Here is a 114121-nt window from a genome sequence, read left to right on the forward strand (position 1 = left end):
TGGCGCGGTTGACGGGGCTCGAACCCGCGACCCCCGGCGTGACAGGCCGGTACTCTAACCAACTGAGCTACAACCGCCCGCTGCCCGTTCGTTGCTGAACGTTGGGGTGTATTATGGCCACGCCCCGACATCGTCAAGCGGCGTTTTGAAGTTTTTTTCCAGATCGTAAAAATTGTTCGCTTCCACAGGGACCCATCCCCTGCCAAGCGGACCCTTTACGCGCTGATCAGATATCCGGAATTGCCCCGGCTGACTGCGGGTATAGCGTCCGCAAAACACCCTGACAAAACTCTACGGATTCGCCGCTCACCGAATCCGCTAAAGATACCCATAAGATGTAGGTTTTCGAAAAATTTGTACATAAAAATCAATAGAACCATTCCCGGTCGCAACGTCATCCCGAGCACCCAACGCGGCCGTCATTTTTCGGCCACGTTTCGTGTGCAAGAGGCGACATAAAGTACCAAAACTTAATAAGTTTTGACTATCGGCTTGCACCCGCAAGTTTCGAAGTGAAAGAAACCGAAGAAAATAGATGGTTCCGATTTGAAGGGGCCAAATGGAAGGCTAATGCAACCTATGGCATCGCTTCGTGGCTGTCCTCTGGTTGTGTTTTGAAAGATGGAAGTAAGAAAATGCCATATGTCAACAGAACTCATCCGGGACCTGAGCCAACGGGCTTAACCTATGTGGACGGTCTTATCTGGGGAACCTCGTTAAAACCGACATATGGATCGACCGTACTCGAGTACAACTTCGACGATGGCACCCTGGCAGCAGCGGCTGTACCGGAACCAATGAAAGCAGCTATTCGCTCTGCACTGAGTATCATCGAAAAGATTATTCCTGTCCGTTTCTTCGAAACCCCTTTGAAAACTTGGAAAGGCGAATTGGTTAGCACGGATTTTACTTACGCAGTGGTCACGCAGGAAGCACTGGGAGGCCCTGGTTCTGTTGGGTTTCATCAAGTTCCAGGGGATAAACCGCTGTTGCAGGATTATGGTTTCAAATCACTTTTTGGCTTGTTCGCCTACGACTCGGTTATTTACAGCTACCAAGGGCTGCAAGAGGGCGGCGCGGGATTCTCAACAATCCTGCATGAAATTCTGCACGGCCTTGGCCTGGCCCACCCGCACGACAACGGTGGAAGCTCGACCATCTTCGACGGCGTGACTGAACCCTTCTACGATTATGGCACCGATGGTCAAAACCAGGGCGTCTATACGATCATGTCCTACAATTCAGGGCATGCATCTAAAGTCCCTGTAACAAGCTACACCTATGGTGACTCGGCAACCCCGATGGCATTGGACATTGCGGCTCTCCAAGCCATTTACGGGACGGCTGAAAATGCAACTGGGAACGACATCTACCAAATCAAGGGCGTAAACGGCGTGGGGACGTTTTGGAAGGCCATTTGGGACACCGGTGGGAACGACGCGATTTCTGCGGTTGGCGTATGGCGCGACGTGTACATCAACCTCAACGATGCCGATCTTGAGGGCCACAATGCAGGTGGAGAGATCTCGTCCGCCTCTGGCATTGCAGGCGGATTCACCATAGCCAACGCTGTTGTTATCGAAAATGCGTTTGGCGGGTATGGCAATGACTGGTTGGTTGGCAACGAACACAACAACTACCTGAATGGCGCCTATGGCAACGACACTCTTGCCGGGGGTGCCGGTAACGACAGGATATTCGGCGGCGACGGAAATGACTGGATTACGGGCGGCAAAGGCAACGACACCATGTCGGGTGACAATGGAAACGACACCTTTGTGAACAAAGACGGCGACGGCGACGACACGATCAACGGCGGTCAGGGCGACAACTGGTTGCGATATACAGGCAGCAACGGTGTCACTGTAGACCTGTCCAACACCGGCGCGCAGAATACCGGCTATGGCACCGACACCATCCAGAACATCGGACACGTTATCGGTTCGGCGCAGGGCGACAACATCACTGGCGACGATCAGATCAACTATCTGGTGGGCAATGCCGGTAACGACATCCTGGACGGCGGCACTAAAGACGACGTCCTGAGAGGCGGTGCTGGCAACGATACTGTGAATGGTGGTGTTCGAGGCTGGGATACTCTCTATGGCGGTTTAGGAAACGACACATTGATCGGTGGCCTTGGTAAGGACACTTTGACCGGTGGCGGCGGCTCTGACACATTTGTCTACAACTCGATCACCGATGGTTCTGCTGATCGTAGGTATACCGATTTGATCACGGACTTTACCCGCGGCCGGGACAAAATCGACATTAGCACCATCGATGCCAGCACGGTTTTGGATGGCGACGATACCTTTGTCTTCAACGGTGAAACCCCAGCGACGGATTCCGATCAGGGTGAAGTTTATTTTGTACAAAGTGACCTCGAAGGCACCTTTAATGACAGAACCTTCGTCTACGTGGACACTGACGGTGACGAAGAACCCGAAATGATGATCAAACTAGTCGGTTTGCACGATCTGACCGCAGACGATTTCATCCTGTAAGATCAATCTGCAAGGCAACAGGCAGCGGGTTTCTGCTGCCTGTTTTTTTGTGCCCGTAATTCCAGAAATTGCATGTCTGGTGCTCTTGCAAGCCAACAGAACTCTCTGTATTACGCGGCCTCACGGGTGATTAGCTCAGTGGTAGAGCGCTTCGTTCACATCGAAGATGTCAGGAGTTCAAATCTCTTATCACCCACCATTCCCCTTTTTGGCTGCCAGTGTTGGTTTTACCCTGCCCTGACAAGTGCTTGCCAGAAATCGCCACAATTGCGTATCCTGTTTTGAACGGCCGCATCGCTATGCGGCGATGATGGGTGGGGCACGGTCGTGGCCAAACTGAAACGGGATATCGGCCTGCTTGGCCTGACCTTCATCTCGGTCGGTGGCATCATTGGGTCCGGCTGGTTATTTGGCCCCCTGCTCGCCGTGCAACATGCCGGTCCGGCTGCCGTAATCTCGTGGATCATCGGCGCCGCCGCCATGTTTGTTCTGGCGATCACCTTTGCCGAGATCTCGGCCATGCTGCCGATCCCCGGAGGCATTGCGCGGGTGCCGCAGTTTTCGCATGGCAATATCGTCTCGATGGCGATGGGATGGACGGCCTGGATCGGCTACAACACCACCGCCCCGATCGAGGTTGAGGCAATGCTGAAATACCTCGCCCCCTATGCCCCGTGGTTACACACGGCCGAAACCGGAGACCTGACCGGAGCGGGCATCACCGTCGCCCTGTTCTTCATGTTGCTTTTCGTCGCGGTCAACGCGTTGGGCGTCAAGTTCTTCACTCAGGTAAACGCAACCCTGACTTGGGCAAAAATCGCGATCCCGATCATTTTGTCCGCCCTACTGATCTACAACCGCTTCGACGCGCAGAACTTCACGCGGCCGGACGGATTCGCGCCCTACGGTTTGCAAGGCATCATGGCTGCGGTCTCGACCGGCGGGGTCATTTTTTCCTTCATCGGGTTTCGCCATGTGGTTGATATGGCCGGTGAGGTTCGAAACCCCAAATTCGCTATCCCCACTGCGCTGGTCCTGTCCATTGTGCTGTGCGCGGCCATTTATCTGGGCCTGCAAATCGCCTTTGTCGGGGCACTGGATGCCAACATGCTGAAAAACGGTTGGGCCAGCCTGAGTTTCGGCGGCCAAGGCCCGCTGGACGGCGTCATTATCTCGGTCGGGTTTGTCTGGTTCCTGAGCATTCTGAACATCGGTTCGGTAATCGGACCATTCGGGAACGGGCTGGTTGCAACGGGATCGAACGCCCGGATCGCCATGGCTTTGTCAAAGAACGGATTTCTGCCGAAACGGCTAATGACTCTTTCCTCATTCGGTGTTCCGTTATGGGCGCTGGCACTGAACTTCCTGATCGGGGTGTTGTTTCTGTTGACGATTCCGTTCACCACTGTCATCGCGCTTAATGGTGCCGCAATCGTGCTGTCCTTTGCAGTTGGCCCGATTGCTGTTGTGTGCCTGCGCCATCTGATGCCGGATCACCCTCGATCCATCCGCATCCCGGCGGTAAAACTGGTCGCGGTGTCAGCCTTCGCCATCGCAACCCTTGTTGTATATTGGAGCGGTTGGGACACGGTTTGGCGCCTCGGCATCGCGCTGGTCATCGGATTGATTCTGCTGTTGGCACGGTTTCACAACAGGCTGGACGAGATGGACGTGACCGAAGCATTGTGGCTGTTGCCGTACCTTGTTGGAATCGGGTTGATTTCCTATCTCGGTCAGTTCGGGGACGGCGCGCTAAAGCAAATCCCGTTCGGGTGGGACATTGCGTTATGCGTACTGTTTTCCGCAGTTATTTTTAGTCTGGCGGTGCGCTCTGCCCTGCCCGCGGAAAAGTTCCGGGAATATATTGCCGAGGAAGAGATTCTAGACCCGAAAAAACCCGTCATCGGGTTGTAAAAAAGGCGGGAAAACCCCGCCTTTGATTTGTTTAATGCGCTGTTGCGGATCGCCCTGCATCTTCGGCCGCTTTGGCTGCAGCTGCCGCAGCCTCTTCCGCGGCCTCATCCCATTCAACCGGTTCCGGATCGCTGATCAGCGCGTGTTTCAGCACTTCCGATACATGCGTGACAGGGATGATCTTCAACCCTTCTTTTACATTGTCCGGAATCTCGGCCAGATCCTTTTCGTTTTCTTCCGGGATCAGAACGGTCTTGATGCCACCGCGAAGGGCCGCCAGCAGTTTTTCCTTCAAACCACCGATCGGCATGGCGTTGCCGCGCAGCGAAACCTCACCGGTCATCGCGATATCCTTGCGCACCGGGATTCCGGTCAGCACGGACACGATTGAGGTCACCATCGCCAAACCGGCGCTCGGGCCGTCCTTGGGCGTAGCCCCATCCGGCACGTGGACGTGGATATCCAGCGTGTCGAACTTCGGCGGCTTCACCCCGATCTGAGGCGAGATCGACCGCACATAAGACGAGGCCGCATCGATGGATTCCTTCATCACATCGCCCAGCTTACCCGTGGTCTTCATCCGCCCTTTGCCGGGCAGTTTCAGCGCCTCGATATGCAGCAGGTCACCGCCCACGGACGTCCAGGCCAAACCCGTGACGACACCAACCTGATCGTCCTGCTCGGCAAGACCGTAACGGAACTTAGGCACGCCCAGGAACTCATCCAGATTATCCGGCGTCACGGTTACCGAGTCCGCCTCTTTCTTGATGATCTTGGTCAGCGATTTCCGCGCCACCTTGGCGATTTCACGCTCTAGGTTCCGCACGCCCGCCTCACGGGTGTAGGTACGGATCATCTTCTGCAGTGCTTCATCGGTCAGTTCAAATTCCTTGGCTTTCAAACCATGGTTTTTAACCTGCTTGCTGATCAGGTGTTGCTTCGCGATCTCGCTCTTTTCATCTTCGGTGTAGCCGGCCAGCGGGATGATTTCCATCCTGTCCAGCAGAGGCCCAGGCATGTTGTAGCTGTTCGACGTCGTCAGGAACATCACGTTCGACAGGTCGTATTCGACCTCAAGGTAGTGGTCCATGAACGTATTGTTCTGCTCTGGGTCCAGCACCTCAAGCATGGCCGAAGCCGGGTCGCCACGGAAGTCCTGCCCCATCTTGTCGATCTCGTCGAGCAGGATGAGCGGGTTCGTGGTTTTCGCCTTTTTCAACGCCTGAATGATCTTACCGGGCATCGAGCCGATATAGGTCCGACGGTGCCCCCTGATCTCGGATTCGTCACGAACACCACCCAGCGAGATGCGAATGAACTCGCGCCCCGTCGCACGCGCAACCGACTTGCCAAGCGAGGTCTTACCAACACCCGGAGGGCCGACGAGGCACATGATCGGGCCTTTCAGCTTTTTCGAACGCTGCTGAACTGCCAGATACTCGACGATCCGTTCCTTGACTTTTTCAAGGCCATAGTGATCAGCATCCAAGATCTCTTGCGCACGGCCCAGATCCTTTTTCACACGGGATTTGGTGCCCCACGGCAACGCAAGAATCCAGTCCAGATAGTTGCGTACGACGGTCGCCTCGGCGGACATCGGGCTCATGTTGCGCAGCTTTTTCAGTTCACCCTCGACCTTCTCGCGCGCCTCCTTCGACAGCTTGGTCTCGGCGATTTTGGCTTCCAGTTCGGCAACTTCATTGCTGCCGTCCTCGCCATCGCCAAGCTCCTTCTGAATGGCCTTCATCTGCTCATTCAGATAGTACTCGCGCTGCGTCTTCTCCATCTGGGATTTGACGCGGGTCTTGATCTTTTTCTCCACCTGCAGAACCGACATTTCGCCCTGCATCAGGCCATAGACCTTCTCAAGCCGCTCGCTGACCGAGAGCGTCTCCAGCAGTTCTTGCTTTTGTTCAACCTCGATGCCCAGATGACCCGACACAAGATCGGCCAGCTTGGCTGGTTCGGCGGTTTCACCGACGGCGGTCAGCGCCTCCTCTGGGATGTTCTTACGCACTTTGGCATAGCGCTCAAACTCATCCGCGACGGTGCGCTGCAACGCCTCGGTCGTGGTGACGTCGCCCGGAATCTCGGTCAGATACTCGGCGCGGGCTTCGAAGAACTCTTCGTTTTCGAGAAATTCAGTGATCTGCACGCGTGCCTGCCCTTCGACCAGCACCTTTACGGTGCCATCGGGCAACTTCAGCAATTGCAGAACATTGGCCAGAACACCAGAACGGTAAATTCCGTCTTCGACCGGATCGTCATCGCCCGGGTCAATCTGGCTGGACAGCAGAATCTGCTTGTCGTCCTGCATCACTTCTTCCAGTGCGCGGACGGATTTTTCCCGACCCACGAACAGCGGCACAATCATGTGTGGAAACACCACGATATCGCGCAGCGGAAGTACGGGGTATGAGGAATTCAGAGGCTCTTGCATGCTCAATCCTTATCGTTGGCAAGATGGCTCCGGTCCCTGAATAAGGCAACGCCTGGCCATCTCCTGTCTTGGACGATAAAGGTGGGGCCTCATCGCCCTTTTTCAACCTTACCGTCGTGTATCGCGGTTCAGAATGACCCGAGGTTTTCCGGACTGCAAGGTATCGCGCCGACATATCCACCGTTTTTGCAGAATGGCGCTATCGCAAATGACTAAAGAGGCTCGATGTCGCCTTGCGCACGCTTCGCGTGAAACTCGACCTGCCATGCCTCGAACTTGCCCGCCGCAATCGCGTCGCGCATACCCAGCATGATTTCCTGGAAGTAGTGCAGGTTGTGCCAGGTTAGCAACATGCCCGAGATCATCTCATTCGAGCGGAACACATGGTGCAGGTACGCGCGGGAGTAATTCGAACAGGCCGGACAAGTGCAATGTTCATCCAGCGGGCGCGGGTCGTCAGCGTGGCGGGCGTTTTTGATGTTCACAACACCGTGCCGGGTAAACACCTGCCCCGTGCGGCCCGAGCGCGAGGGCAGAACGCAATCCATCATGTCGATGCCGCGCGCGACGGCGCCGACGATGTCGTCGGGTTTGCCAACCCCCATCAGATACCGCGGTTTATCTGTCGGCAGGTAATCCGGGGCGTAATCGAGACAATCGAACATGGCCTCCTGCCCCTCACCCACGGCCAGACCACCGACCGCATAGCCTTCGAACCCGATCTGCTTGAGCGCCTCGGCGCTTTCCTCGCGCAGATCCTGTTCCAGCCCGCCCTGCATGATGCCGAACAGTGCGTGTCCAGGGCGATCTCCGAACGCTTCACGCGAGCGATCAGCCCAACGCATCGACAGGCGCATCGAATCGGCAATGCGATCCCGGTCTGCAGGCAAGGCCGGGCATTCGTCAAAACACATGACAATGTCGGAGCCCAGAAGGCGCTGGATCTCCATCGACCTTTCCGGCGTCAGCTCGTGTTTTGAGCCGTCGAGATGGGATTTAAACGTCACGCCCTTTTCGGTCAGCTTGCGCAACCCGGCCAGCGACATGACCTGAAACCCGCCCGAGTCGGTCAGGATCGGGCGCTCCCAATTCATGAACTTGTGTAACCCGCCCAGCCGATCGATGCGTTCGGCCGTGGGACGCAGCATCAGGTGATAGGTGTTGCCCAGCAGGATATCCGCCCCGGTCGCACGCACGCTTTCGGGCATCATCGCCTTAACCGTCGCCGCAGTGCCCACAGGCATGAAAGCGGGCGTCCGCACCTCGCCACGCGGCGTGTTGATCACTCCGGTTCGGGCCTTGCCGTCGGTGGCTTTCAAGTCAAAGGAAAAACGCTCGGTCATGGGGTTGCCTCGGGGTCGCTGAACCGGGTGGGATGTGCCCGATCTGCCCAGCCATTGCAACCCGTCAGGGCAGTGACGCGACGCGCTCAGTGAACAGTTGCACGACTCCTGCCCCGTCCACATCCCGGCACACGCGGACCGCAGGGCGCAACGGATCGGGACGCGTAGCGCCGATCTCTGGCCCCTCAGTCACCACGTTCAGGCCGGTTTCCACCATTTCGAACATCAGCTCATGCGTGCAGGCAATCACCGCAGTTGAGTCGTGCAGGCCGCACCCTTCGAGCCCGCCGACCTCTTTGTAGAACTTCAGATAGAACCGAGAAATATCCCGCAGAAACCCACCCATATCCGGGGATCGCCCGGCCAGCGCGTCGAAATCAGCAGTTTCATAGAGGGTTTTCAACGTCACATCCAACCCCACAACCATGGTTTCCGGTGGCGTGGCAAAGACGATGTCCGCGGCACGGGCGTCATGATAGATGTTGGCCTCTGCATGGTGGTTCACATTACCGGGGCAATAGACCGCGCCACCCATGACAACCAAGCGCCTGATATTGCGCGCAAACTCAGGGTCCAGTTGCATGGCCAGGGCGATATTGGTCAAAGGGCCAACCGCACAGACGACCAGTTCGCCCTTATGGCGACGCGCCGTATCGACCAGAAACTCGGCCGCTGACATGTCGTGGTTGGCACCGATGTCAGGGATTTCAGTAATATCTCCAAAGCCTTCCGGGCCATGCACGTGGTCGGACGGAGCATGACGGCTCTGACCCAGCGCAAATGCAGCACCCTCAGCCACCGGCGCGTCCAGCCTAAGCTTTTGGAGCAAAAAACGGGCGTTGCGGCTGGATTGATGCACATGCGTATTGCCGAAAACTGTGGTCAGCCCGATCAGGTCAATTTCGGGCGCGGCAGCGGCATAGGCAATCGCCATGGCATCGTCGATGCCGGGGTCTGTATCGATGATCAGTTTCATCCCTGCCCGATAACGCAAACACGGTGGGATGCAAAGCGGTCACAATCCGAAAATTCCGCCCCATGTCGTCGACGTCAGAGATTTGCATCCTAGTGCATTCGCCCCATACCAGAATTGAAAACGGGCGACTCAATCCCCATATGTATACTATAGTACACAATAAAAGAGGACAGATATGATAGGCATGAACGAAGACCAGATCGTTGGATTGCTGACGTCAAACATCATTTATATACTGGCGGCGGTTTTGATCGTCGTTGTCATTTTCAAAGGTATCAAAATCGTTCCACAATCCGAAAAGTACGTGGTCGAACGGTTCGGACGCCTGCACTCGGTGCTTGGCCCGGGCATCAACTTTATCGTTCCTTTTCTGGATGTTGCCCGCCACAAGATATCCATTCTTGAACGCCAACTGCCGAACGCGACGCAGGACGCGATTACCAAGGACAACGTTCTGGTGCAGATCGACACCTCGGTGTTTTATCGCATTCTCGAACCGGAAAAGACGGTGTACCGTATTCGCGACGTTGACGGCGCTATCGCAACAACCGTGGCCGGTATCGTCCGGGCGGAAATCGGTAAGATGGATCTGGATGAGGTCCAATCGAACCGAGCGCAACTGATCACCCGCATTCAGGAAAGCGTAGAAACCGCCGTTGATGACTGGGGGATCGAAGTGACCCGCGCCGAGATTCTGGACGTAAACCTGGATCAGGCCACCCGCGACGCGATGCTGCAACAGCTGAACGCCGAGCGCGCCCGCCGCGCACAGGTGACAGAAGCCGAGGGTCAGAAACGTGCGGTAGAACTGAGCGCCGATGCGGAACTTTACGCGGCCGAGCAAACCGCTAAGGCCCGCCGTATACAGGCCGAAGCCGAAGCCTATGCAACCGGTGTGGTTGCCAAGGCCATTCAGGACAACGGCATCGAGGCCGCGCAGTATCAGGTTGCCCTGAAACAGGTCGAGGCGTTGAATGCACTGGGCAATGGCACCGGTTCTCAAACCATCGTTGTGCCCGCCAACGCGCTCGAGGCATTTGGCGATGCCTTCAAGATGCTGAGAGGAGGTAAGTAATGGCCGATCCCTTCTGGCTGACCTGGTGGATCTGGCTGGCCGCAGCGCTGGCGCTTGGAATCCTCGAGATCGTGTTGCCCGGATTTATCTTTCTGGGCTTTGCGATCGGGGCAGCCATCACCGGGTTGCTTCTTGTCATCCCCGGAATGACGCCTTCGCTGCCGGTTTTGCTGTTGATCTTCGCGGCATTGTCCCTGATCGCATGGCTGGTGCTGCGTCGGGTTTACTCCCTGCCTCATGGTCAGGTGAAAACCTTCCGGCACGACATCAACGACTAGGACCTGTAGGCGCCCCTTAGGGGGCGTCATTGCACCACTGGACGCTGCCACAGGCTTTCCCTATATAATTGCTCAGGAACCAGACCCGAGGCACCAATGACTCATCCGAGTGAACACCTGGAAGGCACACCACTGATTTCGCCTTCGTCCATTGAGCATCCCCTGTACGACGCAGTGGTAGAAGCCTGCCGTACGGTCTTTGACCCGGAAATCCCGGTGAATATCTACGATCTGGGTTTGATCTACACGATCGACATCACGCAGGAAAACGCGGTGAAAGTCATCATGACGCTGACTGCGCCCGGTTGTCCGGTCGCCGGCGAAATGCCCGGCTGGATCGTCGAAGCAATCGAACCCGTCGCGGGTGTCAAAGAGGTTGACGTCGAACTGACATGGGAACCGCCCTGGGGCATGGAGATGATGTCGGACGAGGCGCGGCTGGAACTTGGCTTTATGTAAGCCAGACAAAACAAACCTTTGTCGCAAAAGATTTACTTTTCTGTCACCAACCCGTCGAAAAACCGTTACCTAGTCCGAGAATAGTCCCGGCGTGCTGGTACGTGCATCCCGTAAAGTACACAGTACAGGCCGGGAGGAATTACACGTCCCCCGTAATTCCCCGCCGGACGGCCAGAATAAGAGACCGCTCTTGCCCGAGAGCGGTCTTTTCTTATTTAAGCCAAAGGGTTACTGAACACCGCACTTGGACTTGATCTCGGCGGCTCTTTCATCCAACGCTTTGACATAGTCGCCAGCCAACATGGACAATCTCTTGTTTTCGGTGCCGGTCGCCAACCCCAAAAGCGCCCCTGCGGGCGTGAGCGCGACCACGCTTTCAACCTGTTGATCCTGTGCGTGCTTTTTTTCGGCTGCAATCGCGCGCAAATCGCCTTCGGCGGTTGCGCAATTAACTGGATGTACCTTTTGCGCGGTTTCGGACCACGCCATACCGGCGGCCACCGAAAGAATTGACGCCAATGCCATGTTTTTGCAAAAAACTTTATAGTTAGCCATCTCATCTCACCTTGTCTGAAAACCCTTGGGTTCAGCTAAGGTCACTTGATTTCAAAAGGCAAGCGTCATTCCCGGGGCGACAGAAAAGTTAGGTAAGCAGCGCTGCTATGTCTTGAGCCATTGCCATGTCAGCACTAGATTGGATGCTACGCGCGACAACGGAGATCACAATGTTCGGCATTCCCGGCAAACAGGCCGTGACCATGACGCCCAAAGCGGCAGAGCAGATTGTCCGCCTGATGAAATCAGGTGGTCACGCCGGCCTGCGCATCGGCGTCAAGAAAGGCGGCTGTGCCGGCATGGAATACACCATGGACTATGTCGATCAGGCCGACGCGAACGACGAGGTCGTCGAACAGGACGGCGCGCGGATCATGATTGCTCCGATGGCGCAGATGTTTCTGTTCGGGACCGAGATCGACTATGAGGTCTCGCTTTTGGAATCAGGTTTCAAGTTCCGCAACCCGAACGTTGTCGACGCCTGCGGTTGTGGCGAGTCAATCAAATTCGACGAAGGGCTGACGCCCCAATCCTAAGATGCCTGTAGGTGGACGTAGGTCTCATTGAACCGGCGGGTCAGATGCTCGCCGGCGCGAATGATCCGACCTGATTTTGGCGGTGCTACGTTGGTGTCAAATGACGGGTTGAAAAACAGCGGCACGGACAGGCGCTCGTGTGCGCCACCAACCACACGGTGAAGCGTGGCCTTGACCTGACCCGCCGTCCAGAGCTCCAACATTTCACCGAAATTGATGATGAAGGTCCCGGGCCCGGCTTCGACCTTTGCCCAACTATAATCGGGCATCCGCACCTCCAACCCCGAGGTTCCGTCAGTGGCCAGCAAAGTCAGGCAGCCATAATCCGTATGGGCGCCGATGCCAAAGTCGCGCTCCCCGGCCCAATCGGGACGTTGCGGGTAGAAATTTCCCCGCAGCAGCGCCATCGGAGTATCAAACGCGCCATCAAAACTGTTCTCCGCGCGCCCCAGCGCCACGGCGATCGCCCGCAAAACGCGCATCGCGACTGCGCAGGCATCCATGTAATAGGTTTGAATTGTCTCCTTGAACGCTGGTGGATTGTCCGGCCACAGATTCGGGGCGTAGACACCAAGTCCCGCATCGGCATAGGGACTGTTCACAGGCAATTCATAGCCACAATCGAACACTTCTTTGAAATCGGGATTCGCCTCCGGGTCGACCTGCTCGGACCGCGACGCGCCCCAGCCCCGGTTGGACCCGGTCAGCGCCATATCGACCCGTTTCTTCTCGGCCTCGGGCAGATGAAAAAACGCACGATACGCGCCCAGAACCTGACGCACGCGGTCAGCGTTCAGCCCGGTGTTCGAAACGGTCAGAAAACCCACTTCACCCACCGCGCGCAGCAGCTTGCCAAGTTCGACCGGATCGCGTTGGTCAAGTTTTGTCAGATCAAGGTTTTCGATCATACGCCCGTTCCTTTCTGCGCGCGGACACTGCCGTTTTGCGGTCTGCTCTGCAACCGGAATTGTCAGTCTGGACTGGCGGTGTTATCCGGTTCAAAGAAAAACTTTACTTCAGGGAGAATGGGACATGCGGCGTAAGCTGGCGGCTGGCAATTGGAAAATGAACGGAACCACGACAGCCCTGAGCGAGTTGGAGGCTTTGGCCCGTGCTTTCCCCTCTCCGGCCATAGACGTGCTGATCTGCCCGCCCGCCACCTTGTTGCACCGCGCGGCCGAGACCGTGCATGACACGGGGATCATCGTCGGCGGACAGGATTGCCATGCGGCGACTTCGGGTGCGCATACTGGCGATATCAGCGCAGACATGTTGGTGGACGCCGGTGCAAACGCGGTCATTCTGGGCCATTCCGAGCGACGCCAGGATCACGACGAGCAGAACGAAGACGTTCGCGCCAAGGCCCGCGCCGCCATGGATGCTGGGCTGAAGGCAATCATCTGCGTCGGCGAAAGCCTGGAACAGCGCGAAGCCGCCAATACACTGGACATCATCGGCGGACAGATGTCGGGCTCGATCCCCGACCAGTCGACCGGCGAAAACCTGATCGTCGCTTATGAGCCGATTTGGGCCATTGGTACTGGAAAAATTCCCACGCTGAACGAAATCGGAGAGGTTCACGACTTTATCCGCACCCGCCTGGAACGGCGTTTCGGTGAAGGCGTCGGCCGCTCAGTGCGTCTGCTTTATGGGGGTTCGGTCAAACCGTCCAACGCGACCGAAATCTTTGGCGTATCAAACGTGGATGGTGCGCTGGTTGGCGGCGCTAGCCTTAAGGCTGCGGACTTCTCTTCAATTGTCGAGGCATTGGAGCAAGCCTGAACGCTTCTCGTCTGATTATATTCGGCTGGAAAAGAACTTGTTGAATTCGCTCGCCTCATCGTCAAACTCTCGCGTGAGGCAAATTGCTCGGACCAGAATCAAACTCAATCAGTAGCAGTCGTGTTTCCTGGCACACCAGCCAGACACCACACACTATCGCCGATTTAAGGAACGTTATGAAAAGTAGTCAGCGTCACCCAAGCAAGATTTCGCTTCTTCAACAGCTTCGCGATGCCGAATTTCCCATCGAATGCGTGCTGGATGTTGGCATCCATTTTGGCACACATGAATTGATGGCCGCATTTCCCGAAAAGAAGCACTATCTGTTTGAGCCCATCGAAGAGCATTTCGAATCCATCGAAAAAGTCTACAGCGACGCAAACATAGATTACGAGCTCAACAAAGTCGCGGTTTCCAATTCTGACGGGACTGCGCAACTGACGGTCTCCACCGTCATGCAAGGACAAGACGTCACTCATGCAAGGTTCGCGCACGGCGAAGCACCGACCGAAACACTGCGCACAGTGCCGACGCTGAAGCTTGATACCTTTGTCGTCGAACAGGCCCCAGCTGCCCCTTTCTTGTTGAAAATCGATGTCGACGGGGCCGAAGAAATGATTCTGGAGGGTGCTCAAGAAGCGCTGAAACACTGCTCGGTCCTGATCCTGGAATCTCCGCGGGAAAGGATATTCGAGCGAATGCAGCTGGCGATGGCCGCCGGTTTTGAGCTCTTGGAGATAATCGACCTGTGCTACTACAGCGGTTACCTCTTTCAAGTGGATCTTGTGTTCATCAACCCAAAATACGCGCCTGTTGACTATGTAGACGTCCTCAAAGGTGGATTTTCCATCGACAAATGGCACAACTACCAACCGACGAGCAAAGAACCATCCATCCCGCAGCGCAGTGAGCCGTCTGAAACGACACGATCAGTCGAGGCCAAATCCGGGAAAAAGCGTGGGCTTTCCCGCTTGTTCAGGAAACGCAAATAACAACATTGTTGACCGAAGGTCCGGGTCTGTACTGCGTTGGCTCAGACCCGCCTTCGGTATCATTGACAGCCAATAACCCGAACGGGCAGCATGATTGTCTGTTTTAACCTGCCGATCACGCGATCTTCATGACGATCAGGCCGGACACGATCAGGATTGCGGCACTGATGCGCAATGGGGTCAGAGCCTCACCCAGGAACATCGCGCCAACCAGAAACGCACCCACCGCGCCGATACCGGTCCAGATAACGTAAGCCGTTCCAAGCGGCAGCGTACGCATAGCAAGCGCCAGCAACCCGAAAGAGCCGATCATGGACATGCCCATAATGGCAGTTGGCCACAACCGGGTGAAACCGGCCGATTGTTTCATGGCAACGGCCCACACGATTTCAAGCAGGCCGGCAAATAACAGGAAAATCCAAGACATCAGGACACCTCAATCCGGTTCGGGTCGTCCCGAATGATTACCCATTGAGGGGAGGTCGTCCTCTAACCGAGAGATAAGAACTCGTCCCCGGCGTTCAAGGGCATAGGCTCTTTTGACTGAAAACAGCCAAATACCAGAAATGTCCCGGTCTCATTGCACCCATAGGGCCGCAACCGCGCGTTCGGAGCCGTCGGCTGGGTTCAGAATTACTTGCAGAAATACAGCACCTGAACGAATTAAGCCGGGCCGTTGCACGGACCCGGCTTAACCTTTGTTTATCGAAACCCGTTAGTTGGTAACTATTTCCGGCCCCATGAATGTGTTGGGCAGGAAGGTCGATATCCACGGGATGTACGTCACCATGATCAGGAAGACGAACAGCACGGCCAGGAACGGCAGCGCCGCCTTCACCACCTTCATCATCGGCATTCCCGCCACACCCGACGTCACGAACAGGTTCAGACCGACCGGAGGTGTGATCATCCCGATCTCCATGTTCACCACCATGATGATGCCTAGGTGGATCGGGTCGATACCCAACTCGATCGCAATCGGGAACACCAGGGGCGCGACGATCACCAGCAGGCCTGACGGTTCCATGAACTGGCCACCGATCAGCAGGATCACGTTGACCACGATCAGGAAAGTCACAGGCCCCAATCCCGCCGATAACATGGCATTGGCGATGTGTTGCGGCACCTGCTCGTCTGTCAGCACATGCTTGAGGATCAGCGCGTTGGCGATCACGAATAGCAGCGTGACGGTCAGCTTACCGGCTTCAAACAGCGTGTGTTTTGTGTCCGGGTGAATGAATGCGGTAATCAGCGCATAGGGTTTCTTCAGCAGCGGAACGTTTTCCGTACCCTCTTCAGTACTAAGCGGCCCCATGTCCTTGTAGACAAAGCTTGCAATCAGAAAGGCATAGACCGCCGCAACCGCAGCAGCTTCAGTTGGTGTGAAGATACCGCCGTAGATACCGCCCAGAATGATAACGATCAGGAACAGGCCCCAACCGGCTTCACGGGCCGAGGTTATAACCTCCCCCCAGCCCTTCCATTCGCCTTTGGGCAGGTTCTTGACCTTGGCCATGACGTAGATCGTTACCATCAGCATCAGACCGGCCATCAGGCCCGGAATGACACCCGCCAGGAACATACGCCCGACCGAGACTTCAACGGCTGCCGCATAGACAACCATCACGATCGACGGCGGGATCAGAATGCCCAGAGTACCGGCGTTACAGATCACGCCAGCGGCGAATTCCTTGGAATAGCCAACCTGCCGCATCCCGGCGATGACAATCGAACCGATGGCGACCACAGTCGCAGGGGACGACCCCGACAGTGCCGCGAACAGCATACAGGCAAACACGCCCGCAATCGCCAGTCCGCCGGGCAAATGCCCGACACAGGCAATCGAGAACCGGATGATCCGTCGCGCCACACCGCCCGTCGTCATGAAGGACGAGGCCAGAATGAAGAACGGGATCGCCAGTAAGGTAAAGTGTCCTTCGAACGCTTCGAACAGAGTGCCCGCGACCGAAGCCAGCGAACTGTCAGAATAGATCAGCAGGAACAGGGTCGAACTGAGACCCAGAGCCACCGCAATCGGAACGCCGATCAGCAGCAGGCCAATGACCATTGAGAATAGAAGTACAACGTCCATCAGTCATGCCCCCCCTGTTGAGCGCGCACTTCTTCAATCTCGTCCTCAACCTCGTGGCTGGCGACAATACGGTCGGTCTCACCGCGCCAAATCTGAACGGCGACCTGCGCGAAACGGATCACCAGCAGCAACATCGACAGCGGTAGGATGAAATACGGAACGACCTTGGGCAGTTTCTCGTAGGACTCGCCATAGTTGATCATTTCTTCCAGAAACCGCAGCGGCGCGACCATGGGAATGTCGTCAACTTCGTAGAAACTCTGGCTTCGTGCATCGAAATTGAACCCTGTCGGGAACCAGCGGCCCGAAGTGGGCGGCAAATCGGCAAACACGGCCCAATAGTCATACGCGCCTTTGAGCATCAACAGCGAAAACACCAGACAGCAGCCAACGGCAATCAGCGCTAGTATCCGGCGCGGTGCCGGGGCCAGCATATTCAGAATGGCATCCACACCCAGATGCGCGTGTTTCTTCACCGCATAAGACGAGCCCAGCAAAACCAGCCAGCCAAAGGTAAACACTGTTAGCTCAAGCGCCCACAGAATGTTGGAGTTAAAAACGAACCGCGCGATCACGTTGGCAAATGTCACAGCCGTCATCAGGCCTAGCAGCAACGCAATCAGGGTTTCTTCGATATGGTCGGTCAGCCCGCCTTGGCCGGGTTTCGCACCAGACATCTCATTGTCCCCGCAATTTATGTGATGAGAGTGATTTCAGGCGGGCCTTCGGGGGGCCCGCCCCGCCTTCGCTCCGGTGACCATCCGGTCTTCGGACGCGCGGCTTGTTTTAGGATCAGAAACCGGCGTTGATCGCCTGAGCAGCGTCGATCTTGTCCTGACCAACGTCGTCGGCAAACTTGTCCCAAACCGGTTTCATCGCATCGACCCATGCCTGACGCTGTTCAGGATCCAGTTCGCGAATGATACCGCCCGCATCGGTGATCGAGGCTTTGGCAGCTTCGTTCACAGAAAAGGCTTCTTTGTTGCGGGTCTCAGTGACTTCGGACAGAATGCCCAGGAACTGTTCGCGCACTTCAGGGTCAAGGCTGTCCAGCCAGTCAACCGAGGTCACGACCAGATAGTCGATGATTCCGTGGTTGGTCTCGGTGATGCCGTCCTGCACTTCAAAGAACTTCTTGCCGTAGATGTTTGACCAGGTGTTTTCCTGCCCGTCGACAACGCCCTGCTGCAGTGCGCCGTAAACTTCCGAGAATGCCATTTTCTGCGGGCTGCCGCCGATGGCTTCCATTTGCGCCACCAGAACATCCGAAGACTGTACGCGGAACTTCAAACCCTCTGCATCGGCAGGATCAACCAACGGTTTATTGGCCGACATCTGCTTCATGCCATTGTGCCAGAAAGCCAGCCCCTGCAGGCCGCGACGCTGCATGCTGTCTTTCATCGCCTGTCCTTCAGCCGAGCCCTGGAACGCATCCACGGCATCGATGTTCTTGAACATGAACGGAAGGTCGAACAGACGGAACTGTTTCGTGAATTTCTCAAACTTGGACAGCGACGGAGCGGCCAGCTGGACGTCGCCCTGCAGCATTGCTTCCAACACCTTGTCGTCGTTGTAGAGCGTCGAGTTCGGATAGACCTCTACGCACATCACGCCGTTCATCTCTTCGTTGACACGCTTTTCCAGCAGCGATGCCGCAATACCTTTGGGGTGCTTGTCACTATTTGTTACGTGCGCAAACTTTGCGACGATCTCGCCGTCATCACAGGCGGCCATGCCAGCGGTCGCAGTTACGGTGAGCGCGACTGCGGTTGCAGCCGTTGTCAGGAATTTCATCTGTTTTTCCTCCCAGACTTCCTCAGTTTTCCAAAGGGCGCCAAAACAGCGCCTCGTGCCGGGAAGTGAACCGAATCAGTGGTTGCGGCTCAACGTTTTATTACATCTCTCGTTGTGTGCTGTTTTTTCCTTTTGTAACAATCATATAAAAGCCGCCTCTCAGAGTCACGTTTTGGGCGCCATGACTCGATGTGCGAAATTTCGCACAAGCATATTGCTCGTTGTGCGGATTTTCGCACTCTTCTCGAATCGAGCCGAAGAATCACTTGGTTTTGACATTGAATCAGCCGCAGCCCGCGCCTGTGGCTTGCCTTTTCGGACACCACTAACCGTGTGAAAACGCGATCAAAGTGTCTGGAGACCTTCGGATCATCTGCGGTAGTCTTCAGGACGAATCTGATACCGGGCCAGCTTGTCATAGAAAGTTTTGCGCGGAAGCTTCAGCGCCTTGGCGGCGTCCGAGGCCTTACCGTTATGCCGCCCCAACGCAGCAATCAGCAAAGACCGTTCCACCCGAGCCATCTGTTCGCTCAACCCAAGATCGGTGGCTTGCGCAACCTCTTCCGGCATCCCAAGAACAAACCGCATGGCCGCGGACATCAGCGACCGGGCGTTCCCGGGCCAATCGCTGGCCATCAACGACGCCATTTGTTCGGACGAAATCTCGGGTTCCGCGATGCCTGCCTGCTCGGCCGCCTGCTCTACGTAGTGTCGAAAGATTACCGGAATGTCCTCGGGTCGCTCAGCCAAAGACGGAATACGCACGCGCATCACATCTAGCCGATAAAACAGGTCCGCATGAAATCGCCCTTCTGCCGACAGCGCGGCCAGATCAGCCGTTGTTCCCGCCAGTATCCGCGCGCCTATACCCTGCTCGACCGCCTCCAGCGCGGCGTACTGAGTGGCCTCGGGCATCGCCGAGATCTCGTCCAGAAACAGCGACCCTCCGGCCGCATCCTCGCAGACTTGAACCAACGCATCTGGGGTCAGACCGGACGACGGCCTTTTTACGAACGGGCCCTGTCCCTGCGGCGACATCAGATGCACAACTTCTGCCACTTTGGAAATCCCACTGCCCGCGGGTCCGGTGACCAGAACCTCGGCCCCGGTCGGTGCAACGGCCCGCACCCGCTCTCTCAATGCTTCGGCCTGAGCGGACAATCCGAACAACAGGCGCGCAGCGGGGTCGCCGCGTTCCAATTCGTGTTTCAGCGTGCGCTGTTCCAGAACCAGCGTACGCGCGTCAAAAGCCCTGTTCAAAACCTCCAGCAGGTCGGCTGCGGCACATGGCTTTTCGAGAAAATCGAAAGCACCCTGTCCCATTGCCCGCACTGCCATGGGAATATCCCCTTCTCCGGTCAACAGGATGACGGGCAGTTCAGGGTCAACTTCACGGGCGTAGGTCAAAAGGTGAAAGCCATCCCGCCCGGGCATACGGATGTCCGACACGATGACACCGGGGAAATCGGCACGGATTTGATCTTTGGCGGCAACGAACGATCCCGCTGTGACCGGAGCATAATCGGCAAGCTCTAACGTCTGCGCCAACGCCTCACGCACAGCGGCGTCATCGTCGACCAATAAAACCTTTCGGGTCATGCCACCTCGTCTTCCCGATAGTATTCAAGTTCTACAGTGAACATCGCACCGGTTTGCGCGTTCGTACCGCGAATATTCCCCCCGAAACTCTGGACCAGACCATACGAGATCGAAAGGCCCAGGCCCATCCCCTCGGACGAACCAACCGTTTTGGTTGTATAGAAAGGTTCGAACAATTTCTCAGTGTTCTCGATGCCTGGCCCGATATCGCGCACCGTAACGGTCAGCCTTTCATCGGCCTTGATCGCAATGCAGATACGGCGCTCATCCTGTTGGCTCATTGCGTCTGCAGCGTTGTTGATCAGGTTCACAAAGACCTGAACCAGCCGCACCTCGCCACCCCATGCATAGACCGGGTTTTCAGGCGAATGCCAGTCCAAGGTCACTCCTTCGGCGCGCAGCCGCGCCTCAGTCAACTCCACAGCCGTGTCGATCACCTGCACCAGATCGACCTTGCCCATCGGCTCACTTTCGTTGCGGGCAAAGGCGCGCAGGTTTTTGATGATCCGCGCCATCCGTGCGGCCATGTCGGAAATGCGTGTCAGGTTTTCGACGGCCTTTGCTTCACGCCCCCGGGACAGGAAGGCCGCCCCGTTGTCGGCAAATTGCCGGATCGCCATCAGAGGCTGGTTCAATTCATGACTGATACCCGCCGACATCTGCCCCAAGGCACTCAGCTTGCCGGCTTGAATTAGCTCCTCCTGCGCCTGCTTCAGTGCTGTTTCCGCTTCCTGCCGTTCATGAACCTCGCGGCGCAGGGCCGAGTTTGCGGCGGTCAGGGCGCGGGTACGCTGCGCGACCCGGCTTTCCAGAACCGCGTTGGCTTCGGCCAATGTACGCCTGCGCTCGGTTGCAAGAAAAAGCAACGCTCCGAAGGCCAGACAGATTGCAGCGACAGTTGCAGCCTGCAATCCGGCCAGACGCCGGGCGGGTGCAACATCTACCAACACCTCAGCCGTCATGTCGATCACCGGTAGATCAAGCATCAGGTGCAACGCGCGGCTTGGCAGGTAGCGACCCCAGTTGAGCCTCCAAAGTTCGTGTGGCCCGACCCGGGTCGAGGTAAAATCGACCTTGCCGCCCTCTGGCGGCGTCAACCCCTGTTGCCCATCGTCACGTTGCCAGAATAACAGGTCAGACCTGTTCGAGATAAAGACCACACCATCCCCATCAATAAAGAACACGGCCTCGGTGCTGCCACGCCAGGTCTGTTCCACATCCTGTACATCGGCTACGACCATCAGCGCGCCTTCGACCCGGCCTGAGGCGTCAAACGCCGGGGCCGCATAGGAGTAGATACGGTCGCCGCTGATCGGCATCACACCATGCGCGTTGCCTAACGCCCCCTGCAGCGCACGCTGAAAAGCAGGATGCCCGGCCATGTTGTCTTGTTCGACGGGCTGCGCCGAAACCAGAACCTGGCCGGTTCGGTCCAGATACATCATGTTCACGGCCGCGGTCTTATCCGCCACATCCAACAGTATCTCCCTGGCCGCGCGTTGCTGTTCCTGGGTTTCAAGCCTTCGCAAGGCCGGGTGCTTGGCCATCAGCACAGCCAGTTCCTGATAAACCTGCATCTGCGTGCTCAGCCGGTCAGCAGCCAGTTCAAGATCGGCCTCGGCTTTTTCGCTCAGCTGAGACAGCGCCTGCCGATAGCCATAGGACCAGACGCCGGCGGACAACAACCCGACAGCACACAGAAATCCCAGGATCACCCAAACCCGCTGCATAGTATAGGGTCTTGCATTCACCGCGCCGCATGGCAAGTCTGCACCGCATGAAGACGGTACTCCAATCCCCGGTCGATCCGGATTTCGTGCAAAACCCCTACCCTTTTTACGACAAGGCTCGCGCGCACGGGGACCTTGTTTATTGGGAAGACTACCAAAAAGTCGCGGCTGTCTCACACCGGGCTGTGCAAGTATTGCTGAAGGATCGCCGTTTCGGCCGGGAAGTCCCTGCCGAGTTGCAGCGCCCCGGCCCCACCCACCTGGCGCCGTGGCTGAATGTCGAAGCACATTCGTTGCTTGAGGCTGAACCACCCCGCCACACACGGCTGCGGGCGCTGGTCATGCGGGCCTTTACGTCACGCGCGATCTCTGCGCTTGAGCCGTCCATTCGTGATCTTAGTCACAATCTGATTGACCGCTTTCCGGATACGCCCTTTGACCTGCTGGGCGCCTTTTGTACACAAGTCCCCGTGATCACAATCTGCCGCCTGTTGGGCGTGCCCGAGGAGATGTCGCCCGATCTGTTACGCTGGTCTCATGCCATGGTGGCGATGTATCAGGCCAGCCGCACGCGTGAAACCGAGGACATCGCAGCAAACGCCGCACGGGATTTCACCGCTTTCCTGAGCGACTACATCGAAAAACGCCGCACCGACCCGCAGGACGACCTGATCACCCGTCTGATATCCGCTGAAGAGGATGGCGAGAAACTCTCACGCGACGAACTTGTCGCCACCTGCATTCTGCTGCTGAACGCCGGACATGAGGCCACTGTTCATTCGCTGGGTAACGGCGTGAAGACGGTTCTGAAACTGGGGCTAGATCCTCGGTCCTGCGAACTGGACGGTTTTGTCGAGGAAATCCTGCGCTACGACCCTCCGCTGCACATGTTCACCCGATATGCCTATGAGGAAGTCGAGCTATTCGGCCACACTTTCAAACGTGGCGATGAGGTTGCGCTGTTGCTTGGGGCAGCAAACCGGGATCCTTCGGTCTGGAGCGAACCAGACCGCTTTGACCCCGCCCGGCCGATCGCGACCAATACCAGTTTCGGCGGGGGTCTGCATTTCTGTGTCGGTGCCCCGCTGGCACGGCTGGAGATGCGGATTGCTCTGAAGGCGCTGTTCAAACGCTACCCGGACCTGTGCCTGACGGCGGAACCGGAATACTCGAACACGTACCACTTCCATGGCCTGACCGGGTTGATGGTACAGGTTTGACTGGCATCAGCTTTCGATCAGCGCGTTCAGCGGCAGCATGGTGGTGGACTTGATCTCCTCCATCGACAACAGCGCCGTCACGTTGTGCACACGCACTTCGGAAATTAGGGTTTGGTAGAATTCATCATAGGCCCGCGCATTCTTGACCCGAACCTTGAGGATATAGTCGATATCGCCGGCCAGCCGGTGTGCTTCTTGCACTTCGGGGCGATCGCGCAAGGCTTTGAGGAACTTGCGCTGCCAGTCAGCCTCATGCTCCGACGTACGGATCAGAACGAAGAAGGTCGCCTCGAAACCCAGCGCCTCGGCATCCAACAGAACGGTCTGCTGGCCGATGACTCCGGCCCCTTTCAGCTTGCGGATTCGATTCCAGACCGGGGTCTTGGAACTGCCGACACGGGCGGCTATTTCGTCCAGCGATTGGCTGGCATCGCGCTGTAGCTCGACCAGAATTTTCCGATCCGTGTCATCAATCCGCACCGACATTCCAATTTTCCCTTCGTTTCGAAACTTGCGTCCCACTTTGCGGATGTATTGGAACGTATGTTCTTATTTATCCGCCCATATGGCACAATACCGGGAATATTTCCTATATTGAGGGTCAAGTCAAACCAACACGAGACTCACGATGCAGGTTCCGCATTCATACGATCACACCGGCCATGTCGACTTTGTCGGCGCCGGACCCGGCGATCCTGAATTGCTGACACTCAAGGCGCTGAAAGCTTTTGGGCGTGCAGATATCGTGCTGCATGACCGTCTGATCAGCGCCGACGTTCTGGACCTGGCTGGCAGGACCGCTGAACTGGTCGATGTCGGCAAGGCCGGGTTCGGCCCTTCCTGGAAGCAGGAAGACATTGACGCCCTGCTGGTCGACTACGCCGTGAAAGGCCACCACGTCGTGCGTCTGAAATCGGGTGACCCGACCGTCTTTGGCCGTCTGGATGAAGAGATCGAAGCGGTCGAAGCCGCAGGTATCTCGTGGCAGATCGTGCCTGGAATTACCGCGGCATCGGCTGCGGTTGCAGGGATCGGTCAAAGCCTGACCCGCCGCGGTCGCAATTCCTCGGTGCGGTTCCTGACCGGCCACGACATTAAAGGTTTTGCCGATCACGACTGGAACGCACTGGCACGCGCCGGTTCCGTCGCGGCGATCTATATGGGCAAAAAGTCGGCCCGCTTCATTCAGGGCCGTCTGATAATGCATGGCGCCGACCGTGACACGCCGGTGACACTGGTGGAAAACGCCTCACGCCCAGATCAACGCATACTGGCAACAACGCTGGACCAGTTGCCCAATGACCTGACCGCCGCCGAGATGGACGGCCCCACCCTGACCTTTTACGGCCTCTCCCCGCGCCAAGCGGCCAAGGCCCTGACCGAATTCAAGAAGGAGCACGCCTGATGGCCCGCGCTTTTACCCCCAAAGTGGTCACCGCCAACGATCTGTTGGAAGGCGACGTCATTTACCTGACCGAAGACGATCGCTGGTCGCGTGAGCTGTCCGAGGCTGAGCTGATCACGGATGAGGCCCACGCACAGGTCCGTCTGCTGGATGCCACCCGTCAGGCCAACAAGATCGTCGGAGCCTATCTGGCTGACGCCGTCGCAGGCGCCAACGGCCCCGAACCCACCCATTTCCGCGAGGACTTCCGTCGCACCGGACCCTCGAACTATGCCCATGGCAAGCAGGAAACACCAACGCAGCCCCGGGCCTGACCCTCGGCCCTCTCTCTCCCCTTCAAGGCCCCAAGGTTCGGGGCTGCAACCAAGGACAGCTAATCATGTATCGCTACTCCGAGTTCGACACCGCATTTTTGGCAGAACGTAACGCGCAGTTCCGCGCGCAGGTCGAGCGCCGCATTGACGGCTCGCTGACCGAAGACGAATTCAAACCCCTGCGCCTGATGAATGGCCTGTATCTGCAGTTGCATGCATACATGCTGCGGGTCGCCATTCCTTATGGCACGCTGAACAGCGCGCAGATGCGTCAGTTGGCTCTGCTGGCTGAAAAGTGGGACAAGGGCTATGGCCACTTTACCACCCGTCAGAACATCCAGTACAACTGGCCGAAGCTGAAAGACGTGCCGGACATGCTGGACGCGCTGGCCGAGGTCGGCATGCACGCCATTCAGACCTCGGGCAACACTATCCGTAACGTGACCGCCGACCATTTCGCCGGTGCCGCTGCGGATGAGGTCGCCGATCCGCGCCCCTATGCTGAACTGCTGCGCCAGTGGTCGACCGACCACCCGGAATTCCAGTTCATGCCGCGTAAGTTCAAGATCGCAATCACCGGTTCGGAAGACGACCGTGCCGTGATCAAGGCGCATGATATCGGCCTGCAACTGGTCGAGCGTGACGGCGTTCTGGGTGCTCGCGTCATCGTTGGGGGCGGTTTGGGCCGTACACCGATGATCGGCAAGGAACTGTCTGATTTCGTCGCGTTTGACGACCTGCTGGCTTACCTCGAAGCTACCGTTTCCGTCTGGAACCAGATCGGTCGCCGCGACAACAAGTACAAAGCGCGCATCAAAATCACCGTGCATGAGCATGGCATCGACGCTATCCGTGCCAAGGTAAACGAGCGCTTCCTGAAAGTTCGCCCGCAATTCAAGGGCGCAGACATGAACCTATTGGAAGAGATCAAGGGCCACTTCGCCCCGCCAACTTTCCGTGAAGGTTCGGTTGCTTCGTTCGAAGGCGCTTACACCAACGATCCAGTCTTCCGCTCGTGGGTCGACACCAACATTGCGCCGCACAAGAATGCTGACCACGCGATCGTCACGATCTCGATCAAAAAGCACGGCCAGACACCGGGCGATGCAACTGCCGAGCAAATGCGCGTGATGGCCGATCTGGCCGAAGAGTTCGCCTATGACGAACTGCGCATCAGCCATGAGCAGAACGTGATCCTGCCGCATGTTCACAAATCGGACCTGCCCGCAATCCACGCGAAGCTGAAGGAATACGAACTGGCCACCGCCAATATCGGCCTGATCAGCGATATCATCGCCTGCCCTGGCATGGACTATTGCGCGCTGGCGACCGCCCGCTCGATCCCGGTGGCTCAGGAAATCGCGACCCGCTTCGAAGACCTGAAGCTGGAGCATGATATCGGCCACCTTAAGATCAAGATCTCGGGCTGCATCAACGCATGTGGTCACCACCATGTCGGCCATATCGGTATTCTGGGTCTGGACCGCGCCGGCGTCGAAAACTATCAAATCACTCTGGGTGGCGACGGTACCGAGACGGCTGCCATCGGCGATCGCACCGGTCCGGGCTTTGCCTATGACGAGATTGTGCCCGCAGTGGAACGCATCGTCGACACGTACCTGGAGCAACGCGAAAGCAGCGAGGAAACTTTCCTGCAGACCTATCGTCGGGTAGGCATGGCGCCGTTCAAGGCGGCGCTCTACCCCGAGGCGCAGGCCAATGCCGCTTGACCTGATCCAAACGGAACTGGGCAAAGACCGAAGCGAACTAACCGAAAAGGTCGAGGCGCTTAACGCCCAGTTCCGCCACCACAGCGCCCATGACGTCATGCATGGCGCATTGGAGGAGATCGAAGAGCTTGCTCTGGTCTCCAGCTTTGGTGCGGAATCGGTTGTGTTGCTGCACATGGCGGCGGTGGTCAACAAGATGACCCCGGTGCTGTTTGTGGACACGCAGATGCTGTTCACCGAAACGCTGGAATACCAGCAGGAGGTCAGCGAACGTCTGGGCCTGAAAAATGTTCACGTCATCCGCGCCGATGATGAAGACTTGCAGCGCGACGACCCCTATGGCGCGCTGCGTCTGCGGGACATGGATGCGTGCTGCAATCTGCGTAAGACCTTCCCGCTGCAGCGGGCTCTGGCTGGGTATGACGGCTGGATCACAGGTCGCAAACGGTTCCAGTCCGGCACTCGCGCCACGCTCGACTTCTTTGAGGTCGAGGACGGCACAGGCCGGATCAAGGTCAACCCGCTGGCTCATTGGGCGCCCGAGGACGTGCGCGCCTATATGGACGAAAACAACCTGCCCCGGCACCCGCTGGTGGCCAAAGGATACCCTTCGATCGGCTGTGCGCCCTGCACCTCGCCGGTCAAAGAGGGCGAAGACCCCCGCGCCGGACGCTGGCGCGATCAGAACAAAGAAGAATGCGGCATACATTTTGTCGATGGCAAGATGGTGCGCGCCGGAGAGAAAACATGAACGTAATCGTATCGGATACGGGGTTTGCCCCTGATGACTGGACCGACGGATTTGTGACGCTGGAAGACGCAGCCAACGATGTGGTCGCGCTGGATGTGGCCTCGGACATTGACCCGGATGAGCTGATTGACCGCCTGGGCAATGCCCAGATGGTGCGCGTGGACTTTCCGTCCTCAGCCGATGGTCGTGGCTTTACAATCGCACGTGTACTGCGCCTGAAAGGTTATACCGGCCGTTTACGCGCCAAAGGGCACATTCTGGCAGATCAATATGCCATGGCGCGCCGCAGCGGATTTGACGAAGTCGAGATCGACGATGCTCTGGCCGCCCGTCAACCGGAAGATCAATGGCTAGCCCGCGCCAACTGGAAAGACCACAGCTATCAGGCCCGCCTGCGCGGCTAAGACCGACAACAGCCAGCTTAAATTAAGGAAAGGGGCAATCTGTCCCTTTTCCTGATGTGGATCAAAGCTTAAACGGAGATGTCGGTTTAGCAGACCGGCAGTGAAACGATGACAGAGATGAAGCCCGTGACCGAAGCAACCGCCGTAAAGGCCCCCGTCCTGCCCGACGCCCAGACCGTAACGGACGTCAAACACTGGACCGACAGCCTGTTCTCCTTCAAGGTCTCGCGCCCTGCGTCCTTGCGGTTCCGCTCGGGCGAGTTCGTGATGATCGGTCTGCTGGGCGACAACGGCAAACCGCTGTTGCGCGCCTATTCGATTGCCTCGCCGTCTTGGGACGAAGAGCTGGAGTTCTACTCGATCAAGGTGCAGGACGGCCCATTGACCTCGAAACTCCAGCACATCAAGCCGGGCGATCAGATCATCCTGCGCCCCAAGCCCGTTGGCACGCTGGTCCACGACGCCTTGCTGCCCGGCAAACGCCTGTGGTTCTTCGCCACTGGTACCGGCTTTGCGCCCTTCGCTTCGCTGCTGCGCGAGCCGCAGACCTATGAGGATTATGACGAGGTCATCATCACCCACACCTGCCGCGAAGTGGCGGAGCTGGAATATGGCCGTCAGTTGATCGATAGCATCCGCCAGGATGAAATGTTGGCCGAACTGATGGGTGAAGGCTTTGCCGACAAGATCCGCTATTACCCGACCACCACACGGGAAGACAGCCCCAAGATGGGCCGCATCACCAACCTGCTGAAAGACGGCACCGTATTTGCCGATCTGGGCATAGAGGGCGGCATCAAGCCGGAAACCGACCGCGCCATGGTCTGCGGTTCACTGGCCTTCAACCTAGACATCAAGGCCATACTGGAAGAGTTCGGTCTGCGCGAAGGTGCCAATTCCGAGCCCAAGGAATTCGTGATCGAAAAAGCCTTTGTCGGCTGATAAATTCGCGCGGGCCACTGGAATGGCCACGGCTCGCGCATAAACCTGCTGTTAAACCTGATTAATTGAGCCCTTTCGGCAAGGTTGGCGCTTGAATCAGGACGCGCAGCAGTCTAAATTCCGGGCTCGAATTTCTGCAATTATCAAAGGAATGAACCCATAGCCCGCAGACCTCACAACGCGCCGCCGCAGAGAGACACTGGCCCGCGCGTCAATGAAAAGATCCGTGCCCCCGAAATTCGCCTGATCGGCGCCGAAGGTGAAAACGTCGGGGTGGTTCATCCCGCCAAAGCAATGCAGATGGCCGCCGATGTCGGACTTGATTTGGTTGAAATCTCGCCCAATGCGAACCCGCCCGTCTGCAAGATCATGGATTTCGGCAAGTTCAAATACGAACAGCAGAAACGCGAAAGCGAAGCCCGCAAGAAACAAAAAATCATTGAAGTGAAAGAGGTCAAATTCCGACCCAACACCGACACCCATGACTATGACGTCAAAATGCGGAACGTGTTCAAGTTTTTGGAAAACGGTGACAAGGTCAAAGTTACCCTGCGCTTCCGTGGTCGTGAAATGGCGCACCAAAATCTGGGCCGCGAGTTGTTGGAACGCGTAGCCGAGGACATAAAGGATCTGGGTAAGATCGAAAACATGCCCAAGATGGAAGGCCGTCAGATGATCATGATGATCGGGCCGCTGCCGCAGAAATAGGGTCCATAATACCCCAAGATTCAAAGCCCCCTCAAGTGAGGGGGCTTTTCTTTTCTGGTCTGCTAAATCACAGCTGATATTGCCTTGCTCAGCTTGCCAACCAACTCGTCAATCTGCGCCTCTTCGATGATGAACGGTGGCGCCAGCAAGATGTGATCGCCCAACCGTCCGTCGCGGGTGCCTGACATCGGGTAACAGATCAGTCCTTCGGCCAATGCGGCCTTTTTGATCTTACCCGCCAATCCGAGTGCTGGATCGAACGGCGATTTGGTGTCCCGATCCGCGACCAATTCGATCCCGCGGAACAAGCCACGCCCCCGAATATCCCCGACATTCGGATGCTGGCCCAACGCGGCCTCAAGCACCGATTGCAGTTTTTCACCCATGACACCTGCCCGTGCGGGTAATTCGCGCTCTGTCAGTTCGCGCACAACGGCCAAGGCTGCAGCCGTGGCGACCGGGTGCCCGATATAAGTATGACCGTGCTGAAAGAATCCCGACCCATCGCAGATCGCTTCGTAAATCCTGCTTGTGCACATCATCGCCCCGATCGGTTGGTATCCGGCCCCCAACCCTTTGGCGATACACAGAATGTCCGGGGCCACCCCGTCATGATCACAGGCAAACAGATGCCCGGTACGTCCCATTCCGCACATCACCTCATCCAGGATCAGCAGCACGCCATACCGGTCGCAGATTTCACGGATGCGTTTGAAATACCCCTCGACCGCAGGTACCGCGCCCAGAGTCGCACCGACAACCGGTTCCGCCATGAAGGTCATCACGGTCTCAGGACCCAGCCGCAGGATTTCGGCCTCCAGTTCATTTGCCACGCGCTGTCCATAGTCATGGCTGTCTTCATTGTCCGGTTTTTCCGCATATTCATAGCAAGACGCGATATGTGTCATGTCGATCAACATCGGCGCGAATTGCGCCCGCCGCCATGCGTTCCCTCCAGCCGACAAGGCGCCCAGAGTATTGCCGTGGTAACTCTGCCGCCGGGCAATCACGTGCCGCCGCTCGGGCTGACCAATCTCCAGGTAATACTGCCGCGCAAGTTTGATTGCCGCCTCTGTCGCCTCGGACCCGCCGGAAACGAAATACACACGATCCAGATCGCCCGGAGCCTGCTCGACCAGCAAATCCGCCAGCGCTTCAGCGGGTTCCGACGTCATGAACCCCGTATGCGCAAAGGCGATTTTCTCTACCTGCTCCTGTACCGCCCGGATTACCGCCGGGTTGGAATGGCCTAGGCAGGACACGGCGGCGTCACCGCAATCCAGGTACCGACGGCCTTGTGCATCGATCAGATAGCACCCGTCTCCCCCTGCGGCGACCGGCAGGTCTGATTTCGTGTGACGTGGGAATACGTGGCTCATTCGACTGTCCCTTCCAACATGGCAACAAGCGCCGTCACCGACGCGGCATTGTCTTTCCAGAGTTTTCCGTTTTGATCGGTCAGGCTGTTTTCAAAGCCAACCCGAACATCTCCGCCCCGCCGGGCTGCATACGCCAGACAAGCATGTTCCTGCGCACCAAAGGCACAAACCATCCAAGGTGATGGGGCTTGGGGAAACTGATCCAAATCCTGAGGTGAGGATTGCTGACCTGACGTGTACCGCCCCAGAACCAAAATACGATCCACCTGACCATCCCGCACAATCCCGGCTTTTTGCCACTGTGTCAGCAAGGCGGCGTCATCCGGGTCGTACAGGATATGCTGAACCCGCGTTCCCTGTTCGGCGCACAACTCATACACTCGTGGTGCCAATTCGGGCGCCCGCGAGATTTCCCGGACAGACACCGAAGCCCAATCCGGCCGCACCTTTTCAAGACAGGCGAACTGGGCGGAAACCTCGAACATGCCGGCAGCCTCGGTCGTGATCTGAATATCCATCTTCGGAACGACCCGACGCAGTTCGGCCATCGTTTCAAGGTATTGACCCGCGTCCAGCGAGTGCCGCCCCTGCTTGTCCCGAACATGCAGATGCAGCCCATGCGCCCCGACCTTGAAACAGGCGCGCGCCGTGTCCGCTATCTGATCAATCGAGATCGGCAATTCCACGTGATCTGAAGCCCCCCGCCGCGCACCATTTGGGGCGACCATCACATAGGGGCGTCGGGAAGATTCGTTATCTATTCTCGTGTCTGACATGCTCATACCTCGGGTAACACTTGCCATCTAAAACGGTGCGTGACGTTTTTTACTTGTTATTTTCATAACATTTGTTTTTCTTTTCCGATGGAATACGCACCTAACCAGATCACTGACCGCCTGCGTCAGGATATCGAACGGATGCCATCGGCCCTGCAGGCCGCCGCCAAGTACGTCATCGACCATCCCGGAGATTTCGGTCTGGACCCGATCCGTACAACGGCCACCCGGATCGGCGTCAGTTCGAATGTTCTGGTCCGGCTTGCGCAGCGCATGGGATTTGACAGTTTCGAAGCCTTCCGCACCCCGTTCCGCAACGCCTTGGTCACGGATCGGGAAGGCGAACTGGGTCAGGATTGGCTGAACACGCTACAATCCGAGGACGCCTTCAGTAACATCCAGTCCAAACTGGCCCAGAATGAGCAAAACGTGGTCACCCGGTCCTTGCGCCTGATGAAGCCCGACAAGACACGCAAGGCCATCCAGCATATTACGACATCCCGCAGGTGTTTCGTCACCGCGACACGCGCAAGCTACGCGCTGGCGTACTACTTCTCCTATACCGGCCGCATGGCGCACCCGGGCATCCAACTGGTGCCGCGTCATATCGGGTCAGCCGCCGATGATCTATTGGATGCCGATCAACAGGACTGCCTGGTCGCAATCACCGTCCACCCTTATTCCGCGGACACCATCCAATCGATGCGGTTCGCGAAACAAAGAGGGTTGCGCCTGATCCTGATCTCAGACAGCGACGTGATCGCCCCGGGGGTCGAGCCCGACGTCGCCTTTACCGTCAGCACCCGCGCCCTGTACCCGTTTTCCTGTTTCACCGGAGCGATGGCCGTTCTGGAATGCCTGCTGGGCCACCTCTTCGATGCCGGAGGCGACGCGGCCCGACAGCGGATCGAAGCCTATCAAAAGGCGCGTGAGGACACCGGGGCCTATTGGCAACCCGCCAAACCGCCAAGACTGCGCCGCACGTAAACAGCCCCGGCCATTGACCGGGGCTTTTCTCAGTCACTGAGTCTCATAAACAGGCTTCGACGGCCCGTTTGGTCATGATGCCGACAAGATGCGCACGGTATTCCTTGCTGCCATGCAGATCAGCGATCATGTTGGCCGGGTTGATGCGCAAATCCATCAACGCATCCGCACGGAACTCTTTGTTTAGTGCTTCTTCCGCCTCGGACCAACGGAACACACCGTCTTCGCTTGCACCGGTGACAGCAACACGCACGCCATTGGCAAACTTCGCCACGTAGGCACCCACAAGGGCAAACCGTGAGGCCGGCTGCAGGAACTTCTGATAACTCGCCGCGTTCGGCACCGGGAACCGGATCGAAGTGACGATCTCCCCCTCGTCCAGCGCGGTGGAGAACATACCCTCAAAGAAGTCGTCCGCCGCGATCTGCCGTGCGTTGGTGACGACGGTCGCGCCCGAACCCAACACAGCGGCCGGATAACAGGCCGCCGGATCGTTATTGGCAATCGACCCGCCAATGGTACCCCGGTTGCGTACCGCGGGATCACCGATCTGACCCGCCAGCGCCGCAAGGGCCGGATAGCTGCTGGCCGCATCGGAGGCGACGGTCGCATGGGTCGTCGCCCCGCCAACGGCCACCGAGCCGTCATCCTCGACGCATACGCCCTGCATCTCGGCGATTCCGCCCAGAGACACCAGTTTGGTTGGCGCCGCCAGCCGCTGCTTCAGCGTCGGGATCAGGGTTTGTCCGCCCCCTAGCGCTTGCGCTTCCTCGGACCCCAAAGCGGCAACCGCGTCCGCAATGGTCGAGGGTTTCTCAAACTCGAAATTGTACATTTCGTCTTCCTTTCCGAAAGGCAATCTGATGCCCTTCATCTTTTTGGAAATACTCCGGGTAGCGCGAGGGGCCGGCCCCTCGCACCCCAACCACTCAGCTGTTCATCGCCGCCCAGACGCGCGACGGGCTCACTGGCATGTCGATGTGATCGACCGCCTTACCGCCAGAGTTCAGCGCATCCAGCACCGCATTGACCACCGCTGGCGGTGAACCAATCGCTCCGGCTTCGCCACAGCCCTTCACGCCCAACGGGTTGTGAGTGCAGGGCGTCTGGCTGGAATGGTCTACACCATAGAACGGCACATCATCGGCGCGCGGCATCGCATAGTCCATGTAGGACGCGCTCAGCAGCTGGCCGTTCTCGTCATAGGCGCAGTTCTCAAGCAAAGCCTGACCAATGCCCTGACCAATACCGCCATGTACCTGACCATCCACGATCATCGGATTGACGATATTGCCAAAGTCATCGGCTGCAGTGAAGGCCTCGATGGTGACCTGACCAGTCTCGGGGTCAACTTCAACCTCGCAAGCATAGGCCCCAGCGGGGAAGGTAAAGTTGGCCGGGTCGTAGAAGGCGGTCTCCTCCAGCCCCGGCTCAACCTCCAACGGATAGTTGTGCGGTACATAAGCGGTCAGGGTTACATCGCCCCAGGCCACCGACTTGTCAGTTCCTGCCACGCTGAACTGGCCGTCCTTCAGCTCGATATCCGCCTCGGACGCCTCCAACAGATGCGCTGCGATCCGCTTGGCCTTCTCGATCACCTTCTCTGTCGCTTTGACCATGGCCGAGCCACAAACCGCCAGCGATCGCGAGCCATAAGTGCCCATGCCAAACGGGATCTTCGAGGTATCGCCATGCACGATTTCGACCATCGACTCGTCGATACCGATCATGTCGGCCACGACCTGCGGGAAGGCGGTTTCATGCCCCTGCCCGTGGCTGTGCGCGCCGACCATGACGCTGATCGAGCCGGTGGCGTTTACCCGCACCGTCGCGGCATCATAAAGGCCAGCGCGGGCCCCCAGCATGCCAACGATGTTTGAAGGCGCGATGCCGCAGGCCTCAATATAGCAGTTGACGCCCAGACCGCGCAGCTTTCCGTTGGCTTCACTTGCGGCACGGCGTGCAGCAAAGCCTGCCAGATCGGCGGCGGCCTCCAGCTTGTCCATTGTCCCGTTGTAATCCCCGGTGTCATAGGTCAGCGCCACCGGCGTGTCATAGGGAAACTGGGTGACAAAGTTCTGACGACGCAGGGCAATCGGGTCGACGCCCAGTTCGCGCGCGGCTTTGTCCACGACGCGCTCTAGCTGGAAGGTCGCCTCGGGTCGGCCCGCACCACGATAGGCGTCCACCGGCACTGTATTCGTGAACATCGCCTTCACATTCACCTGAATGACCGGCGTCTTGTAGTTGCCCGCCATCAGCGTGCCATGCAGCCAGGTCGGTACCGAACTGGAGAAGGTAGACAGATACGCGCCCAGATTGGCATAAGTGTTGGTGCGCAGGCCGATGAAGTTGTTGTCTGCATCCAGCGCCAGTTCGATCTTGCTGACATGGTCGCGGCCATGGGCATCGGACATGAACGCCTCTGACCGACTGGATGTCCACTTGACCGGGCGATTGCAGGCCTTGGCGGCAAAGGTGCAGAACGCCTCTTCCGCATAGTGGAAGATCTTGGTGCCGAAGCCGCCGCCCACATCCGGAGCCACCACGCGCACCTTGTGTTCGGGCAGGCCCAGAACAAAGGCACACATCAACAGCCGGATCACATGCGGGTTCTGCGACGTTGTAAACAGCGTGTATTCATCCGTGCCGCGCTTGTACTCACCCACCGCCACGCGTGGTTCCATCGGGTTGGCGACCAGGCGGTTGTTGACCAGATCCAGAGTCGTTACGTGCGCCGCATTGGCAAAGACCTCATTCACCTTGGTGTCGTCGGTCTCACCCAATTGCCAGTCATAACAGATGTTGTTCTTCAGATCGTCATGGACCAGCGTCGCTCCATCCTGCGCGGCGGCCTTCATGTCGATCACGGCGGGCAGTTCCTCGATATCCACATCGATCGCCTCGGCCGCGTCGCGGGCCTGTTCCAGACTATTGGCCACAACTGCGGCGATCGGATCGCCCACATGGCGCACTTTACCCTGCGCTAGTATTGGATGCGGCGGCTCCTGCATTGGTGCGCCATGCTTGTCGGTTACCTCCCAGCCGCAGGGCATCCCGCCTACGCCCTCGAAGTCCTTGCCGGTGAAAACCTTGACCACGCCCGGCATGCCTTCCGCCGCCGAAGTGTCGACGGTTTTGATCCGGCCATGCGCAATGTCGGACCGCAGAAAATGCACATAGGCCTGGCCATGTACGTTAATGTCGTCGGTGTAATTGCCTGCTCCGGTCAGAAAGCGCAAGTCCTCGCGCCGCTTGGAACTGGCTCCGATGCCACTGTCTTTGGGCATTGCTTGTTCTCCTCCCATAAACGGGTGCTGATGCACCCTATGTCATCCCACGGGCCTCTCCTCTTACGCCCGCAGTGGCATCATTCGGCAGCGATGCTGCTGACGTCCTGACCGGAAGCGGCCATGATCGCCTTGACGATGTTGTGATAGCCGGTGCAGCGACACAGGTTGCCTTCCAGGTACTTACGGATTTCGGCCTCGGTCGGGCGAGGGTTGTCTTTCAGCAGCGCCGCAGCGCTCATCACCATGCCAGGCGTGCAAAAGCCGCATTGCAGACCGTGATGATCCTGAAACGCCTGCTGGATCACGTTCAGCGAACCATCGGTGTTCGCTTGCCCCTCGATGGTGCCAACCTCGGCCCCATCAGCCTCAAGCGCCAGCATGTTGCAGGATTTGACCGCCTCACCGTTCACGTGCACCACGCACGCGCCACATTGCGCGGTATCGCAGCCCACATGTGTTCCGGTCAGCGACAGGTGATCACGCAGAAAGCTGGACAGCAGTGTCCGGCCCTCGACATCACCGCTCACGGATTCCCCGTTCACGGTCATTGAGACCTGTGTCATATGTTCCTCCCAAAATGAAACTCTCCCTGCGCCGAGTTAAACACGGGAGTTTTTGTTTGAGAACAAAAATATTATGCGACTGTTTTGGTCGGTCACTCGGCCAAACGCCAACATCTATATCGTTGAACCGGAAAGGCAAATAACCGCTGTGCTATCCCTTGCGCCCTGCCCTTGGCTGCGGTCGCGTCGGGATTTCCTTGAGCAGCCCGCCGACCCCCATCGCCGCAATGTCCGCGCCGGTCGTTTCGATACCGCAGGCCACGCGCGACAGGACCCAATCCGCCCCATTCAACGCAGGAGACCGCGCGCATCCCGGCAGTCCGATCACCGGACGTTCGCCCAGAGCCCCAAGAAACAGCAGGTTCCCCGGATCAACCGGCATTCCGAAACGATCCACCTGCCCACCTGCGGCGCGAACCGCCTCAGGGGCCACATCTGACACATCCGAGGTGGCCGAGCCGGTCAGGATCATCAACACATCGCCCTGCGTTTCCCTGATTGCCGACGCAAGCGCCTCTGTCTGGTGCGGTACAACCCGCACATCGGCCAGTTCCAATCCCAAGGCTTCCACACGTCCCTGAATAGCGGCGATGCCCTTCTCGTTCGGTGGCCCGCCGGGAATGTCGGTGACAACCAGCCCGGCATTTCGGTATACGGGCGTGGCAAGGCGGATCGCGCCCTTCGCCAGTCGTGACACTTCAAGAACGTCTTCCCCGGGAACGGCGTAGGAAATCACCTTGATCGTCGCAACCATGCCGCCTGCACTCATCTGCTGGAGTTGCGGCACGGTGGCCACGGTGATCATCGGGTTGACCTGATTGAACGCCTCAAGTGCGGCAACATCCAGCATCGCAACCCCAGGCCCCTCTGCCAAGAGGTTCACCCGACCGGTAAACGGTTGTGTTATCCGCAAGGCGGCTGCATTGGGATTAGGCACCAGCGCATCGGCCAGCATCCCGGCTGCCCTGTCTTCGTGGCAATCTCCGGGATCCAGCCGGGCGACTGTGATCGAACTGTACCCGGCTGCGACCAATGCCTCCTGATGCTCGGCCGTCAGCAAGAGGCCCTTACGCAGTTTGGTCTCTCCGGCCTTTACGGAGTGCGCCAGTATCGCTCCGGCGGCCTGATCAACAGGAACTGGACCGAACTTCACGCTTTACCCCGCAATACGGCTGTCATTTGCGCAAGTATGGACACTGCGATTTCCGAAGGGTCCGCAGCGCCGATGTCCAGACCAATCGGCCCGTGGATGCGCGAAATCTGTTCATCAGTGAAACCGGCCTCTTTCATCCGCGCCACCCTTTTGGCATGGGTCCGTGTCGAACCCAATGCGCCGATATAGAAAACTCCGGCCCGCAGTGCGAATTGCAAAGCCGGGTCATCCAGCTTGGGGTCATGGGTCAACAATACCACCGCGGTCCGTGCGTCCATCCCCAGCTTGGCAACGGCTTCATCTGGCCAATCGGTCAGGATCGTCTCACCGGGAAAGCGCGCGCTGGATGCAAAGGCGTCGCGCGGGTCAATGATGGCCGGATCGTATCCGGCGATCCGCGCCATTGGCACCAAAGCTTGCGCAATATGAACCGCACCAACGATGATTAGCCGCAACGGCGGGTTGTGCACCGCAACGAAGGTTTGGCCGTCTTCTTCAAATCCGGATCGATCCATGCGCAGCCGGTCCGCATAAGCATTGTATCGCAGAGCGCGTTGACCGGTTTCGATATTCACCTCATAGGCCACGGCCTGCCGCCGTGCGCGGGACTCGACCAGTTCCCGCAGCATGGGTTCGGGCAGCACCTTGCCCACGGGTTCGACCAGAACGCGGATGGTGCCACCGCAGGCCAGCCCCACGGCAAAGGCATCCTCGTCGCTGACGCCGAATTCCAACAGCCGCGCCTCGCCCTCATCGATCGCTTCAAGCGCCTCGACCACGACCGCGCCTTCGACGCAACCGCCCGAAACCGACCCTTCGATACGACCGTCACCCCCAATAACCAGCTGAGCCCCTACACGCCGCGGCGCGCTACCCCAGGTCTCGACCACCGTGGCCAATGCGACAGGTTTTCCATCGCGGTACCAGCGCAGGGCCGTTTCGGGGCTGTTGTCGAATCTGTCCATTGCACCCTCCCGGAGTGTTCAGCCCCAACATAGGCAGGTTTGGCGGGATGAAAAGGAACCCATGCCTCGACGCGTAATGAGCAGCCCCCAAAAAATCGGAGCTTCGGCACGAAGAAGCGCGATTTCCCCCAGCTTAAGCAAAGGATTGATTGTCAGCAGCCCTGATTCTAGCCTACACGCGCAACTGGTGCATTCCAGTATGCGCATATTAATTTTACACAAGGGAGACAGAGAGTTGAAACGCATTTTTACACTCGGAATGGCAATTGGACTAATGGCGTCGACCGCAGTTAGCGCGGACACTTTCCTGCGTTACGGCGAAGTCGAGGGATGGAAGGTCTTCATCGACCAGGACAAGAAGTCCTGCCTGATCGAGGCGGTAGACGACGCTGAAAACGTGGTTCAGATGGGGCTGACCGAAGACCGCAGCGTTGGCTATGTGGGTGTGTTCACCAAGGCCAAGACAGACATCAAACGCGGCGAGAAAGAGGCCGTGGCAATCCTGCTGGGCGACAACATCTATCTGGGCGAAGCCACCGGCATGAAGGGTAACATAACCAAAGGTTATTCCGGCGGTTATGTTCTGTCCGACGACCCTCAGTTCGCCGAGGACATCGCCAAGCAGAAGGTCATGGTCGTGTTCCCCGAGAAGGAATTTGCCTTCACAGTCGATCTGACCGGCACCTACAAGGCCATGGAAATGGCGCGCAAGTGTAACGAAGAACAGGTGGGTGGCTAATCACTCCGAAAGCGCGGTCATCAGCCGCGCTTTCTCTCCTACGTCGTCGGGTTGTGAAATGACGGCAGCGAGATCCTTCAAAGATGCAATTGAATGGCCCGCGCGAAAACTGTCCACGTGCGGCAGCATCGCCGCCACACCCTGCGCCTTGGGCGCGAATCCGTCCCAACGCAACAGCGGATTGAGCCAGATCAGACGGCGCGCCGAGAGATGTAGCCGCTCCATCTCTTTCCCCAAAGCCGCGGGATCGCCCCGGTCCAGCCCGTCCGAGATCACCAGCACCACTGCCCCTTGCCCCATGACCCGGCGCGACCAGTCGCGGTTGAACGCGTGCAGGCACTCTCCGATCCGAGTGCCGCCCTCCCAATCTTGCGCCTCCGCACCGGCAGCGGCCAGAGCGGCATCCACGTCGCGCTGCTGCAAGTGACGGGTAATATTGGTTAGGCGCGTGCCGAAGGTGAAGGCATGAACCTTTGCCCAACCAGCGCCCTTGGCGTTCGAAACCGAGTGCAGGAAATGCAGGATGATCCGGCTGTACTGGCTCATCGACCCTGAGATATCGCAAAGCACCACGAGGTTGGGCCAACGCGGTTTGGGCTTCAGGCGCGCGATATCGCGCAGTTCACCGCCCTGACGCATCGCGGCGCGCAGGGTTCGAGCGCGGTCGATCCGATGCCCCAGATGGCTGGCCTGCCCGCGCCGCGATGCGATGGGTTTTACCGGTAACGTCAACCGCGCCAGCATACGCTTGGCCTGTGCGATCTCGGCCGTGCTCATCTGTTCAAAATCCAGACTGCGCAGCCGTTCCTCGGAGGACGCGGTTTGCGAGGCGTCAATCTCCAGCTCGGTCTCTTCTTCCTGCTCGACCGCCTCGGGCAGATCGCGTTCGACCCCGTCCAGCAACGCCTCGGCCGCGCGTTTTTCGGCAGGGTCGGCCATGCGTTCCTCCTGCACGCCACGGATGGCGGGCAGCATCATGGACATCATGTGCTCCATGTAGCGTGGGTCGCGCCAGTACATGCGGAAGACCTGCGCGAACACCGTCCGATGCTCGGGGCGGCTGACGAAACAGGCGTGGAGCGTCCAGTAGAAATCTCGCTTTTCCGTGAACCCGGCGGCCCGCACGGCCCGAATAGCATCAACAACCCGCCCCGTTCCGATAGGCAATCCAGCCTTGCGCAAGGCCCGCGCGAAATGGGTGATGTTCTGCGCGAGTTTGGGGTTGTCGGGAATGTCCAGTGGGAGTTGTTCTGCCATCAGGTTTTATGGGGGCGCTGCCCCCAATCCCCCGGAGTGTTTTCCAACAGCCCCAGCATCAGATACCGGCGGCAGACAGAGTATGCTGTGTCATCGATACGCGTTGGCCATTCCTGCAGCAAGCCACCACTCGGAATCGACCGTGAATTTGAGTGTTGAACCACTTCAGGTCTTCGGCAGGAACCCAGAGTTCTGTGTGCGCCTTTTCCCCGGAATCCTGAACTGGATATCTTTGCACGGCGTTCTGGCCGACTTTGAACTCGGTCACGAAGCCGTAGTTTTCCGGTTCAGGCAGCACCGAATTCCAGCCCCGCGCAATCTTCTTTGAACGGTCATAGGTAGTAACCGGATAAAAGATTGGCTGATCGGGCAACCGGAGTGGCCAGGAAGTCCAACCGCTTTCTTTCACCAACTTCAGTTCTTTAGCCCCGGTTGAGCGAAAAAATGTCATGCGACATCCAATTCAGCTTTGGCCTCGTCAAGAATCCGTTTCGCCTCGGATCCCTGCAGTTTCTGGATGTCGTCCTGGTATTTCAGAATCGCGCCCAGCGTGTCGCCGATCACTTCGGGGCTGAGGTTGATCACGTCCAGCGCCAGTAGGCATTTAGCCCAGTCGATGGTTTCAGCCACGCCGGGTTTCTTGAACAGGTCCTCGGTACGCAGGTGCTGAACAAAGGCCACCACCTCTCGACTGAGTGCCTCGGCGGCTTCAGGGGCGCGGGCGTGCAGGATTTCGATCTCGCGGTCAAAATCTGGATAGTCGACCCAGTGATACAGGCAGCGGCGCTTCAGCGCGTCGTGCACCTCGCGCGTGCGGTTCGAAGTGACAATGACGATGGGCGGTTCCGGGGCTGTAACGGTGCCCAGTTCGGGAATGGTCACCTGAAAATCGCTGAGCGCCTCAAGCAAGAAAGCCTCGAAGGGTTCGTCGGTACGGTCCAGTTCGTCGATCAACAGGACCGGTGCGCCGTTTTCATCCGGACGCATGGCCTGAAGCAAAGGGCGCTCAATCAGGTACTCGTCCGAGAACAGTTCGGATTGCAGCGCGCCACGATCCGCGCCACCTGACGCTTCAGCCGTACGGATTGCCACCATCTGCGCCGGGAAGTTCCATTCATACACAGCCGAAGACGCATCCAGCCCCTCGTAGCATTGAAGCCGGATCAGGCGCCGGTTCAACCCTGCGGCCAGTGCTTTTGCGATCTCGGTTTTGCCGACACCCGCCTCACCCTCCAAAAACAGAGGGCGGCCAAGTTTCAGCGACAGGAAGACTACGGTGGCCAGCGCCCGCCCGCAGACATAACCCTGCGCGCCCAGCATTTTCCGAACCGCATCAATGGTGTCTGGCTGTGTCATCTGCAATTCTCCCTCGGCACAACAGGTCACGGCAGCGCGCGCGCGTCAAGACCATGGCCTTTCCGGGACTTACGGCGATCCGGCGCGTTGACAAGGTCTTTTCCGGCGGCGACCTGTGTGATAGCGGAGGCGCCATGACCGAAAGCATCACGATCCGCCGCCCCGACGACTGGCATCTGCACCTGCGCGATGGCGCAATGTTGCAGGCCGTCCTGCCCGAAACCGCGCGCCATTTTGCCCGCGCGATCATCATGCCCAACCTTGTACCGCCCGTCGTACGCGGCGATCAGGCCGCTGCCTATCGCGACCGGATCATGGCCGCGCTGCCCGAAGACATGGCTTTCGAGCCATTGATGACACTGTACCTAACCGAGGATACAGATCCGGACGATGTAGCCGCGGCCCATGCCAGCGGACTGGTTAAGGCGGTCAAGCTCTATCCGGCGGGTGCGACAACCAACTCGGCCTCGGGCGTTCGGGATTTCGACAAGGTGCGTCCGGTGCTGGAAAAGATGGCCGAGATCGGTCTGCCAATGTGTGTCCACGGCGAGATCACCGACGCAGAGATCGACATCTTCGACCGTGAAGCAGTGTTCATCGACCGCGTTCTGGACCCGATCCGCAAGGCGACACCGGGCCTGCGCGTGGTGATGGAGCACATCACGACCGCCAACGGTGTGGACTACGTGAAGGCCAACGAAACCGATCTGGGCGCGACCATCACTGCCCACCATCTGATCATTAACCGCAACCACATTCTGGTTGGCGGCATCAAACCGCACTATTACTGCCTGCCCGTCGCCAAGCGCGAAGAGCACCGGCTGGCACTGCTGGCCGCTGCTACATCGGGCGACGCGCGGTATTTTCTGGGCACCGACAGTGCACCGCACACGGATGACAACAAGGAAATGGCATGTGGCTGTGCCGGGTGCTTCACGGCGACAAACACCATGTCTCTGGTGGCTGAGATGTTTGATCATGAAAACGCGATGGACAAGCTGGAAGGTTTCGTTTCGCTGAACGGCCCGGCCTTCTACCGCCTGCCAATGAACGAGGACACAATCACCCTGACTAAGGGCGAGCCGGTCGTTTACCCAGGCAAGATCGAAACCGGAGATGGTCCGGTAACCGTCTTTGACCCGGGCTTCCCGCTGCACTGGCGCGTGGTCTAACCCGCCAGTCTTGCAGCCAGATCGCGGGCGCGACCACCGGTGCGCAGCATCGACCAGATCGTGTCCGCTTCTTCAACACCGATCAACTTGGTGGCCTTCCCACGAACTCGGTCTTCACGGTCCGACAAGCTCATCGGGGCCATCAGGTCATGCGTCGCCTCAAGTCGGGCACCGTCACGGCGCAACAGGGTCAGGTGTGCCTGCGTTTCCGACAGGGAGTCATCTGCCACGACTGACACCCGGTCCCGCAGGGACTTAACCCGCGGGTCTGCGCCAATCTTGTCCGTGTAGCTGCCCGGCAGCGCCGTGTCATATCCAAGCGCCTGCATGGCGATCACCGTCCGGTACGAGAATTTGGCCCCCAAACCGGTGGTAGGAGACATCTGATTGCACACACTCATCCAACGCGGATGGGTCTTGATCTTGATTTCGGCCACCTCGGGTTCTGCGATGTCCAGATCACGCGCGGCCTCAAGCGCCGCATGCAGGCCATGGCAGCAGGCGTGGAACTTGTGGCTGACGCTTTCGAACAACCACTCCTCGCCCAGCCCGGCCAAAGCGGTCGGCGCATCACCCTCACCACTGTGTGTCGCACCAAACCCGTAAAGCCCCTCCAACGCCTCCGCGTTGGGATCGAAGCCCTTTTCGACCAGCAAGGCTGCTTCCACCCCGGCTGAGGCCGCAAGACCCGCGTTATACGGTTTGCCCATCGTGCCGAATTGGGCCTTGAGCCCTGCCGCACGAGTCGTCGTCAGACCTAACACTTTGCGCATCTGCTCGGCGTCAAAGCCCAGAATGCGGCCCGCTGCAACGGCTGCACCAAACGCACCCGCCGTCGCGGTTTGGTGAAACCCCGCCTGATAGTGGTCGCGCCCGAGCCACAGGCCCATGCGGATCGAAACTTCCATCCCCACAAGCGCAGCCTCGAGAAAATCAACGAGAATGCGGTCGTCCCATTCACTCAACGCCAATGCGGCGGGCAATACAGCAACCGAGGGGTGCCCGATATGGGCGAAATGGGTGTCGTCATAGTCCAGTGCGTGCGACACGGTGCCGTTCACCAAAGCCGCACCGCGCACCGGAGCAGCGCCGCCGCCAAACAGATGCGCCTGTGCCTTGCCGTCCTCGCTCAGCACCAGATCACGCACGGCTTTTGATACCGGCTCCTCGACCCCGGCGCGTCCCACGGTGATCCAGTCCAGAACGGACAGAGAGGTGACGACTCGCGTCTGCAATGTCGTCTCGATAGACCCAGCTGCGAACGCAGCCAGAGAAGTGGAAAAATCGCTCATGGGCGCAGTTTAGCGTGCGCCGTTTACGGGTAAAGACCTAGCTGTACAAATCCGCGGCACGGCTCTCGAACGCCTGAACGATGCGGTGCATGGCCTCGTTGAAGACGACACCAATGATGCCCTGCAGGATGGCGTTCTTGAATTCGAAGTCAACGTGGAAGGATACGTTGCAGCCCCCTTCGAACGCGTCCTCGAACTGCCAGTCGGACTTCATGTATTTGAAGGGGCCGTCCAAATACTCGGTGTCGATCTTCATCTGATCCGGGAAGAGTGTCACCCGGCTGCCGAAACGTTCGCGGAACACCTTGAAGGAAATGACCAGATCCGCCTCCATCACCTGCGCCTCACCGGCGGCATAGGTCCGGCGGATACGAGCGGCTGCGCACCAGGGCAGAAACTCGGGGTATTTCGCCACATCCGCGATCAGGTCGTACATCTGCTGCGCCGTGTACGGCAGGTGGCGGGTTTCCGAATGAGTAGGCATGGCGTCCGGTTTTAACAGGTGACAATGGCGCGTGATTTCGTATGTTGCGCGCCAAAGATCAAGGGGGCAGCGATGAGCGACCGTGCATATGTGATAGATGAGATGATCTCGGCCAAGGCCATTGCTGCCCGGATCGAGGAACTTTGCCGCGAAATCAGTACCGAATTCGCCGACACCGACAAGCTGGTGGTGGTTGGCCTGCTGCGTGGCAGTTTCGTCTTCATCGCAGACCTCGTACGTGAACTGGATCTGCCGATCGAGGTGGATTTCCTTGAGGCGTCTTCCTATGGAGATTCGATGGAGAGTAGCCGGGAAGTTCGCATTCTCAAGGACTTGCGCGGCGCAATTGAAGGGCGCGATGTATTGGTGGTCGAGGATATCGTCGACACCGGACACACGCTGAACCACGTGACCAAGCTGATGCGCAGCCGTAAACCCGCGCGGCTGAGATCCATCGCCCTGTTGGATAAGCCCAGTCGGCGCGAGGTTGATTTCCGGTCAGATTGGATCGGGTTCGAAATTCCGGACGAATTTGTCGTAGGGTATGGAATCGACTACGCGCAGCGCAATCGCAACTTACCTTTCATCGGCAAGGTGCGCTTTACCGAGGACTAAGCGGGCCCAACACCTGTTGAATCGCTGCCAGGAATATCCCGGTTCCGACCGGGATCAGGGCATCCGGGAAATCGTAATCCGGGTTGTGTAATTGTGGGTGATCCACCCCCGAGCCAAGCCAGAACATCGCGGACTTGGCGCCGTTGCCGAACTGCCCGAAATCTTCCGAGAACTTCTGCGGGCTGGACGTCAACGCGCAGGGCACGCCTGTTTCGATACAAGACTGGCTGAGGATATCGACAGCCTCGGGCGCGTTCACGCAAGCTTCAAAAACATCCTCATAGCTGATCTCAAAACCCAACCCCTGATCCAATGCAGCCCGCGCTACCAACGCCTCTGCCTCGTTCATCAGGTCCTGCATCCGCGCGTCCGCGACGGTGCGCAGGGTCACCCATAATTCGGCCTGCCCAGGGGCGACGCCAAAGGTCGACTCTCCCAAGTTTGCATGTGTCACCGTCGTCAGGGCAAAGTCGGCGTCCAATGAACCACCCTTTCCCAACCCCGCCAATTGCGGCATCAGGGACGCCAGCGCGCCCGCTGGAGATATCCCATCCTGTGGCGCTGCCGCGTGTGACGTCTTGCCTGTCAAAACAATCTTCATCCCGCGCGAAGCACAATTGGCAGGTCCTTCACACAGCAAAACTTCACCCTGGGTCAATCCCGGCAAGTTGTGCAGAGAAAACACAAAGTCAGGCGCGATTTCCGCGAATTTTGGGTCAGCGCGAAATGCGATGGCCCCTTGCCCGGTTTCCTCGGCCGGTTGGAAAATCAAAACCACACGGCCTGTTTGCGGGCGGGTGTGAACCAGATGCTCGGCCACACCCAGAACCATCGTCATGTGGCCATCATGCCCACACAGATGCCCCTTGCCCGGAGAGCGCGAGGCATAAGCCGCGTCAGAGATTTCCAGAATCGGCAATCCATCCAACTCGCACCGAATAGCAACGGTTGGACCGGCTTGACGGCCGTCGAAGACGCCCGCCACACCATGCCCGCCGATACACGTCAGTACCTGATCGGCACCACGGGCGCGCAACTCATCTGCGATCCGGGCAGCGGTTTGTTCCTCCTGCCCGGAAACCTCAGGAAATTGATGCAATTCTTGGCGCAGTCGGGTCAGCCGGGCGATTGTATCTGGTGTCACCCTTGCTCCAGCTTTTTCTGACGGGCATCGCGCAAACGGGCAAAATCGTCGCCCGCGTGATAGGACGACCGCGTCAGAGGCGTTGCAGACACCATCAGGAATCCCTTGCCAAAGGCCGCTTTTTCGTAAGACGCGAACTCTTCGGGCGTGACAAAGCGATCAACGCCGTGGTGTTTTGGCGTCGGCTGCAGATATTGGCCAATGGTCAGGAAATCGATATCGGCGGCGCGCATGTCATCCATGACCTGCCGGACCTGCTGTTCGTCTTCCCCCAGGCCGACCATGATACCCGATTTGGTAAAGATCGACGGGTCCATTTCCTTGACCCGCTGCAACAGGCGCAGCGAGTGGAAATAGCGCGCACCGGGGCGCACTTCGAGATACAGGCCGGGGACGGTTTCGAGGTTGTGGTTGAACACGTCCGGCTTGGCCTCGACCACAACTTCCAACACCGATGGATCGCATTTCAGAAAATCCGGCGTCAGAATTTCAATTGTCGTCTTCGGCGAGCGATGACGCACGGCGCGGATGGTCTGGGCAAAATGCTCCGCCCCACCATCTTTCAAATCATCCCGGTCCACCGAGGTGATGACCACGTGGTTCAACCCCAGTTTCTGCACCGCATGCGCCACCCGCCCGGGTTCGAACGCATCCAGATCGTCGGGGCGACCAGTCGCAATGTTGCAGAAGGTACAGCCACGAGTACAGATCTCGCCCATGATCATCATGGTGGCGTGACCCTGGCTCCAACACTCACCGACATTCGGGCATCCGGCTTCTTCGCAGACGGTCACGAGGTTGTTCTCGCGCATGATCTTGTGGGTATCGGCATACCCTTTCCCACCCGGAGCCTTCACGCGAATCCATTTCGGCTTCTTCGGCTGCGCATTGTCCTGGCGATGCGCCTTTTCGGGATGACGTTGTTCGGGGATCTTCAGATCACGCACGGTCGGCTTTCCTGACTTTGGGTCACTTTGCTTCGACATAATATAAACCGCAGCGCTTAGCTACGCCACCCGTGCATAGCTGCCATAACAGCGCACTATGCATTTGCAGAAAATCCGAACAAATCTAGACAAACATCCATTGAAAACAGCGCATTTTGCGGCGTGCGCCAGAATTCGCACTTGCCGCAATAATGGCGTTGAAGCCAATTTAGAACTGTTTTAAATCATCGGCAGTTCACACATGAATCACAGGAACTTGAGCATGAAATCCGGTACCAGACTGCCTGACGTAACCTTTCACACCCGCGTCCGTGACGAGGCCGTCGAAGGCCCCAACCCGTTCCGTTGGGAAGATAAGACAACCGCAGATTACTTTGCCGGCAAACGGGTGATCCTGTTTTCGCTACCCGGTGCGTTCACCCCCACGTGTTCGACCTACCAGTTGCCCGGTTTTGAAAACGGTTATGCCGATTTCAAAGAAAATGGCATCGACGAGATTTATTGCATGTCCGTAAATGACAGCTTTGTCATGAACAAATGGGCGCAGGATCAAGGCCTGGATAACGTCAAGGTCATCCCGGACGGTTCGGGCGAGTTCACCCGCAAGATGGGTATGCTGGTCGACAAGGACAACCTGGGCTTTGGTATGCGCTCGTGGCGCTATGCCGCCATCGTCAACAACGGTGTGGTCGAGGCATGGTTCGAAGAGCCCGGATTGATGGACAACTGCCCCGAAGACCCCTATGGCGCCTCGTCGCCGGAAAACCTGAAAAAGCACCTGGACGAAGCCAAGGAACCGGCTCTGGCCTAAGCCTTTAAGCGATCCAAAGCAAAAAAGACCCGCCATCGGCGGGTCTTTTCGTTATTAGGCGCGGGTGGCAGTCACGATGCCTTCGCCGACCCGTTGGATGACCTCGGCAAGACCGTCAAACCAGCCTTCCCCCCCAGTTGAAGCACGCCGCACCAGACCAACTGTGCGCGCCGGTTGGGGCGTGCTGAAACGCATCAGCTTCAGCCCGGGTACGGCCTCGGATTCCGACCGCGCCGCAAGCTCGGGCATCAGGGTCAGGCCAAAGCCTTCGGCCACCAGTCGCGACAAGGTGGCCAGCGACGACGCGCCCATATTGATGAGTCCACTGCTGCGGTCCTGTCCGCAGACCTCAAGCGCCTGATCCGTCAGGCAATGGCCATCGTCCAGCAACATCAATTGCGCGGTTTTCAGATCCAGTGGGCGAAGGGCCTCGGGGTTCGTTGCCATGCCCTGCAGGCGCGCCGTACTGCCGGCCAGAAGAAACCGGTCCTGAAACAGGGGGAGTTCGAACAGCTCATTTCCACCAACCGGCAGAGCCACAACACCGGTGTCGATTTCTCCGACGCGCAGCATGGCCAGCAGTCGCTCGGTTCTGGCCTCGCGCACCTGCACGCGCAAGGAAACGTCCGAGGCACGCAGTCCGGCCAGCACGCCGGGCAGCAAATACGGCGCGATTGTCGGAATTATGCCAATCACCAGCGATCTGTGCCCACCCGAGCGATCCCTGGCGAATTGATCCAGCCTATCGGCGGCACCCAGAACCTGGCGTGCGTGATCCAGCACATCGCGCCCCAGCGGCGTTAGCAGGATGTCGCGGGCCTGACGTTCGAAAAGCGGGCCGCCCAAACTCTCCTCCAGCGCCTTGATCTGCACCGACAAGGCGGGTTGCGACACATTGCAGGTCTGCGCCGCCCGGCCGAAGTTGCGCTGTTCGGCAACGGCGTTGAAGTATTGCAACTGTCTGAGGGTAAAATTCATAACCAGTGACTATCACTTGGCTTCGCAAACGCAACCAAAACGTATCACCCAATCAATCGATTCCGCTCCGAATGGCTTTCGTAATGCCGCTTGAGTCTTTGCAGAGCGATCCGCAATACGATCTTGCCGGACCGCGCCGACCAGCCCATGCGTTTTTCGGCCAGTTCCAGCCCTTCGAGGTAACAACAGCAGCGCAGCGCTACGTCGCTTAACCCCGGCCCGAGATCCGACAGGGCATGTTCCACTCGATCCCGCGCGTCGGACGAACCTCGCCCGCCATGTGCCTCGCTATTGAGACTGCCGCGCCCTCCGGCGGTCAGGAAATGATCCCAGTTTTGCGCGACCTGAGGACCGATTTGCGCCAGTTCAAAATCCTCACGCAGACGTTCGCCTGCGGCGACCAACGAATCATCCAGGAACGGCTTGCCATCCCGATCCCGCCTGCGCGCCAGCGCAATCAGGGGGCTTTCCGCCGCGCTGTAGCGAACGCGCCTTGGCCGGTCGGGTTTCGCAGCCACGCCCTGCCCCTGCGCCATTTGCGCCTGGAAGGATGCCTGCGCCTCGGCCATTCCAAACTCACTGCGCTCGCGCGCCTTGTTCTCGGCCTCGGCGACCAGTCGGCTCAACGCGGTCCGGCCTGCTGACGATATGCGATACCGCGAAATCCGGGCCGGGTTATCGCAAGAAATCCAGCCTTTCAGGGCAAGGGCCTGTGCGATCCTGCATTCCACCACGGCCGTTCTGGTGGCTCCAGCGTCGCCGGTGTCGCGAACCACAACGGCCTTGTCCATTTCCTCGGCCACTGCCAAGACCGACCCGGTTTCACACAAGCGGCGCAGAATCCGTAGGGCCTCGCGGTTGAATTCCTCATCCTTTGCGGCTGCCGATTCTTCTTCGGTGACAGGCAGCGACCCATGAGCAGCCCCAGCCTTGCGGTCACCCGGATCAGAGAAATGTGTTTCCGCCAGCGACTGCAGCGCGGCATCCACCAAAGGATCGTCTCGGCGCATTTCAATCCGTCTGATTTGTCTGAGAATGGTCGAAGCATGGCACCCCGCGGATCGCGCGATATCGCGGATCGACTGGCCGGTCTCTGTGTGGGCAAGATATCTCTGCGCCCCTTCAGGTACCCAAGCCGGAATGGTGAAAGCCATGTTATTTTCCATAGTTCCTTGCCCTCGTCGACACAACAATCTGATCTCAATCGCCCCCGATGAGTTTGTTAACCAATTCTAACTAGAGTTGCTTTCGTTACTCGTTCGTTAACCCGCAGGGACAAGAACCAGATTTGATTCAAAACCATAAACACTCATGAAGTCGCAGTTCGGCGCGAACCCAATCAAGGCAACACCCGCTTAGGTTGTGTGACAAAAAGGGCAACTTCCACTCGAACAAGGAACCCCGAGATGCAGGACCTGATGACCATGATTACCACCCTCCGCCGCCCCCGCCTGCTGGCTCGGGCCGCAAAACTCGGGGCGCAGGACTATGACCGGGAACGGCATCTGCAACGTATTCTGGGATACGGCTCGCTGCCCGTGACAGGTGCAGCACTGGTTCGGCTGATGGAAATGGAACGAGAGGTTAACGCGCAGCGGTTAGGGGAAGACGCGGCCTATTCGCTGGTGCGCCATCTTGACCTGCTGATTGCGTTGCTGGGCGAAGCGCAGCTGTATAAAGCCAGCCGCGCCTCGCAATATCAGTGATCAGGTGAAGGCATCCGGCATGGATGCTTTCTTTTCCGCGACGTATTCGTTCAGCGCGGCGTTGACTGTCAGGTCGAGTTGCGGCTGCTGGTAGTTGGCCAGCAGATGCTCGACCCGCGCGGCGGCCAGTGTCCGTGTGTCACGCCCGCCTTCGTCTTCCCAGGTCTCAAAAGGCTTGTAGTCCAGCACTTCGCTTTTCCAGAACGCCTCTTTGAAATTGGCCTGGGTATGTGCGCAACCCAGATAGTGGCCACCAGGACCGACTTCACGGATAGCCTCCATCGCCTGCGCGTTCTCGTCATAGGCAACGCCTTTGGCCAGACCGTGCAGAACGCCCAACTGATCGGCATCCATGACGAACTTCTCAAAGTCCGCGACCAGACCGCCTTCCAGCCAGCCGCAAGAGTGCAGCATGAAGTTCACACCGGCCATCAGGCCCATGTTCAGCGAGTTTGCGGTTTCATATGCCGCCTGCGCATCCGGCAGCTTCGAGCCACAGAACGATCCGGCAGAGCGGAACGGCAGGCTCAGACGTCGCGCCAGCTGACCCGCGCCATAGGTGACCATCGACGCCTCGGGAGTACCAAAGGTCGGTGCACCCGAGTTCATGTCGATCGACGATACGAAGGCACCAAAGATCGCAGGTGCGCCTGGACGAATGATCTGGCTGTATGCCACACCCGCCATAACTTCGGCCAGAACCTGCGTCAGCGTACCTGCCACCGAAACCGGGGCCATCGCACCGCCGACAATGAACGGAGAGATGATGCAGGCCTGATTGTTTTTCGCATAGACTTCAAGCGAGCCCATCATCACATCGTCGAAGGTCATCGGCGAGTTGATGTTGGTCAGAGAGGTCATGACAGTGTTTTCCTGCACGAACTCTTTGCCGAACAGAATACCGCACATATCAACCGAATCCTGCGCCCGACTGGGATCGGTAACCGAGCCCATGAACGGTTTGTCCGAAAGGGTCATGTGCGCCATCAGCATGTCCAGGTGACGCTTGTTCACCGGAATGTCGGTCGGTTCACACACGGTCCCGCCCGAATGGTGCAGCCATTTGGACATATAGGCCAGTTTCACGAACTTGTTGAAATCGTCCATGGTCGCATAGCGACGACCGCCATGGATATCGCGCACGAACGGAGGACCGTAGACCGGTGCCAGGACCAGATTGCGGCCACCGATTACCACCGACTTCTCCGGGTTGCGGGCGTGCTGGGTGAATTCGCTGGGTGCCGTTTTGATCAGTTCACGCGCCAAACCGCGTGGGATGCGTACGCGCTCGCCATCAACATCGGCGCCAGCGTCTTTCCAACGCTGCAACGCGGCCGGGTTGTCAACAAAGTTGACGCCGACCTCGGCCAGAATGGTTTCCGCATTTGTCTCGATGATCTCCAACGCTTCTTCGTTGAGAACCTCGAAATTCGGAATATTCCGTTCGATGTACTTCGCCGTTTCGATACGAACCGCGGTGCGCTCGGCCCGGCGGGCGGCTCCGCCACCGCCTCTTGCTCTGCGTCGGGTGTTTGCCTCTGCCATGAGATAATCCCGTTAGTCATGTTCACGTTGCAAATCGTGTTACCGGAACCGCCGACCACATCAGACGTGGATTACGGCGCAATAGGGGTAAAAGCGACATGATTGCCACTTCGAAATTGTTTTGACCCGTTTTTCCTAATGTTCATGATAGGAGCATGGAATCGGAAACGCAAAAAGCACCTTCCACATCAATTGAAAGAAAGTCCCTTGATGCGGCGGAAATTGGCGCCGTCGCACACCTGTACCGAGGTGAGGTTTATCGCAGTACAATCTGGCGGACCCGATTGGACACAACGACGAACTGGGCGGTTGTCACGCTGGGTGTCGCGTTGTCGATTTCCTTTTCTTCGCCCGAGGCCTCACCCCTACCCCTGGTGCTTGTGGGCATTCTGATCATCCTGTTCCTGATGCTCGAGGCGCGGCGCTACCGATACTTCAACGTATGGCGCGCGCGGGCCAGATGGCTCGAGACCCATTTCTATGCACCGCTGCTTTATGATGGTGATCTTCATATGGAGGAGAACTGGCAGAAAGTTCTGGCGCAGGACTATCTGCACCCGCGCTACCATGTCAGCCAGATGATCGCGATCGGGCGCCGAATCCGCAGGAACTATCTTTGGATTCTGCTGATCCAGAGCCTGGCTTTCTGCGTGAAAATCTCAGTCCATCCGACTCCGGTCGATAGTTTCAAGCAAGCCATCGACCGGGCCGATGTGGGTCCAGTTCCCGGTGAGGTGCTTATCGTTACGGGCTTTTTCTACATTCTGTGCTGGTCCATCATTGCGATCTGGAGCTATCGGGCGGATGTCAGCCGCGCTTCTCACCGTGGTAGTCAAAAGTCGGAATCAATGGGTTAAAACGCAGGCTTAGAGCGTTTTTTCCATCGCGACGGAATTGCCGCTAATTTCCGTTTCAACCCAACCCAGATGCGCATAGATCGCGCGTGTTCCCCGCATCAGCCGGTGGGTGCGCAGGATCATATGCGAGCATCCTGCCTCGCGCGCTTCTGCCTCGGCCGTAGCCAATAGTTTCCCGGCAATCCCCTGTCCTTGCGTCTTTGGTGAAACGGCCAAGTTGAAAACCTTCATCTCGGCGCCCAGCCGGTCAAAAATGATCACTCCGGCCAAACCGGACTCTGTACGAGCTAACACCACCCGATGTTCCGTGATGTCCGCTGCGATACCAGCCGTCACATCCGGAAGATCAGCAATTGTTTTGCGCGCTTCAGCATAGGCCGCTGCGACACACTCGGTGACCGCCCCAGCGTCTTCCTGTGTCGCGTTCACGAAACGAATGGTGGTCATTGATCCGATCTCCCTTTGTATCTGACTGGAAACGCCTTCATAACGCTTGCACATAACCGCCGCGCGACCTAAGAGCCAGTCATGAGCCAGACATCCCATGACCGCCTTCTGATCATCGACTTCGGCAGCCAGGTGACGCAGCTGATCGCACGCCGCCTGCGCGAGTTGAATGTCTATTGCGAAATCCACCCCTACCAGAAAGTCACGATGGACTTTGTGCGCGAAATGGCGCCCAAGGCCGTGATCTTCTCGGGCGGGCCGGACAGCGTGACGCGCGAGGGTTCCCCCCGCGTCCCGCAAGAGATTTTTGACTATGGCGTGCCGATCCTCGGCATCTGCTATGGCCAGCAAGTGATGACGCACCAGCTGGGCGGCAAGGTCGAAAGCGGCCACGGCACCGCCGAGTTCGGACGGGCTTTTGTCACGCCGAAAGGCCAGCTGGATATTCTGGACGGTTGGTTCACCGGCGGAGACGAGCAAGTCTGGATGAGTCACGGCGACCACGTCAGCGAAATTGCCCCGGGGTTTGAGGTCTTCGGAACCTCGCCCAATGCACCCTTTGCGATTACCGCCGACACCAACCGTCACTTCTATGCCGTTCAGTTCCACCCCGAGGTGCATCACACCCCAAAGGGCGCGAAACTGTATGAGAATTTCGTCAAACTGGCCGGGTTCAGCGGCGACTGGACCATGGGCGCCTATCGCGACGAGATGATCCGAAAAATCCGCGAACAGGTCGGGGAAAAGAAGGTCATCTGCGGCCTGTCCGGCGGCGTCGACAGCTCGGTCGCGGCGATCCTGATCCACGAAGCAATTGGCGATCAGCTGACCTGTGTGTTCGTCGACCACGGCCTACTGCGCAAGAACGAGGCGCAGGAAGTCGTTGGCATGTTCCGCGACAACTACAACATCCAACTGATCCATGCGGATGAAAGCGACCTGTTCCTGGGCGAATTGGACGGCCAGTCCGACCCCGAGACCAAGCGCAAGATCATTGGCAAGCTTTTCATCGACGTGTTCCAGAAACACGCCGACACCATAGAAGGCGCCGAGTTCCTGGCACAGGGCACGCTGTATCCAGACGTGATCGAATCGGTCTCGTTCTCGGGCGGTCCTTCGGTCACCATCAAATCGCACCACAATGTGGGCGGTCTGCCTGAGAAGATGGGCCTTAAACTGGTCGAACCCCTGCGCGAGCTGTTCAAGGACGAGGTCCGCGCGCTGGGTCGTGAGTTGGGCCTGCCGCAGAGCTTCATCGGCCGCCATCCCTTCCCTGGCCCCGGCCTGGCAATCCGTTGCCCTGGCGAGATCACCCGCGAGAAATTGGAAATCCTGCGCGAGGCCGATGCGGTTTACATCGACCAGATTCGCAAGCACGGGCTATATGACGAGATTTGGCAGGCCTTTGTTGCCATCCTGCCGGTCCGCACCGTAGGCGTGATGGGCGACGGGCGGACCTACGACTATGCCTGCGCCATGCGGGCGGTGACTTCGGTCGATGGCATGACCGCTGACTATTATCCATTTACCCATGAATTCCTTGGCGAAACCGCCACGCGGATCATCAATGAGGTCAAAGGCATCAACCGATGCACTTATGACATCACTTCGAAACCTCCGGGAACAATCGAGTGGGAATAACAAAAAGCCGGGCACTGTCCCGGCTTTTTTGTTTAAGTTCAGCCAGGAACGCGCGATTCCCACAGGCAGGTGAATGGACAGCAGCAAACCGCAGATCGGCAAGGCCGCGCTTTGGATGACCGGGGCTATTGCCTCGTTTTCTTCCATGGCCGTTGCCGGACGAGAGCTGAGTGTCACGCATGATACTTTTGAGATCATGTTCTACCGCAGCCTTGTCGGCATCTGCGTGGTCGCGCTGGTCTTGTCGTTCACTGGCAAATGGCATCAGGTTTCGAAATACAAGCTGGGTTTGCACGGTATCCGGAACCTAATGCACTTCACAGGCCAGAACCTGTGGTTCTATTCAGTCTCGGTCATCCCACTGGCGCAGGTTTTTGCGCTGGAGTTTACCCAACCCATCTGGGTTATCTTACTGTCCCCTCTGCTGTTGAAAGAAAGGCTGACGCCGGTTCGGTTGTTGTCGGCCCTGATCGGCTTTGCCGGCATCCTGATTGTTGCCCGCCCCGGTGCCGTACCCCTGAGCGCGGGCGTTCTGGCAGCCGCCCTTTCGGCAGTTTTCTTTGCGCTGACCACCATTTCCACCAAAACCCTGACTCGGTTTGCCAGTATCGGCTGCATCATGTTCTGGCTGACTGTTATGCAGGCTGTTCTGGGCCTGATTGCGGCTGGCATCGACGGCCAGATTTCGCTGCCCACAACCGCCACCGCGCCTTTTCTCTTACTAGTGGGTCTGGCAGGCCTGTTGGCGCATTACTGCATCACCAACGCGCTGGCCATTGCCCCGGCGACCGTGGTGGTGCCATTCGATTTTGCCCGCCTGCCGACAATCGCGGTGGTCGGCATGATTCTGTACCACGAGCCACTGGATCACTGGACCCTGCTGGGGGCCGCCGTGATCTTCTCGGGCATCTTTATGAACGTCCAGGCCGAGAATCGTAACAGTTTAGCAACAGATTCACGCCACAATCACCAGTAATAACGCACCGTCACCAGTTGACGGATTAATAGGCCTTAAGAAAGTATCGAGCACCATAAGTCAGGTCGATCGTAACCACTCAATAACCCATGCCTGACCTACAGGAGACCTTAAGGGAGGAACTAATGAAAAAAGCGCTACTACAGGCGTGCGCAGTCTGTGTCGGGGCGACAGGAGCCTATGCGGGTGGCCTTGATCGCAGCGGCCAAGGCGTCAACATCCTGTTCGAAGAAGGGTCCGTTGTACAGTTTCGTCTCGGCTACACCAACCCTGACGTTAGCGGTGAGCAGTTCGGCGTCGACTCCGGCAATATTGCCAACGACTTCTTCACTCCGCATCTGGCCTACAAACGCGCCTTCACCGATCGTCTGGATTTCGCACTCGTCTACGATGAGCCCTTTGGCGCAGATGTGCGGTATCCGACAAATTACCCTCTGTCGCAAAACCCAACAGCACCTGTTGGTGGTCGTTCCGACGTTCTGCGCGCAACGGCGGATGTTGACGCGATCACGGCACTGCTCCGCTACAAGATCGATGGGGGCTTCAGCGCCATCGGCGGTGTGCGCGCCCAACGGGCGAAGGCAAACGTCGCAGTCCCGGTGGTTGCCGGCTACGAATTTGAATCCGATGCCGAGATTGACTTTGGTTACGTCGTAGGTGTCGCGTGGGAACGCCCCGACATCGCGGCACGCGTGGCTTTGACCTACAACTCAAAAATCACGCACAATTTCGACTCGACGGAATCGATCAATCGCGTCCCCCCCGTCCCGGCGGCGCTTGTGACAGTGAACGATGAAACCGAGGTTGAGACGCCTCAGTCGGTAAACCTGGATTTCCAGACCGGTGTCGCACCCAAAACCTTGCTGTTTGGTTCGATCCGCTGGGTTGACTGGCCGCAGACCGTCCTGGCCCCGGAGGTTTACGTCGGCGCAGCAAACCAAAACCTGGTCGATTATGCTGACGACACGTTCACTTACACTCTGGGTCTGGGATACCAGTTCTCCGAGGAGTTCTCGGGCGCGATCACAGCGGGATATGAAACGTCATCGGACACACCGGTTACGAACCTCGGCCCGACCGACGGCTTCTGGAGCCTGGGCCTTGGTGGCACATACAGCTTTGAAAACGCCCAGATATCCGGCGGCGTTCGCTATACCGATATCGGTGACGCGACCACCACAACCGGCGGTGAATTCTCGGGCAACTCGGCTTGGAGCGTTGGCTTTCAGATCACATACGCTCTGAACTAATTCCAGGCCTGATCCCAAACAAATAAGCCCCGCTGTTTCGGCGGGGTTTTTCTTTGCGCAGGTTTCGGGTCGAAACGGGCGCCCAGACAGTGCGAAAAGGTTGCATGGAAGCACAAAAACACCTCTCACCGAAAGCATGGGCCGAGCTTCTTTTGCTGGGTCTGATCTGGGGCGCATCGTTCTTGTCAATCCGGATCGCGCTGGACACGATCCCAGTAATGACCTCAGTGCTTCATCGGGTTTTATGGGCAATGCTGGCGCTTTGGCTTGTGGTCTTTTTCCGGCGGTTGACCATTCCACACGGCCCTCGCGTTTGGCTGGCGTTCCTGGTCATGGGATTGCTGAATAACGCAATTCCGTTTTCGCTGATGGCCTGGGGACAGCTCTACATCGAGACAGGCCTGACCTCGATCCTGAATGCAATGACGGCCATTTTCGGTGTCATAGTCGCGGCGTTGTTTTTCAAGGATGAACGCCTCAGCCGCACGCGCGCTATCGGAGTTGGGCTTGGATTTCTTGGAGTTACAGTTGCAATCGGGATACGGAACTTTGCCAGTTTCGACCTGCAGAGCATGGCCCAACTGGCCGTCATTGCAGGCACGGTATCCTACGCTCTGGCGGGTGCTTGGGCGCGAGCCACTTTGTCCGAACTACCCCCTGTCGTCGCTGCAGCCGGTATGTTGACCGGATCGACCCTGCTGATCCTGCCTATCACACTGCTGGTCGATGGCGTGCCACGTATGGACTTGCCCCTTATCACGTGGGCGGCGATTGGCTATTACGCTTTGATTGCCACGGCCGGAGCCTACCTGTTGTACTACCGGGTTCTGGCCATGGCGGGTGCGGGGAATCTGTTGCTGGTCACGCTGGTCATCCCTCCTGTCGCCATCGTACTGGGCGCGGCTTTGCGGGATGAGGCCCTACCGCCGCAGGCATATCTGGGTTTCGCCATCCTTGCGCTGGGGCTATTGATCCTCAACCGCGCAGGCGCACGCGATTGACGCCGCCCGCCGCCCGTTTTAGCTAGGTCGGAAAAAAGGGACAGCGGACGATGATCTACGGCTCGGCAAAAGACTGGCGCGGCGCGGCGCGGAAAAAGGTGCTGTTTTTTGGCATGTCAGGTCTGGGCAAGACTTATGTGTCCAACGTCCTGCGCGATTCCGGCGACTGGTTTCATTACTCGATCGATTATCGCATAGGCACCCGTTACATGGGCGAATACATCGCCGATAACGCCAAAGCCGAGGCGATGAAGGTTCCTTTTCTGCGTCAGCTTCTGCTTTCGGATTCGATCTTTATTGGATCGAATATATCGTTCGAAAACCTGACCCCCGTAGCCGCTTATCTGGGCAAGCCCGGAAACCCAGAGCTGGGTGGCCTGGATCTGCCCGAATACAAACGCAGGCAGGAGCAATTCCGACAGGCTGAAATTCACGCGCTTTTGGACACCGAGTACTTCATCGACCGGGCGCAGCGCCTGTACAGATATCTACATTTCATTTGTGACACGGGCGGGTCGATCTGCGAATGGGTGGACCCGACAAACCCAACGGATCACGTTCTATCCGAATTGTCCCGCCAGACCCTGATGATCTGGATTCAAGGGGACGAGGACCATACGGCCGAGCTGATCCGCCGTTTCGACAAGGCGCCCAAGCCAATGTCATATCAGCCCGAATTTCTGACCCGTGTTTGGAACGATTACCTGAGCCAACACGACTGCCGATCCGAGGACGTGGACCCTGACGCGTTCATCCGCTGGACCTATGCGCAGGCACTGGCGCATCGCCAGCCGCGTTATCAGGCGATGGCCCAGAACTGGGGCGTCACTGTCACCGCCGACGACATGCACAAGGTTCGTGACGCGGCTGATTTCGATGAGTTGATCGAGCGAACCCTTGAGACCCGCGCGAACGACGCTTAGTTTCCGCTTCTACACTGAAACTCCAAAGGCTTGAATCTGATGCCGATTAAGATCCCCTCCGACCTTCCTGCATTTGATGTCCTCACCAAAGAGGGCGTCTCGGTCATGGCCGAGGATCAGGCGATGCGTCAGGATATTCGCCCTCTGCGGATCGGGTTGCTGAACCTGATGCCCAAAAAGATTCAGACCGAGAACCAGTTCGCGCGCCTGATCGGGGCGACTCCGCTGCAGATTGACCTATCTTTGATACGCATGACCGAGCATCGGACCAAGAACACCGCTGCTGAGCATATGGCTGAGTTCTACCGCCCTTTTCAGGAGGTCAAAAACGAGAAATTTGATGGCCTGATCATCACCGGCGCGCCGATTGAGCATCTGGATTTTACCGACGTCACCTATTGGGACGAAATGCGCGAGGTTTTCGAATGGACACAGACAAATGTGCATTCGACCTTTGGCGTCTGCTGGGGCGGGATGGCGATGATCAACCATTTCCACGGCGTGCAGAAACATATGCTGGACGCCAAGGCCTTCGGCTGTTTCCGTCATTCCAACCTCAACGCGGCCTCACCGTTCTTGCGCGGGTTTTCGGACGATTGCGTGATTCCGGTCAGCCGCTGGACCGAGATGAAACAGAATGAGATCGACGCCGCGAACGGCTTGGTGACCTTGCTGGGTAGCGATGATGTGGGGCCGTGCCTGGTCGAAGATCGGACGCACCGGGCTATCTATATCTTCAATCATTTCGAGTACGACAGCGATACTCTGAAACAGGAGTATGACCGGGACGTCGCCAATGGCACGCCGATCAACGTGCCGATGAACTACTATCCGGATGACGATCCGACCCAAACGCCGCAAAACAGATGGCGCAGTCATGCGCATCTGCTTTATGGCAACTGGATCAGTGAGATTTACGGCACCACGCCCTACGACATCAGCCGGATCGGTGTTGATCAAACTGATCTGAGGGCCTGACCCCATGTTACGCGTCGGCATCATAGTTCTGATCTTGATGGTCATGCTATGGGCCGTCGCAATTTGGCGTGCAGCCCGGAACGAGGCACGCGCTGAGGCCACCTTCCCCCCTGAAGGTCAGATTGTCGAAGTTGACGGCGTGCCCGTCCATGCCGTTGTGATGGGCGAAGGGCCGAACGTAGTACTGATTCACGGGTCCAGCGGCAACACGCGCGACATGACCTTTGCGCTGGCCCCGATACTGGCTGAAAACTACCGCGTGATCGTATTTGATCGCCCTGGATTAGGCTACAGTGCCGGTTTCAACCCAGACGGGGAAACCATCAAAGAACAGGCGGAAATCCTGCAAAAGGCCGCTGCCCTGCTTGGTGCCGAAAAACCCATCGTCGCAGGCCAAAGCTATGGTGGATCAGTGTCGCTCGCCTGGGCCGTGACACGACCCGACAATATTTCGGCAATGGTTCTAATCGCGCCCGCCGCGATCCCGTGGGAGACACCTCTGGACGGTTTCAACCAACTGGCGTCCACCTCGGTCGGCAGCGCAGTAACCCTGCCCTTGATCACGGCTTTTGCACCTAATTGGTACGTCGAAAAAGCGCTGGACGGCGTGTTCGCGCCCCAGACGGCCCCTGCGGGCTATGCCGATCACTTCGGCCCAGGTCTGACCATGCGCCGAAATTCGATGCACGCCAACGCCAAGCAGCGCGCCAATCTGTTGGAAGAGGTCACTGCCCTGCGACCCCGGTACGGCGAGATCGACGTCCCGACCGAAATCGTTCACGGCACCGCCGATGACACCGTCGGCCTTGAGTGGCATTCACATCGGTTGATCGACGAAATTCCCGGTGCCGAACTGATCGAGTTGCCGGGCATCGGGCACATGCCGCAGGTCGTGGCCGCCCCCGAGGTTGCCGCCGCCATCGACCGCGCCGCGCAACGTGCGGGTTTGCGTTAAGCGCACGGCTAATCCATAGTAGGATATGGCTTTTATGGCGAGGTAACACATGGCCCGTTCCGAAAAAGGTTCCATCGAAAAGTACTTCAAAAAGGATGCCCCGAAAGAGGTGCGTTCAGCCATTGTAAAGTCTGAAAAGGACGGCATTCTGAACCCGACCTACCCTTACGACGAACGCATGAAGCGTAAGGAATACGAAAAAGAAATGGAAAAACTGCAGATTGAACTAGTCAAAATGCAGTCCTGGGTAAAAGAGACCGATAGACGTGTAGCCCTCATTTTCGAGGGCCGGGATGCGGCAGGCAAAGGCGGCACGATCAAGCGGTTCCGCGAAAACCTGAACCCGCGCGGCGCGCGCAACGTCGCGCTCAGCAAACCTTCGGATACAGAGCGCAGCCAGTGGTACTTTCAACGGTACATTCAGCATCTTCCCGCAGCCGGTGAGATCGTGTTCTTCGACCGAAGTTGGTATAACCGCGGCGTCGTCGAAAACGTGTTTGGTTTCTGTACAGCAGAAGAGCGCGAACGTTTTTTTCGGCAGGTTCTGCCGCTGGAAACCGGGCTGGTCAATGACGGGATCACCTTGTTCAAGTTCTGGCTGAATGTCGGCCGTGCCGAGCAACTGAACCGGTTCCTGTCCCGAGAAACGGACCCGCTGAAACAGTGGAAACTCAGCCCGATCGACGTAGCAGGCCTGAACAAATGGGACGAATACAGCGAGTCGATCTCGGAAACCCTGACCCGCAGCCATTCCGAGCATTGCCCCTGGACCATCGTCCGGTCCGACGACAAGAAACGCGCGCGGCTGGCAGCCATTCGCACCGTGCTGCATGCGTTGGACTATGATGAAAAGGACGAGGACGCCATCGGGCCGAATGATCCCAAAATCTGCGGCGGGCCGGAAATCTGGGACGCATGACCAATAGTGGACGAAGGCCACAACGCGGATTATGTCATGTATTCCGACAGCTTAAACAGCAAAGGCACCTGAAACGGGGATGACGAAACGCGGGTATCACCATGGGAACCTGAAACAGGCTCTTATCGAGGCTGCGCTGTCTTTGATCGAGGAAAAAGGCCCGACTGGCTTTACCTTGTCCGAGGCTGCCAAAACCGCAGGGGTCACACCAGCTGCGGTCTATCGGCATTTCCACGGGCGCGAAGACCTGATCGCCGAGGCCGCCCGCCAAGGGTATGAGATGTTCGCGGACCTGATGCAATACGCTTATGACAAAGGCCAGCCCTCTGCCCTGGCCGCGTTCGAGGCGACGGGCCGCGCATACCTGGCCTTTGCACGCAAGCACCCGGGTCATTACATCGCCATGTTCGAAAGCGGCATTTCCATCAACCGCACGCCCGAACTGGCGCTCGCGGCGAACCGGGCAAAAGCGGTGCTGGAAAAAGCAGCCTCTGACCTGTCGCAGCACATCCCGCCCGAAAAACGCCCGCCCGCGTCGATGTTCAGCGCCCATATCTGGGCCATGAGCCACGGTGTTGTCGAACTGTTCGCCCGCAATACCGGCGCAAGCTCCCCCTTCCCGCCCGAGGATTTGCTGGAGTCTGGGATCGGCATTTATCTGCGCGGTCTGGGACTTGTCCCGCAGGACGATTAATGGTCAGAAGCGCGACAACGGCCGCGGCACGCTAAGGCCAGACGTCACATTGATCAGATCCATTTCACCCATGCCCTTGATGTCCACACGCCCGATGTCCGAGACCTGAAACTCGTCGATCAGGGCGTATTTCATCTCTTCCGGAGCAACGATATTCATAGGGTTTGCAAAGACTTGCAGGCGCGCAGCAATGTTAACCGCCGGACCGAACACGTCATAGACGTATTTCTGTATCCCCACGACCGAGCCCACAGCAGCCCCCATACCCAAACCGATCCGGGCCTGCCATTTATGCGGGTGGCTTTCATTGCGCCGCTCGAGATACCGCAGGAAACGCACCGCACAATGCGCTACTGCGGTTGCATGGTCCGGCGTCGCATCGGGCATACCCGACACTGCAAGATAGGCGTCGCCAATGGTCTTGATCCGCTCACACCCGAACTGTTCAACGATGCGGTCGAAGGCAGTGAAAATGTCGTTCAGCTCACTCAGTGTCACGGTCGGGTCGGTCTTGGCCGCGAAATCCGTGAAGCCCACGAAATCCAGCATCACCACCGACACCTGATCGTATAGCTGAGGCGTGACAACGCCAAACGTCTTGAACTCTTCGTACACCGCGCGCGGCATCAGGTTCAGCAGCAACCGTTCAACCCGCTCTTTTTCACGCTCCAATTCACGTGTGTTGCGTTCGACCATAGTCGAGTAGCTGTCAATCATGCTTTCCAGTTCGCGGATGCGGGTGATGTTCTGGCATTCGATTATCAAAACCTGTTCGGACAGGCCGCTTGCCAGCGACACAGTTGTCGCGAATATCATCGTTCTGCGCTTTGGCTTGATTTGCAGTTCAACCGAATACCGCAGGCCGGATTGCTTAACGTCTTCCAATTCGCGCAGATCAAGCGACGGAATCAAATCCAGCAGCGTCTGCCCTTCCTCTGGTTTACCGAACCATTCCGCGAACGGCCCGTTGTGAAATACGAAACTCAAATCCGAGGCGCGAACGACCGCAACACCAACTCCGATCGCCCGAAGCAGCTGCTCATTGATGGCCAGAATACTCATGCGGCGTCACGCGCGACAATGATTGAACGTTTGGACTCGATGGCATTCAGGGCGATTTTGATATGGCTGTCTTCCATCCCGTGCATGGCCAGTGCTTCGCCAAACAGCTCGGCCATTTCGTCAAAATCCGCATGTGAGATATTGAGGTGCCGGTGAACCGCTTCGATCCGATCATCACTGAAAGATGCAGGCCCACCCACCAAGGAAGACACGAATTTGGTTTGGTGGTCGATCAAACGAGGCATGTCGATGTCTTCGAAATGGCCGCCAATTTGATCGGATTCCAAGGCCATTTCGTAGAATGTCATCACGATCCGGCTAATGGTTTTGAAACCGCCGTATTTTTCGTAAATTGTCTGCCCCACACCAAACACCCAAACGTTAACCACAAAAACACTGAAAGATTATATCAAATCGTTAGTTTTGTTAACGCTTATGCGTTGCGTGGCAGAAATCGGGGGATTCAGAGCCTGATTAATGGTCACACGCTCAGGTCGTCGGCGCATGGAATGAACCCGACGAACCCGCCATCATCCAACAAACGGCGCTGACCGCCAGTGCGCCAGTACAGCTTGCGCCCCGCCGCCTGCAGTTCGCGCCGAACGCGGAACCACAATGGCCCCTTGTCCAAACCGCTGTTGGTTTTCTGGTCCTGCGACCGCTCACTGACCTTGACGGTTTCGGCGGTCTGTTCCTGTTTTTTCGACCAGATCACCTGAACTCCTATCGCCGGAAAGCACTGATACATGCACCAATCCGGACGCGGGATCGAGATGAAGTCGTCCAGGTGGTCGGAAAACTGCTCCGACCAGGAAAGCAGTTTTCTACAGGCCGCCTGCGTCACGATATAGGCGGCCGCGCTAGGGGCCATTTCCAGCATTGGTCTGACCGGGACATCTGCAATCCTCTGCAATGCCCCGAACCGCATGGACCGCGGCGAGTAATCCAGCTTGATGAGGTCAAACCCGTCTCCGCCATCCAGTAGCGCAGTGATGACCCCACCCGCCTGCGCGGACATCTCAACATCGTCCTCAAAGACCGCAACCGCCCTCAGCCTCTGGTCCACTGCGGTCTGCCAAACGGCGCGGTGGCTTTCGAAACAGGCGATTTCACTTTGTTTCAAGCCCCAACGGACGCCGGTTCCGGGAACATAGCCATTGTCCTCAAGTGCTCCGGGTTGCTGCGCGTCCAATGCGCTGAACCGTTGGGCGCCAACCAGACCGGTGTGGGCGAACTGGTCTTCCATGAAGCTGGCCCGTTCCGGTACCCGGTCGAGGTTGATAAAACAGACACCCGTATCCGATGGCAGTTCGAATTGTCCCACGGCACATCCTTTCCAACAGTATCGTCAGATACACACCGCTGAACCGGACAATCAACCCCACCATAGGAACAGAAGTAAGGAAGGGTCGATGACCCTTCCTTGCAATGCCATCAGGCGCCGATCGTGTTGTGTTCCGGACCATATGGGAAACCGGTGATATTCTCGGCACCGGTTTCCTCGACAACCAGAATGTCATGCTCGCGATACCCGCCTGCGCCCTTCTGGCCCTCGGGGATCCACAGCATTGGCTCAATCGAGACAACCATGCCCGGCTCCAGCACAGTATCGATATCCTCACGCAGCTCCAGCCCGGCCTCGCGGCCGTAGTAGTGGCTGAGGATGCCAAACGAATGGCCGTAGCCAAAGGATCGGTACTGCAGCAGGCCTTCATCCGCAAAGAAGCGGTTGATCTCGGCAGTGATACCCGAGCAGGTCGCGCCGGGTTTGATCAGGCTCAGGCCAAGTTCATGCGCGGCGACGTTGGCCTTCCAGACACGCAAACTTTCCGCGTCTGGTTCTCCGAGAAACAGGGTGCGCTCCAAAGCGGTGTAATAGCCCGAGATCATCGGAAACGAGTTCAGTGAAAGGATATCGCCTTTTTGCAGCGCACGTTTGGTAACCGGGTTATGCGCGCCGTCGGTGTTCAGGCCGGACTGGAACCAGACCCAGGTGTCTCGGTATTCCGCATCCGGATAGGCACGCGCGATTTCGGCCTCCATTGCGTCGCGCCCTGCCATGGCAACCTCGATCTCGGTCGCGCCTTCGCGAATTGCGGCGTGAATGGCTGCGCCGCCAACATCCGCCGTGCGCGCGCCGCCCTTAATCAACGCGATCTCTTCCGCAGATTTCACCATCCGAGCAGCCATCGTGTCCGGAGCGATATCCACCAGATCCGGCCCGCCTAACATGTCCAGCGCCGTATCCCGCATTGCCAGCGTCATGTGATCACCTTCGATGCCGATCCGACGGGCCGAGCCAATCAGGCTAGCCACCGCGCGCCAGTAGTTGTTCCGCTTCCAGTCGGTATAGATCACGTTTTCCTCGACCGAGCGCCGCCACGGCTGGCCCGCATCGATATTCGCCGATACCGTGGTGCAGTTCTCTTGCGTTACAACGCAGCCATACGGACGGCCGAACGCGCAATACAGAAAGCCCGAGTAGTAAGCGATGTTGTGCATAGACGTCAGCAGCACTGCCGGGATATCACGCGTCGCCATCGTCGCGCGCAGTCTGGCCAAACGCCGGGTGTATTCGGCTTTGCTGAAGGGCAACGGAGCCTTGTCGCCATTGTGGCACGTGAAAAACTCGGGGCGATTTTGCAAGTCAGTCATTTGGTCTCTCCTCAATGCCGGACAGGCACCGCCCGGCCACAAGCCCCGGCGTTCAGGACAAGCGGCCTCGGGAACCGAGAGCCATGCACCCCGCCTTGCGTCACGACGCCATCGTGACCGGGGTGCATGGTGAAATCGCTAAATCAGCTTTCGAGTCGCGTCAAGCCGGGCTGAGGCCCCGCAAACGTTCGGACCGCCTCCGCAGCAGTTCGACCGTGGTCAGCAGCGCAATTGAGATGACCACGAGGATCGTCGCCACCGCCAGAATGGTCGGGCTGATCTGTTCGCGCAGGCCAGTGAACATCTGCCACGGCAGTGTTTTTTGGCTGGCGGAACCGACAAACAGCACCACCACTACTTCATCGAACGAAGTGATGAAAGCGAACAACCCGCCCGAGATCACCCCCGGCAGGATCAGCGGCATCTGTATCTTGAAGAAGGTCCGCACCGGCCCTGCCCCCATATTCGCGGCCGCGCGCGTCAGCGACTGATCGAACCCGACCAAAGTCGCCGTCACTGTGATGATCACGAAAGGAATGCCCAGAACCGCGTGGGCAAGGATGACCTTCACATAACCCACGAAGTTCTTGTCCATGCCCAGCGTACCCTCAAGGAAACGCCCAATATCGCTGTAGAAAAAGAACATACCGGTCGCAGAGATGATCAGTGGCACGATCATCGGTGAGATCAGGATGCCCATGATGGCCCGACGCCCCGGCACGTGGCTCTGGCTGAGGCCGATGGCCGCCAATGTCCCCAGAGACACTGAAATGATCGTCGCAATCGGCGCGATGATCAGCGAGTTTTTGAAGCTGCGCTGCCATTCATTGTTGGTGAAGAAATCACGGTAATGTTTCAGCGAGTATCCCTCAGGGTCCAGCCGCAGCATCTCGGGCGTGAAGGTGAAGAAGTCCTGTGCGTTGAACGACAGCGGCAGGACCACAAGGATCGGCGTGATCAGAAAGACAAAGATGGCGCCGCAAATCACGCGAAACAGGTAATGCTCAAACACCTGCCGACCTGTCAGATAGGGCAATAACTTTTGCCGATAGCGGCCCTCGTACAGCCAGAAGATGAAGAAGGCAAAAAACCATCCGACCAGTAGCCCAACGATCAGACCAGTAATCCCGGCAAAGATGAACCCGATGGCGGCAAACCCCAATACGGTGATCCAGCGCGCTACACGTTCATTGTCAAGCAACGTGATATAGACCCAGGCCAGAGCCGCCATCAATGCGGCTCCGATCAGGATGCCCAGCAGGACATTGCCCTGCCCGGCTCCGACGAACATTCCGACGAGACCTCCGGCAATGGCGACCGCCGGCAGGACGACCGACAACGGTTTGCGGGATATAGGTGTAAGTGCTGCCATGATCTTTATCCCAGTTTCACGTTATCGATGCCCACGATCTTGTCGTAGCACCAGTAGAGCAACAGAACGACTGCCAGCAGGATCGTCCCCAGCGCCGCCGCCAAACCCCAGTTCAACGAGGACGAGATGTGGTAGGCAATCCGGTTCGAGATGAAGACACCTTTGGTGCCGCCCACGATCTCGGGCGTGATGTAGTAGCCGATGGCCAGAATGAATACGAGGATCGACCCCGCCCCGATTCCCGGGATGGATTGCGGGAAGTAGATCCGCCAGAAGGTTGTCCAGTTGGTTGCCCCCATCGACTTGGCTGCACGGGTGTAGGATGGCGGGATCGTTTGCATCACCGAATACATCGGCAGGATCATGAACGGCAGCAGGATATGCGTCATCGCAATAATCGTGCCGATCTGATTGTTGATGATCACCAGCCGGGCATCATCCGCCACAAGCCCCAGCCAGACCAGTGTCTCGTTGATCACACCCTGCTGTTGCAACATCACTTTCCATGCTGATGTCCGCACCAGAAGCGACGTCCAGAACGGCAGCAACACCAGGATCATCAACATGTTGGAAACCCGCATCGGAAGCGTCGCCAGCAGGTACGAGACCGGGTATGCCAACAGAATGCAAGACCCGGTAATAACCAGCGACATGAATAACGTACGCCCGAACAGCTTGATCAGGATTTGTTTGTCTTCGGGCTGCGATTGCGCGCCTTCGGGCGTGCGACGCATATCGACGGCGTTCAGGAAATAGCCATTGGTGATTGGCACAGCATGGGTCTTGATCGTGCGCCATGTTTCCACATCTCCCCAACCGTCGTGAATCTCAATCAGCTTTTCCTTGAACGGCGCATCAGCTTCGAGGTCCAGACGTTTGATATTACGCCCTGATTTACGGAACAACGAAGACATGCCAGTCTGTTCATAGTTCAGACGCGTGCCGAGTCTCGTATGCGTTTTCGCCTCAACGGCCGCGACCATGTCTTTGGTAAAGGCGGCGTAAAGGGCTTCGTCGGGCAGATCTCCGCTTTCGGCATCCCAGTTCTTCAGCTCAACCACAGTTAGCGGGAGCGTTTCAGCGACGATGCTGTTCTCAACCGACCGTAACAACATCGACACGATCGGGATCACAAACGAGAGCAATACAAACAATAGCAAGGGCGCAACAAGGGCCAGCGCCCGAAGCTTGCGGCGGCGCAGGGATCGCGCCAGTGATTTCTTGAGTGGCGTGCCATCGGCGGCCAGCATCGGACCGGATTGAGTAGCGTCAGTCATCTGCGTCCCTTGGTCTTTGGTGGGTCGGGGCCATTGGCGGCCCCGACCATGCGTTTCAAGACAGGCTTATTGTGCTAGCCATGCCTGGAACTTGGCTTCGATATCGTCGCGGTAATCCGCCCAGAACTCGTAGTTGTACAGGAACGTGTTCTTGGCATTCTCCGGATCGGTCGGCATGTGCGGTGCCATGTCGATACCCAATTCGGCATGCTGGCCAACCAAAGGTGCCGACGAGGCACGGGCCGGACCGTACGAGATGTACTTGGCCTGATCCGCCAGACGCTGGGTGTCGGTTGCGAACATGATATAGTCCAGCGCGCGCTGCTGTCGCTCTTCGCTCAGGCCCGCGGGGATGATCCAGCCGTCCAGGTCAAAGATCTGCGCGTCCCACAGCATCGCGACGGGCTGCTTCTGCTCTTCGATCACGCTGAACAGACGGCCATTATAGGTCGAACCCATGATAACCTCGCCGTCGGCCAGAAGCTGCGGCGTGTCTGCACCGGCAGACCACCAGACAACGCTGTCCTTGATGGTGTCGAGCTTGGCCAGCGCCTGATCCTGACCTTCCGGAGTGGCAAGAACCTCATAGACGTCATCCTTTGCGACGCCGTCACAGAGCAGAGCCCACTCCATGTTGTTAATCGCACGCTTTTCCATCGACCGCTTGCCGGGATAGGATTCCAAATCGAACACGGCGCAGATATCGCTGGGTGGATTGTCACCGACCAAATCAGTGCGATAGCCAAACGTGGTCGAATAAACGATCTGCGGGATAAAACAGTCGCTGACCAGAAGGTCACCGAAATCTTCAGAGGCCGGTGTTCCATCCGGTGCCGGGGCCAGTTGGGTATCGAAATCGATCTCAAGCGCCAGCCCTTCATCGCACAGGCGGATCGCGTCCGAGGCCACAACGTCAACCACATCCCAGGTGATGTTGCCCGCTTCGTTCATCGCACGCAGCTTGGCGACCGCTTCGTTCGAGCTGTCGTCATTCAGGATGGTGACGCCTGTCTTTTCTGAATAGGGCTCATGATACGCTTTGAGCTGCGATTTGGAATACGCGCCGCCCCACGAGACGATCGTCATCTCTTCGGCCATCGCGCCACCGGCAACTGCCGCAACTGCACTCGCCAAAAGAGTGGTTTTGGTTAATTTCATAGTTAACTCCCTGTTACACCCGTTAATTTTAACCTTGAAGACCGGATCACGGGGCAACCCGATCATCTGATGTCCCGCGCACCCGGGCGGATCACACGGGGATTCTCTGTATTAGGCGTCAAGCGCCCGGCAGTCCTGGGCCAGCCAGCCGATCTCGACCTCTTGGCCTGGGCGCAACTTGACCGCATCCGGCGCGTTCCGGGTTTTGATGATGAAATCGTCGTTCCCCGCAACAGACAGGCGGAAGCGGAACACGTCACCCATATAGATGAATTCTTTCACTGTCGCCTTCAGCGTATGCGCATCGGCGTGCAGACGGTCTTTGTTGAACTCGACACGTTCAGGACGGATCGAAACCTTGGTACGTTCGCCCGCCTTGTGGACGTTCACGGGTTTGGCATCGATCTCGGACCCATCATCCAACGCCACCACGCACGAGTCACCGTCGATGGATTTAACAACACCTTCCAAAGTGTTGTTTTCACCAATGAATTGCGCAACGAAACTGTTTTCAGGTTCTTCATACAGAAGGTCCGGCGGCGCCAATTGCTGAATGCGACCATCGTCGAATACGGCAACCCTGTCCGACATCGTCAGCGCTTCGGTCTGGTCGTGCGTCACGTAGACGGTGGTAATCCCCAGCTCGTGCGCCAAACGGGTGATTTCGAACTGCATATGTTCGCGCAGTTGTTTGTCCAGCGCGCCCAGCGGCTCATCCATCAGAACCAGTTCGGGTTCGAACACCAGCGCCCGCGCCAGCGCGATCCGCTGTTGCTGACCCCCGGACAATTGCGCCGGACGACGGCTGCCAAAGGCCCCCATCTGCACCATATCCAGCGCCCGCTTTACCTTTTCTTCTCGCTGGTCCTTGCCCAACTTCCGCACTTCCAGCGGAAAGGATAGGTTCTCGGCCACAGTCATGTGCGGGAAAAGGGCGTAGTTCTGGAACACCATTCCGATACCACGCTTATGCGGAGGGATGTTATTTATTGGACGCCCGTCCAACATGATCTCACCATGAGTGGCGGTTTCGAACCCGGCCAGCATCATAAGGCAGGTTGTCTTACCAGACCCCGACGGACCCAGCATTGTCAGAAACTCACCTTTTGGCATTGAGAGGTTTAGATCTTTTACAACGAGTACTTCACCATCATAAGACTTTTGGACACGCTGAAACTCGACGAACGCTGCGTCATTGGACATATACCGACTTGGCTCCCTGTGTGGTCTGTTGTTTGCCCGGTTTATCCGGATCTCAAAGACCTATTGCCCTTATTAAAGGACATGCGAGACGCGGCACGCAACCAAAATGTGACAAAGGTCAGACATTTTCGATTGTGCCTGCATCACCATTAAGCGGAATTCAATTCCCGCATGTGCCATGCAAGGCTTTGATTGCCGGACAAAACCGGCTTTTTCAAACGGCTTTCGATTGCTGAAATTGCGTCAAAAGTTCTTAAATTCTTACAACTTACCAAAACAGCTTCAACCGTTGGATCAGCCCCAAGTTTCGGCGCTGCGTCAACCACTGAACGCTTTGAAATGCGCACAACTTTTGATTCTTCCGCCTCTCCGAACGAGCCGAAAACACCCATGGATACCCCATTTTCACCGAACGCCCGCCGCAGCAATTCGTTTACTTCCTCGATATAAGGTGACAGTAACGCAAATTTCGAGACCCCCAAATGCGCCGCACAGGCGGACGCTGCACGCAGAGGGTTCGTGACCAAGGCAACACTGCAGGATTTCCGGACCATCCGTTCAATCTGGTCGGATCCGATTACCGAACTGGCCGACGTACATCCGTACCCAACCACCTTGTAGCGGCGGATCTTGGGCAGGGGGTCCGCTGCGGCAGGCAGGGTTTTTTCATTTCCGCCAGAGTATCTTTCGTCACCTCTGCCCCGCTGGGAATGTGCGAAACATAGTTCGGAACGCGCCGGTCAGAGAAATTGGCCGTGAATTCAGGCCCGATCGTCGCGTCGGTTTGCAAAACAATCAACCCCTCGGCGTGGCGTCGGTATCGTCCTTTTCCAGCGTATACGGCAGATAGCTCCTAACTCGGGCATCTCTGGACCAGTTCCGGGGCTGATGAATCGCGGCGCCCCTTCGGTGATGACGATGTTTTCCTCATGCACGAGGATTTTGTCACCGACCGAAATGCCGGGTTACAGCTTCAGGACCATTCCTGGTTCCAGGACCGTATGGTCTCTGGGAATCAACAACGGCCATTCCGTCAGCGGCATCCCCAACCCATGACCCAGCCGCCCCGCTCCTGTCTCGCCCGAAGTGCGAGACAAAACTTTATTCATCAAATGAAACAGCTCTGCTGCCGTTGCACCGGGGCGCGCCACTTTGAATACAGCGTCCGAGGCTTCCATCAGCATCGCATAAGCATCGCGTACTTGCTGGCTGGCTGCTCCGGCCGACCAGTTGCGGTCGAAGTCGCGGAGATATCCGACCCTAACCAGCCCGGTATCCAGCATCAGAACATCACCGGGTCTCAGTGCGATGGCACAGGCCGGCGAGATCACTTCGGTATATCCGCCCCGCTCGGCTCCGCCAGCAAGGTACGGCACCCAGTCCGCGCCTCGTCCAGACACAACATCTGAAACCGGCGAAAGACCACGTCTAACGCGATGCCTTCTCTGACAATCTCGGGCACGAGCTGAAAGGCCCGCCCGGCAATGGCACAGGCAGATTCGAACTTGGCAATCTCGGCCGGGGATTTGACCATCCGAAGGGCGCGGAGGATACCCTCGTTACAGCCCAGACAGCACGCACCCTGCCCGTGTTACAACCGGCTCAGATCAGCCAGTGGCAAACGGATATGCGTCTCGTGCCCATCCGGCAGGCCTATGGCCGCATCCTCCGGACAAACCTCACGCAGACAGCCTGACACCGTCGTCGTCCAGATCGGGCGCGCTCCAGGTTCGGAGGTCATCCACCCACGTCGGCGCCATCAGTGCCGCCCCGATCAACGGGATGACGGCTATCGGCTTGCCCGAAGCAGGCAGTATCAGGAACCAGGGGCGTGTCGGGCTTGCCCAGAAACGAGTCAGGTAGCCGGTGAAACAACGAACCTCAGGCTCGGTCGTGAACAACAGCGCCGACAGGCCCGCCTGCTCGGCCCGACGCAGCGCGCATTCTGTCTGCGCGGAGTTCGGACGTCTCAAAGACCCTCACTCAGCGATCTCGGACAGGAAGCACAAGACACGGGCATCGGCTCCGATGCCCAGAGCCTCGCGCACTTGAGCATTCATGACGGCGGCCACACCCGCCCCGCCTGACGCGGTGGTTGCGATACCTGCCGAGGCCATGGCCGGAAGATGTTCGGTCACTTGCGGATCGGACAAAGTCAGAAACCTGTCTGCATCGCGGGCCAACCCGTTCAGAGCAATCAACGATGGCTCCTTGCAATCGAGCCGCCCCATCACGCTGTCGGGGCCGTCGGCGAAAACGCAGGCACCGGCCTCAATACTGGCCTGTAACGCCGGGGCCGCTTCGGGTTCGACCACGATGATCTGCGGCACATCCCCCCAGACGGTCCGCGCATAGGCCGCAACCGCACCGGCCATCCCGCCAACACCGGCCTGTAGCATGATATGGGTCGGCACCTGAGAGCATTGTCGAGCGGCCTCGGCGGCCATCTGCAAATATCCCTCCATCAGAGTATGTGGCAGGTCGTAATACCCCTCCCACGAACTGTCCGAGAGCAATATCCAGTTGTTGTCCTGCGCCGCTTTGCTGGCGGCGTTCATGCTGGCGGCGTAATCTGTGCCTTCCCGCACAACTTTTGCACCTTGTTGGCGCAAGCGATCTGCAAAACTCTCGGGCACGGTATCGGCGATATAGACCACTGCGTCAGCTCCGAACCTACGCGCGCCCGAGGCCACGCTGAGCCCGTGATTGCCTGCGCTGGCCGTGACATAGGTGCGACCAGACAGCGTTGTGGTGTCCGGCGTTTCGGCAATCTCTGCCGCATGGCGCGCGATGACATAGGCGGCCCCCAAGGCCTTGAACGACCCCAGCCCCATTCGTCCACGCTCATCCTTCACCCACAGGTTTGCGACATCCGCCAACCCGTGCACATCGGTCAAAGGGGTTTCGTCAGCCGACAGACAACGCGCAATCAGTTCCGAGGCGCGCGCCACATTCGTTGACGGAAGCGGTGCGCCCTCGATCAGTTTCTGACCGGCGCGATACGGGTTGGATGTGAGTTTCAACTGAGCGTCTTCCCTGTGTTGCCCATTGACGTGATCGGATTCGTCTAGTTCTGTCAACAAAACTCAGTCACCGCAGGAGCAGCCCATGGCCCATGCCGATCCGGCCTTCAGCCAGGCCGAATACGACCGTCGGCTGACGAAGACACGCGCAGCCATGGCTTCCGCTGGTCTGGACGCGCTGTTTGTCGAGGACCCATCGAACATGGCGTGGCTGACGGGTTATGAGGGCTGGTCCTTTTACGTACACCAGGGCGTTCTGGTCCTGCATGACCAAGACCCGATTTGGTGGGGCCGCAATCAGGATGCCAACGGCGCGCGGCGGACGGTCTGGATGTCGGATGAACGGACATACGGTTATGCGGACCACTATGTTCAGTCGACCATCCGTCACCCGATGCAGGACCTCGCTGCGCTGATCCGAGCCTGCGGCCTGGGCTCGGGACGGATCGGGGTTGAGCTGGACAACTACTATTATTCGGCCAAGGCACATCTAACCTTGTTGGCGGAGCTGCCGCAGGCTGAACTGGTCGATGCGAATGCGACGGTAAACTGGCAAAGAGCTGTGAAATCCGGTGAAGAGATCGCTCTGATGCGCAAGGCTGCCCGCATCTCGGAACACGTAATCGACGGAGTGCTGGAGCGGGTCGAACCGGGACTGCGCAAGAATGAGTTGGTCGCGCAGATTTACCATGATGCCATCTCGGGCGTTGGGAACGACTGGGGGGATTACGCTGCCATTGTGCCTCTGTTGCCTTCGGGTCCGGATGCCACCGCCCCGCATCTGACATGGGACGGCGCACCCTTCAAATCCGGCGAGTGCACATTCTTCGAACTGTCCGGCTGTTACCGTCGCTATCACACACCGTTCTGTCGGTCTGTTTTTCTGGGCCAGCCACCAGATCATTTGTTGCGGGCCGAGGCAGCGCTGATCGAAGGACTCGAGGCCGGCTTGGACGCCGCCCGCGCAGGCAACCAGGCGCGCGACATCGCCCTGGCACTGGCCGCCCCGTTAGAGCGCGCCGGGATCGAGCGCGGCGCGCGCTGTGGCTATCCGGTTGGCCTCAGCTATCCGCCTGACTGGGGTGAACGCACCATATCCCTGCGCCCCGAGGATGAGACCATTCTGGAGCCGGGCATGACCTTCCACTTCATGCCAGGCCTCTGGATGGATGACTGGGGCCTTGAGATTACCGAGTCGATTCTAATCACCGATACCGGACCTGCCGAGTGTTTCTGCAACCGGCCCCGCAAATTGTTCGTGAAACCATGACCCTGGCCAGAACCACCGAAATCCTCGCCGACCTGATTGCATTTGAAACAGTGTCCGCCGACAGCAATCTCGAGATCATCCGCTATCTGACCGAACGGCTTGAGGCGCTGGGCGCCAGGTGTATCGAAACGCGGGATGCCACCGGGGCCAAGGCCAATGTCTTTGCCACGCTTGGACCGGACATGCCCGGCGGCATTTTGCTGTCCGGCCATACGGATGTCGTTCCGGTTGCCGATCAGGACTGGACGACAGACCCATTCCGGATGACCGAGAAGGACGGTAAGCTCTTTGGTCGTGGCACCTGCGACATGAAGGGGTTCATCGCTGCCGCGTTGGCCTTTGCCGGGACACTGGATCCCGGCACGCTGACCCAACCACTGCACTTCGCCTTCACCTACGATGAGGAAACCGGCTGCCTGGGCGCTCAGAACCTCGTTAACGACCTCTCCGAACGCGGCATTGTTCCGGACATTGCGATCATTGGCGAACCCACCGAGATGCGCGTGATCGAGGGGCATAAGGGCTGCTTCGAATACACCACAAGTTTCGTTGGTCTCGAAGGGCACAGCTCAGCCCCCGATGATGGCGTCAACGCGGCAGAATACGCGGCGCGCTATATTGGCAAGTTGCTGGAATTGCGTCACATCCTGAAATCGCGTGCACCCAAATGCAGCCCGTTTGAACCGCCCTGGACCACTGTCAATGTGGGGCGCATAACAGGCGGTGTCGCCCATAACGTCATCGCCAGCAAGGCCGAAGTCGCGTGGGAAATGCGCCCTGTTCAGTCCAGCGATGCCGAATTGGTCCGCAAAACCCTGACGGATTACGTGCAGCACACCCTACTGCCCGAGATGCAGGCGGTGCACCCCGATGCCAGCGTAACACAGGAAGCCGTGGCCGAGGTTCAGGGGCTTGAACCCATGGACGAAAACGCTGCTCGCGAGCTTGTGGCCGAACTGACCGGGGCCAATGGCACCGGCGTCGTCGCCTTTGCCACCGAGGCTGGGTTGTTCCAGCAACTCGGTGTTCACGCGATTGTCTGCGGGCCGGGCTCTATCACACAGGCGCATAAAGCGGACGAGTATGTCGAAATCGAACAGCTCGACCTGTGCTGCCGGATGTTGAACCGTCTGGGACGTCGACTGATCGCTTAATCGCTACCATGGGTGCGATCATAGGCCGAGCGCGGCGGCTGAACATGCGTTGCGCGGGCCTCTTCGCCGGGATCATAGACCTCCATCACCAGTGGGTAACAAGCGGCTGCGTCAGATGAATGCTCGGACGAACAATCTCCGCCGGGACAGGCTGACAGGCCAACAATCAGGTCGATCTCGGCGTAAAACTCAAGATAGTCGCCGGGGCGCACCGGACTGGCCTTCATGAAATACTGCCCGGTGTCGCGGGTGAACCCGGTGCACATGAAGACATTCAGCACGTCATGCACCAGCATCTCGGCTTCTTGCAGCGGCAGTTTGCAATGGCTGGCCAACGCGCGGGTCAGGTTGGAATGGCAGCAATAGTGGTAATCGTGCCCGGACAACAACCGCCCTGTATAGGGATCGCAGCGCGTGCCGATCACGTCATGAACCGAGCCGCCAAAGGCATCGAACCCGTACCAGTCCAGCGTGTCGTCCACGATGGTCGCCATGGGGCGCATGTTCGAAAAGCTCGACCACATGCGGTCTCCAGTCGACAGGTGGGTGCCATGCAGGGCGCGGGTTTTGCCGGAATAGAATCGCTCGGTCAGGTCGTGTTTGTTCCACATGTTCAGATCGCCGACCTGTGGGCCATCGACCGACAACACCCGAACAAACGCCCCGGCGGGCACGTCGATGCAGGTGGCATCCCGAGGGGCGGCGGTGGCTTCGGCAGTCTTGGATGCGCCCTTTCGCAGTTTGGCCAGTGTAGCCAAATCCGGCTGATCCAACGTTTCTGGCGGGTAGCAGATGACCGGCGGAATGGCTTTGCGCTCATCCGCGTCCACAGGTGCCTTGAAGTTCGGTTCTTCCAGTTTCATTAGCGCCCTCCCCTGCTTTCACACAGGCTTAGCGCATTACAAACGGGTTCGCCATCGGCTCTTGCGCGGTGCTGATCCAGGTAGTTTTGGTCCGGGTGTAATCGAGGATGGCCTCGACGCCGGCCTCTCGTCCATAGCCCGACTGATTGAACCCGCCGAAGGGCGCAATCGGAGAGATCGCACGGTAGGTATTCACCCAGCAAATCCCCGCCCTGATCCGTTTCGACACACGATGCGCCCGCGCCAGATTCTGCGTGAAGACGCCAGAACCCAACCCATACGGCGTACTGTTTGCCAACGCGATGGCCTCTTCCTCGGTGTCGAATGGCAGCAAAGACATGACCGGTCCAAACATCTCAACCTTCAACGTTTCGGCCTGGGGTGAGGTGCATTGAACCAGTGTCGGCGCCATGTAGTTGCCCGGACGATCGGCTGGAGTACCGCCAAAGCGGATCACTGCACCCTGCCCCTGTGCGGCAGCCAATGTGGCCTCGATCTTGCGCACCTGTGCGGCGGTACAGAGCGGACCGACATGCGTATCGGGTTGCAGCGGATCGCCCAGCCGAATGGCGCTGGCTTTCTGTTCGATCCGTTCAATCAACGGTTCAAGAATGGTGCGATGTACCAGCCCACGCGTTCCCGCCACGCAGCTTTGACCGGACGCACCAAAGTTTCCGGCGATCAGCCCGTTCGCCGCGCCATCCAGATCGGCGTCATCGAACACAAGGATCGGCGACTTGCCACCCAGTTCCAGCGAAGTGACCGCAAAATTCTCAGCCGAGTTGCGCACCACATGCCGTGCGGTCTCCGGCCCACCGGTAAAGGCGATCCGGTCGATATCGGGATGACGGGTCAGCGGAATGGCGCAATTCTCGGCGTCGCCGGTGATGACCGAGACAACCCCGGGAGGGAACCCGGCCTGTTCGATCAGGCGCGCGAATTCCAGCATCGGAGCAGGCGCGATTTCCGAGGCTTTCAGCACCACCGAACACCCCGCTGCGAGGGCCGGGCCCAGCTTGGTTGCCGTCAAAAACATCTGCGCATTCCACGGCACGATGGCCGCCACAACGCCGATAGGTTCGCGCGTGGTGAAGACGTGCATGTCGGGCTTGTCGATGGGCAGGACCGTGCCCTCAACCTTGTCCGCAAGCCCGGCGAAATAACGGTAGTAGTCCGCCACATAGCCCGTCTGCGCCGAGGTTTCCGCCAGAAGCTTGCCGCTGTCGGTCGTCTCCAGCTCTCCCAATCGTGCAGCGTTTTCAGCCACCAGATCAGCCAACCGATAGAGCAGCTTTCCCCGCGCAGTCTGCGTCATATCCCGCCAAACCGGATCGTCAAGAACCCGTTTGGCCGCTGCAACAGCACGATCAACATCACCGGCCGAGGCGCAGGCAAACGTCGCCCACCCCTGCCCGGTTGCCGGGTTCTCCGACGTCATGACCTGAGCGTCGGAGCCCTCAGACCACTCCCCATCAATGAACAATTGAAAATGCGGAAGGTTTTCCATGGTGATCCTCACTGAAAGGCTGGCATGACGTCGTCGATAAACCGCGCCAGCGAGGCGCGTTTGCGGTCGTTCGTCATGCCGCTGTCGACCCAGAACGAAAATTCATCATAGCCCAGATCCTCATAACGTTTTATCCGGTCGATCACCTGCTGCGCTGTCCCGACGGTCAGGTCTCGGCCCAGTTTCTCTGTGGTGTACATTGGGTTCGCGTCCATTTCCTCGGGCGAGATCGGTTCGATCAGTCCTTGCTGAATGGGTCGCTTATTCAGGAACCACGCGCCGAAATAGTTATAGTAGCGCCGCAAATCCTGAACGCCCCGCGCCACGTCATCATCATCCTCGCCGACATATGTGTGGTGCAAAAGCATGATCTTGGGGCGCGGCCCGGCGTAGCTTTCGCAGGCATCGTTGAAACGACTCATCAGCGTTTCGATTTCTTCCATCCCCTGCCACAGCGGCGTGACCTGAATGTTGAAGCCATTGTGAACGCCGAATTCGTGGCTGTTTGGGTCACGTGCGGCGATCCAGATCGGCGGACCGCCATCCTGCATCGGCTTCGGGGCCGAAGTCGTGGCCGGGAACGAATAGAATTCGCCTTCATGCGCGCAGTCCCCTTCCCAAATCTTCGGCAACAGAGGCGTGGACTCGCGCATTTTTTGCCCGGCCTCCCATGCGTCCATGCCCGGCGCCAGCCGCTCGTATTCAAACGAATACGCCCCGCGCGCCACGCCCAGCTCAATGCGACCTTTGGTGATCTGGTCCGCCGCCGCAGCCTCACCGGCCAGCTTGATCGGGTGCCAGAATGGCGCGATTATGGTGCCGGTGCCCAAACGAACGTTCTTGGTATGGTGCGCAAGATCGACCAGAGGCAGGAACGGGTTGGGTGCAATGGTGAATTCCATCCCGTGATGCTCACCAGTCCAGACCGCGCGCATGCCGCCTTCATCGGCCATCTTCGCCAGACCCACGAATTCGTCGTAGAGAACATCATGAGGCTGGTCGGGCGTCAGACGCTCCATATGGGCAAACAGGGAAAACTCCATCATCCGGCTCCTTTAGCGAAAACTGTGAATGTCACCCCGATCGGCGTCGCCAAGATACAGGGCGAAATCGCCGGTCTGGGCTTCACGCGCGAAGCGGGTCATCATGTGGTGAATGCCGGGGGTGGCATAGGTCAGGTTGGGCAGGTCCTGGACCGCAACCCAACGGGTGTTTTCGGGGGGCGCGGCCTGTACGGCAGATGCCAGAAAGAACGTATAATGCAGCTTGGTTTCGGCATCGTTGAACGCCGAATAGACCTGATCGATCCGCGCGTGAATGCCCCGTTCGGCCAACCCTTGCGCCAGCCTGTTCCGCTGGCCTCCGGGTTCGGCCCCTTCGACCTGCACCGGACGAAAGCGACCGTCGTGATGTTCCAGCAGCACTTTGTCCTTTGACGTTATGATGGCTCCGCAAAGCGTCGGCACTTTCGAGTCCATTTCGCGTTCCAGCCCAAGACTGAAATACGAGCCACACACGTAACCAAGGCCGTCACCCGCAACGTGCGAGAACTCAAGCACCCGGCCCATCAGGACGGTGTGGTCGCCCGCCGGGACTGCTTGGTGCGTTTCACAGCAGAACTGCGCCAGTGCCCCGTCGATCAGCGGCAGATCATGGGCACCATTCCTATGAGGCACCTTGGCAAACCGATCTCCCTTGTATCCCGCAAAGGTATTCGAGACCTCCTGCTGACCCTCGGCAAGAATGTTGACGGCGAAATATCGGCAGCCTGTAAAGACCTCATAGCTGGACAGGAACTTCCCCGGACAGACCAGCAACAGCGGCGGATCGAGCGACACAGATGAAAAGGAGTTGGCCGTGAACCCGACCGGGGCGCCGGACGGGTCGCGTGTTGTCACCACCGTCACACCGGTCATGAAGTTGCCAAAGGCGTCGCGCAAGGCGCGAGGATCAAGCGTCGTCATGGCAAGCACTCCTGCAGAAAGCGCAACAGGATATCGTTGACCTCAGCCGCGTGGGTCATCGGCATCATATGCGCCGCGTTTGGGATGATTACCGCCTGCCCCTGTGTTGCCAACTCAGCCATGTCGCGCGACATCCGAGGGGTTGAGTTCGGCTCATCCGCGCCAGTCACAAACAAGGCCGGGCAGGCAATTGCAGCCAGCTGCGCCTTGGTCGGACCATCGCTTTCGGCGAACACCGTGTAGGCGGCCTTGTAGGCGCGCGGATCGACCTCTTGCAGCCAGCGCGCGCAGGCGTCGCGCTCCGCCGACGCATCCTTGCCAAACCACCGTTGCAAATTGGCCGACGGATCACTCGGTTGTTGCTCATCCAGGGAATGCGCCCGCGACAGAACGGCCTGCCGAGCTGATTCCGACCGCTCAAAAACAGCATTCAGGGCGACAATGCCTTTGACATTCGGATTGCCCGAGGTTGCAACGTGCGTCGCAATCAATGCTCCCATCGAATGCCCGATCACTACGGCAGGTTCCTGTATCAAAGCAGAAACCGGCGCGGCATAGCTGTCTAACCCGCTGACCGCCGCGAACGGGGTTTCGCCATGACCGGGCATATCCGGGCACAACACGCGGTACCCGGCAGAGACCAGCGGTTCGATCTGTCCGCCCCATGCCTCGGCCCGCAAACCGACGCCGTGCAGCAGAACCACCAGCGGCCCCGTGCCCGTTTCTGTTGCGGCCAGACCGCTGAACTCAGACCGAGGCCGGGTTGTCCACATCATGACCCAGATCCTTCAAATCCTGATAGCGATCCCCGATCCGATGGTGAGGACGCCCCGAGGTCGCGCCGCCCAGCACTATCACCACCTCATCTGCGCGCGGGGCGTCTGGAATGGCGAATTGCAGCGTCAAGTAGTGAGACCGGCGACCGGCGTCGTTCTTGTCCATCAGCGGCACCATGATCGGTGCATTTGCCGGCCCCCTAGTATTGGTGAAGGACAGATAGGATTTCGCCGCCACGGCCTGCCGGAAGTGATTGCCGAAATGCAGCGTGTGGATCAGGCCCGAGGCGTGCTCGACCTCACCATCCAGCCCCACGACGGCAGCCTTGCCGTAAGCCTCAATAGCCTCGCCGCTGCCCGCCAAAGCGATCATCCGGCGGGTCAGTTCTTCGCCCAGGATCGGGGCAAAGCTTAGAATCTCGGGCCGCAAATCTTCGACATAGCGGCCCGCCCAGGGGTTCGATACCACGGCGGCTACTGCGAACATGCGCCACGGGCGCTCGGCATTGCGAAATCCTTCGACCAGAACCTCTTCGTCATAGGTTACGATTTTCCGAATATTTGGCTCCACGAGCGCCCCCTTTTCTGTCGTTGGCAAACTATCCTCGCCCGGGGGCCGCTTTGACAAACGAAAGAACTTCGGTCTTAGGTATTAGTGACTCTAATATGTAGGTTACCAATGTCGAAATCCCTGCCTCCTCTGACATGGTTCAGATCGTTCGAAGCCGCGGCCCGGCGCCTCAGTTCGACCGCCGCCGCCGAGGAAATCGGGCTGACGCAATCCGCCGTCAGCCAGCAGATCAGATCGCTGGAAACGCGGCTGGGCGTGGTACTATTTCACCGCCACGCGCGCGGGCTGTCCCTAACCGACGAAGGCCGAAAGCTGCTGCCACAGGTCGAAACCGCGCTTGAGATGCTGCACTCCGCCGCCTCGCCTTATCTGGCCGAGGAACGGGCGCGGCATATTACCGTTGCGGCTTCGGTCAGTGTACTGGAATGGGTGATATCCCCGGCCCTTCCGCGATTTCAGCAACAGAATCCCGATACCTCTGTGCGGTTTGTCAGTACGATCTGGCCGGATGAATTCGCCGCCTCTCGCGCGGATGTCGAGATTCGGTTCGGCTCGGAAAAGCAGGTGGGTCGGGATGCAACGGCACTGTGGCCCAATCACCTGATCGCGGTGAAGGCACCGCAGCTTTCGGGCGGCCTGCAAGACTTGCCGCTTATCGGAACTGTCGGCACGTCGGACAATTGGGGGTCTTGGGCCGAAGCGACTGGCCTGCCAGTTGGTGCCCCTGTGTTCTATGTCGACTCCTATGGGCTTGCCTTGCAACTGGCCACGACCGGCAACGGTGTTGCACTGGTCAACGCCCTGATCGCCGCGCACGCCCTGCAATCCGGTCAGGTGGTGCTTGCATCCGATGCATCCGCTCCGGCCAGCGAAGGTTACTTTCTGGCGGTTCAGCGCCGTTCCCCCGAGGTTGATGCCTTTGCGCAGTGGTTTACCGAAATTCAACGGAAGAAGGCACGCAGCCAAGTCTGATTCAAACACGCCAATGTCGCATTTGAGGATATTCAAACGCTTTAGAATAATGAATCCTGGAAAAAAAAGGTCCGATTCATGCGATATTCCGGCTTTCGAGTCATCAAAGAGGCGCTTACCGGCCACAAAGGGTGGAAACCGGTCTGGCGCGAGCCCGAACCCAAGGCGCAATACGACATCGTCGTCATTGGCGGCGGCGGTCATGGGCTGGCCACGGCGCATTATTTGTCCAAGGTCTACGGTCAGCGCAATGTGGCTGTGGTGGAAAAAGGCTGGATCGGCGGCGGGAATGTGGGGCGGAATACGACGATTGTCCGCTCGAACTACATGCTGGACGGGAATGAGCCGTTCTACGAGTTCTCGATGAAGCTGTGGGAAGGGCTCGAACAGGACCTGAACTACAACGCAATGATGAGCCAGCGCGGGATCCTCAACCTGTTCCACACCGACGGCCAGCGCGACGCTTTTACACGGCGCGGCAATGCGATGATCCTGAATGGTGCAGATGCCGAGTTGCTGGATGCCGATCAAGTTAGACAGGAACACCCCTATCTGAACTTCGATGACGCGCGGTTTCCGATCAAAGGTGGCCTGGTACAGCGTCGCGCAGGAACTGCCCGCCACGACGCCGTGGCCTGGGGTTTTGCGCGTTCGGCAGATATGCACGGCGTCGACATCATCCAGAACTGTGAGGTCACCGGTCTGCGCATTGAAAACGGCAAGTGTCTGGGGGTCGAAACCACGAAGGGCTTCATCGGCGCAAACAAGGTCGGTTGCGCAGTTGCGGGTAACTCCGGACGCTTGATGGGAATGGCCGGGATGCGGCTGCCCATCGAAAGCCACGTATTGCAGGCGTTTGTTTCTGAGGGTCTGAAACCAGTACTGCCCAGCGTGATCACTTATGGCGCGGGTCACTTCTATATCAGCCAGTCCGACAAGGGCGGGCTGGTCTTTGGCGGAGACATCGACGGCTACAATACTTACGCCCAACGCGGCAACCTTCCGGTGGTCGAGGATGTCTGTGAGGGCGGCATGTCCCTGATGCCTATGATTGGCCGCGCGCGCCTGTTGCGGATGTGGGGCGGTGTGATGGACATGTCGATGGACGGCTCGCCCATCATCGACCGCACACCGGTCGAAGGGCTCTATTTCAATGGCGGCTGGTGTTACGGCGGGTTCAAGGCGACCCCAGCCTCGGGGCATTGCTTTGCACATCTGCTGGCGAAGGATGAGCCGCACCCGGTTGCCACGGCCTATCGCCTCGATCGGTTCCAGACCGGTCGAATGATTGACGAACGCGGTGCGGGCAACCAGCCCAACCTGCACTGAGGGGAACCAACCATGATTATCGACCATCCCCTTCTGGGCCCGCGCGATGCATCGGAATTCACCTATTTGGGCGACGCGTCCTTGATTGACCGCCCCGACTGGCAGGCGGAAAACGCGGCTGAGGCGTTCTATGAACACGGCTATCTGCGCGACAATCCCGCCGGAGAGCATCAGGAGCTTTGGTATCACGAAGCCGGAGATCGGTCCTGGCTGGTCGTCACGCGCAATACGCTAACGCATGAGATATCAAAGGTGGAACTGGCCCGCGACGTGGCCCGGGCTCGGGGGCGATCCAAATGACGCAGACAAATCGGCTGAATGGCGGCCAGATCGACCGCACCACCTCTTATACCTTCAGATTCGACAACCGCAGCTACACTGCGCATCCCGGCGATACGCTGGCCTCGGCTCTGCTGGCCAATGACGTGCGGCTGATCGGACGGTCCTTCAAATACCACCGCCCGCGCGGATTACTGACCGCGGGTTCTGAAGAACCCAACGGCATGGTCGAACTGCGCACGGGCGCCCGCAAGGAGCCCAACACCCGCGCCACGACGATCGAGGTGTTCGACGGGCTCGAAGCGCAGTCGCAGAACCGCTGGCCCAGCCTGAAATTCGACGCGCTGGCGGTGAACGACCTGTTCTCGAACTTTCTGTCGGCAGGGTTTTACTACAAGACCTTCATGTGGCCCGCTGCATTCTGGGAAAAGCTCTACGAGCCGATTATCCGCCGCGCCGCCGGTCTCGGGTCATTATCGATGGAGGCCGATCCGGACGAGTACGACAAGGGCTTCCGTCATTGCGATCTGCTGATCATCGGTGGCGGACCTGCCGGTCTGATGGCGGCCTTGACCGCCGGCCGCGCCGGTGCGGACGTTGTTTTGGCAGATGAAGATTTCTCTCTTGGCGGACGCCTGAACGGCGAAACCTTTGCGCTGGGCGACCAAAGCGCCCCGGATTGGGCCGCGCAGGCAGTAGCGGAACTGTCCTCTCTGCCCAATGTCCGCCTTATGCCGCGCACTACTGTGATCGGCGCGTTCGACCACGGTATCTATGGCGCCGTGGAACGGACCGGAGATCACCTGCCTTCCTTGCCCGCAGGCAAACCCCGTCAGATACTGTGGCGCATCTATACGCAAAAAGCACTGCTCTGCGCCGGGGCTACCGAGCGCCCGATTGCGTTCGAAAACAACGACCGCCCCGGTGTCATGATGGCCAGCGCCCTGCGGACCTATGCCAACCGGTTCGCGGTTACGGCGTCGCAGCGTGTGGCGATCTTCACCAACAATGATGACGGCCACCGGACCGCATCCGATCTGCACGCCAAGGGCGTCAAAATTGCTGCCGTGGTGGACGTGCGTGAGGATGCACCCAGCAGCTATGATTATGAAGTCCTGAAAGGCGCGCAAGTCGTCAACTCCAAGGGTCGCCTAGGGCTGAGCTTCGTCGAGGTTGCGATGCCGGATGGATCGACCCGCATGCTGGATTGCGGCGCGCTTGGCGTGTCAGGTGGATGGAACCCGAATGTTCACTTGACCTGCCATCAACGTGGGCGCCCGGTTTGGAACGAATCCTTGGCCGCCTTTGTCGCCGGCGCCGAACTGCCCGTTGGAATGTCCGTTGCAGGTGCGGCAAACGGGATCATGTCGACCCACGGCGCCTTGCAGTCCGGTGCCGGAGGGGCAGCCAAGGCGCTGGACCTGACAGGCACCCTGCCCGACCTGCCCGAGGCCGAGGACGCTCCGGTCGCGCTGAAACCCTTCTGGTACGTCCAGGGATGCAAGCGCGCCTGGGTGGATCAGCAGAACGACGTGACTGTCAAGGATGTGAAGCTAAGCTACCAAGAGGGTTTCCGCTCGGTCGAGCACCTGAAACGCTATACCACGCTGGGCATGGCGACCGATCAGGGCAAGACCTCGAACATCACGGGGCTGGCGATCATGGCTGAAGTTGCTGGAAAGTCGATCCCCGAGGTTGGGACCACCATCTTCCGTCCACCCTACACTCCGGTTCCGATTGCCACCTTCGCCGGGCGCATGAAGGGGCAGGAATTTCACCCGATCCGCCTGACGCCCTCGCATTATTGGGCCAAGGAGCGCGGTGCGGTGTTTGTCGAGGCCGGCAACTGGCTACGTGCGCAGTGGTTCCCGCTGCCCGGTGAGACGCATTGGCGGCAATCCGTTGACCGTGAAGTACGCCAGACCCGCGCCTCGGTCGGGGTGTGCGACTGCACCACGCTGGGCAAGATCGACGTGCAGGGCACCGATGCCGCCGAGTTCCTGAACCGCATCTACGCCAACGGTTTCGCCAAGCTGGCCGTGGGCAAAGCCCGCTATGGCCTGATGCTGCGCGAAGACGGCATGGTTATGGACGACGGCACCGCGGCGCGGCTGGCCGAGGATCACTTCGTCGTCACCACGACCACCGCAAACGCCGTCAGTGTATATCGCCACATGGAATTTGTGCGCCAATGCCTGTGCCCGGACATGGACGTCCAGCTGATCTCGACCACCGAAGCCTGGGCGCAATACGCGGTAGCCGGACCCAACGCGCGCAAGCTGTTGCAAAAGATCGTGGACCCGGAATTTGACATTTCGAACGAAGCCTTCCCCTTCATGGCTTGCAGCAACATCACCGTGTGCGGCGGCCTTCGGGCGCGGCTGTTCCGTATCTCGTTCTCGGGCGAGTTGGCCTATGAAATCGCGGTGCCCTCGCGTTATGGCGATGGGCTGATGCGACGTTTGATGGCCGAGGGCGAAGAGTTCGACGTTATCCCCTATGGCACCGAAGCGCTGGGCGTGATGCGTGTCGAAAAGGGCCATGCCGCCGGGAACGAGCTGAACGGCACCACCACGGCACTGAACCTTGGCTTGGGTAAAATGGTGTCAAAGAAGAAGGACAGCATCGGCTCGGTCCTGTCCGAACGTGAAGCCCTGGTCGAACCGGATGGCCTGCGGCTTGTGGGGATCAAACCATTGCAGCCAGAGGATAAGATCACTGCGGGCGGACACCTGATGAATGCCGATGGCCCCGTCGATGCGGCCCATGATCAGGGCTATGTCACATCGGCCGTCTATTCGCCCATCCTGAACAGCAATATCGGACTGGGTCTGGTCAAAAACGGTTCGGAACGGCTGGGTGAGAATATGCGTCTGGTCTCTCCCCTGACCAATCTGACGGTTGAAGTCGAGATTGTCTCGGCCCATTTCGTTGACCCTGAAGGAGAACGTCTGCGTGCATGATCTTGTTGCGATAACCGCCCTGGGCGGAGCTGAGCCGCGTGTGGACACCGTAAGGGGTGTCACATGCACCGAAGTCCCCGAAGTGGCGCTGGCAGCGGTCGCCGCGCGCATGGGACAGGAACCCAACGCCGCCCAGGCGCTTGCCAAGCTGGTTGACGCGCCGACGCCGGATATTGGCCGCTGGGCCGGCACGACGGTCAAAGCGTTTTGGGCCGGATCGGACCAATGGATGATAGAGGCCCCGTTTGACAGCCATGAAGACCTTGCGGATCAGGTAAAGGCGACCGTCGGGGATACGGCTTCGGTCACGGAACAGACGGACGCGTGGACACGGTTTGATCTGAGCGGTGACGGCATTCCAGCTATGCTGGAACTGTTGTGCCAACTCGACCTGCGCAAGTTTGATGAGGGCAGCACCGCGCGGTGTTCGATCCATCATGTGGGCTGCTTCATACTGTTTCGGTCGCCCGAGATGGTCAGCATTTACGGCCCGCGATCCTCGGCCGGATCGCTGCACCATGCCATCGTGACCTCAATGCGCTCGGCGCTGTAAAGTTACTGTCAGACCGAGGGAAGTGGTGCGTTGTCCTCGACTCGAAACCGGTTGATGCGGCGCCTGTCCTCGCTGGGGCTCAGCCCGAAAGCCGCGCGGTAATGGGTTACCAGCGGCGAGATCGAACTGTATCCAACAGCCTCGGCGATCTCGGGGATCGGGTCTCTGGTGTAGACCACCATCTGCCGCGCTGCTTTCATACGCATGGCGCGGTAGTAGTGACTAGGGCTTTGCCCCGTTGCTTGCTTGAAGGCGCGCTCGATCTGGCGGGGTGTGACGCCCGTCTGCTTCGCCACATCTGCAATCGAAATCGGCTGGTTGATATGTGCTGCAAACAGCGCAACACAGCGCGACACCAGCGGTGGCAAACTGTCACCCGTACCAGGCGCATTCGCGCTGGGCACCTGCTGCCGGACCCCTGCCCCGCGCATCATCGGATGTTGAAACCAACAGGCAACCTCATGAGCGACATCTCCGCCCAGCCTGTCCTGAATCAGATGCAGCGCCAGATCAAAACCAGCTGCGGCGCCGGACACAGTGCACCGGCTGGCGGTTCTGACGATCACTTCGCTGCGGGCATCCATGTCGGGGAACTCGGCCTCGAACGCCGCCTCATAGCACCAATGGACTGATACCGGATGACCTTGCATGACCCCGGATCGCACCAAAGGGAAAACACCTGCGCTGATCCCACCAAGAACCGTCCCGTGTCTGCCAAGGCTGCGCAACATGCCATTCCCGGCCGTCGTGTTGTCGAAAACCGAGGTCGGGCTGCTGAGTAGGAACAGAATGTCGATGTCCTTGCATTCGGCCAGCGATCGCTCGGCCTCGAAGCCGACGCCGGCGCTGGATTGAACCTTTTTACCGCGTTCTGAGATCAGCGACCAGCAGAATGCTTCTTGCCCGGCGATCTCGTTGGCCGCCCGCAACGGCTCGATCACCGAGGTGAGGCAGGCCATGGGAAAGCCGTCAAACAGCAGAAAGCCGATCTCGATTCTTTTTTCCATGCGCATAGGGCTGTCCTAGCAGGAAACGCACGGCGGCCCTATGCGAAGTTTACGCCCAGCGGATCAGCCCGATAATGGCGGAGGTCGCGTAAAACCCCTGTAGCAACAGAAAGGTCCAGCGCCGGTCGATCGCGGCCCAAGCGGCAAACAGGCCAGCGGACAAAAGCAACAGTGCAAAGCCCAGCAGTTCCGCCCCTGTGTTCGACGCGATTAGCAGGGCGTAAGCCATCGCCAGAACCGATCCGGTAACTTCAAACACGGTCGTCAGGCTACGGCGATTGGTTTCGATCTTGGTCATGTCTCACCCATTTCGCTTGAGGAAGTCGACCAGCAGGGCCGATGTCTTCTGAGGCTGGTCTTCCATCGCAAAGTGTCCGCAGTTTTCTAGAATATGCAGTTCAGAGCCCGGAATGGTGTCATGTAGCTTGTACGCCCAGTCGACCACCTGCCACGCATCATTCGCCCCCCAGATCAGTTGAACCGGCAAGGCGCCGAGTTTCGCATAATCGATGCTGTTGGTGTGTTTGGGGTCATAGTGGCGAACTTGATGCTGGAACAGGCTGCCCTGCCCGATGGGTCCGCAGATAAAGTCCAGATACGTCTCTAGCGCCGTATCGGCCAGGCGCTGTTTGTTTGCAACGGCCGAGGAAAGCCATTCACGAAAATGCGCCCGGTGCTGGGTATCCGGTGCATCGATCAGGTGTTGCAGGCCCGCTTGCATCTGCTCTTTGGTCCGTTTCGAGGGCCAGCTGTCAAAGCTGACGACATCAATCATGGTCAGCGACCGTACCCGGTCAGGCGACTGGACGGCAAATCGAGGAGCCACCGCGCCGCCGATATCGTGCGAGATCACGTGCAGGTCATCCAGCCCCCACACATCCAGCAGCCCCTCGAGGATCGGAACTTGCGCGGTGACCGAAGTATCAACTGACGGATCCCAGGGGCGTTCGGACAAGCCAAAGCCCAACAGGTCGTAGACATGAACCTTGTAGCCAGCCGCAACCAGTTCCGGCAGCACGTTTCGCCAGATATAGGATGAGGATGGCGTACCGTGGATCAGCACGACGGGTTCGCCTGCGCCATAGGTTCCGTGCGAGATTCGGGTGTTCTTGATCAAAGCGTGGTCGGTGACGAGATGTGACACGGTTGGTCTCCGGTGATTTATCTTTCCCCATGACTAAACCGGCGCTAGTATGTGACTCAAATGAATGATTGTCATTCTTTCATCAACTTTCGTCATGGTTAAGAAAATGAACGAACGCCTGGAAATCGATGCCCTTCGCGCACTGCTCGCCATCTCGGCCCATGGTGGCGTGACGCGGGCGGCGAAACATCTGGCACTGTCGCAATCGGCGGTCAGCCACAAGATCCGGCGACTGGAACACGCGCTGGACTGCGATCTTCTGGCCCGTCGCGCCGGAGGCCCGCTGTTCACCGACGCCGGTCAGCGGCTGTGCGAATACGCCCGCCGGATCACTGAACTGCATGACGAAGCCGTGGCAGCCCTGGGCAGGAAACCCTTGTCCGGCACCATCCGCCTGGGAATGACCGAAGACACCACCACCAGCGGTATCGCCCGCATCCTGGGCCGTTTCACACGGCTGTACCCCGACGTGCACGTTCGCACGCGAACCAGTCAAAGCCTAAACGTGCAGGCCTGGCTAAAGGCCGGTGAACTGGACGTTGCGGTCATGCAGATCTTTCGTCAGGACGCATTGCCCGACGACTTGATCCTGTTCGAAGATAACCTGCATTGGGTCAAATCGCCGGAGTTTCGTGTCAACCTAACCGCCCCTGTTCCGTTCCTGTCCTTCGACAGCCAGTGCTTTTATCGGCACTGGGGCATGGGTCACGGACCGCATCGGTTCGACAACGTTCTGGAATGCCCCAGCGCAGCCGGCATCCAGTCGGCGGTGCGTTCGGGGCTGGGCGTGGCTCTGCTGAACGGCCTGCACGTCACCCCGGATATGGAGATTATTGACGGCCTGTTCCCCACCCCGCCCGGGATTGGCTTTATCGCGCGAACGCACCTGAAAAAGCGAAACCCTGCGGCGATGGCACTGATCGAAGAAATCCGCAAAGAGGTCGAAAGCGCCATACCTTTGCGCATCGCAGGCTGAGCCCAACGCTTTGTCAGGGGACGTCCAGCCTGAACCCCTTGGTCATGCGCTCCCGACGGCGTTGGATCGATTTGCGGAAAGCCCAATTGCTGAACAGGGCCAGTGGGAACATCACCCTTTCACCCAGACCGTCGATAACGACCAGCTTTCCACCACGCTCTTGCGCGCGCACGATGTTTTCAAACCCCATATCGCCAACGACGATCTGGCCCCGTTCAAGATCGTCCAACAGCTCCATGAACTCTTGGTGCAACCGTTGACGCCCTGCCCGGTCTTTATTGAACTTTACCAGTTCAGATTGCAGAGTCGGAGCAAGCCCTCCGTCCGGCCCGGTCAGCTTTTCCACCGCGATAGCCGGCCCCAGCGAGGTCGGAGCATAGCCCGCGAACCGCGCCAGACGTTCGATTTCCGGGCACCCCCTGTTCAGCGCAGCAAGGTATTCGTTCGCCTCGCGGTTCCACTGCCTGAGATTACCGTAGCGCCATTCCGAATAGCGCGGCAACGGGTGCTTGCGTTCCGGCTCATCAACGCGGACCTTCAACAACGCTCCCTCAATTTCAGGATGCTGGAAAATCTTGTAATTGCGGCTTTCCCGCAAGGGAGTGAGGCCACTCAGGTCAATCATATTTGCCGGGTCCTGTTTACCAAAAAACGCAAGCCAGTCGGGGCGATGGTTTTGAAATCAGCCCCCTACATAAAACGTTCTTTTATCCGTTACAATTAGCCTTTTCCCGGCCCGGCCAACGAGACGCTGATCGAATCGTTTCAGGAAACGGCGTCGGGCACGGGCAGCAGAATGAACACGTCTTGTCCCACGGGTTGGACGACCGGGGCCTCTTTCGGGCCTTTCGCGTCAAAAGGCGGCTCTACATCCATGCAACCCTTTGGCTTGTCGTCGCAGATGAAAACCGTGGCCCCCGTCAGATAGGCCAGCCTGAGCCGCAACCCTCGGGTTTGCTGAATGGCCGCCTTCCGCGCACCGTGAACCGCCATATAGTCGCCATAGACATAAATGGTTTCAGTACCTTCCGGCACAGCGTTGGCCATTTCCTTGGTGGTGTACTGCCACAGCGGGAATGCAAAGTACGAGGTCTTCGCAATCGCCAGAATGTTGAACAACAACACGCACAGGATCGCGATGCGGGCAAGGCTCAACCACCTGCCACCGGACTTCGACAGATGAACGGCAACCGAGACGATAGAGAATCCAAACAAAATCCACACCCAGCCCAGCGTTCGCAGCGGCACCTGAACACCGGACATCAGGGCCTTGCCCACAAGCGGTGCCAGCCCCGCCAGAACAGCTGCAAGAACAGCGACGGCAACAAACCGGTTCCAAACGAACAAGGCCAACCAGGCCGTCAGGAACATAAGCGGAATGACAGCACCGTGTTTCGCCTCGCCCCCACCCATCTGGTCGAGGGCTTTGTGCAGATAAACCTTCTGCTTTTCGATGTTCGCCAGCAGATCGGCAAAGGAATGCACTTCGGTCGGTTCGCGCCATTGGGCAACCGGAATGCCGAACACCCCGTGATAGATGTAATTCAGCGAATACACCGCCAACACACCCAAGGCGAGGCTGACAACGAATACTCCCAGCGTGATTGCCATGCTTTTATAGGTTTTGGGCGCCTTGCGGGACAACAGAACCAGGGTAAGCAGCAGAAACGGGTAGGTCGTATAGGCCATAAAGGACAACGGCACTGCCACAACCAAAAGAGCAAGCACCTTGCGATGCGGAAGAAAGACAACCGCCACCGCAAATAGCGCGACCACCCAAACACCCGGCAACAGCGTATTGAACCAGAAGGACATCAGATAGGCGGGGATTGAAAGAGCCACGAAAATGGCAAGAAACCCCTTGTACCAGCCATCAACTTCACGATCCAAAAGGCTCAGCGCTGTTGCGGCGGAAAATAGCGACCATCCAATCAGGTAGAGGATAAAATGGACCGGGGATGGCAGAAAAACCGGTCTGAATTGCCACCAGTAGTTCAACCAGCGCCCCTCATCCAGCGTCTTCAACAAGGCTGCCTTGCGCGTGCCAAGCAGTGCAGGAAAGTCATCATGCCGAACGAACGGGTCCTCGATCAACGGCAGATATACCAGGACCAGTAAAGAAAAGCACAGCACGAACAGACGTACGAACTCATGCTCCAGGGGTCGGGTGTTCATTCCTTGCCCCCGTATGAGCGCGCAATGATCGACGCCCGTGCCTGTGCGATCGCCGTAACTGTCGTGCGCGGCAAACGGCGTACGACCATCTTCCGCAGGTTCCAGCCAATTGAGCCCACTTCCTTGAGCGCTCCGTCGGCTTTGGTCTTCAGCACCTCGAACGGTAGCTTTGCTGCACCGGATTCGTTGGCGTAGAGAACCGAATTGTAACGATACCAGGGCTCGATGCTGGTATCGCCGAACAGCACCGGACGCAGGCAGTCATAGGCCGTGTACCCACGGTCGGCGAACAGGTCCTGCCAGAATGAAAGCGGTTGCTCATTAATGTGGAACTCGCCCCCCTGCCCCGGAACCGCCGCCGAGAACAGGACCAGATCGGCATGAGTCGTCAGGCTTTGCACCAGACTGACCGAGGCCTTATGCGGCAGGTGCTCTCCGACCTCCAGAGACTGGGCCAGATCGAAACGCCGCCCAAGATCAATCGGCTGAACAAGGTCCTTTCCGAAAAAAGCATCAGTGGGGATGGCCAGCCTTTCGCGATCCACATAGTCGCCATCGACGCCCGCGATATCGGTGCAGCCAGCCGCCGACCATTCCGACAACCAGACCCCCCGACCACATCCGAAATCGATCACGCTTTCCGGTTTGATCCACGCCTGAAGACAGTGGATCAGGCTGTTGGCGGAACGCCGCGCGCCTTGATCGATATAGTCAAAGAACTCGTTGGAATAGATATGTGACATGACTGATCTCTAGATTGAATTTCGCTCGCGATAGACCCAAAGACGAAGGATCACAAAGTTGAGGATCGGCAGGACTACGACAACCGAGGCGGCCGAGACGGTCTCGGGCAACCCCATACGTGGCCCGATGATCCCGGTAATTGCCGAAGACACGACCAGCCCGACCCCGATCATGCAAAGGAAGCGCCCGAACTGTGCCGGGATCGCCAAAGGCTTGCCAAAGGTCCAGGCGGTCTGGCCGACATACTGGATCAGGATGGCAGACCCAAAGGCCAGCAGGTTCGCGATCCAGGGTGAACCCAACAGGTGAAGCAACCCCAGATAAACCACCATGTAATAGGCAGCCACCCCGGTCCCGACGACCGCAAAACGAAATATGCGGCGGCGTTCGGTCATTTTTGTCTGGCTATATGCTCAACGACGGGCTCGACCGCATCCCCGGCTTGCTCGTCGACAAAAAACAGCGGTCGGCCCTTGGCCTCGACATAAAGACGACCCAGGTATTCACCCATGATGCCAAGAGTCAGCAACTGGATGCCCGAGAAAAAGCTGATGATCAAAACGGTCGAGGCCCAACCGGCGACCGTATTGTAAAGAACAAGCGACCCGAACACGTAGACTCCCATTAGGGCAGCAACAATCAGGGTCAGAAAGGCCATTCGCGTCGCGATCTGAAGCGGCTTGATCGAGAAACTGGCCAACGCATCAAAGGCAAACCGGATCATCTTGGACAGAGGGTATTTTGTTTCGCCAGCCACACGCGGATCGCGGATATATTCGATACCGATCTGCCGGAACCCAGCCCAAGCGAACATCCCACGGATGAACCGCGCGCGTTCGGGCATTTGCAGCACGGCGTCCAACGCCCGTCGCGTGACCAGACGAAAATCGCCGGTATCGTTGGGAATCGGCACATCGGACAGCCGGTTCAGCACGCGGTAGAACCCGTGGGCTGTCACCTTCTTGAACCAGCTTTCGCCCTTCCGCTCGCTGCGGCGTCCATAAACCACGTCATAGCCGCGATCCATCATCGCCATCATGTCCGACAACAACTCGGGCGGGTCCTGCAAATCGGCGTCGAGCATGAAGATCCGCTCGCCCTTGGCCGCCATCAGCCCAGCTGTCAGGGCTACCTGATGGCCGCGATTCATAGACAGCTTCAGACCACGGATCGCAGAATGGTCCTTGCACTGCGCGCAGATCGCGTTCCACGTGTCATCGGTCGATCCGTCATCAACCAGCACGATCTCGGCGTCGCCTTGCCAGGCTTCGGTTGCAGCGATCAACCGTTTGACCAGCATGGGGATCGAGGCCTCCTCGTTCATGCAGGGGACGACAACGGACAATAACATTGAACCTCCGACCGAGATTTTCGTCCGAACCTCCGCGATCAGATCGCATTTTTTCGGAACTGGCTGCTCGTGTTTTTTTGTTTCACTTTTGGTTGCGGCTCTTGATATCCCAACAATTGGCTTTCGCTAATTGGTCCGCGCGAGATTTCGGGGGTTCGTTACCGTCGCGACACATAACCTGGCCCGAAAACCCGCGATGAAGGTGACCGCACTTTATTCCGCCACAGTTTTGCACCGGGGATATGGCAGCAATGGGCCTTTCTTGCGTCATTGATCGGGTGTTTGCACATCGTGATGCCTGATTGGTCCAAGGTCTGTCAGACCTGCGCACGCAGCCATGCACGCACAGCGGCAACGATCCGTGGGTTTCTGGGGGCACGCGGGATAACGACGTGGTACCCTTCCTGCACCTCGGTCGAAAACGAGACCGGCTGGCACAGGCGCTTTGCCCGAAGATCACCCTCGACAAATTCACGGTTGGCCAGCGCCACGCCCTGCCCGGCAATCGCGGCATCTATGGCCAAAGATGTCTGGCTGAATGCCATCGTTTTCAAACCGGCTGGCGGCACCTCACCCAGTGCGGCCTCCAGAAACAGGGGCCACTGACCATGGGTATCTTCCAGCAGGACATGGCCAAGCAAATCTGCGGGTGACCGGATCGGACTGCCTCCCGAAGCCAGATCGGGATGGCACACTGCAATCAGGCCAGCGGCAAACAAGGGCTCAGAAATCAGCCCCGGCCCAAACGGCGGTTTTCCCTGACGAACTGCTATATCGACCCCATCCGTCTGAAAGTTTGCCAGCGCGTTTGACGCATCCAGCCGGAGCCGGATGTTCGGATGATCCTGCGAAAACGTCCCCAGTCTTGGTACCAGCCAGCGTGTAGCAAAAGATGGTGTCGAACTGATTGCAACAACGGCGCTCTGCGGCGACAGATTGGCTGTTTCCTCGGCCATCACGTCAAAGGCGCGGCGGATCGGAGCAAGGTATTTCCGACCTTCATCCGTCAGGGACAAGCCTCTGGGTTTTCGGTCGAAGAGTTTGATATTCAACAGTTCCTATAACGACCGAACATGTTGAGCAACAGCACCCTGCGTAACGCCAAGTTCCTCGGCGGCACGGCTGAAGTTCAGATGACGCCCAGAGGCCTCAAAAGCCTTTAACGCATTCAAGGGCGGTAATTTGCGCATTACCCGAGCACCCTATTCAATAGATTTTCTACAGGATTAAGGCAGAATTACTGATTGGTCAAACGTCGCGCCACACACCATGTTGGTTTCAGACCATTTGCATTAATCGAACGGAGGCAAAACATGTCTGAGAAGAAAGTCGAGATCATCATGGGCGGCGGCAGCGGCATGGGGGCGGAAAGCGCACGCCGACTGGCGGCCGAAGGGTTCAACGTCGCGATCCTGTCGTCCTCGGGAAAAGGCGAAACCCTGGCCGCTGAGCTTGGTGGCATTGGCGTAACCGGCACCAACCGGTCAAGCGCAGATATGCAACTTCTGTTGGATGCGGTCCTGGACAAATGGGGCCGCGTCGATGTGCTGGTAAACTCGGCTGGCCACGGACCCCGCGCGCCGGTTCTGGAAATCAGCGACGAAGACTGGCACGAGGGGATGGAGGTCTATTTCCTCAACGCAGTACGCGCCACGCGGATTATCGCACCTGTCATAGTCAAGCAGAATTCCGGCGCGATCATCAACATCTCGACCTTTGCCGCGTTCGAGCCGGACCCGGTCTTCCCAACCTCGGGTGTGATGCGTGCTGGGCTTGCGGCCTATACCAAATTGTTTGCCGACAAATATGCCCCCGACAATGTACGCATGAACAACGTGTTGCCAGGTTTCATCGATAGTCTGCCTGAAAACCCGGAATGGAAGGCCCGCATCCCGATGGAGCGCTACGGCAAGGCCTATGACGAGATCGCCGCCACCGTGGCTTTTCTTGCCTCGGACGGAGGCGCGTATATCACTGGCCAAAACATCCGCGTCGACGGCGGCATCACACGATCAGTCTGACGTCGGCTACGTTAACGCAATGAAATGGGTGGGATGGCGGAGAGACAGGGATTCGAACCCTGGAGACGGTTTCCCGCCTACACACTTTCCAGGCGTGCGCCTTCGACCACTCGGCCACCTCTCCGTGGGCGCGATATTTGGACCATCGCTGGGGGATTTGCAAGGGGCGATTAAAGCGAAAATTCAACCTTCCGCACATCCGCCACACACGCGGTTAAATCTCGTCGCCGTCCCCGTCACCCAAATCAGCCTCGGTCATGTCCACCGGTGTTGAAGAATGCGGATTTGGCGTGGGATTCGCGGTGTCCGACTCATGTTTCTGCTGTGGGACGGATGGCTTTTCCTGCAATGCCTCGGGGTTGCGCAGCCAGACATCGCGCTGTGCGAACGGGATCTCAATACCTTCCTCGACAAAGCGACGATTGATCTCATGGTTCATGTCGGATTTCACCGACAGCACCCAGTTCACGTCGCGCAGAATGGCGCGAATCTCGAAGTCCAGTGAATCTGCGCCAAAGCCCTGGAACACCACGCTGGGGGCCGGATGCGCCAGTACCATGGGGTGTGCATTCGCGACCTCTCCCAGGATTTTCTCAACCACGCGGGTGTCGGTGCCATAGGCCACTCCCACCGGCACAATGACCCGCCCAATGGTGTTGCCGCGGGTGTAGTTCGTGACCACACCGCTAATCAGGTCCGAGTTCGGGACGATCACGTCGGTCCGGTCAAACGTTTCAATCCGCGTAGAGCGCACCGAGATGTCGCGCACATAGCCCATCATCCCGTTAACATCGATCCAGTCCCCTTTCGAGATCGGACGTTCGACCAACAAGATAATGCCCGAAACGAAGTTTGAAACGATGGTCTGCAATCCGAAACCGATTCCAACCGACAGCGCACCGGCAACGATGGCCAACGACGACAGGTCGAACCCGGCCACCATGATGGCGACCAACGCCGCCAGGAAAATCCCGACATAACCGGTGCCCGCTGCAATTGCGTTCTGCCCGCCCGGATCGATGCTGGTTTTCGGCAGCAGCGAGTTGCGAAGGCCGCTTTGCAGCAACCGTGTCAGGCCATAGCCGACGGCGAACACCACCAGGAAAGTAAAGAAGTTGCTGGGCGAAATCGTGACGCCGCCGATGTCAAACCCAAGCAGCAGTCGAGACCAGACCTCGAGCAGGTCGGTTTGCCGCGCGCCCCAGTACAGCGCCAGAACCGGCAGGGTCAGGATGGCGATGGCAAAACCGGCCAACACTGAAAACAGCGAGTCCCGCGCGGACTCACCCTGCCCGCTCAGCCAACCATAAACCGAGGTCAGGAAACGGTGGAAGATCGCCAGTGCTGCAAAAAGCACCAGCGATTTCACCGCCGGGAAGACAATCGCCTCGGCAGCGTTGGTATAGCCGACGAGCGCCAGAATCGGGCTGGCCATCCCCAGCAGAAATAGGGCGCGGCGTAGAAATTCGATGATCTGAGTAAGACCGGCACTGCGCGGCGTTTCACTTGCCTCGGCGTCGTCCACCACCGGCCTGCTGGCCCGGATACGGCGGATACGCAGCAGGATCATAGCAGTTCCAAAAACCACCGGAAAGCTGATGACTGCCCGTGTTGCGTCCGAAATGTTCTCGATCTGATCGAACAAAAGCCCGAATTCATAGGCGATCAGAAAGATCGCCAGAATATCGAGATACACCCGCAGCTCGGTGACATTTTTGCGGGACAGGCGATTGAAGCCCTGCGCCGCCTGCGCCAGATACAGCTGACGACCGATCCAGTCATAGTAAAAGATCGTGGCGGCCCAATATGGCACGTTCTGGATCAGCAATGTGCCGCGCAGCCCCGGAAGACCGGTCATTATGATCGCCTGAACCAGCAGCCAAACGCCCAGCCAAGGCAGCAGGATGCGCAGCAGCGAAACCAGAAACGACCAGACGCCGATACCGCGCCCGCCAAGGCTGCGCATGTATTCACCCGCGGCCTCGGACCAGTAGCGCCCGTAATACAGCAAGACAGCCGCGGCGAGGGTCAGGAACAGGATGCCCAGACCGCGATCCCGCAGACGGTCCTGTACGATATTGGCCTTAAGGTTTTGTACCGATTCACCAATCAGGCCGCGTACGGATTCGACGATGTCGGTCCAGGCCGGCCCCCAATACACCGGGTTGATCGGAGATGGTCCGCGTTCAAGCAGCTCTTTTTTCTGCCTGTCGCGCAACAACCGGTCGATCTCGCTGATCAGGCCGTTGGCGCGGCTGAAGGCCTCTTCCGAGATGATCCGCGGAACCTGGAGGCTGGTCAGTTGATCCTCAAGGTGGGCCCGCAATTTGGCGATTTCTTCGGGTTCGGTCGCGTCGCCTTCGGGCGCGGGTCCAAGCGCCTTGATCTGGGCATCCAGCGTCTGGATGCGATCCGTATTGGCGCTGCGTGCCTGGTTAAAGTCTTCACGATAGTTGTGAATTTCGGACCGCAGGTTTTCAAGCGCCGCGTTCGACGTTCTGTCGGCTTCGATTTCGGTCTCGGCACGGTCCGCCGTTGCAAGCCAATTCTGGTAGTACTCGCTTTGCTGATCGGTCAGCTCGGCGGCCACGGGGCCGCCCAGCATGGCAAAGCAAACCAGAAAGAGCGCTAGAAACAGGCGGACCTGCCGCAGCATCATACGTCCTCGAATACGCCGGGGATGCTGCGTGGGGCCTCGGTCATCCAGCCCGGCACCGGCAGCTCCTTTTCACGAAGAAACTCGGGGTTGAACAGTTTGGACTGATAGCGCGTGCCATAATCACACAGGATCGTCACGATGGTATGACCCGGCCCCAGATCCTTGGCCAGACGCACAGCACCGGCCATGTTGATTGCAGTTGAGCCACCCATGACCAGACCTTCTTCGCGCAGCAGATCAAAGATGTAAGGCAACGCCTCGTTGTCAGTCATCTGATAGGCAAAGTCGGGCTTGAACCCTTCGAGGTTCTTGGTGATCCGCACCTGCCCGATTCCTTCAGCGATCGAGCTACCCTCCATCGCGATCTCACCGGTGGTGTAGTAGGAATAGAGCCCCGCTCCCATCGGATCGACCAAAGCGATCTTCACGCCTTTGGGCTGCAGCGCATCGGCCACACCGGCCAGCGTACCGCCCGATCCGACCGCGCTGACAAAGCCATCTACCTTGCCGTTAGTCTGTTCCCAAATCTCCGGGCCGGTGGTTTCGACATGGGCCTGACGGTTGGCGACGTTGTCGAACTGGTTTGCCCAGATCGCGCCATTGGGTTCGGTCTGCGCCAGTTCCTCGGCCAGACGGCGCGAGTAATGCACAAAGTTATTCGGGTTGCGGTACGGAGCGGCCGGAACCTGCACCAGTTGCGCACCCGCCAGGCGCAGCATGTCTTTCTTTTCTTCCGACTGGGTCTCTGGGATCACGATCACCGTCTTGAACCCCATCGACGCGCCGACCAGCGCCAGACCGATGCCGGTGTTACCCGCTGTGCCTTCGACGATGGTTCCGCCAGGTTTTAGCTCACCACGCGCGACAGCGTCACGGATGATGTAAAGCGCCGCGCGATCCTTGACCGACTGACCCGGGTTCATGAACTCGGCCTTGCCGAGTATTTCGCACCCGGTCTCTTCACTGATGCGCTTCAGCCGGATCAACGGTGTTTTCCCGACCGCGTCGGCAAGGTCTCGTGCAATGCGCATGGCGCCCTCATATCATTACGTATCAACGAAGATTTACAGATGCCGTGCGACAACCACAAGCGGCGATCCTCACCCCCGCAAACGGTCGCGATGCCGGGCCAGCCAGTTGGCCAGCGACAGCAGAGGCAAATCCTTGAATTCGTTGCTGTCTACCTTCTGCATAAAGGTATCGTAAGGAAGAATTTGCGTGCGAATATCCTCGCCTTCGGATTCCAGCCCGCCATTGTCAATGGTCCGGGTCAGATCACCCAGTCCGACATAAAGGTAGATGTACTCGGTCGACGACCCGCTAGAGGAATAGGCCCCGCCTGCATATTCCAACGCGTCCAGTGTGACCTGCGCCTCTTCCAGCGCTTCACGGTATGCAGCCTGTTCCGGGGACTCTCCAGGGTCGATCATGCCGGCAACCGGTTCCCACATCCACGGCTCGGGATCGTCGATCAGAAAAACCGGCGCTCGGAATTGCTCGACCAGCAGAACAGCATCACGGACCGGGTCATAGGGCAGTACGACCACGGCGGCCCCTTGCATCAGTCCGCTTCGGTGCAGAACCGGCCCCATTGTCCCGTCATGCTGACGGTGCTGAACCTCAAGTTCTTCGATGCCGAAATAGTTTACATAGGCGCGCTTGTGGCTTTGCACGATAACGTCCTTGGCCGTGTCGCGCGGATCGCCTGTCCGACGCTTACGCGCGGCCAGTCTGGCCCAGGCGCGGGTACGAATAGGCGCGAAATTGCGGGCTATCGTTGCCGCATCGACCCTACCGTAATAAGCAAGCTCTTCCTGTGCGGCCAGAAGGGTCACTTCGGACCATTCATCGACCCAGCCCTGCAGTGACCACGGCCCATCCTGGGTCCAGAGCCCGGGCTCGGGAAAGAACACGCTGGTACCGGCCCATGATCCGTCGGCAAGCTGAACGTTTCGCGGGCTGAGATCATAGTCAAACCCGCCTTCGTAGTAGGCCAGCCTGTTCAAGTCCTCTTCGGTAAACCCCTGCACCAGCAGACCTTCGGCCTCGCTGCCTTTCTGCGGCACAATCATCGGAAAAGCCTGTCCAGCCACGGCATAAACAGCGTGATCTGGCAGGCTGGCCTGCGACACCGTCAATTGCGACAAAGGGCGGCCAAGCACAAGCTCAAGCAGCGGCTGATGCCTGAGTGTGCCGTAAAAAAACAAATCGGACACTGGACTGAAACTCGCGCTGAATTCCGGAGGATTAACGCCAGCGGCGGCTGGCTTCTTCGGTTGCAAGGCCAGCGATAAGTGCTCCGATCAGCAAAGTCCACAGAATTTCCGGCGCCAGCAGAAACTTGCTGTATTCGATCCCGTTTTTGAAAATACCGATCAGGGCATCGAACGGCCCATCATAGCGATGGCGCATGGCCAGCCGGAACATCTCGTTGCAGCCCTGTACAAAAAGACCCCAGAATACAAGTGCGGCAATGCCCGTCAGCCCGTTATTGACCGCTCCGGTCCAGCCCCGGCCAACGCGCCTTCCCATGATCATCCAGCCACACACCAACCCAATGATCATGTTGACAGTCGTGAACGCGCCGTAATCCTTACCCTCTTCGCCGTTGTCGATGATCATGCCAGAAACGATAAAGGCCACCACCAACAGGCAAATTGCAGCAACGAGACGCGGAGCACTAGGCATTCGGTATTTCCGTTTGTTAACTGGGTTTTGCTATAGTGATCTGTGTCACATCGCAGTTACCAGTGTCAAAGGCTGCGCCACAAGCGGTCAAATAATAATTCCACATGCGGCGGAAACGCTCATCAAATCCCATTTCGGCAATTTCGTCCCATTTTTCATTGAACGTATCGTACCAACGGCGCAGCGTCAGATCATAGCTTTTGCCAAATTCCCGAGATTTCACCACGTTCAACCCCGCCTCCGAGACCTGCTCTTTCAGGATTGAAGGCGTCGGAAGCATTCCACCCGGAAAGATATATTTCTGAATAAAATCAACGCCATTCTTGTAAATGTCCCACCGGTGATCCGCAACGGTGATGATCTGCAACGTCGCATGCGCACCGGGTTTCAGACGCTCGCGCACGGTTTCGAAGTAAACCGGCCAGTATTTTCGTCCTACGGCTTCGAACATTTCGATCGAGGCGACCCCGTCATACTGGCCCTGCTCATCGCGGTAATCCTGCAACTTGAGCTCAACAAGGTCGGAAAGTCCCGCTTTTTCAATGCGCTGTCGCGCAAAATTCAACTGTTCCTGGCTGATCGTCAGACCTGTGACCCGAAGGCCACGTTCTTTCGCGGCATATTCGGCGAAACCACCCCAGCCGCAACCGATCTCAAGGATGTGATCGCCGGGCTTGGCACCCATTTCATTGACGAGGCTGGCGTATTTGGCAGTTTGCGCTTTTTCCAGACTTTCCTGCCCTGTCTCGAACAGCGCGCTGGAATAGGTCATCGTTTCATCCAGCCACAAACCGTAGAAGTCATTCCCCAAGTCGTAGTGATAAGAGATGTTCTTCTTGGCCTGTCGACGATGGTTCCGGTGCAGCCAGAAACGCAGTCGTTCGTACGCCTGCACCAGAAACTTACCGGTGAAATCGTCATACACAGTCTCGGTGCCCAGATGCACCAGATCCATGAAGGATCGCAGGTCCGGGGTGCTCCAATCACCTTCCAGGTAGGCGTCGGAAAAACCCAGTTCGCCTTCGCGGATCAGACGCGCAAAAACGTCCGGGTCGTGGATATCAACCCGAGCGACCGGCCCGGGTTTGGACCCTTCGGACCGAAAAATCCGGCCGTCAGGCAACGCGATATCCATCCGACCGGACTCCATCCGGTTCAGCATCTTGAAAACTTGACCAAAGTACCTGGGCAGGTCTTTCTGCCCTTCTGTTGTCGTTAGGATCATCCGCTCTCCCCTGTGCGGCCTTGTTTCAAAGCTAGGTCGACTTTGTGTTTATGGCAAGTTTTCAGTTCCTTACCCGGTTTTTTCGGCCATCATAGGCCGCCAAAGCCCGCGCCCGGCCAACGGCAAGATCTACTATTGGCTCCGGGTAGTCAGATGCGGGATCAAGCGCCCATGAGCGCGGCACCGCTTTATAGTACGACAGTGCACTGGCCGAGGGCGCAGCCTGCCCTTCGGCAATCCACCGTTTCAAATAGGCTCCGTCAGGGTCGAATTTTTCCTGTTGAGTCTGCGGGTTAAAGACCCGGAAGAACGGCGAGGCATCAGGCCCCGAGCCTGCAACCCACTGCCACCCCATCGCATTTGCTGCGGGGTCCCAGTCGATCAGACACTCAGCAAACCAGTCCATGCCGATTTTCCAGTGTGTCATCAAATGCTTGGTCAGATAACTGGCCACGATCATGCGGGCCCGGTTATGCATGCGACCGGTCACGTACATCTGCCGCAACCCGGCATCCACCGCCGGAATGCCGGTGCGCCCCTGTTTCCACGCAACAACTTCGGGATGGCTTTCATCCGTATTCCACGGGAAAGCGTCCCATTCCTGTTTCCAGTTTCCGGTCAGCAAGTGCGGCGTATGGAACATCAGGTGATAGGCAAACTCGCGCCAGACCAGTTGGCGCAAATAAGCGTCGGTACCTTGCGTACCATTCATTGCGGCACGCTGGATCGCGTGCCACACGCTGCGCGGGCCGATCTCACCCAGAGACAGGTATTCGGACAGATTTGATGTACCATCCAGATCCAGACGATCCCGATCCGTCGAATAGTCAGAGATTCGGTCCAAAAATACATGCAGTGTCTCAAAAGCCGCGCTTTCGCCAGGCCGCACGTATGAGGCAACAATTTCGCCCCCGCGCTTCATTGACCGACCCAATTCCCATGCGGCCAAATCATCGGATCCCGGCCAATTCCGAGGCCTAGGGATCGCTACAGGCGCAGCCTCGGGCGCGGCGACGTCCCGCCTCTGAACGGCCCGCCACATCGGAGTGAAAACCCGAAAGGGCTGACCGGTCTTGGTGGCCACGGTCCACGGCTCGAACAACAAGTGGCCGGCAAAGGACGAAGCCTCGGCGCCCTGCCTGGTCAGAACCGATTTAATACGGGTGTCTCGTACAATTGCGTCGGGGTCATAGGTCCGGGACCAGTAAACAGTTGTCGCACCTGTTTCCGCGATCAGGGTCTGCAATTCAGTCAGAGCGTCCCCGCGCCGCAGGATCAGGCGACTGCCAGCCGTTGCAAGGGATTGGCCCAAGACCTCGAGCCCAAGTCCAAGACGCCATTTTGGTGCCGCGCCCAAAGCCTCGACAAGGTCATCCAGAATAAAGACCGGGATGACAGGACGCCCAGTTCGAACCGCCGCACTTAACGCGGGATGGTCCGACAGGCGCAAGTCCCGTCGGAACCACATGATGATCGGAGATTGAGTGTTTTCCATATCCGCCCGATTGTTTTCTTCGTATTACGAAGCCGAACGAAAACCGGATCACAAAACAGCGTCAAGTGCATTCAATAACTGATCAATTTCCTGTTGAGAAGTATAGTGCGTAAAGCTGACCCGCAGCACACCTTGCTTCGCGTCCACTCCCATCGCCTGCAGCGGACGCACGGCGTAGAAATCACCGCCACCCGCCATGACCCCGTGATTTGCGAGATCGGCCGCGACGGTCTCGGCGTTCCGGCCCAAGGCCAGTGCAACGGTGGGCGCGCGGCGTGTTGCGTCCGATGTCCCTATCAGTCGAACAGTATTGCGATCCTTGACCGCGTCCAGAACCGGTTGCAGCAAGGCCACTTCCTGACCGCGCATCAGGTCATGCACGAACGCTCCGCGTTGGGTCGCGTCCCCGTCGGGTCCATTGTGGTGATCGCACAGCAGATCGACATAGTCCGCCATACCCGCGCTGGCCGCGATCTGCGCGTGATCGGGTCCTGCCGGGGTGAACCGCTTGTACAGCACATCACCGTTGAAAAAATGCGCCTGATTGGGCAACAATTCCCCAAGAGATCGCCGGATCACCATGCAGCCCTGATGCGGGCCATAAGTTTTGTAGGCCGAGAACAGATAGATATCCGGCCCCAGGTCACCGACATTCGGAAACCCATGCGGCGCGTAAGACACGCCGTCCACGCAGACAAACGCCCCCGCCGCGTGGGCAATGGCAGTGATGTCCGTGACCGGGTTGATCTCTCCGATCACGTTTGAGCAATGCGGGAAGCAAACCAGCCGGACTTTTTCATCCAATAGGTTTTCAAGGTCCTGCGGGTTCAGCGAACCGGTTTCCGGGTCAATCTGCCATTCACGGATTTCGATCCCGTCCTCGGCGAGACGCCGCCATGGGCCCGAATTGGCCTCGTGATCCTGATTGGTCACCACGATGGCTTCGCCGGGCCGCATCCACTGCCGAAACGCCTGCGCAAGTACATAGGTGTTTTGCGTGGTCGAGGGGCCAAAGCTCAGTTCATCGTTATCCACACCCAAAACCGCAGCCATGCGGGCGCGGGCCTCGTCCATCTCTTCTCCGGCCAAACGACTGGCGTCATAGGGGCCATAGGGCTGCACTTTACGCTGCGTGTAATAGCGTGTCAGGCGGTCGAGCACGGGTTTGCAAGTGTATGACCCACCAGCGTTTTCAAAGAACGCCTGCCCTCGCAGGCAGGGCTCGGAAAAAGCCGGGAACTGAGCCCGAACGAAATCGATATCCAGAGTGCTCATGGCACGCTTCTCCTCATTCATGCTTCGTGTTCCGATAAGGTGCCCGCGCATGATTTCGGACAACTCGGAAATCACGGCAGGTCTTCCAGCCCAACCACAGCCCCGGTCAAAACCACAGGCATGGGCAGTCTTCCCAGGCAGGACAGGCCACCCGGAGGACGTGGATACTTAGACAGGGGCGGCGACATCGGTCAACCCGGCCCCGATCAAAAAAAGCCCCGACGCTTGGCCGGGGCTTTTGGAAAAGCTGATTAACTCAGCGGCGACGTTTTTCGTTCGCCAAGCCGATGAAAATCGATACGCACATCAGCACCAGCACGATCGCGAACGGAAAGCCGGTTGCAATCGCGGCGGCCTGCAAGGCGCCAAGCCCGCCGCCCAGCAACAGTACTACAGCAATCGCGCCCTCAAGGATGCACCAGAACACTCGCTGAGCGGTGGGGGCATCGGTTTTGCCGCCAGCCGTGATCGTGTCGATAACCAGCGAGCCTGAATCAGAGCTGGTGACAAAGAACACGACAACCAGGATGATGCCGACAAACGACAACAGACCGGTCATCGGGAAAGCTTCGAACATCTTGAACATCTTCAACTCAAGCGCCGCGTCCGACAGGGCTTGCCCCGAACCAGACATAACCTGATCCAGCGCCGCGCCACCGAAAACGCTCATCCACAGCGCGCCGACAATCGTCGGGATCAGGATCACGCATGTCACGAATTCGCGCACGGTCCGACCGCGCGAAATGCGGGCGATGAACATGCCAACGAACGGCGACCAGGAAATCCACCACGCCCAATAGAAGGTGGTCCAGCCCTGCATGAAGTTGGTGTCTTCGCGACCGACCCAGTTAGACAGAGCGGGCAACGCAATGAAGTACTCGATCATGCTATCGAAAAAGCCGGTCAGAATTGCGACGGTCGGGCCAACGATCAGCACCAGCAGCAGCAGAGCTGCGGCCAGGATCATGTTGGCTTCGGACAGGCGTTTCACCCCCTTGTCGAGCCCGGCAACAACCGAGATCAGAGCAAACACGGTGATCAAACCGATAAGCAACACCTTCATGCCATCCGTAATAGGAACATCGAACAGGTAGTTCAGACCGGCCAGCGCCTGCGTCGCGCCCAAGCCCAGCGATGTTGCCAGACCAAAGATTGTGGCAAACACGGCCAGAACGTCGATGATGTGCCCCAGCGGACCCCAGGTCGCCTCGCCAAACAGCGGGTAGAACACCGAACGCATGGTCAGCGGCAGACCCCGGTTAAAGCTGAAAAAGGCCAGCGCCAGCGCCACGACGGCATAGACGGCCCATGGGTGCATACCCCAATGGAAAATGGTTGCAGCCATCGCCAGCTTTTTCGAGGCTTCCGGGTCTTCCAGCCCTGCCCCCAACGGCGCCCAGTCGGTGCGCGACCCGTCTTCACCGACGGCGACGCCACCAATCGATGACCCGTAGTGCGAGATCGGCTCGGCCACACCCCAGAACACCAACCCGATACCCATACCCGCAGCAAACAGCATCGAGAACCAACCGGCATAGCTGTAGTCCGGCTTGGCATCATCACCACCCAGGCGGATCGAACCATAAGGCGTGACAATCAGCAGCAGCGAAAACACCACAAAGATGTTGGCCGCGATCATGAACACCCAGTCGAACTTGCTGGTCAGTGCCGGACGAAGCCACCCAAAGAATTCGCTCGCCTGCTCGCGGAACACGAGCGAGAAAAACACGAATGCAATGATGGTAAGCCCCGAAACGGCAAAGACAGGATTATGAACGTCCAGCCCCATGACCTGGACGTTATCCTGACCGACTTCGTAGTCGGTCTCCGTTTTATCGGACATAGTCTCTCTTCCTTCCTTCTTCGATGCTCAGGACATTCAATATCCCTTGCCGAAGAGGGTTGGCTGAGAAGACCACATATATCTAGAAAACGACAAAGCTCGCAAAAAACGAACTGCGGATTGTGCCTGTTGCGAGTCTGCAGAATCGTCATCCCCGCACAGAAAAGGCCGGGATGAAAACCCGGCCTGCACATTCAATTTGTTCGAACTAGCCCTGAACTTTGGTGTAGGTGCCCTCACCCGCCAGAATGCCCCGGAAGCCGCCGGGCTCATCCAGACCAAAAACGATCAGCGGCAGGTTGTTGTCCCGCGCCAGCGCGATGGCCGAGGCATCCATGACGCGCAGCCGCTTGGCCAACACGTCATCGTAGGTAACCGTGTCATACCGCACCGCGTCCGCGTGTTCTTTGGGGTCTTTGTCATAAACGCCGTCCACACCGTTCTTACCCATAAAGATCGCCTCACACGCCATCTCGTTGGCCCGCAAAGTAGCAGCCGTATCGGTGGTGAAATACGGGTTGCCGGTCCCCGCGGCAAAGATACAAACGCGCTTCTTTTCAAGGTGCCGAACGGCCCGTCGGCGGATGTAGGGCTCACAGACCTCATCCATGCGAATGGCCGAGATGACGCGGGTGAACACGCCAATTTCTTCCAATGCCGACTGCATACCCAGCGCGTTCATGACAGTTGCCAGCATTCCCATATAGTCGGCGGTTGTGCGCTCCATCCCCTGTGCCGAGCCGCTGAGACCGCGGAAGATATTACCACCCCCGATCACCATACAAATCTCAACGCCCAGATCGTGCACCGACTTGACCTCTTGCGCGATGCGCTGAACAGTGGGCGGGTGCAGACCAAAACCCTGATCCCCCATCAACGCCTCGCCAGAAATTTTCAGCATCACGCGGCTGTACTTTGTTTTTGGGTTCTCGGTGGTTTCGACTGTCTGGGAAAGGCTCATGTTGCGCTCCGGGCTGGCACGGGGTTAATTTCCGGCGCAAAATGAAGCAAAAACTCCGCAGGTTCAATGCGGATGGTGAGGATTGGGGCGCACCCGGATGGCCAATAACGACAGATCGCTAATTTGGGACCGCCTGCCCGCCATCGCTAACGACAAACCGGTGCTGATCGCGGGGCCGACGGCCTCGGGTAAATCGGCACTGGCCTTGCAGATCGCCGAGACCTTCGGCGGCGTGATCGTGAATGCGGATGCCAGCCAGGTCTATGATTGCTGGCGGGTGGTTTCGGCGCGACCATCAGCCGAAGAAGAAACCCGCGCGTCGCATCTGTTGTATGGTCACATCGCCTATGATCAGGACTATTCCACCGGCCACTGGCTGCGCGAGGTGACACCGCTGCTGTCCGGTGAACGGCGACCAATTATCGTCGGCGGCACCGGCCTGTATTTCTCGGCCCTGACCGAAGGAATGGCCGACATCCCCGCCACACCGCCCGAGGTTCGAGCTGACGCTGACGCAATGGACCTGCCGTCGCTGATCGCTGGTGTCGACGCGAGGACGCTGGACCGGATCGACACTCAAAACCGCGCCCGTGTTCAACGCGCGTGGGAAGTCCTGCATGCCACCGGGCGCAGCTTAAACGACTGGCAGGCCGACACTCCGCCTCCGGTTCTAGATCTGTCTGACACAATTCCAATCGTCTTTGACGTGGACAAGGAATGGCTGCTGGACCGCATCACCCGGCGCTTCGATCAGATGTTGGAAACCGGCGCGCTGCAAGAGGTCGAGGCGATGCGCGACCTCTATGATCCGTCCCTGCCTGCCTTCAAGGCTATCGGTGTGCCCGAACTGATGGCCTATCTGGATGGTAAGATGACCTTGGACGCCGCCCGTGAACGCGCGACAATTGCCACCCGTCAGTTCGCCAAACGCCAGCGCACCTGGTTCCGCGCGCGGATGAGGAATTGGAATCGGGTAGATTTCTCAAAATGATACACCAGTTTCCTGATCGATTTTTCTGAGCGATTCTCCGAAAAGGTCGAATCCGCCGGTTCACCACAGTATACATGGCGATTACACCCTAACCCGGGCATTGCGGACCTTATAACAATCCCCGGCCATGTCGCTTTTGTACCATTAATGACGATTTCGAACATTGACGTCATACAAATTCTGGGGCCGAATGGACCTATGGGGACATGCAGAACTCAAAAAAACCGTGAACCTGCTGCCGGAAACTGACCGGTTCGAGCGGTTCCAATCTTCATACAAAACAAAATATGTCATCAGGGAGAGACATTGATGAAAAACCAAACCATCACCGGAGCCCCGATTCACTGGGCCGCAGAAATGCACGCGCAGGAGTATCGTGACGGCAAACTGAACCGGCGAGAGTTTCTGGCGCGCGCCACCGCGCTGGGCGTTGCCGTGCCAGCGGCCTACGGTATGATCGGCCTGCAATCACCTGCTGCGGCGCAGGAGCCGCAACGAGGCGGTACCATTCGCTATCAGATGGAAGTTCGCGCGCTGAAAGATCCGCGGACTTATGACTGGACACAAATCGCTACTTTCACTGCAGGGTGGCTCGAGTATCTGGTTGAGTACAACAACGACGGCTCGTTCAAGCCTATGCTTCTGGAAAGCTGGGAAGCCAACGACGACGCCACCGAGTACACTCTGAACGTCCGTCAGGGCGTAAAATGGAACAATGGTGACGACTTTACCGCCGAAGATGTTGCGCGCAATATCGCCGGATGGTGCGACTCCTCGGTCGAGGGCAACTCGATGGCGTCACGGATGGCGTCGCTGATCGACGAGAGCACCCAGCAAGCCGCGGAAGGTGCTATTACGGTTGTCGACAGCCACACGGTCAAACTGAAGTGCAACGCACCGGATATCACAATCATCCCCGGCATGGCTGACTATCCCGGTGCTATCGTGCACAGCAGCCATGACCCCAACACAATGTTGGACAACCCGGTCGGCACCGGCTTCATGCTGCCTGAAAGCCACGAAGTTGGCGTGAAAGGCGTTCTGGTTCGCAATGAAGACTTTGAATGGTGGGGATATGAAGCCGGTAAAGGCGGATATATCGACAGGATCGAGTTTATCGATTACGGCACCGACCCGGCCGCTTTCCTTGCTGCCTATGAGGCCGAAGAAATCGACATGAACTGGGAGTCGGTCGGTGAATTCGTCGACATCTTTGACAGCATCGGCCTTGTTCGCTCGGAAATCCCGTCGGGTTTCACCATCGTCATCCGCCCCAACCAGCTGGCCGAAGATGCGGATGGTAACAAAATCTATGGCGACAAGCGCGTACGTCAGGCCCTTGCGATGGCTGTCGACAACGCAGTCTGTCTGGAACTTGGCATGTCCGGCTACGGTATTGTTGCCGAAAACAGCCACGTTGGTCCGATGCATCCTGAATACAACTCGGAAGTGCCTCGTATTCCGTTTGACCCGGCCGCAGCCAAAGCGTTGATGGACGAAGCCGGTATGGGTGATTTCGAGCACGAAGTTCAGTCCATCGATGACGATTGGCGCCGGAACACTACTGCGGCCGTGGTGGCCCAACTTAATGATGCGGGCATCAAGGCCAAGCACACGGTTCTGCCAGGGTCGACCTTCTGGAATGACTGGACAAAGTACCCGTACTCTTCGACAAACTGGAACCACCGCCCGCTTGGCACGCAAATCCTTGCCCTGGCCTACAAATCAGGCGTTGCATGGAACGAGGCCGGTTTTTCGAACGAAGAGTTCGATACACTGCTGGCCGAAGCAAACTCCATTTCCGATGTGGACCAACGTCGCGAAGTGATGGGCAAGCTGCAAGCGATCATGATCGACGAAGGCGTGGTCATCCAGCCCTATTGGCGGACAGCGATGCGCCATCACCGCGACAACATGGTCGGTGTCGAAAAGCACATCGCAGACCTGCCCCAGCTCTATAAATTTGGCTTGGTGGGCTAAACCCAAACTAATCAGGCCGCGCCTCAAAGGCGCGGCCTTTTCGTCCTGAACGCGGCGACACAAAAAACAGCAATGCGTGGAGCCAGTTAGCTTTCGCGCTAGCCTACCAACAGGGGCCAATATGGGACTTTTCATTCTAAAGCGTGTCGGCATCATGCTCTTGACAGCATTGTGCCTGACATTCTTGGTCTTTTTCCTGACCAACCTTTATCCCAATCTCGAAAAGCTCGCGAAAACGCAGGGCAATTTCCGGATGTCGGATGAACAGGTTGCGAGCTTTCTGGAA

General features: G+C 58.2%; 112 protein-coding genes and 3 tRNA genes (1 of these 115 cut by a window edge). 45 read left to right on the plus strand and 70 right to left on the minus strand.

The annotated features are described in order from the left end of the window. A tRNA-Asp gene (locus AC2FEE_RS05835) sits at nucleotides 1-77 on the minus strand. A 435-nt stretch (nucleotides 78-512) separates the two neighbouring features. On the opposite strand from AC2FEE_RS05835, the gene AC2FEE_RS05840 reads away from it, so the two are divergent. From AC2FEE_RS05840 to AC2FEE_RS05850, 3 genes are all read left to right on the plus strand, one after another. Then, a complete protein-coding gene (locus AC2FEE_RS05840; protein WP_496863706.1) occupies nucleotides 513-2507 on the plus strand; it encodes a M10 family metallopeptidase C-terminal domain-containing protein in 1995 nt (664 codons plus the stop codon). Nucleotides 2508-2631: 124 nt separating this feature from the next. After that, nucleotides 2632-2706, plus strand: a tRNA-Val gene (locus AC2FEE_RS05845). Between the two features lie 128 nt (nucleotides 2707-2834). Then, nucleotides 2835-4421, plus strand: coding sequence for an APC family permease (locus AC2FEE_RS05850; protein WP_496863707.1), 1587 nt, complete (start codon nucleotides 2835-2837; stop codon nucleotides 4419-4421). 31 nt (nucleotides 4422-4452) lie between these two features. Here AC2FEE_RS05850 and lon read toward each other — a convergent pair whose 3' ends face one another. The 3 genes from lon to AC2FEE_RS05865 form a co-directional block, all read right to left on the minus strand. Continuing rightward, nucleotides 4453-6861 (minus strand): endopeptidase La, encoded by a 2409-nt coding sequence (gene lon / locus AC2FEE_RS05855; RefSeq protein WP_496863709.1) that lies wholly within the window; start codon nucleotides 6859-6861, stop codon nucleotides 4453-4455. A gap of 212 nt (nucleotides 6862-7073) precedes the next feature. Beyond that, on the minus strand, nucleotides 7074-8204 hold the full coding sequence (gene tgt, locus AC2FEE_RS05860; protein WP_496863710.1) for a tRNA guanosine(34) transglycosylase Tgt: 1131 nt from the start codon (nucleotides 8202-8204) through the stop codon (nucleotides 7074-7076). A gap of 64 nt (nucleotides 8205-8268) precedes the next feature. Continuing rightward, nucleotides 8269-9180, minus strand: coding sequence for a nucleoside hydrolase (locus AC2FEE_RS05865; protein ID WP_496863711.1), 912 nt, complete (start codon nucleotides 9178-9180; stop codon nucleotides 8269-8271). A gap of 184 nt (nucleotides 9181-9364) precedes the next feature. On the opposite strand from AC2FEE_RS05865, the gene AC2FEE_RS05870 reads away from it, so the two are divergent. The 3 genes from AC2FEE_RS05870 to AC2FEE_RS05880 all read left to right on the plus strand — a co-directional run bounded on the left by AC2FEE_RS05870 (nucleotide 9365) and on the right by AC2FEE_RS05880 (nucleotide 10992). Beyond that, on the plus strand, nucleotides 9365-10255 hold the full coding sequence (locus AC2FEE_RS05870) for an SPFH domain-containing protein (RefSeq protein ID WP_496864019.1): 891 nt from the start codon (nucleotides 9365-9367) through the stop codon (nucleotides 10253-10255). Continuing rightward, nucleotides 10255-10533, plus strand: coding sequence for an NfeD family protein (locus AC2FEE_RS05875; protein ID WP_170398461.1), 279 nt, complete (start codon nucleotides 10255-10257; stop codon nucleotides 10531-10533). The genes AC2FEE_RS05870 and AC2FEE_RS05875 overlap by 1 nt, the downstream gene beginning before the upstream one ends. 96 nt (nucleotides 10534-10629) lie before the next feature. Beyond that, entirely contained in the window at nucleotides 10630-10992 is a 363-nt protein-coding gene (locus tag AC2FEE_RS05880) for an SUF system Fe-S cluster assembly protein (RefSeq protein WP_496863712.1), read from the plus strand. Between the two features lie 228 nt (nucleotides 10993-11220). Here the strand turns inward: AC2FEE_RS05880 and AC2FEE_RS05885 are convergent, their stop codons facing one another. Continuing rightward, entirely contained in the window at nucleotides 11221-11517 is a 297-nt protein-coding gene (locus AC2FEE_RS05885; RefSeq protein WP_496863713.1) for a hypothetical protein, read from the minus strand. 200 nt (nucleotides 11518-11717) lie between these two features. Here AC2FEE_RS05885 and AC2FEE_RS05890 point away from each other — a divergent pair, with 200 nt between their 5' ends. After that, on the plus strand, nucleotides 11718-12083 hold the full coding sequence (locus AC2FEE_RS05890) for a HesB/IscA family protein (protein ID WP_496864020.1): 366 nt from the start codon (nucleotides 11718-11720) through the stop codon (nucleotides 12081-12083). Here the strand turns inward: AC2FEE_RS05890 and AC2FEE_RS05895 are convergent. Then, on the minus strand, nucleotides 12080-12991 hold the full coding sequence (locus AC2FEE_RS05895; protein WP_496863714.1) for an isopenicillin N synthase family dioxygenase: 912 nt from the start codon (nucleotides 12989-12991) through the stop codon (nucleotides 12080-12082). The genes AC2FEE_RS05890 and AC2FEE_RS05895 overlap by 4 nt on opposite strands. Before the next feature lie 124 nt (nucleotides 12992-13115). Here AC2FEE_RS05895 and tpiA point away from each other — a divergent pair, with 124 nt between their 5' ends. Next, nucleotides 13116-13865: a triose-phosphate isomerase gene (tpiA, locus tag AC2FEE_RS05900; RefSeq protein ID WP_496863715.1), complete on the plus strand. Its 750-nt coding sequence runs from the start codon at nucleotides 13116-13118 to the stop codon at nucleotides 13863-13865. Between the two features lie 176 nt (nucleotides 13866-14041). After that, nucleotides 14042-14857, plus strand: a complete 816-nt coding sequence (locus AC2FEE_RS05905) for an FkbM family methyltransferase (protein WP_496863716.1) — start codon at nucleotides 14042-14044, stop codon at nucleotides 14855-14857. A gap of 115 nt (nucleotides 14858-14972) precedes the next feature. Here AC2FEE_RS05905 and AC2FEE_RS05910 read toward each other — a convergent pair whose 3' ends face one another. The 6 genes from AC2FEE_RS05910 to AC2FEE_RS05935 form a co-directional block, all read right to left on the minus strand. Beyond that, nucleotides 14973-15284 carry a DMT family transporter gene (locus AC2FEE_RS05910; RefSeq protein ID WP_496863718.1) on the minus strand — a complete coding sequence of 104 codons (312 nt, stop codon included), beginning with the start codon at nucleotides 15282-15284 and terminating at the stop codon, nucleotides 14973-14975. Nucleotides 15285-15572: 288 nt separating this feature from the next. Then, complete coding sequence (locus tag AC2FEE_RS05915; RefSeq protein WP_496863719.1) at nucleotides 15573-16949, minus strand: TRAP transporter large permease; 1377 nt, start codon at nucleotides 16947-16949, stop codon at nucleotides 15573-15575. Next, on the minus strand, nucleotides 16949-17626 hold the full coding sequence (locus AC2FEE_RS05920; protein WP_496863720.1) for a TRAP transporter small permease: 678 nt from the start codon (nucleotides 17624-17626) through the stop codon (nucleotides 16949-16951). Before AC2FEE_RS05920 ends, AC2FEE_RS05915 begins: the two co-directional genes overlap by 1 nt. Before the next feature lie 115 nt (nucleotides 17627-17741). After that, on the minus strand, nucleotides 17742-18743 hold the full coding sequence (locus tag AC2FEE_RS05925; protein WP_496863721.1) for a DctP family TRAP transporter solute-binding subunit: 1002 nt from the start codon (nucleotides 18741-18743) through the stop codon (nucleotides 17742-17744). 369 nt (nucleotides 18744-19112) lie between these two features. Next, nucleotides 19113-20342 (minus strand): sigma-54-dependent transcriptional regulator, encoded by a 1230-nt coding sequence (locus AC2FEE_RS05930; RefSeq protein WP_496863722.1) that lies wholly within the window; start codon nucleotides 20340-20342, stop codon nucleotides 19113-19115. Further along, entirely contained in the window at nucleotides 20339-22072 is a 1734-nt protein-coding gene (locus AC2FEE_RS05935; protein WP_496863724.1) for a sensor histidine kinase, read from the minus strand. The genes AC2FEE_RS05930 and AC2FEE_RS05935 overlap by 4 nt, the downstream gene beginning before the upstream one ends. Nucleotides 22073-22119: 47 nt before the next feature. Between AC2FEE_RS05935 and AC2FEE_RS05940 the strand changes: the two genes are divergently transcribed. Next, nucleotides 22120-23292, plus strand: a complete 1173-nt coding sequence (locus AC2FEE_RS05940) for a cytochrome P450 (RefSeq protein WP_496863725.1) — start codon at nucleotides 22120-22122, stop codon at nucleotides 23290-23292. A gap of 6 nt (nucleotides 23293-23298) precedes the next feature. Here AC2FEE_RS05940 and AC2FEE_RS05945 read toward each other — a convergent pair whose 3' ends face one another. Beyond that, nucleotides 23299-23778, minus strand: coding sequence for an Lrp/AsnC family transcriptional regulator (locus AC2FEE_RS05945; RefSeq protein WP_170442447.1), 480 nt, complete (start codon nucleotides 23776-23778; stop codon nucleotides 23299-23301). A gap of 142 nt (nucleotides 23779-23920) precedes the next feature. Here AC2FEE_RS05945 and cobA point away from each other — a divergent pair, with 142 nt between their 5' ends. The 7 genes from cobA (at nucleotide 23921) to infC (ending at nucleotide 29546) form a co-directional block, all read left to right on the plus strand. After that, nucleotides 23921-24697 carry a uroporphyrinogen-III C-methyltransferase gene (gene cobA / locus AC2FEE_RS05950; RefSeq protein ID WP_496863727.1) on the plus strand — a complete coding sequence of 259 codons (777 nt, stop codon included), beginning with the start codon at nucleotides 23921-23923 and terminating at the stop codon, nucleotides 24695-24697. Further along, complete coding sequence (locus AC2FEE_RS05955; protein ID WP_496863728.1) at nucleotides 24697-25011, plus strand: DUF2849 domain-containing protein; 315 nt, start codon at nucleotides 24697-24699, stop codon at nucleotides 25009-25011. The genes cobA and AC2FEE_RS05955 overlap by 1 nt, the downstream gene beginning before the upstream one ends. Nucleotides 25012-25076: 65 nt before the next feature. Then, on the plus strand, nucleotides 25077-26741 hold the full coding sequence (locus tag AC2FEE_RS05960) for a nitrite/sulfite reductase (protein ID WP_496863729.1): 1665 nt from the start codon (nucleotides 25077-25079) through the stop codon (nucleotides 26739-26741). Continuing rightward, the gene (locus AC2FEE_RS05965) at nucleotides 26731-27492 is read left to right on the plus strand and encodes a phosphoadenylyl-sulfate reductase (RefSeq protein WP_496863730.1); all 762 of its coding nucleotides are present in this window, start codon (nucleotides 26731-26733) and stop codon (nucleotides 27490-27492) included. The genes AC2FEE_RS05960 and AC2FEE_RS05965 overlap by 11 nt, the downstream gene beginning before the upstream one ends. Beyond that, nucleotides 27489-27896, plus strand: coding sequence for a DUF934 domain-containing protein (locus AC2FEE_RS05970; RefSeq protein WP_496863731.1), 408 nt, complete (start codon nucleotides 27489-27491; stop codon nucleotides 27894-27896). Before AC2FEE_RS05965 ends, AC2FEE_RS05970 begins: the two co-directional genes overlap by 4 nt. A 108-nt stretch (nucleotides 27897-28004) precedes the next feature. Continuing rightward, nucleotides 28005-28838 (plus strand): ferredoxin--NADP reductase, encoded by an 834-nt coding sequence (locus tag AC2FEE_RS05975; protein WP_480590720.1) that lies wholly within the window; start codon nucleotides 28005-28007, stop codon nucleotides 28836-28838. A gap of 246 nt (nucleotides 28839-29084) precedes the next feature. Beyond that, on the plus strand, nucleotides 29085-29546 hold the full coding sequence (gene infC, locus AC2FEE_RS05980; protein ID WP_496864022.1) for a translation initiation factor IF-3: 462 nt from the start codon (nucleotides 29085-29087) through the stop codon (nucleotides 29544-29546). A 62-nt stretch (nucleotides 29547-29608) separates the two neighbouring features. Here the strand turns inward: infC and AC2FEE_RS05985 are convergent, their stop codons facing one another. Continuing rightward, complete coding sequence (locus AC2FEE_RS05985) at nucleotides 29609-30925, minus strand: aspartate aminotransferase family protein (RefSeq protein WP_496863732.1); 1317 nt, start codon at nucleotides 30923-30925, stop codon at nucleotides 29609-29611. Next, nucleotides 30922-31701: a beta-keto acid cleavage family enzyme gene (locus AC2FEE_RS05990; RefSeq protein WP_496863733.1), complete on the minus strand. Its 780-nt coding sequence runs from the start codon at nucleotides 31699-31701 to the stop codon at nucleotides 30922-30924. Before AC2FEE_RS05990 ends, AC2FEE_RS05985 begins: the two co-directional genes overlap by 4 nt. A gap of 87 nt (nucleotides 31702-31788) precedes the next feature. Between AC2FEE_RS05990 and AC2FEE_RS05995 the strand changes: the two genes are divergently transcribed. Beyond that, nucleotides 31789-32688: a MurR/RpiR family transcriptional regulator gene (locus tag AC2FEE_RS05995; RefSeq protein WP_496863734.1), complete on the plus strand. Its 900-nt coding sequence runs from the start codon at nucleotides 31789-31791 to the stop codon at nucleotides 32686-32688. A gap of 43 nt (nucleotides 32689-32731) precedes the next feature. Here the strand turns inward: AC2FEE_RS05995 and AC2FEE_RS06000 are convergent, their stop codons facing one another. From AC2FEE_RS06000 to AC2FEE_RS06020, 5 genes are all read right to left on the minus strand, one after another. Further along, entirely contained in the window at nucleotides 32732-33523 is a 792-nt protein-coding gene (locus AC2FEE_RS06000; protein ID WP_496863735.1) for an FAD binding domain-containing protein, read from the minus strand. Between the two features lie 94 nt (nucleotides 33524-33617). Beyond that, on the minus strand, nucleotides 33618-35978 hold the full coding sequence (locus AC2FEE_RS06005; protein WP_496863736.1) for a xanthine dehydrogenase family protein molybdopterin-binding subunit: 2361 nt from the start codon (nucleotides 35976-35978) through the stop codon (nucleotides 33618-33620). An 80-nt stretch (nucleotides 35979-36058) separates the two neighbouring features. Then, a complete protein-coding gene (locus AC2FEE_RS06010) occupies nucleotides 36059-36544 on the minus strand; it encodes a (2Fe-2S)-binding protein (RefSeq protein WP_496863737.1) in 486 nt (161 codons plus the stop codon). Between the two features lie 151 nt (nucleotides 36545-36695). Then, entirely contained in the window at nucleotides 36696-37697 is a 1002-nt protein-coding gene (locus AC2FEE_RS06015; protein ID WP_496863738.1) for a molybdopterin-binding protein, read from the minus strand. Then, entirely contained in the window at nucleotides 37694-38662 is a 969-nt protein-coding gene (locus AC2FEE_RS06020; protein WP_496863739.1) for an XdhC family protein, read from the minus strand. The genes AC2FEE_RS06015 and AC2FEE_RS06020 overlap by 4 nt, the downstream gene beginning before the upstream one ends. 235 nt (nucleotides 38663-38897) lie before the next feature. On the opposite strand from AC2FEE_RS06020, the gene AC2FEE_RS06025 reads away from it, so the two are divergent. Next, nucleotides 38898-39401, plus strand: coding sequence for a hypothetical protein (locus AC2FEE_RS06025; protein ID WP_496863740.1), 504 nt, complete (start codon nucleotides 38898-38900; stop codon nucleotides 39399-39401). On the opposite strand, the gene AC2FEE_RS06030 is transcribed toward AC2FEE_RS06025, so the two are convergent. From AC2FEE_RS06030 to AC2FEE_RS06040, 3 genes are read right to left on the minus strand one after another with little or no spacing between them, the layout of a single operon-like run. Continuing rightward, a complete protein-coding gene (locus AC2FEE_RS06030; RefSeq protein WP_496863741.1) occupies nucleotides 39402-40658 on the minus strand; it encodes a vWA domain-containing protein in 1257 nt (418 codons plus the stop codon). A gap of 58 nt (nucleotides 40659-40716) precedes the next feature. Continuing rightward, on the minus strand, nucleotides 40717-41109 hold the full coding sequence (locus tag AC2FEE_RS06035) for an ADP-ribosylation/crystallin J1 (RefSeq protein WP_496863743.1): 393 nt from the start codon (nucleotides 41107-41109) through the stop codon (nucleotides 40717-40719). Beyond that, the gene (locus AC2FEE_RS06040; RefSeq protein WP_496863744.1) at nucleotides 41106-42014 is read right to left on the minus strand and encodes an AAA family ATPase; all 909 of its coding nucleotides are present in this window, start codon (nucleotides 42012-42014) and stop codon (nucleotides 41106-41108) included. Before AC2FEE_RS06040 ends, AC2FEE_RS06035 begins: the two co-directional genes overlap by 4 nt. 134 nt (nucleotides 42015-42148) lie before the next feature. Here AC2FEE_RS06040 and pyrC point away from each other — a divergent pair, with 134 nt between their 5' ends. Further along, nucleotides 42149-43186, plus strand: coding sequence for a dihydroorotase (pyrC, locus tag AC2FEE_RS06045; RefSeq protein WP_496864024.1), 1038 nt, complete (start codon nucleotides 42149-42151; stop codon nucleotides 43184-43186). Here pyrC and AC2FEE_RS06050 read toward each other — a convergent pair. Beyond that, nucleotides 43183-44478, minus strand: a complete 1296-nt coding sequence (locus AC2FEE_RS06050) for an MmgE/PrpD family protein (protein ID WP_496863745.1) — start codon at nucleotides 44476-44478, stop codon at nucleotides 43183-43185. The two genes, pyrC and AC2FEE_RS06050, sit on opposite strands and share 4 nt — an antisense overlap. Before the next feature lie 37 nt (nucleotides 44479-44515). Then, a complete protein-coding gene (locus AC2FEE_RS06055; protein ID WP_496863747.1) occupies nucleotides 44516-44962 on the minus strand; it encodes a type II toxin-antitoxin system RatA family toxin in 447 nt (148 codons plus the stop codon). A gap of 72 nt (nucleotides 44963-45034) precedes the next feature. Between AC2FEE_RS06055 and hpt the strand changes: the two genes are divergently transcribed. Next, the gene (hpt, locus tag AC2FEE_RS06060; protein WP_496863749.1) at nucleotides 45035-45577 is read left to right on the plus strand and encodes a hypoxanthine phosphoribosyltransferase; all 543 of its coding nucleotides are present in this window, start codon (nucleotides 45035-45037) and stop codon (nucleotides 45575-45577) included. Here the strand turns inward: hpt and AC2FEE_RS06065 are convergent. Continuing rightward, the gene (locus AC2FEE_RS06065) at nucleotides 45564-46721 is read right to left on the minus strand and encodes an amidohydrolase (RefSeq protein ID WP_496863750.1); all 1158 of its coding nucleotides are present in this window, start codon (nucleotides 46719-46721) and stop codon (nucleotides 45564-45566) included. The genes hpt and AC2FEE_RS06065 overlap by 14 nt on opposite strands. After that, nucleotides 46718-47668, minus strand: a complete 951-nt coding sequence (gene lipA, locus AC2FEE_RS06070; protein WP_496863752.1) for a lipoyl synthase — start codon at nucleotides 47666-47668, stop codon at nucleotides 46718-46720. Before lipA ends, AC2FEE_RS06065 begins: the two co-directional genes overlap by 4 nt. 262 nt (nucleotides 47669-47930) lie before the next feature. Here lipA and AC2FEE_RS06075 point away from each other — a divergent pair, with 262 nt between their 5' ends. After that, nucleotides 47931-48479 carry a peroxiredoxin gene (locus tag AC2FEE_RS06075; protein WP_496863754.1) on the plus strand — a complete coding sequence of 183 codons (549 nt, stop codon included), beginning with the start codon at nucleotides 47931-47933 and terminating at the stop codon, nucleotides 48477-48479. Between the two features lie 54 nt (nucleotides 48480-48533). On the opposite strand, the gene AC2FEE_RS06080 is transcribed toward AC2FEE_RS06075, so the two are convergent. Beyond that, nucleotides 48534-49457 (minus strand): hydrogen peroxide-inducible genes activator, encoded by a 924-nt coding sequence (locus tag AC2FEE_RS06080; protein ID WP_496863756.1) that lies wholly within the window; start codon nucleotides 49455-49457, stop codon nucleotides 48534-48536. Between the two features lie 44 nt (nucleotides 49458-49501). After that, nucleotides 49502-50623, minus strand: a complete 1122-nt coding sequence (locus tag AC2FEE_RS06085) for a DUF6456 domain-containing protein (RefSeq protein ID WP_496863758.1) — start codon at nucleotides 50621-50623, stop codon at nucleotides 49502-49504. A gap of 240 nt (nucleotides 50624-50863) precedes the next feature. Between AC2FEE_RS06085 and AC2FEE_RS06090 the strand changes: the two genes are divergently transcribed. Continuing rightward, on the plus strand, nucleotides 50864-51163 hold the full coding sequence (locus AC2FEE_RS06090; RefSeq protein ID WP_496863759.1) for a DUF6477 family protein: 300 nt from the start codon (nucleotides 50864-50866) through the stop codon (nucleotides 51161-51163). On the opposite strand, the gene AC2FEE_RS06095 is transcribed toward AC2FEE_RS06090, so the two are convergent. After that, complete coding sequence (locus AC2FEE_RS06095; protein WP_496863760.1) at nucleotides 51164-52708, minus strand: trimethylamine methyltransferase family protein; 1545 nt, start codon at nucleotides 52706-52708, stop codon at nucleotides 51164-51166. It lies immediately after the preceding gene. A gap of 155 nt (nucleotides 52709-52863) precedes the next feature. On the opposite strand from AC2FEE_RS06095, the gene AC2FEE_RS06100 reads away from it, so the two are divergent. Then, the gene (locus AC2FEE_RS06100) at nucleotides 52864-53565 is read left to right on the plus strand and encodes a DUF2270 domain-containing protein (protein WP_496863761.1); all 702 of its coding nucleotides are present in this window, start codon (nucleotides 52864-52866) and stop codon (nucleotides 53563-53565) included. Between the two features lie 9 nt (nucleotides 53566-53574). Here AC2FEE_RS06100 and AC2FEE_RS06105 read toward each other — a convergent pair whose 3' ends face one another. Next, entirely contained in the window at nucleotides 53575-54012 is a 438-nt protein-coding gene (locus AC2FEE_RS06105) for a GNAT family N-acetyltransferase (protein WP_496863763.1), read from the minus strand. Between the two features lie 81 nt (nucleotides 54013-54093). Here AC2FEE_RS06105 and guaA point away from each other — a divergent pair, with 81 nt between their 5' ends. From guaA to AC2FEE_RS06150, 9 genes are all read left to right on the plus strand, one after another. Then, nucleotides 54094-55653 (plus strand): glutamine-hydrolyzing GMP synthase, encoded by a 1560-nt coding sequence (guaA, locus tag AC2FEE_RS06110; protein WP_496863764.1) that lies wholly within the window; start codon nucleotides 54094-54096, stop codon nucleotides 55651-55653. Nucleotides 55654-55726: 73 nt separating this feature from the next. Continuing rightward, nucleotides 55727-56629, plus strand: a complete 903-nt coding sequence (locus AC2FEE_RS06115; protein WP_496863766.1) for a DMT family transporter — start codon at nucleotides 55727-55729, stop codon at nucleotides 56627-56629. A 125-nt stretch (nucleotides 56630-56754) separates the two neighbouring features. Beyond that, complete coding sequence (locus tag AC2FEE_RS06120) at nucleotides 56755-57879, plus strand: OmpP1/FadL family transporter (protein WP_496863767.1); 1125 nt, start codon at nucleotides 56755-56757, stop codon at nucleotides 57877-57879. Between the two features lie 104 nt (nucleotides 57880-57983). Next, nucleotides 57984-58880 carry a DMT family transporter gene (locus AC2FEE_RS06125; RefSeq protein ID WP_496863768.1) on the plus strand — a complete coding sequence of 299 codons (897 nt, stop codon included), beginning with the start codon at nucleotides 57984-57986 and terminating at the stop codon, nucleotides 58878-58880. 50 nt (nucleotides 58881-58930) lie between these two features. Next, nucleotides 58931-59803, plus strand: a complete 873-nt coding sequence (locus AC2FEE_RS06130; RefSeq protein ID WP_496863769.1) for an ATPase — start codon at nucleotides 58931-58933, stop codon at nucleotides 59801-59803. Between the two features lie 39 nt (nucleotides 59804-59842). Next, nucleotides 59843-60781 (plus strand): homoserine O-acetyltransferase MetA, encoded by a 939-nt coding sequence (gene metA / locus AC2FEE_RS06135; RefSeq protein WP_496863770.1) that lies wholly within the window; start codon nucleotides 59843-59845, stop codon nucleotides 60779-60781. A 4-nt stretch (nucleotides 60782-60785) separates the two neighbouring features. Next, entirely contained in the window at nucleotides 60786-61736 is a 951-nt protein-coding gene (locus AC2FEE_RS06140; RefSeq protein WP_496863771.1) for an alpha/beta fold hydrolase, read from the plus strand. A 49-nt stretch (nucleotides 61737-61785) separates the two neighbouring features. Next, nucleotides 61786-62655: a polyphosphate kinase 2 gene (ppk2, locus tag AC2FEE_RS06145; RefSeq protein WP_496863773.1), complete on the plus strand. Its 870-nt coding sequence runs from the start codon at nucleotides 61786-61788 to the stop codon at nucleotides 62653-62655. Nucleotides 62656-62734: 79 nt separating this feature from the next. Continuing rightward, nucleotides 62735-63349 carry a TetR/AcrR family transcriptional regulator gene (locus AC2FEE_RS06150; RefSeq protein ID WP_475209743.1) on the plus strand — a complete coding sequence of 205 codons (615 nt, stop codon included), beginning with the start codon at nucleotides 62735-62737 and terminating at the stop codon, nucleotides 63347-63349. Nucleotides 63350-63352: 3 nt separating this feature from the next. Here the strand turns inward: AC2FEE_RS06150 and AC2FEE_RS06155 are convergent, their stop codons facing one another. From AC2FEE_RS06155 to AC2FEE_RS06215, 13 genes are all read right to left on the minus strand, one after another. Continuing rightward, nucleotides 63353-64411: an adenylate/guanylate cyclase domain-containing protein gene (locus AC2FEE_RS06155; protein WP_496863775.1), complete on the minus strand. Its 1059-nt coding sequence runs from the start codon at nucleotides 64409-64411 to the stop codon at nucleotides 63353-63355. Beyond that, nucleotides 64408-64800: a group I truncated hemoglobin gene (locus AC2FEE_RS06160; protein WP_496863776.1), complete on the minus strand. Its 393-nt coding sequence runs from the start codon at nucleotides 64798-64800 to the stop codon at nucleotides 64408-64410. Before AC2FEE_RS06160 ends, AC2FEE_RS06155 begins: the two co-directional genes overlap by 4 nt. Nucleotides 64801-64892: 92 nt before the next feature. Then, nucleotides 64893-65735, minus strand: coding sequence for a glycosyltransferase family 25 protein (locus AC2FEE_RS06165; protein WP_496863777.1), 843 nt, complete (start codon nucleotides 65733-65735; stop codon nucleotides 64893-64895). A 110-nt stretch (nucleotides 65736-65845) separates the two neighbouring features. Continuing rightward, nucleotides 65846-67066 carry an aminopeptidase P family protein gene (locus AC2FEE_RS06170; RefSeq protein ID WP_496863778.1) on the minus strand — a complete coding sequence of 407 codons (1221 nt, stop codon included), beginning with the start codon at nucleotides 67064-67066 and terminating at the stop codon, nucleotides 65846-65848. Nucleotides 67067-67226: 160 nt separating this feature from the next. Next, entirely contained in the window at nucleotides 67227-68438 is a 1212-nt protein-coding gene (locus AC2FEE_RS06175; protein WP_496863780.1) for an ABC transporter permease, read from the minus strand. Nucleotides 68439-68443: 5 nt separating this feature from the next. Then, entirely contained in the window at nucleotides 68444-69715 is a 1272-nt protein-coding gene (locus AC2FEE_RS06180; RefSeq protein WP_496863782.1) for an ABC transporter permease, read from the minus strand. Nucleotides 69716-69781: 66 nt separating this feature from the next. After that, nucleotides 69782-70873 (minus strand): extracellular solute-binding protein, encoded by a 1092-nt coding sequence (locus AC2FEE_RS06185; RefSeq protein ID WP_496863783.1) that lies wholly within the window; start codon nucleotides 70871-70873, stop codon nucleotides 69782-69784. A gap of 111 nt (nucleotides 70874-70984) precedes the next feature. After that, nucleotides 70985-72076 (minus strand): ABC transporter ATP-binding protein, encoded by a 1092-nt coding sequence (locus tag AC2FEE_RS06190; RefSeq protein WP_496863784.1) that lies wholly within the window; start codon nucleotides 72074-72076, stop codon nucleotides 70985-70987. Between the two features lie 149 nt (nucleotides 72077-72225). Beyond that, nucleotides 72226-72630, minus strand: a complete 405-nt coding sequence (locus tag AC2FEE_RS06195) for an aspartate racemase/maleate isomerase family protein (protein WP_496863785.1) — start codon at nucleotides 72628-72630, stop codon at nucleotides 72226-72228. Between the two features lie 411 nt (nucleotides 72631-73041). Further along, nucleotides 73042-73452 (minus strand): M24 family metallopeptidase, encoded by a 411-nt coding sequence (locus AC2FEE_RS06200; RefSeq protein WP_496863786.1) that lies wholly within the window; start codon nucleotides 73450-73452, stop codon nucleotides 73042-73044. Beyond that, nucleotides 73404-73610, minus strand: coding sequence for a hypothetical protein (locus AC2FEE_RS06205; RefSeq protein ID WP_496863788.1), 207 nt, complete (start codon nucleotides 73608-73610; stop codon nucleotides 73404-73406). Before AC2FEE_RS06205 ends, AC2FEE_RS06200 begins: the two co-directional genes overlap by 49 nt. Before the next feature lie 145 nt (nucleotides 73611-73755). Continuing rightward, nucleotides 73756-74049: a hypothetical protein gene (locus AC2FEE_RS06210; RefSeq protein WP_496863789.1), complete on the minus strand. Its 294-nt coding sequence runs from the start codon at nucleotides 74047-74049 to the stop codon at nucleotides 73756-73758. Nucleotides 74050-74055: 6 nt separating this feature from the next. Beyond that, the gene (locus tag AC2FEE_RS06215) at nucleotides 74056-75099 is read right to left on the minus strand and encodes a pyridoxal-phosphate dependent enzyme (RefSeq protein ID WP_496864025.1); all 1044 of its coding nucleotides are present in this window, start codon (nucleotides 75097-75099) and stop codon (nucleotides 74056-74058) included. Between the two features lie 85 nt (nucleotides 75100-75184). Here AC2FEE_RS06215 and AC2FEE_RS06220 point away from each other — a divergent pair, with 85 nt between their 5' ends. After that, nucleotides 75185-76369, plus strand: a complete 1185-nt coding sequence (locus tag AC2FEE_RS06220; protein ID WP_496863790.1) for a M24 family metallopeptidase — start codon at nucleotides 75185-75187, stop codon at nucleotides 76367-76369. Next, nucleotides 76366-77523 carry an acetylornithine deacetylase gene (gene argE, locus AC2FEE_RS06225; RefSeq protein ID WP_496863792.1) on the plus strand — a complete coding sequence of 386 codons (1158 nt, stop codon included), beginning with the start codon at nucleotides 76366-76368 and terminating at the stop codon, nucleotides 77521-77523. The genes AC2FEE_RS06220 and argE overlap by 4 nt, the downstream gene beginning before the upstream one ends. Here the strand turns inward: argE and AC2FEE_RS06230 are convergent. The 6 genes from AC2FEE_RS06230 to AC2FEE_RS06255 are packed head-to-tail and all read right to left on the minus strand — an operon-like array spanning nucleotide 77520 to nucleotide 83204. Further along, entirely contained in the window at nucleotides 77520-78386 is an 867-nt protein-coding gene (locus AC2FEE_RS06230; protein ID WP_496863793.1) for an urea carboxylase-associated family protein, read from the minus strand. The two genes, argE and AC2FEE_RS06230, sit on opposite strands and share 4 nt — an antisense overlap. A 28-nt stretch (nucleotides 78387-78414) precedes the next feature. Next, nucleotides 78415-79893 (minus strand): aldehyde dehydrogenase, encoded by a 1479-nt coding sequence (locus tag AC2FEE_RS06235; protein ID WP_496863794.1) that lies wholly within the window; start codon nucleotides 79891-79893, stop codon nucleotides 78415-78417. Between the two features lie 8 nt (nucleotides 79894-79901). After that, complete coding sequence (locus AC2FEE_RS06240; protein ID WP_496863795.1) at nucleotides 79902-80936, minus strand: LLM class flavin-dependent oxidoreductase; 1035 nt, start codon at nucleotides 80934-80936, stop codon at nucleotides 79902-79904. Between the two features lie 12 nt (nucleotides 80937-80948). Further along, nucleotides 80949-81857, minus strand: coding sequence for a flavin reductase family protein (locus AC2FEE_RS06245; protein WP_496863797.1), 909 nt, complete (start codon nucleotides 81855-81857; stop codon nucleotides 80949-80951). Then, complete coding sequence (locus tag AC2FEE_RS06250) at nucleotides 81854-82633, minus strand: alpha/beta fold hydrolase (protein WP_496863799.1); 780 nt, start codon at nucleotides 82631-82633, stop codon at nucleotides 81854-81856. The genes AC2FEE_RS06245 and AC2FEE_RS06250 overlap by 4 nt, the downstream gene beginning before the upstream one ends. Further along, the gene (locus tag AC2FEE_RS06255; RefSeq protein ID WP_496863801.1) at nucleotides 82605-83204 is read right to left on the minus strand and encodes an amino acid synthesis family protein; all 600 of its coding nucleotides are present in this window, start codon (nucleotides 83202-83204) and stop codon (nucleotides 82605-82607) included. The genes AC2FEE_RS06250 and AC2FEE_RS06255 overlap by 29 nt, the downstream gene beginning before the upstream one ends. Before the next feature lie 108 nt (nucleotides 83205-83312). Between AC2FEE_RS06255 and AC2FEE_RS06260 the strand changes: the two genes are divergently transcribed. The 5 genes from AC2FEE_RS06260 to AC2FEE_RS06280 all read left to right on the plus strand — a co-directional run bounded on the left by AC2FEE_RS06260 (nucleotide 83313) and on the right by AC2FEE_RS06280 (nucleotide 89300). Then, on the plus strand, nucleotides 83313-84176 hold the full coding sequence (locus AC2FEE_RS06260; protein ID WP_496863803.1) for a LysR family transcriptional regulator: 864 nt from the start codon (nucleotides 83313-83315) through the stop codon (nucleotides 84174-84176). A gap of 78 nt (nucleotides 84177-84254) precedes the next feature. After that, nucleotides 84255-85505, plus strand: a complete 1251-nt coding sequence (locus AC2FEE_RS06265; RefSeq protein ID WP_496863805.1) for a sarcosine oxidase subunit beta family protein — start codon at nucleotides 84255-84257, stop codon at nucleotides 85503-85505. Between the two features lie 12 nt (nucleotides 85506-85517). Continuing rightward, nucleotides 85518-85805: a sarcosine oxidase subunit delta gene (locus tag AC2FEE_RS06270; protein WP_496863807.1), complete on the plus strand. Its 288-nt coding sequence runs from the start codon at nucleotides 85518-85520 to the stop codon at nucleotides 85803-85805. Beyond that, nucleotides 85802-88747 carry a sarcosine oxidase subunit alpha family protein gene (locus AC2FEE_RS06275; protein ID WP_496863809.1) on the plus strand — a complete coding sequence of 982 codons (2946 nt, stop codon included), beginning with the start codon at nucleotides 85802-85804 and terminating at the stop codon, nucleotides 88745-88747. The genes AC2FEE_RS06270 and AC2FEE_RS06275 overlap by 4 nt, the downstream gene beginning before the upstream one ends. After that, nucleotides 88740-89300: a sarcosine oxidase subunit gamma gene (locus AC2FEE_RS06280; protein WP_496863810.1), complete on the plus strand. Its 561-nt coding sequence runs from the start codon at nucleotides 88740-88742 to the stop codon at nucleotides 89298-89300. The genes AC2FEE_RS06275 and AC2FEE_RS06280 overlap by 8 nt, the downstream gene beginning before the upstream one ends. An 8-nt stretch (nucleotides 89301-89308) precedes the next feature. Here the strand turns inward: AC2FEE_RS06280 and AC2FEE_RS06285 are convergent, their stop codons facing one another. The 3 genes from AC2FEE_RS06285 to AC2FEE_RS06295 are packed head-to-tail and all read right to left on the minus strand — an operon-like array spanning nucleotide 89309 to nucleotide 91451. Next, the gene (locus AC2FEE_RS06285; protein WP_496863811.1) at nucleotides 89309-90307 is read right to left on the minus strand and encodes a GlxA family transcriptional regulator; all 999 of its coding nucleotides are present in this window, start codon (nucleotides 90305-90307) and stop codon (nucleotides 89309-89311) included. Between the two features lie 49 nt (nucleotides 90308-90356). Next, nucleotides 90357-90605: a hypothetical protein gene (locus tag AC2FEE_RS06290; protein WP_496863812.1), complete on the minus strand. Its 249-nt coding sequence runs from the start codon at nucleotides 90603-90605 to the stop codon at nucleotides 90357-90359. Between the two features lie 3 nt (nucleotides 90606-90608). Continuing rightward, the gene (locus AC2FEE_RS06295) at nucleotides 90609-91451 is read right to left on the minus strand and encodes an alpha/beta fold hydrolase (RefSeq protein ID WP_496863814.1); all 843 of its coding nucleotides are present in this window, start codon (nucleotides 91449-91451) and stop codon (nucleotides 90609-90611) included. A gap of 106 nt (nucleotides 91452-91557) precedes the next feature. Between AC2FEE_RS06295 and AC2FEE_RS06300 the strand changes: the two genes are divergently transcribed. After that, nucleotides 91558-92427, plus strand: a complete 870-nt coding sequence (locus tag AC2FEE_RS06300; RefSeq protein WP_496863815.1) for a LysR family transcriptional regulator — start codon at nucleotides 91558-91560, stop codon at nucleotides 92425-92427. 13 nt (nucleotides 92428-92440) lie between these two features. Here AC2FEE_RS06300 and AC2FEE_RS06305 read toward each other — a convergent pair whose 3' ends face one another. The 7 genes from AC2FEE_RS06305 to AC2FEE_RS06335 form a co-directional block, all read right to left on the minus strand. Then, entirely contained in the window at nucleotides 92441-93052 is a 612-nt protein-coding gene (locus tag AC2FEE_RS06305; RefSeq protein ID WP_496863816.1) for a YrbL family protein, read from the minus strand. 140 nt (nucleotides 93053-93192) lie between these two features. Continuing rightward, nucleotides 93193-94602 carry a hypothetical protein gene (locus AC2FEE_RS06310; RefSeq protein ID WP_496863817.1) on the minus strand — a complete coding sequence of 470 codons (1410 nt, stop codon included), beginning with the start codon at nucleotides 94600-94602 and terminating at the stop codon, nucleotides 93193-93195. Next, the gene (locus tag AC2FEE_RS06315) at nucleotides 94599-95345 is read right to left on the minus strand and encodes a methyltransferase domain-containing protein (RefSeq protein ID WP_496863818.1); all 747 of its coding nucleotides are present in this window, start codon (nucleotides 95343-95345) and stop codon (nucleotides 94599-94601) included. The genes AC2FEE_RS06310 and AC2FEE_RS06315 overlap by 4 nt, the downstream gene beginning before the upstream one ends. Before the next feature lie 9 nt (nucleotides 95346-95354). Further along, on the minus strand, nucleotides 95355-95741 hold the full coding sequence (locus AC2FEE_RS06320; RefSeq protein WP_496863819.1) for a GtrA family protein: 387 nt from the start codon (nucleotides 95739-95741) through the stop codon (nucleotides 95355-95357). Then, complete coding sequence (locus AC2FEE_RS06325) at nucleotides 95738-96697, minus strand: glycosyltransferase family 2 protein (protein WP_496863820.1); 960 nt, start codon at nucleotides 96695-96697, stop codon at nucleotides 95738-95740. The genes AC2FEE_RS06320 and AC2FEE_RS06325 overlap by 4 nt, the downstream gene beginning before the upstream one ends. Nucleotides 96698-97014: 317 nt before the next feature. Then, on the minus strand, nucleotides 97015-97749 hold the full coding sequence (locus AC2FEE_RS06330) for a LysR substrate-binding domain-containing protein (RefSeq protein WP_496863821.1): 735 nt from the start codon (nucleotides 97747-97749) through the stop codon (nucleotides 97015-97017). A 6-nt stretch (nucleotides 97750-97755) separates the two neighbouring features. After that, the gene (locus AC2FEE_RS06335; RefSeq protein WP_496863823.1) at nucleotides 97756-97887 is read right to left on the minus strand and encodes a LysR family transcriptional regulator; all 132 of its coding nucleotides are present in this window, start codon (nucleotides 97885-97887) and stop codon (nucleotides 97756-97758) included. A gap of 123 nt (nucleotides 97888-98010) precedes the next feature. Here AC2FEE_RS06335 and AC2FEE_RS06340 point away from each other — a divergent pair, with 123 nt between their 5' ends. Beyond that, nucleotides 98011-98718 (plus strand): SDR family oxidoreductase, encoded by a 708-nt coding sequence (locus AC2FEE_RS06340; protein WP_496863824.1) that lies wholly within the window; start codon nucleotides 98011-98013, stop codon nucleotides 98716-98718. 34 nt (nucleotides 98719-98752) lie between these two features. On the opposite strand, the gene AC2FEE_RS06345 is transcribed toward AC2FEE_RS06340, so the two are convergent. From AC2FEE_RS06345 to pyrH, 10 genes are all read right to left on the minus strand, one after another. Continuing rightward, nucleotides 98753-98842: transfer RNA gene (locus AC2FEE_RS06345), tRNA-Ser, on the minus strand. A 90-nt stretch (nucleotides 98843-98932) separates the two neighbouring features. Further along, on the minus strand, nucleotides 98933-101374 hold the full coding sequence (locus tag AC2FEE_RS06350) for a DUF3772 domain-containing protein (protein ID WP_496863825.1): 2442 nt from the start codon (nucleotides 101372-101374) through the stop codon (nucleotides 98933-98935). Continuing rightward, the gene (locus AC2FEE_RS06355) at nucleotides 101374-102408 is read right to left on the minus strand and encodes a cysteine synthase A (protein ID WP_496863827.1); all 1035 of its coding nucleotides are present in this window, start codon (nucleotides 102406-102408) and stop codon (nucleotides 101374-101376) included. The genes AC2FEE_RS06350 and AC2FEE_RS06355 overlap by 1 nt, the downstream gene beginning before the upstream one ends. A 69-nt stretch (nucleotides 102409-102477) precedes the next feature. After that, nucleotides 102478-103593 (minus strand): NUDIX domain-containing protein, encoded by a 1116-nt coding sequence (locus AC2FEE_RS06360; protein ID WP_496863829.1) that lies wholly within the window; start codon nucleotides 103591-103593, stop codon nucleotides 102478-102480. Nucleotides 103594-103624: 31 nt separating this feature from the next. Next, on the minus strand, nucleotides 103625-104065 hold the full coding sequence (locus AC2FEE_RS06365; RefSeq protein ID WP_496863830.1) for a TrgA family protein: 441 nt from the start codon (nucleotides 104063-104065) through the stop codon (nucleotides 103625-103627). Nucleotides 104066-104081: 16 nt separating this feature from the next. After that, complete coding sequence (locus AC2FEE_RS06370; protein ID WP_496863831.1) at nucleotides 104082-105290, minus strand: class I SAM-dependent methyltransferase; 1209 nt, start codon at nucleotides 105288-105290, stop codon at nucleotides 104082-104084. Between the two features lie 61 nt (nucleotides 105291-105351). After that, on the minus strand, nucleotides 105352-106785 hold the full coding sequence (locus AC2FEE_RS06375; RefSeq protein ID WP_496863832.1) for a cryptochrome/photolyase family protein: 1434 nt from the start codon (nucleotides 106783-106785) through the stop codon (nucleotides 105352-105354). A 48-nt stretch (nucleotides 106786-106833) separates the two neighbouring features. Further along, on the minus strand, nucleotides 106834-108060 hold the full coding sequence (locus AC2FEE_RS06380) for an aminotransferase class V-fold PLP-dependent enzyme (RefSeq protein ID WP_496863833.1): 1227 nt from the start codon (nucleotides 108058-108060) through the stop codon (nucleotides 106834-106836). A 256-nt stretch (nucleotides 108061-108316) separates the two neighbouring features. Further along, a complete protein-coding gene (locus tag AC2FEE_RS06385; RefSeq protein ID WP_496863834.1) occupies nucleotides 108317-109903 on the minus strand; it encodes a BCCT family transporter in 1587 nt (528 codons plus the stop codon). Between the two features lie 208 nt (nucleotides 109904-110111). Next, nucleotides 110112-110864 (minus strand): UMP kinase, encoded by a 753-nt coding sequence (gene pyrH, locus AC2FEE_RS06390; RefSeq protein ID WP_496863835.1) that lies wholly within the window; start codon nucleotides 110862-110864, stop codon nucleotides 110112-110114. Between the two features lie 97 nt (nucleotides 110865-110961). On the opposite strand from pyrH, the gene miaA reads away from it, so the two are divergent. The 3 genes from miaA to AC2FEE_RS06405 all read left to right on the plus strand — a co-directional run. After that, entirely contained in the window at nucleotides 110962-111855 is an 894-nt protein-coding gene (gene miaA / locus AC2FEE_RS06395; protein WP_496863837.1) for a tRNA (adenosine(37)-N6)-dimethylallyltransferase MiaA, read from the plus strand. Nucleotides 111856-112164: 309 nt separating this feature from the next. Beyond that, on the plus strand, nucleotides 112165-113835 hold the full coding sequence (locus AC2FEE_RS06400; protein WP_496863838.1) for an ABC transporter substrate-binding protein: 1671 nt from the start codon (nucleotides 112165-112167) through the stop codon (nucleotides 113833-113835). Nucleotides 113836-113956: 121 nt separating this feature from the next. Then, nucleotides 113957-114121 carry the 5' portion of an ABC transporter permease gene (locus AC2FEE_RS06405; RefSeq protein ID WP_496863839.1) on the plus strand. Its footprint extends 882 nt past the window's final position, so 165 of the gene's 1047 nt are visible here — the first part of the coding sequence; the start codon lies at nucleotides 113957-113959; its stop codon lies off the right edge, out of view.

The organism is Ruegeria sp. YTSC199 (assembly GCF_059609725.1).

Bases quoted from the DNA above. Each gene is read 5' to 3' on its own strand.
- lon (WP_496863709.1), bottom strand. From the start codon at position 6,861: ATGCAAGAGCCTCTGAATTCCTCATACCCCGTACTTCCGCTGCGCGAT.
- tgt (WP_496863710.1), bottom strand. From the start codon at position 8,204: ATGACCGAGCGTTTTTCCTTTGACTTGAAAGCCACCGACGGCAAGGCC.
- AC2FEE_RS05865 (WP_496863711.1), bottom strand. From the start codon at position 9,180: ATGAAACTGATCATCGATACAGACCCCGGCATCGACGATGCCATGGCG.
- AC2FEE_RS05870 (WP_496864019.1), top strand. From the start codon at position 9,365: ATGAACGAAGACCAGATCGTTGGATTGCTGACGTCAAACATCATTTAT.
- AC2FEE_RS05875 (WP_170398461.1), top strand. From the start codon at position 10,255: ATGGCCGATCCCTTCTGGCTGACCTGGTGGATCTGGCTGGCCGCAGCG.
- AC2FEE_RS05880 (WP_496863712.1), top strand. From the start codon at position 10,630: ATGACTCATCCGAGTGAACACCTGGAAGGCACACCACTGATTTCGCCT.
- AC2FEE_RS05885 (WP_496863713.1), bottom strand. From the start codon at position 11,517: ATGGCATTGGCGTCAATTCTTTCGGTGGCCGCCGGTATGGCGTGGTCC.
- AC2FEE_RS05890 (WP_496864020.1), top strand. From the start codon at position 11,718: ATGTTCGGCATTCCCGGCAAACAGGCCGTGACCATGACGCCCAAAGCG.
- AC2FEE_RS05895 (WP_496863714.1), bottom strand. From the start codon at position 12,991: ATGATCGAAAACCTTGATCTGACAAAACTTGACCAACGCGATCCGGTC.
- tpiA (WP_496863715.1), top strand. From the start codon at position 13,116: ATGCGGCGTAAGCTGGCGGCTGGCAATTGGAAAATGAACGGAACCACG.
- AC2FEE_RS05905 (WP_496863716.1), top strand. From the start codon at position 14,042: ATGAAAAGTAGTCAGCGTCACCCAAGCAAGATTTCGCTTCTTCAACAG.
- AC2FEE_RS05910 (WP_496863718.1), bottom strand. From the start codon at position 15,284: ATGTCTTGGATTTTCCTGTTATTTGCCGGCCTGCTTGAAATCGTGTGG.
- AC2FEE_RS05915 (WP_496863719.1), bottom strand. From the start codon at position 16,949: ATGGACGTTGTACTTCTATTCTCAATGGTCATTGGCCTGCTGCTGATC.
- AC2FEE_RS05920 (WP_496863720.1), bottom strand. From the start codon at position 17,626: ATGTCTGGTGCGAAACCCGGCCAAGGCGGGCTGACCGACCATATCGAA.
- AC2FEE_RS05925 (WP_496863721.1), bottom strand. From the start codon at position 18,743: ATGAAATTCCTGACAACGGCTGCAACCGCAGTCGCGCTCACCGTAACT.
- AC2FEE_RS05930 (WP_496863722.1), bottom strand. From the start codon at position 20,342: ATGACCCGAAAGGTTTTATTGGTCGACGATGACGCCGCTGTGCGTGAG.
- AC2FEE_RS05935 (WP_496863724.1), bottom strand. From the start codon at position 22,072: ATGCAGCGGGTTTGGGTGATCCTGGGATTTCTGTGTGCTGTCGGGTTG.
- AC2FEE_RS05940 (WP_496863725.1), top strand. From the start codon at position 22,120: ATGAAGACGGTACTCCAATCCCCGGTCGATCCGGATTTCGTGCAAAAC.
- AC2FEE_RS05945 (WP_170442447.1), bottom strand. From the start codon at position 23,778: ATGTCGGTGCGGATTGATGACACGGATCGGAAAATTCTGGTCGAGCTA.
- cobA (WP_496863727.1), top strand. From the start codon at position 23,921: ATGCAGGTTCCGCATTCATACGATCACACCGGCCATGTCGACTTTGTC.
- AC2FEE_RS05955 (WP_496863728.1), top strand. From the start codon at position 24,697: ATGGCCCGCGCTTTTACCCCCAAAGTGGTCACCGCCAACGATCTGTTG.
- AC2FEE_RS05960 (WP_496863729.1), top strand. From the start codon at position 25,077: ATGTATCGCTACTCCGAGTTCGACACCGCATTTTTGGCAGAACGTAAC.
- AC2FEE_RS05965 (WP_496863730.1), top strand. From the start codon at position 26,731: ATGCCGCTTGACCTGATCCAAACGGAACTGGGCAAAGACCGAAGCGAA.
- AC2FEE_RS05970 (WP_496863731.1), top strand. From the start codon at position 27,489: ATGAACGTAATCGTATCGGATACGGGGTTTGCCCCTGATGACTGGACC.
- AC2FEE_RS05975 (WP_480590720.1), top strand. From the start codon at position 28,005: ATGACAGAGATGAAGCCCGTGACCGAAGCAACCGCCGTAAAGGCCCCC.
- AC2FEE_RS05985 (WP_496863732.1), bottom strand. From the start codon at position 30,925: ATGAGCCACGTATTCCCACGTCACACGAAATCAGACCTGCCGGTCGCC.
- AC2FEE_RS05990 (WP_496863733.1), bottom strand. From the start codon at position 31,701: ATGTCAGACACGAGAATAGATAACGAATCTTCCCGACGCCCCTATGTG.
- AC2FEE_RS05995 (WP_496863734.1), top strand. From the start codon at position 31,789: ATGGAATACGCACCTAACCAGATCACTGACCGCCTGCGTCAGGATATC.
- AC2FEE_RS06000 (WP_496863735.1), bottom strand. From the start codon at position 33,523: ATGTACAATTTCGAGTTTGAGAAACCCTCGACCATTGCGGACGCGGTT.
- AC2FEE_RS06005 (WP_496863736.1), bottom strand. From the start codon at position 35,978: ATGCCCAAAGACAGTGGCATCGGAGCCAGTTCCAAGCGGCGCGAGGAC.
- AC2FEE_RS06010 (WP_496863737.1), bottom strand. From the start codon at position 36,544: ATGACACAGGTCTCAATGACCGTGAACGGGGAATCCGTGAGCGGTGAT.
- AC2FEE_RS06020 (WP_496863739.1), bottom strand. From the start codon at position 38,662: ATGGACAGATTCGACAACAGCCCCGAAACGGCCCTGCGCTGGTACCGC.
- AC2FEE_RS06030 (WP_496863741.1), bottom strand. From the start codon at position 40,658: ATGGCAGAACAACTCCCACTGGACATTCCCGACAACCCCAAACTCGCG.
- AC2FEE_RS06035 (WP_496863743.1), bottom strand. From the start codon at position 41,109: ATGACATTTTTTCGCTCAACCGGGGCTAAAGAACTGAAGTTGGTGAAA.
- AC2FEE_RS06040 (WP_496863744.1), bottom strand. From the start codon at position 42,014: ATGACACAGCCAGACACCATTGATGCGGTTCGGAAAATGCTGGGCGCG.
- pyrC (WP_496864024.1), top strand. From the start codon at position 42,149: ATGACCGAAAGCATCACGATCCGCCGCCCCGACGACTGGCATCTGCAC.
- AC2FEE_RS06050 (WP_496863745.1), bottom strand. From the start codon at position 44,478: ATGAGCGATTTTTCCACTTCTCTGGCTGCGTTCGCAGCTGGGTCTATC.
- AC2FEE_RS06055 (WP_496863747.1), bottom strand. From the start codon at position 44,962: ATGCCTACTCATTCGGAAACCCGCCACCTGCCGTACACGGCGCAGCAG.
- hpt (WP_496863749.1), top strand. From the start codon at position 45,035: ATGAGCGACCGTGCATATGTGATAGATGAGATGATCTCGGCCAAGGCC.
- AC2FEE_RS06075 (WP_496863754.1), top strand. From the start codon at position 47,931: ATGAAATCCGGTACCAGACTGCCTGACGTAACCTTTCACACCCGCGTC.
- AC2FEE_RS06080 (WP_496863756.1), bottom strand. From the start codon at position 49,457: ATGAATTTTACCCTCAGACAGTTGCAATACTTCAACGCCGTTGCCGAA.
- AC2FEE_RS06085 (WP_496863758.1), bottom strand. From the start codon at position 50,623: ATGGAAAATAACATGGCTTTCACCATTCCGGCTTGGGTACCTGAAGGG.
- AC2FEE_RS06090 (WP_496863759.1), top strand. From the start codon at position 50,864: ATGCAGGACCTGATGACCATGATTACCACCCTCCGCCGCCCCCGCCTG.
- AC2FEE_RS06095 (WP_496863760.1), bottom strand. From the start codon at position 52,708: ATGGCAGAGGCAAACACCCGACGCAGAGCAAGAGGCGGTGGCGGAGCC.
- AC2FEE_RS06100 (WP_496863761.1), top strand. From the start codon at position 52,864: ATGGAATCGGAAACGCAAAAAGCACCTTCCACATCAATTGAAAGAAAG.
- AC2FEE_RS06105 (WP_496863763.1), bottom strand. From the start codon at position 54,012: ATGACCACCATTCGTTTCGTGAACGCGACACAGGAAGACGCTGGGGCG.
- guaA (WP_496863764.1), top strand. From the start codon at position 54,094: ATGAGCCAGACATCCCATGACCGCCTTCTGATCATCGACTTCGGCAGC.
- AC2FEE_RS06115 (WP_496863766.1), top strand. From the start codon at position 55,727: ATGGACAGCAGCAAACCGCAGATCGGCAAGGCCGCGCTTTGGATGACC.
- AC2FEE_RS06120 (WP_496863767.1), top strand. From the start codon at position 56,755: ATGAAAAAAGCGCTACTACAGGCGTGCGCAGTCTGTGTCGGGGCGACA.
- AC2FEE_RS06125 (WP_496863768.1), top strand. From the start codon at position 57,984: ATGGAAGCACAAAAACACCTCTCACCGAAAGCATGGGCCGAGCTTCTT.
- AC2FEE_RS06130 (WP_496863769.1), top strand. From the start codon at position 58,931: ATGATCTACGGCTCGGCAAAAGACTGGCGCGGCGCGGCGCGGAAAAAG.
- metA (WP_496863770.1), top strand. From the start codon at position 59,843: ATGCCGATTAAGATCCCCTCCGACCTTCCTGCATTTGATGTCCTCACC.
- AC2FEE_RS06140 (WP_496863771.1), top strand. From the start codon at position 60,786: ATGTTACGCGTCGGCATCATAGTTCTGATCTTGATGGTCATGCTATGG.
- ppk2 (WP_496863773.1), top strand. From the start codon at position 61,786: ATGGCCCGTTCCGAAAAAGGTTCCATCGAAAAGTACTTCAAAAAGGAT.
- AC2FEE_RS06150 (WP_475209743.1), top strand. From the start codon at position 62,735: ATGACGAAACGCGGGTATCACCATGGGAACCTGAAACAGGCTCTTATC.
- AC2FEE_RS06155 (WP_496863775.1), bottom strand. From the start codon at position 64,411: ATGAGTATTCTGGCCATCAATGAGCAGCTGCTTCGGGCGATCGGAGTT.
- AC2FEE_RS06170 (WP_496863778.1), bottom strand. From the start codon at position 67,066: ATGACTGACTTGCAAAATCGCCCCGAGTTTTTCACGTGCCACAATGGC.
- AC2FEE_RS06175 (WP_496863780.1), bottom strand. From the start codon at position 68,438: ATGGCAGCACTTACACCTATATCCCGCAAACCGTTGTCGGTCGTCCTG.
- AC2FEE_RS06180 (WP_496863782.1), bottom strand. From the start codon at position 69,715: ATGACTGACGCTACTCAATCCGGTCCGATGCTGGCCGCCGATGGCACG.
- AC2FEE_RS06185 (WP_496863783.1), bottom strand. From the start codon at position 70,873: ATGAAATTAACCAAAACCACTCTTTTGGCGAGTGCAGTTGCGGCAGTT.
- AC2FEE_RS06190 (WP_496863784.1), bottom strand. From the start codon at position 72,076: ATGTCCAATGACGCAGCGTTCGTCGAGTTTCAGCGTGTCCAAAAGTCT.
- AC2FEE_RS06195 (WP_496863785.1), bottom strand. From the start codon at position 72,630: ATGGTCCGGAAATCCTGCAGTGTTGCCTTGGTCACGAACCCTCTGCGT.
- AC2FEE_RS06205 (WP_496863788.1), bottom strand. From the start codon at position 73,610: ATGGTCAAATCCCCGGCCGAGATTGCCAAGTTCGAATCTGCCTGTGCC.
- AC2FEE_RS06220 (WP_496863790.1), top strand. From the start codon at position 75,185: ATGGCCCATGCCGATCCGGCCTTCAGCCAGGCCGAATACGACCGTCGG.
- argE (WP_496863792.1), top strand. From the start codon at position 76,366: ATGACCCTGGCCAGAACCACCGAAATCCTCGCCGACCTGATTGCATTT.
- AC2FEE_RS06230 (WP_496863793.1), bottom strand. From the start codon at position 78,386: ATGAAACTGGAAGAACCGAACTTCAAGGCACCTGTGGACGCGGATGAG.
- AC2FEE_RS06235 (WP_496863794.1), bottom strand. From the start codon at position 79,893: ATGGAAAACCTTCCGCATTTTCAATTGTTCATTGATGGGGAGTGGTCT.
- AC2FEE_RS06240 (WP_496863795.1), bottom strand. From the start codon at position 80,936: ATGGAGTTTTCCCTGTTTGCCCATATGGAGCGTCTGACGCCCGACCAG.
- AC2FEE_RS06245 (WP_496863797.1), bottom strand. From the start codon at position 81,857: ATGACGACGCTTGATCCTCGCGCCTTGCGCGACGCCTTTGGCAACTTC.
- AC2FEE_RS06250 (WP_496863799.1), bottom strand. From the start codon at position 82,633: ATGATGTGGACAACCCGGCCTCGGTCTGAGTTCAGCGGTCTGGCCGCA.
- AC2FEE_RS06260 (WP_496863803.1), top strand. From the start codon at position 83,313: ATGTCGAAATCCCTGCCTCCTCTGACATGGTTCAGATCGTTCGAAGCC.
- AC2FEE_RS06265 (WP_496863805.1), top strand. From the start codon at position 84,255: ATGCGATATTCCGGCTTTCGAGTCATCAAAGAGGCGCTTACCGGCCAC.
- AC2FEE_RS06270 (WP_496863807.1), top strand. From the start codon at position 85,518: ATGATTATCGACCATCCCCTTCTGGGCCCGCGCGATGCATCGGAATTC.
- AC2FEE_RS06275 (WP_496863809.1), top strand. From the start codon at position 85,802: ATGACGCAGACAAATCGGCTGAATGGCGGCCAGATCGACCGCACCACC.
- AC2FEE_RS06285 (WP_496863811.1), bottom strand. From the start codon at position 90,307: ATGGAAAAAAGAATCGAGATCGGCTTTCTGCTGTTTGACGGCTTTCCC.
- AC2FEE_RS06290 (WP_496863812.1), bottom strand. From the start codon at position 90,605: ATGACCAAGATCGAAACCAATCGCCGTAGCCTGACGACCGTGTTTGAA.
- AC2FEE_RS06300 (WP_496863815.1), top strand. From the start codon at position 91,558: ATGAACGAACGCCTGGAAATCGATGCCCTTCGCGCACTGCTCGCCATC.
- AC2FEE_RS06305 (WP_496863816.1), bottom strand. From the start codon at position 93,052: ATGATTGACCTGAGTGGCCTCACTCCCTTGCGGGAAAGCCGCAATTAC.
- AC2FEE_RS06310 (WP_496863817.1), bottom strand. From the start codon at position 94,602: ATGAACACCCGACCCCTGGAGCATGAGTTCGTACGTCTGTTCGTGCTG.
- AC2FEE_RS06315 (WP_496863818.1), bottom strand. From the start codon at position 95,345: ATGTCACATATCTATTCCAACGAGTTCTTTGACTATATCGATCAAGGC.
- AC2FEE_RS06320 (WP_496863819.1), bottom strand. From the start codon at position 95,741: ATGACCGAACGCCGCCGCATATTTCGTTTTGCGGTCGTCGGGACCGGG.
- AC2FEE_RS06325 (WP_496863820.1), bottom strand. From the start codon at position 96,697: ATGTTATTGTCCGTTGTCGTCCCCTGCATGAACGAGGAGGCCTCGATC.
- AC2FEE_RS06335 (WP_496863823.1), bottom strand. From the start codon at position 97,887: ATGCGCAAATTACCGCCCTTGAATGCGTTAAAGGCTTTTGAGGCCTCT.
- AC2FEE_RS06340 (WP_496863824.1), top strand. From the start codon at position 98,011: ATGTCTGAGAAGAAAGTCGAGATCATCATGGGCGGCGGCAGCGGCATG.
- AC2FEE_RS06350 (WP_496863825.1), bottom strand. From the start codon at position 101,374: ATGCTGCGGCAGGTCCGCCTGTTTCTAGCGCTCTTTCTGGTTTGCTTT.
- AC2FEE_RS06355 (WP_496863827.1), bottom strand. From the start codon at position 102,408: ATGCGCATTGCACGAGACCTTGCCGACGCGGTCGGGAAAACACCGTTG.
- AC2FEE_RS06365 (WP_496863830.1), bottom strand. From the start codon at position 104,065: ATGCCTAGTGCTCCGCGTCTCGTTGCTGCAATTTGCCTGTTGGTGGTG.
- AC2FEE_RS06370 (WP_496863831.1), bottom strand. From the start codon at position 105,290: ATGATCCTAACGACAACAGAAGGGCAGAAAGACCTGCCCAGGTACTTT.
- AC2FEE_RS06375 (WP_496863832.1), bottom strand. From the start codon at position 106,785: ATGGAAAACACTCAATCTCCGATCATCATGTGGTTCCGACGGGACTTG.
- AC2FEE_RS06380 (WP_496863833.1), bottom strand. From the start codon at position 108,060: ATGAGCACTCTGGATATCGATTTCGTTCGGGCTCAGTTCCCGGCTTTT.
- AC2FEE_RS06385 (WP_496863834.1), bottom strand. From the start codon at position 109,903: ATGTCCGATAAAACGGAGACCGACTACGAAGTCGGTCAGGATAACGTC.
- pyrH (WP_496863835.1), bottom strand. From the start codon at position 110,864: ATGAGCCTTTCCCAGACAGTCGAAACCACCGAGAACCCAAAAACAAAG.
- miaA (WP_496863837.1), top strand. From the start codon at position 110,962: ATGGCCAATAACGACAGATCGCTAATTTGGGACCGCCTGCCCGCCATC.
- AC2FEE_RS06400 (WP_496863838.1), top strand. From the start codon at position 112,165: ATGAAAAACCAAACCATCACCGGAGCCCCGATTCACTGGGCCGCAGAA.